92 protein-coding genes, 1 tRNA gene and 1 pseudogene (1 of these 94 cut by a window edge) are annotated in these 99,636 nt (G+C 64.9%); 42 read left to right on the top strand and 52 right to left on the bottom strand.

The window, feature by feature from the left end; translation table 11 throughout:
• Positions 1 to 140: 140 nt before the first annotated feature.
• On the bottom strand, positions 141 to 1,418 hold the full coding sequence (locus FJ419_RS22140) for a ubiquinone biosynthesis hydroxylase (RefSeq protein WP_140698278.1): 1,278 nt from the start codon (positions 1,416 to 1,418) through the stop codon (positions 141 to 143).
• A 102-nt stretch (positions 1,419 to 1,520) separates the two neighbouring features.
• Between FJ419_RS22140 and tesB the strand changes: the two genes are divergently transcribed.
• From tesB to xth, 7 genes are all read left to right on the top strand, one after another.
• The gene (tesB, locus tag FJ419_RS22135) at positions 1,521 to 2,384 is read left to right on the top strand and encodes an acyl-CoA thioesterase II (protein ID WP_140698276.1); all 864 of its coding nucleotides are present in this window, start codon (positions 1,521 to 1,523) and stop codon (positions 2,382 to 2,384) included.
• Between the two features lie 247 nt (positions 2,385 to 2,631).
• On the top strand, positions 2,632 to 2,970 hold the full coding sequence (locus FJ419_RS22130) for a P-II family nitrogen regulator (protein ID WP_006327120.1): 339 nt from the start codon (positions 2,632 to 2,634) through the stop codon (positions 2,968 to 2,970).
• Positions 2,971 to 3,165: 195 nt separating this feature from the next.
• The gene (locus FJ419_RS22125) at positions 3,166 to 4,347 is read left to right on the top strand and encodes an ammonium transporter (protein WP_210241672.1); all 1,182 of its coding nucleotides are present in this window, start codon (positions 3,166 to 3,168) and stop codon (positions 4,345 to 4,347) included.
• A gap of 266 nt (positions 4,348 to 4,613) precedes the next feature.
• On the top strand, positions 4,614 to 4,892 hold the full coding sequence (locus FJ419_RS22120; protein ID WP_140698272.1) for a hypothetical protein: 279 nt from the start codon (positions 4,614 to 4,616) through the stop codon (positions 4,890 to 4,892).
• Positions 4,893 to 5,116: 224 nt separating this feature from the next.
• The gene (locus FJ419_RS22115; RefSeq protein ID WP_140698270.1) at positions 5,117 to 7,795 is read left to right on the top strand and encodes a DNA translocase FtsK; all 2,679 of its coding nucleotides are present in this window, start codon (positions 5,117 to 5,119) and stop codon (positions 7,793 to 7,795) included.
• 351 nt (positions 7,796 to 8,146) lie between these two features.
• A complete protein-coding gene (locus FJ419_RS22110) occupies positions 8,147 to 8,815 on the top strand; it encodes an outer membrane lipoprotein carrier protein LolA (protein WP_140545470.1) in 669 nt (222 codons plus the stop codon).
• Between the two features lie 224 nt (positions 8,816 to 9,039).
• A complete protein-coding gene (xth, locus tag FJ419_RS22105; RefSeq protein WP_140698267.1) occupies positions 9,040 to 9,846 on the top strand; it encodes an exodeoxyribonuclease III in 807 nt (268 codons plus the stop codon).
• 281 nt (positions 9,847 to 10,127) lie between these two features.
• Here the strand turns inward: xth and FJ419_RS22100 are convergent, their stop codons facing one another.
• From FJ419_RS22100 to FJ419_RS31225, 3 genes are all read right to left on the bottom strand, one after another.
• Positions 10,128 to 10,583, bottom strand: coding sequence for a cyclic nucleotide-binding domain-containing protein (locus FJ419_RS22100; RefSeq protein ID WP_140545468.1), 456 nt, complete (start codon positions 10,581 to 10,583; stop codon positions 10,128 to 10,130).
• A gap of 265 nt (positions 10,584 to 10,848) precedes the next feature.
• Positions 10,849 to 11,532 (bottom strand): response regulator transcription factor, encoded by a 684-nt coding sequence (locus tag FJ419_RS22095; protein ID WP_095769573.1) that lies wholly within the window; start codon positions 11,530 to 11,532, stop codon positions 10,849 to 10,851.
• 29 nt (positions 11,533 to 11,561) lie between these two features.
• A complete protein-coding gene (locus FJ419_RS31225) occupies positions 11,562 to 11,846 on the bottom strand; it encodes a hypothetical protein (RefSeq protein ID WP_246679309.1) in 285 nt (94 codons plus the stop codon).
• On the opposite strand from FJ419_RS31225, the gene FJ419_RS22090 reads away from it, so the two are divergent.
• Positions 11,743 to 12,213 carry a L,D-transpeptidase gene (locus FJ419_RS22090; protein WP_246676469.1) on the top strand — a complete coding sequence of 157 codons (471 nt, stop codon included), beginning with the start codon at positions 11,743 to 11,745 and terminating at the stop codon, positions 12,211 to 12,213. The two genes, FJ419_RS31225 and FJ419_RS22090, sit on opposite strands and share 104 nt — an antisense overlap.
• 87 nt (positions 12,214 to 12,300) lie before the next feature.
• Here the strand turns inward: FJ419_RS22090 and FJ419_RS22085 are convergent, their stop codons facing one another.
• Positions 12,301 to 12,549, bottom strand: a complete 249-nt coding sequence (locus tag FJ419_RS22085; protein ID WP_140698261.1) for a hypothetical protein — start codon at positions 12,547 to 12,549, stop codon at positions 12,301 to 12,303.
• A gap of 130 nt (positions 12,550 to 12,679) precedes the next feature.
• Here FJ419_RS22085 and gcvA point away from each other — a divergent pair, with 130 nt between their 5' ends.
• Positions 12,680 to 13,600, top strand: a complete 921-nt coding sequence (gene gcvA, locus FJ419_RS22080; protein WP_140698256.1) for a transcriptional regulator GcvA — start codon at positions 12,680 to 12,682, stop codon at positions 13,598 to 13,600.
• Positions 13,601 to 13,710: 110 nt separating this feature from the next.
• On the opposite strand, the gene FJ419_RS22075 is transcribed toward gcvA, so the two are convergent.
• From FJ419_RS22075 to tsaD, 6 genes are all read right to left on the bottom strand, one after another.
• Entirely contained in the window at positions 13,711 to 14,127 is a 417-nt protein-coding gene (locus FJ419_RS22075; RefSeq protein ID WP_140698253.1) for a DUF1761 domain-containing protein, read from the bottom strand.
• 50 nt (positions 14,128 to 14,177) lie between these two features.
• Complete coding sequence (locus FJ419_RS22070) at positions 14,178 to 14,876, bottom strand: methyltransferase (protein WP_181170778.1); 699 nt, start codon at positions 14,874 to 14,876, stop codon at positions 14,178 to 14,180.
• Complete coding sequence (locus tag FJ419_RS22065; protein ID WP_140698247.1) at positions 14,831 to 15,256, bottom strand: EVE domain-containing protein; 426 nt, start codon at positions 15,254 to 15,256, stop codon at positions 14,831 to 14,833. The genes FJ419_RS22070 and FJ419_RS22065 overlap by 46 nt, the downstream gene beginning before the upstream one ends.
• Before the next feature lie 93 nt (positions 15,257 to 15,349).
• Positions 15,350 to 15,646: a YciI-like protein gene (locus FJ419_RS22060; RefSeq protein ID WP_140698244.1), complete on the bottom strand. Its 297-nt coding sequence runs from the start codon at positions 15,644 to 15,646 to the stop codon at positions 15,350 to 15,352.
• A 15-nt stretch (positions 15,647 to 15,661) separates the two neighbouring features.
• Positions 15,662 to 16,663 (bottom strand): NAD(P)H-dependent glycerol-3-phosphate dehydrogenase, encoded by a 1,002-nt coding sequence (locus FJ419_RS22055; protein ID WP_140698241.1) that lies wholly within the window; start codon positions 16,661 to 16,663, stop codon positions 15,662 to 15,664.
• A complete protein-coding gene (gene tsaD, locus FJ419_RS22050; protein WP_181170781.1) occupies positions 16,660 to 17,745 on the bottom strand; it encodes a tRNA (adenosine(37)-N6)-threonylcarbamoyltransferase complex transferase subunit TsaD in 1,086 nt (361 codons plus the stop codon). The genes FJ419_RS22055 and tsaD overlap by 4 nt, the downstream gene beginning before the upstream one ends.
• 103 nt (positions 17,746 to 17,848) lie before the next feature.
• On the opposite strand from tsaD, the gene hemC reads away from it, so the two are divergent.
• From hemC to FJ419_RS22010, 8 genes are all read left to right on the top strand, one after another.
• Positions 17,849 to 18,772, top strand: coding sequence for a hydroxymethylbilane synthase (gene hemC / locus FJ419_RS22045; protein ID WP_140698236.1), 924 nt, complete (start codon positions 17,849 to 17,851; stop codon positions 18,770 to 18,772).
• 1 nt (position 18,773) lies between these two features.
• Positions 18,774 to 19,487, top strand: a complete 714-nt coding sequence (locus FJ419_RS22040) for a uroporphyrinogen-III synthase (RefSeq protein ID WP_140698233.1) — start codon at positions 18,774 to 18,776, stop codon at positions 19,485 to 19,487.
• A 100-nt stretch (positions 19,488 to 19,587) separates the two neighbouring features.
• Positions 19,588 to 21,045 (top strand): mitofilin family membrane protein, encoded by a 1,458-nt coding sequence (locus tag FJ419_RS22035; protein ID WP_140698230.1) that lies wholly within the window; start codon positions 19,588 to 19,590, stop codon positions 21,043 to 21,045.
• A gap of 10 nt (positions 21,046 to 21,055) precedes the next feature.
• Positions 21,056 to 22,618 (top strand): heme biosynthesis protein HemY, encoded by a 1,563-nt coding sequence (locus FJ419_RS22030; protein ID WP_140698227.1) that lies wholly within the window; start codon positions 21,056 to 21,058, stop codon positions 22,616 to 22,618.
• A gap of 44 nt (positions 22,619 to 22,662) precedes the next feature.
• Complete coding sequence (locus FJ419_RS22025; RefSeq protein WP_140698223.1) at positions 22,663 to 23,142, top strand: TerB family tellurite resistance protein; 480 nt, start codon at positions 22,663 to 22,665, stop codon at positions 23,140 to 23,142.
• A gap of 18 nt (positions 23,143 to 23,160) precedes the next feature.
• Positions 23,161 to 23,877, top strand: coding sequence for a glutamine amidotransferase (locus FJ419_RS22020; protein ID WP_140698219.1), 717 nt, complete (start codon positions 23,161 to 23,163; stop codon positions 23,875 to 23,877).
• A gap of 200 nt (positions 23,878 to 24,077) precedes the next feature.
• Entirely contained in the window at positions 24,078 to 25,169 is a 1,092-nt protein-coding gene (locus tag FJ419_RS22015) for a DUF1835 domain-containing protein (RefSeq protein ID WP_246679307.1), read from the top strand.
• Between the two features lie 311 nt (positions 25,170 to 25,480).
• Positions 25,481 to 25,711, top strand: coding sequence for a hypothetical protein (locus FJ419_RS22010; protein ID WP_140698214.1), 231 nt, complete (start codon positions 25,481 to 25,483; stop codon positions 25,709 to 25,711).
• Positions 25,712 to 25,866: 155 nt separating this feature from the next.
• Here the strand turns inward: FJ419_RS22010 and FJ419_RS22005 are convergent, their stop codons facing one another.
• From FJ419_RS22005 to FJ419_RS21970, 8 genes are all read right to left on the bottom strand, one after another.
• On the bottom strand, positions 25,867 to 28,173 hold the full coding sequence (locus tag FJ419_RS22005; RefSeq protein ID WP_140698211.1) for an endonuclease/exonuclease/phosphatase family protein: 2,307 nt from the start codon (positions 28,171 to 28,173) through the stop codon (positions 25,867 to 25,869).
• A gap of 241 nt (positions 28,174 to 28,414) precedes the next feature.
• The gene (locus FJ419_RS22000) at positions 28,415 to 29,656 is read right to left on the bottom strand and encodes an MFS transporter (RefSeq protein WP_181170780.1); all 1,242 of its coding nucleotides are present in this window, start codon (positions 29,654 to 29,656) and stop codon (positions 28,415 to 28,417) included.
• A gap of 154 nt (positions 29,657 to 29,810) precedes the next feature.
• Complete coding sequence (locus FJ419_RS21995; protein WP_140698205.1) at positions 29,811 to 30,911, bottom strand: pyridoxal phosphate-dependent aminotransferase; 1,101 nt, start codon at positions 30,909 to 30,911, stop codon at positions 29,811 to 29,813.
• A 177-nt stretch (positions 30,912 to 31,088) separates the two neighbouring features.
• Positions 31,089 to 31,550: a MucR family transcriptional regulator gene (locus FJ419_RS21990; protein WP_140698202.1), complete on the bottom strand. Its 462-nt coding sequence runs from the start codon at positions 31,548 to 31,550 to the stop codon at positions 31,089 to 31,091.
• 205 nt (positions 31,551 to 31,755) lie between these two features.
• A complete protein-coding gene (locus tag FJ419_RS21985; protein WP_140544760.1) occupies positions 31,756 to 32,460 on the bottom strand; it encodes an ROK family protein in 705 nt (234 codons plus the stop codon).
• A 17-nt stretch (positions 32,461 to 32,477) separates the two neighbouring features.
• Positions 32,478 to 33,854, bottom strand: a complete 1,377-nt coding sequence (zwf, locus tag FJ419_RS21980; protein WP_140544758.1) for a glucose-6-phosphate dehydrogenase — start codon at positions 33,852 to 33,854, stop codon at positions 32,478 to 32,480.
• Between the two features lie 13 nt (positions 33,855 to 33,867).
• Positions 33,868 to 34,881: a phosphogluconate dehydrogenase (NAD(+)-dependent, decarboxylating) gene (gnd, locus tag FJ419_RS21975; RefSeq protein ID WP_140544756.1), complete on the bottom strand. Its 1,014-nt coding sequence runs from the start codon at positions 34,879 to 34,881 to the stop codon at positions 33,868 to 33,870.
• 50 nt (positions 34,882 to 34,931) lie between these two features.
• Positions 34,932 to 37,343, bottom strand: a complete 2,412-nt coding sequence (locus FJ419_RS21970) for a glucan 1,4-alpha-glucosidase (protein ID WP_140698199.1) — start codon at positions 37,341 to 37,343, stop codon at positions 34,932 to 34,934.
• Between the two features lie 182 nt (positions 37,344 to 37,525).
• On the opposite strand from FJ419_RS21970, the gene FJ419_RS21965 reads away from it, so the two are divergent.
• From FJ419_RS21965 to FJ419_RS21950, 4 genes are read left to right on the top strand one after another with little or no spacing between them, the layout of a single operon-like run.
• A complete protein-coding gene (locus tag FJ419_RS21965; protein ID WP_140698196.1) occupies positions 37,526 to 38,542 on the top strand; it encodes an ABC transporter substrate-binding protein in 1,017 nt (338 codons plus the stop codon).
• A gap of 46 nt (positions 38,543 to 38,588) precedes the next feature.
• The gene (locus FJ419_RS21960; RefSeq protein WP_140698193.1) at positions 38,589 to 40,052 is read left to right on the top strand and encodes a sugar ABC transporter ATP-binding protein; all 1,464 of its coding nucleotides are present in this window, start codon (positions 38,589 to 38,591) and stop codon (positions 40,050 to 40,052) included.
• 1 nt (position 40,053) lies between these two features.
• Complete coding sequence (locus FJ419_RS21955; RefSeq protein WP_140698184.1) at positions 40,054 to 41,031, top strand: ABC transporter permease; 978 nt, start codon at positions 40,054 to 40,056, stop codon at positions 41,029 to 41,031.
• 3 nt (positions 41,032 to 41,034) lie between these two features.
• Entirely contained in the window at positions 41,035 to 41,982 is a 948-nt protein-coding gene (locus tag FJ419_RS21950) for an ABC transporter permease (RefSeq protein ID WP_140698169.1), read from the top strand.
• A gap of 3 nt (positions 41,983 to 41,985) precedes the next feature.
• On the opposite strand, the gene ppa is transcribed toward FJ419_RS21950, so the two are convergent.
• The 5 genes from ppa to FJ419_RS21920 form a co-directional block, all read right to left on the bottom strand.
• The gene (gene ppa / locus FJ419_RS21945; RefSeq protein ID WP_140544744.1) at positions 41,986 to 42,519 is read right to left on the bottom strand and encodes an inorganic diphosphatase; all 534 of its coding nucleotides are present in this window, start codon (positions 42,517 to 42,519) and stop codon (positions 41,986 to 41,988) included.
• A 121-nt stretch (positions 42,520 to 42,640) separates the two neighbouring features.
• Positions 42,641 to 43,150, bottom strand: coding sequence for a GNAT family N-acetyltransferase (locus tag FJ419_RS21940; RefSeq protein ID WP_040991512.1), 510 nt, complete (start codon positions 43,148 to 43,150; stop codon positions 42,641 to 42,643).
• 535 nt (positions 43,151 to 43,685) lie between these two features.
• Positions 43,686 to 44,324, bottom strand: coding sequence for a TPM domain-containing protein (locus FJ419_RS21935; protein WP_140698155.1), 639 nt, complete (start codon positions 44,322 to 44,324; stop codon positions 43,686 to 43,688).
• A 6-nt stretch (positions 44,325 to 44,330) separates the two neighbouring features.
• On the bottom strand, positions 44,331 to 45,137 hold the full coding sequence (locus tag FJ419_RS21930; protein ID WP_246679306.1) for a YgcG family protein: 807 nt from the start codon (positions 45,135 to 45,137) through the stop codon (positions 44,331 to 44,333).
• Between the two features lie 214 nt (positions 45,138 to 45,351).
• Entirely contained in the window at positions 45,352 to 45,996 is a 645-nt protein-coding gene (locus FJ419_RS21920; protein ID WP_140698137.1) for a LemA family protein, read from the bottom strand.
• A 242-nt stretch (positions 45,997 to 46,238) separates the two neighbouring features.
• Here FJ419_RS21920 and FJ419_RS21915 point away from each other — a divergent pair, with 242 nt between their 5' ends.
• The 6 genes from FJ419_RS21915 (at position 46,239) to FJ419_RS21890 (ending at position 51,824) form a co-directional block, all read left to right on the top strand.
• Positions 46,239 to 46,490, top strand: a complete 252-nt coding sequence (locus tag FJ419_RS21915) for a hypothetical protein (protein ID WP_140698134.1) — start codon at positions 46,239 to 46,241, stop codon at positions 46,488 to 46,490.
• A 12-nt stretch (positions 46,491 to 46,502) separates the two neighbouring features.
• On the top strand, positions 46,503 to 47,387 hold the full coding sequence (pdxY, locus tag FJ419_RS21910) for a pyridoxal kinase PdxY (protein ID WP_140634753.1): 885 nt from the start codon (positions 46,503 to 46,505) through the stop codon (positions 47,385 to 47,387).
• Positions 47,384 to 48,136: a DUF429 domain-containing protein gene (locus FJ419_RS21905; RefSeq protein WP_140698131.1), complete on the top strand. Its 753-nt coding sequence runs from the start codon at positions 47,384 to 47,386 to the stop codon at positions 48,134 to 48,136. The genes pdxY and FJ419_RS21905 overlap by 4 nt, the downstream gene beginning before the upstream one ends.
• Positions 48,137 to 48,299: 163 nt before the next feature.
• Complete coding sequence (locus FJ419_RS21900) at positions 48,300 to 48,941, top strand: carbonic anhydrase (protein WP_140547167.1); 642 nt, start codon at positions 48,300 to 48,302, stop codon at positions 48,939 to 48,941.
• Between the two features lie 55 nt (positions 48,942 to 48,996).
• Positions 48,997 to 49,368 carry a nuclear transport factor 2 family protein gene (locus FJ419_RS21895; protein ID WP_246679303.1) on the top strand — a complete coding sequence of 124 codons (372 nt, stop codon included), beginning with the start codon at positions 48,997 to 48,999 and terminating at the stop codon, positions 49,366 to 49,368.
• 401 nt (positions 49,369 to 49,769) lie between these two features.
• The gene (locus FJ419_RS21890; RefSeq protein ID WP_140698290.1) at positions 49,770 to 51,824 is read left to right on the top strand and encodes a M3 family metallopeptidase; all 2,055 of its coding nucleotides are present in this window, start codon (positions 49,770 to 49,772) and stop codon (positions 51,822 to 51,824) included.
• Between the two features lie 110 nt (positions 51,825 to 51,934).
• Here the strand turns inward: FJ419_RS21890 and FJ419_RS21885 are convergent.
• The 4 genes and pseudogenes from FJ419_RS21885 to FJ419_RS21865 form a co-directional block, all read right to left on the bottom strand.
• Positions 51,935 to 53,455, bottom strand: a pseudogene (locus FJ419_RS21885) (M81 family metallopeptidase).
• Positions 53,456 to 53,536: 81 nt separating this feature from the next.
• Positions 53,537 to 54,361, bottom strand: a complete 825-nt coding sequence (locus tag FJ419_RS21880; protein ID WP_140546426.1) for a carbohydrate ABC transporter permease — start codon at positions 54,359 to 54,361, stop codon at positions 53,537 to 53,539.
• Entirely contained in the window at positions 54,358 to 55,227 is an 870-nt protein-coding gene (locus tag FJ419_RS21875) for a sugar ABC transporter permease (RefSeq protein WP_140698125.1), read from the bottom strand. The genes FJ419_RS21880 and FJ419_RS21875 overlap by 4 nt, the downstream gene beginning before the upstream one ends.
• Positions 55,228 to 55,658: 431 nt before the next feature.
• Entirely contained in the window at positions 55,659 to 56,891 is a 1,233-nt protein-coding gene (locus FJ419_RS21865) for a sugar ABC transporter substrate-binding protein (protein ID WP_140698122.1), read from the bottom strand.
• A 176-nt stretch (positions 56,892 to 57,067) separates the two neighbouring features.
• Between FJ419_RS21865 and FJ419_RS21860 the strand changes: the two genes are divergently transcribed.
• The 3 genes from FJ419_RS21860 to FJ419_RS21850 are packed head-to-tail and all read left to right on the top strand — an operon-like array spanning position 57,068 to position 59,799.
• Positions 57,068 to 57,838 carry an SDR family oxidoreductase gene (locus FJ419_RS21860; RefSeq protein ID WP_140698119.1) on the top strand — a complete coding sequence of 257 codons (771 nt, stop codon included), beginning with the start codon at positions 57,068 to 57,070 and terminating at the stop codon, positions 57,836 to 57,838.
• A gap of 2 nt (positions 57,839 to 57,840) precedes the next feature.
• Positions 57,841 to 58,908, top strand: coding sequence for a sn-glycerol-3-phosphate ABC transporter ATP-binding protein UgpC (gene ugpC, locus FJ419_RS21855; RefSeq protein ID WP_140698116.1), 1,068 nt, complete (start codon positions 57,841 to 57,843; stop codon positions 58,906 to 58,908).
• A 9-nt stretch (positions 58,909 to 58,917) separates the two neighbouring features.
• Positions 58,918 to 59,799: a MurR/RpiR family transcriptional regulator gene (locus FJ419_RS21850; RefSeq protein ID WP_140698113.1), complete on the top strand. Its 882-nt coding sequence runs from the start codon at positions 58,918 to 58,920 to the stop codon at positions 59,797 to 59,799.
• A gap of 216 nt (positions 59,800 to 60,015) precedes the next feature.
• Here FJ419_RS21850 and FJ419_RS21845 read toward each other — a convergent pair whose 3' ends face one another.
• Positions 60,016 to 60,336, bottom strand: coding sequence for a DUF167 family protein (locus tag FJ419_RS21845; protein WP_140698110.1), 321 nt, complete (start codon positions 60,334 to 60,336; stop codon positions 60,016 to 60,018).
• Positions 60,336 to 60,635, bottom strand: a complete 300-nt coding sequence (locus FJ419_RS21840; protein ID WP_135888880.1) for a YggT family protein — start codon at positions 60,633 to 60,635, stop codon at positions 60,336 to 60,338. The genes FJ419_RS21845 and FJ419_RS21840 overlap by 1 nt, the downstream gene beginning before the upstream one ends.
• A gap of 165 nt (positions 60,636 to 60,800) precedes the next feature.
• Between FJ419_RS21840 and FJ419_RS21835 the strand changes: the two genes are divergently transcribed.
• Positions 60,801 to 60,876, top strand: a tRNA-Ala gene (locus FJ419_RS21835).
• Positions 60,877 to 61,054: 178 nt separating this feature from the next.
• Complete coding sequence (locus tag FJ419_RS21830; RefSeq protein WP_140637013.1) at positions 61,055 to 61,498, top strand: hypothetical protein; 444 nt, start codon at positions 61,055 to 61,057, stop codon at positions 61,496 to 61,498.
• Between the two features lie 216 nt (positions 61,499 to 61,714).
• Here the strand turns inward: FJ419_RS21830 and FJ419_RS21825 are convergent, their stop codons facing one another.
• The 5 genes from FJ419_RS21825 to exbB all read right to left on the bottom strand — a co-directional run bounded on the left by FJ419_RS21825 (position 61,715) and on the right by exbB (position 66,203).
• Positions 61,715 to 62,209, bottom strand: a complete 495-nt coding sequence (locus FJ419_RS21825; protein WP_140698107.1) for a hypothetical protein — start codon at positions 62,207 to 62,209, stop codon at positions 61,715 to 61,717.
• A gap of 105 nt (positions 62,210 to 62,314) precedes the next feature.
• Positions 62,315 to 63,709, bottom strand: coding sequence for a multicopper oxidase family protein (locus tag FJ419_RS21820; RefSeq protein ID WP_140698104.1), 1,395 nt, complete (start codon positions 63,707 to 63,709; stop codon positions 62,315 to 62,317).
• Between the two features lie 81 nt (positions 63,710 to 63,790).
• Entirely contained in the window at positions 63,791 to 64,771 is a 981-nt protein-coding gene (locus FJ419_RS21815) for an energy transducer TonB (protein ID WP_140698102.1), read from the bottom strand.
• Positions 64,768 to 65,271 (bottom strand): TonB system transport protein ExbD, encoded by a 504-nt coding sequence (gene exbD, locus FJ419_RS21810; RefSeq protein WP_140698099.1) that lies wholly within the window; start codon positions 65,269 to 65,271, stop codon positions 64,768 to 64,770. The genes FJ419_RS21815 and exbD overlap by 4 nt, the downstream gene beginning before the upstream one ends.
• A 5-nt stretch (positions 65,272 to 65,276) precedes the next feature.
• On the bottom strand, positions 65,277 to 66,203 hold the full coding sequence (exbB, locus tag FJ419_RS21805; protein WP_140698096.1) for a tonB-system energizer ExbB: 927 nt from the start codon (positions 66,201 to 66,203) through the stop codon (positions 65,277 to 65,279).
• Between the two features lie 227 nt (positions 66,204 to 66,430).
• Here exbB and FJ419_RS21800 point away from each other — a divergent pair, with 227 nt between their 5' ends.
• The gene (locus FJ419_RS21800; protein WP_140698093.1) at positions 66,431 to 67,096 is read left to right on the top strand and encodes an isochorismatase family cysteine hydrolase; all 666 of its coding nucleotides are present in this window, start codon (positions 66,431 to 66,433) and stop codon (positions 67,094 to 67,096) included.
• On the opposite strand, the gene FJ419_RS21795 is transcribed toward FJ419_RS21800, so the two are convergent.
• Positions 67,059 to 67,250: a hypothetical protein gene (locus tag FJ419_RS21795; RefSeq protein ID WP_140698090.1), complete on the bottom strand. Its 192-nt coding sequence runs from the start codon at positions 67,248 to 67,250 to the stop codon at positions 67,059 to 67,061. The genes FJ419_RS21800 and FJ419_RS21795 overlap by 38 nt on opposite strands.
• A gap of 275 nt (positions 67,251 to 67,525) precedes the next feature.
• Between FJ419_RS21795 and FJ419_RS21790 the strand changes: the two genes are divergently transcribed.
• Positions 67,526 to 67,840 (top strand): antibiotic biosynthesis monooxygenase, encoded by a 315-nt coding sequence (locus tag FJ419_RS21790; protein WP_140636993.1) that lies wholly within the window; start codon positions 67,526 to 67,528, stop codon positions 67,838 to 67,840.
• Between the two features lie 91 nt (positions 67,841 to 67,931).
• Positions 67,932 to 68,852, top strand: coding sequence for a sigma-70 family RNA polymerase sigma factor (locus FJ419_RS21785; protein ID WP_246679299.1), 921 nt, complete (start codon positions 67,932 to 67,934; stop codon positions 68,850 to 68,852).
• 1 nt (position 68,853) lies between these two features.
• On the opposite strand, the gene FJ419_RS21780 is transcribed toward FJ419_RS21785, so the two are convergent.
• The 9 genes from FJ419_RS21780 to FJ419_RS21725 form a co-directional block, all read right to left on the bottom strand.
• Entirely contained in the window at positions 68,854 to 69,792 is a 939-nt protein-coding gene (locus tag FJ419_RS21780; RefSeq protein WP_140698087.1) for an LLM class flavin-dependent oxidoreductase, read from the bottom strand.
• A gap of 222 nt (positions 69,793 to 70,014) precedes the next feature.
• Positions 70,015 to 70,164 carry a hypothetical protein gene (locus FJ419_RS21775; protein ID WP_140698084.1) on the bottom strand — a complete coding sequence of 50 codons (150 nt, stop codon included), beginning with the start codon at positions 70,162 to 70,164 and terminating at the stop codon, positions 70,015 to 70,017.
• 389 nt (positions 70,165 to 70,553) lie between these two features.
• A complete protein-coding gene (locus FJ419_RS21765) occupies positions 70,554 to 71,498 on the bottom strand; it encodes an ABC transporter permease (RefSeq protein ID WP_140698081.1) in 945 nt (314 codons plus the stop codon).
• Entirely contained in the window at positions 71,495 to 72,550 is a 1,056-nt protein-coding gene (locus tag FJ419_RS21760; protein ID WP_140698072.1) for an ABC transporter permease, read from the bottom strand. Before FJ419_RS21760 ends, FJ419_RS21765 begins: the two co-directional genes overlap by 4 nt.
• Positions 72,550 to 74,061, bottom strand: coding sequence for an ABC transporter ATP-binding protein (locus FJ419_RS21755; RefSeq protein ID WP_140698064.1), 1,512 nt, complete (start codon positions 74,059 to 74,061; stop codon positions 72,550 to 72,552). Before FJ419_RS21755 ends, FJ419_RS21760 begins: the two co-directional genes overlap by 1 nt.
• A gap of 227 nt (positions 74,062 to 74,288) precedes the next feature.
• Positions 74,289 to 75,314 (bottom strand): BMP family protein, encoded by a 1,026-nt coding sequence (locus tag FJ419_RS21745; RefSeq protein WP_140698061.1) that lies wholly within the window; start codon positions 75,312 to 75,314, stop codon positions 74,289 to 74,291.
• Positions 75,315 to 75,639: 325 nt separating this feature from the next.
• Positions 75,640 to 77,712 carry a 3-hydroxyacyl-CoA dehydrogenase NAD-binding domain-containing protein gene (locus FJ419_RS21735; protein WP_140698058.1) on the bottom strand — a complete coding sequence of 691 codons (2,073 nt, stop codon included), beginning with the start codon at positions 77,710 to 77,712 and terminating at the stop codon, positions 75,640 to 75,642.
• Between the two features lie 101 nt (positions 77,713 to 77,813).
• Positions 77,814 to 78,404, bottom strand: a complete 591-nt coding sequence (locus tag FJ419_RS21730) for a hypothetical protein (RefSeq protein WP_140698055.1) — start codon at positions 78,402 to 78,404, stop codon at positions 77,814 to 77,816.
• Positions 78,405 to 78,448: 44 nt separating this feature from the next.
• Positions 78,449 to 79,057 carry a TetR/AcrR family transcriptional regulator gene (locus tag FJ419_RS21725; RefSeq protein ID WP_140544237.1) on the bottom strand — a complete coding sequence of 203 codons (609 nt, stop codon included), beginning with the start codon at positions 79,055 to 79,057 and terminating at the stop codon, positions 78,449 to 78,451.
• Between the two features lie 78 nt (positions 79,058 to 79,135).
• Between FJ419_RS21725 and FJ419_RS21720 the strand changes: the two genes are divergently transcribed.
• Together FJ419_RS21720 and FJ419_RS21715 are read left to right on the top strand one after the other, a co-directional pair.
• Positions 79,136 to 80,419 (top strand): MFS transporter, encoded by a 1,284-nt coding sequence (locus FJ419_RS21720; protein WP_140698052.1) that lies wholly within the window; start codon positions 79,136 to 79,138, stop codon positions 80,417 to 80,419.
• Between the two features lie 298 nt (positions 80,420 to 80,717).
• Positions 80,718 to 82,292: an alkaline phosphatase gene (locus FJ419_RS21715; RefSeq protein WP_140698049.1), complete on the top strand. Its 1,575-nt coding sequence runs from the start codon at positions 80,718 to 80,720 to the stop codon at positions 82,290 to 82,292.
• 218 nt (positions 82,293 to 82,510) lie between these two features.
• Here FJ419_RS21715 and FJ419_RS21710 read toward each other — a convergent pair whose 3' ends face one another.
• Positions 82,511 to 82,798 (bottom strand): hypothetical protein, encoded by a 288-nt coding sequence (locus tag FJ419_RS21710; protein ID WP_246679296.1) that lies wholly within the window; start codon positions 82,796 to 82,798, stop codon positions 82,511 to 82,513.
• A gap of 194 nt (positions 82,799 to 82,992) precedes the next feature.
• On the opposite strand from FJ419_RS21710, the gene typA reads away from it, so the two are divergent.
• A complete protein-coding gene (gene typA, locus FJ419_RS21705; RefSeq protein WP_140698044.1) occupies positions 82,993 to 84,822 on the top strand; it encodes a translational GTPase TypA in 1,830 nt (609 codons plus the stop codon).
• Between the two features lie 49 nt (positions 84,823 to 84,871).
• On the opposite strand, the gene FJ419_RS21700 is transcribed toward typA, so the two are convergent.
• A complete protein-coding gene (locus FJ419_RS21700) occupies positions 84,872 to 85,498 on the bottom strand; it encodes a DUF1062 domain-containing protein (RefSeq protein WP_140698041.1) in 627 nt (208 codons plus the stop codon).
• A gap of 668 nt (positions 85,499 to 86,166) precedes the next feature.
• Between FJ419_RS21700 and FJ419_RS21695 the strand changes: the two genes are divergently transcribed.
• A complete protein-coding gene (locus FJ419_RS21695) occupies positions 86,167 to 86,778 on the top strand; it encodes a LysE family translocator (RefSeq protein WP_140698038.1) in 612 nt (203 codons plus the stop codon).
• 97 nt (positions 86,779 to 86,875) lie between these two features.
• On the opposite strand, the gene FJ419_RS21690 is transcribed toward FJ419_RS21695, so the two are convergent.
• The 3 genes from FJ419_RS21690 to FJ419_RS21680 form a co-directional block, all read right to left on the bottom strand.
• A complete protein-coding gene (locus tag FJ419_RS21690; protein WP_140698036.1) occupies positions 86,876 to 88,696 on the bottom strand; it encodes an aromatic amino acid ammonia-lyase in 1,821 nt (606 codons plus the stop codon).
• Between the two features lie 278 nt (positions 88,697 to 88,974).
• Positions 88,975 to 89,298: a YciI family protein gene (locus tag FJ419_RS21685; RefSeq protein ID WP_140698033.1), complete on the bottom strand. Its 324-nt coding sequence runs from the start codon at positions 89,296 to 89,298 to the stop codon at positions 88,975 to 88,977.
• Between the two features lie 161 nt (positions 89,299 to 89,459).
• Complete coding sequence (locus FJ419_RS21680; RefSeq protein WP_140698030.1) at positions 89,460 to 90,023, bottom strand: peroxidase-related enzyme; 564 nt, start codon at positions 90,021 to 90,023, stop codon at positions 89,460 to 89,462.
• Between the two features lie 128 nt (positions 90,024 to 90,151).
• On the opposite strand from FJ419_RS21680, the gene FJ419_RS21675 reads away from it, so the two are divergent.
• The gene (locus FJ419_RS21675; RefSeq protein ID WP_140698027.1) at positions 90,152 to 94,921 is read left to right on the top strand and encodes an NAD-glutamate dehydrogenase; all 4,770 of its coding nucleotides are present in this window, start codon (positions 90,152 to 90,154) and stop codon (positions 94,919 to 94,921) included.
• A gap of 381 nt (positions 94,922 to 95,302) precedes the next feature.
• Entirely contained in the window at positions 95,303 to 96,676 is a 1,374-nt protein-coding gene (locus FJ419_RS21670; RefSeq protein ID WP_246679292.1) for an MFS transporter, read from the top strand.
• Between the two features lie 36 nt (positions 96,677 to 96,712).
• On the opposite strand, the gene purH is transcribed toward FJ419_RS21670, so the two are convergent.
• Positions 96,713 to 98,329 carry a bifunctional phosphoribosylaminoimidazolecarboxamide formyltransferase/IMP cyclohydrolase gene (gene purH, locus FJ419_RS21665; RefSeq protein ID WP_140698020.1) on the bottom strand — a complete coding sequence of 539 codons (1,617 nt, stop codon included), beginning with the start codon at positions 98,327 to 98,329 and terminating at the stop codon, positions 96,713 to 96,715.
• Positions 98,330 to 98,502: 173 nt separating this feature from the next.
• Between purH and FJ419_RS21660 the strand changes: the two genes are divergently transcribed.
• Positions 98,503 to 98,805: an antibiotic biosynthesis monooxygenase gene (locus FJ419_RS21660; RefSeq protein WP_140698018.1), complete on the top strand. Its 303-nt coding sequence runs from the start codon at positions 98,503 to 98,505 to the stop codon at positions 98,803 to 98,805.
• An 11-nt stretch (positions 98,806 to 98,816) separates the two neighbouring features.
• Here FJ419_RS21660 and FJ419_RS21655 read toward each other — a convergent pair whose 3' ends face one another.
• Positions 98,817 to 99,636: the 3' portion of a heparinase II/III family protein gene (locus tag FJ419_RS21655; RefSeq protein WP_140698015.1), read on the bottom strand. 905 nt of this gene lie beyond the right edge of the window; only the last 820 of its 1,725 coding nucleotides appear in the window; its start codon lies off the right edge, out of view; it ends in the stop codon at positions 98,817 to 98,819.

The raw sequence follows: 99,636 nt of genomic DNA, 5'->3' as shown, positions 1-99,636 counted from the left end.
AAGGACGACCAAGATCCACTCGGCCTCCTTCCCACTTCAACCATACACCGGAATCAACACACAGGATCCTCGGGTCTGCGCGTCCGCTTCGCCCGTGGATGACGACGTTGAAAGGCCTACGCCAATCGGCAAACGATCGATCAGATCGCCTCGCCCTTCAGCAGCCTCGGCGTGTCGCCGGAGAGGCCCGAGGCCTGGCGGATGAAGAACTCCTTCAGTCTCGGCATGCGTTCCACCAGCCCCAGCCCGATGTCGCGGACTTGGCGCAGCGGGCCGATGTCATTGGAGAAGAGACGATTCAAGACGTCGGTGGTGATGCCCATCTGCAGCGTGTCGAAGCGGCGCCATTGCTGGTAGCGCTCGAGCACGTCGAGGGCGCCGATATCCTGGCCGAGCCGATCGGCCTCGACCACCACTTCGGCGAGCGCCGCGACATCCTTGAAGCCCAGATTGAGGCCCTGGCCGGCGATCGGGTGGATGCCGTGCGCGGCATCGCCGGCCAGCGCGAAGCGCGGTGCGACGAAGGCGCGGGCGAGCGTCAGGCCAAGCGGCCAGGCGCGCGGCTTGTCGGCAACTCTTATTTCGCCGAGCTTCAGGCCGAAGCGCTGCTCCAGATCGTGCTCGAAGACGAACTCGTCGCCCTCGACCAGCGCCTTGGCATCCTCCGTGCGCTCGACCCAGACGATCGACGAGCGGTTGGTGCCGTCCTTGTCCGGCTTCAGCGGCAGTGTAGCGAAGGGGCCGGCGGGGAGGAAATGCTCCTCGGCGCGGCCGTTGTGCGGGCGCTCATGCGCAACCGTGCAGACGATGCCGGACTGGCCGTATTCCCATTTCACGGTCTTGATGCCGGCCATGTCGCGCAATTTCGAATTGACGCCGTCGGCGGCGACCAGCAGCCGCGCTTTCAGCGTCGCGCCATCCGCCAGATGCACGGTGATGCCGGCGCCATTGGTGTCGAAGGCGCTGACCGCCATGCCTTCGATGATGTCGATGCCAAGCTTTTCGGCGCGCCGGCGCAGTGCGCCGTTCAGGTCGCGGTTGGCGACCATGTGGGCGAAGGGCTCGCCGGGCGCCACCTCGCCGTCGAAGGTCAAAAACACCGGACGCACCGGATCGGCGGCGCGCGAATCGGTGATGATCATTTCGGTGATCGCTTGCGCTTCCGGCGCGATCTCTTCCCAGACGCCGAGCTGTTCCAGCATGCGGCTGGCGGCTGCCGCGATGGCCGAGGCGCGGCCGTCGCGCTGCCAGACGCCGGCGGGGGCCGCGTCGACGATAGCGATGGCGAGGCTATGGCGCGCCTGCTTCAGCGACACGGCGGCGGTGAGGCCGACATAGCCGGCGCCGGCGATGAGCACGTCGAGCGGCGCTTCGCGCTTCCCATTGGTGCCTGCTGCATCCGGCTTGCGGTCGACCATGGCATCATCCTTTCGCGGCTGCGGTAGGCCGCCGTTGCGGCCTTGACTGCTTGCGCGTCCTGTCCGAAACCGGCCATGGCACATCCGTGAAGGATTTCAAACATGACAGCGGCCATGGACGAGCTTCTCGACATTCTCGACCTCGAGCAGCTCGAACACAATCTGTATCGTGGTCGCAGCCCCAAGGTCGACTGGCAGCGCGTCTTCGGCGGCCAGACCATCGCCCAGGCGCTGGTCGCCGCGCAGCGCACCGTGGAACCCGAACGCCACGTGCATTCGTTGCACGGCTATTTCATGCGGCCGGGCGACACCAAGCTGCCGATCGTCTACGAGGTCGACCGCATCCGCGACGGCGGCTCCTTCACCACGCGCCGGGTGGTGGCGATCCAGCATGGCCAGGCGATCTTCTCGCTGGAGGCGTCCTTCCAGCAGGATGAGGTCGGACTCGAGCATCAGCTGCCGATGCCGCGCGACGTGCCGGCGCCCGACACGCTGCTCACACAACGCGAGCTGCTCGGCAAATTTGGGGAGGCGGTGCCGGAAGGCATCAGGCGCTACTGGGAGCGCGACCGGCCGATCGAGATGAAGCCGGTGATGCTGAAGCACTATACAAGCCGCGAGAAGCTGGAGCCGCAGCAGAACATCTGGATCCGCACCACCGGCCCGGTGCCGGAAGAGCGCGCCATTCAGGCGGCGGTGCTTGCCTATCTCTCCGACATGACGCTGCTCGACACCTCGACCTTCGCGCATGGCCGCGCCATCTTCGACCGCGACATCCAGGCCGCCAGCCTCGACCACGCCATGTGGTTCCACCGCAGCCATTCGCTGGACGACTGGATCCTCTACAATCAGGACAGCCCCTCGACGCAAGGGTCACGCGGCTTCACCCGCGGGTCGCTGTTCGCCCGGGATGGGACGCTGATCGCCTCGGTCGCCCAGGAAGGCCTGATCCGGCTGAAACGCTGAGCCGGCTTCAGGCAATTGCCTGGAATACGAGCATTTTCGATTTTTTGCCTATTTTATAGGCAGGCATGCTGCTATGCCCGTGCGCGAATGATGTGCACCAATCGCCCATTCTCTTTGTTTACAACAGGTTAACCCCCTGCTTCGGCAATTGGCACGGAGCTTGAATCCTGTCGGGCACTCTCCGGCTCCTCGGGATCGGTGAAGGTGTGCAAACGCGGGGGACCGCAACAGCAAAGGGTGAAACCTTATGAAAATCGTGATGGCAATCATCAAGCCGTTCAAGCTCGACGAGGTGCGCGAAGCGCTAACCGCCGTCGGCATCCAGGGCCTGACCGTCACCGAGGTCAAAGGCTACGGGCGTCAGAAGGGGCATACCGAAATCTATCGCGGCGCGGAATACGCGGTCAGCTTCCTGCCCAAGATCAAGATCGAAGTCGCGGTCGGCGCCGACATGGTCGACAAGGCTGTCGAAGCCATCACCGCGGCCGCCAAGACCGGTCAGATCGGCGACGGCAAGATCTTCGTCTTCGGCATCGATCAGGCGGTACGCATCCGCACCGGCGAAACAGACACCGACGCGCTCTAAGCGGCGACACCCATTCCAACGGAGAGTTCAATGAATATTCCTTCCACCTTGAAGACGACGGGACGCGCGGCCGCTTCGCTCGCGCTCGTGGCCGTGAGCACCGTCGCCGCCATCGCGCAGGAGGCCGCCCCGGCAGCCACCGCCGCGGCGCCCGCCGCGCCGGCGCCGGCGCTCGACACCGGCAACACCGCCTGGATGCTGACCTCGACGGCGCTGGTGCTGATGATGACCATCCCGGGCCTGGCGCTGTTCTACGGCGGCATGGTGCGCAAGAAGAACGTGCTCGCCACCATCATGCAGAGCTTCGCCATCACCTGCCTGGTGACGGTGCTGTGGTTCATGTTCGGCTATTCGCTCGCCTTCTCCGACGGCGGCGCCACGAACGCCTATCTCGGCGGCTTCTCGAAATTCTTCCATCACGGCATCACCGTCTCGACGCTGTGGGCGCCGGGCGTGGCGAACATTCCTGAATTCGTCTTCTCGATGTTCCAGATGACCTTCGCCATCATCACGCCGGCGCTGATCGCCGGCGCCTTCGCCGAGCGCATGAAGTTCTCGGCGCTGCTGATCTTCATGGGCCTGTGGCTGGTCTTCGTCTACGCGCCGATCGCGCACTGGGTGTGGGGCGGCGGCTTCCTCGGTTCGGCCGGCGTGCTCGACTTCGCCGGCGGCACGGTCGTCCATATCAACGCCGGTGTCGCGGGCCTGGTCTGCGCGCTGGTGCTCGGCAAGCGCGAGGGCTACGGCACCACCAACATGGCGCCGCACAACCTCGTTTACTCGGTGATCGGCGCGTCGCTGCTGTGGGTCGGCTGGTTCGGCTTCAACGCCGGTTCGGAACTGGCTGCCGATGGCCTTGCGGGCGCGGCGATGATGAACACGCAGGTCGCCACCGCCGCCGCGGCGCTGGCCTGGATGTTCGCCGAATGGATCGTCGCCAAGAAGCCTTCGGTGCTCGGCGTCATCTCGGGCGCCGTCGCCGGCCTCGTCGCGGTGACGCCGGCTTCCGGCTTCGTCAACCCGACCGGCGCCTTCATCGTCGGCATCATCGCCGGCGTGGTCTGCTACCTCTCGGCGGTCAAGCTCAAGCATGCGTTCGGCTATGACGACTCGCTCGATGCTTTCGGCGTCCACGGCGTCGGCGGCATCGTCGGCGCGCTGCTCACCGGCGCGCTGGCAGATCCGGCGATCAACGCCCTCGGCAAGGACGCCTCGGTCGGCAAGCAGCTCTACGGCATCGCCTTCACCATCCTGTGGACGGCGATCGCCACCTTCGTGATCCTCTACATCGTCAAGGCTCTGGTCGGCCTGCGTCCGTCGACCCAGGAAGAGGTCGAAGGCCTCGACGTCACCCAGCACGGCGAAGTTGTGCCGTAAGGCAGACTTCGCCAAGGGCCGGCGGATCCTCCTCCCGCCGGCCCGGAATTCCTCCCAAGATCCCGTCGTGACGCTCTCGAAAGGGGCTCACGCCTTGAGGCCCGGAACACCCTTCCGGGCCTCCTTTTTTGTCGGGCGATGATCCAAGCCGTTTCGATCACATTCACTTGATCCGTCGGAATGAAACATCAGCCCGTCAGATTCCGTACTGGGATAGCGAGCGTCATCAAGGCGTCCGCCAGAACAAGAGGGAAGGAAACCACCTGATGAACATCAAGAACATCGTCCTGGGAGCAATGGCTCTTTCGATGATCAGCGGCGTTGCACTCGCCGGTGCTCTCGATGAGCCGTCCAACATGGCCCCGTTCTTCACCGACTCCAGCATGAAGACCATGAAGCCGGAAGCCGACTTCAAGGCGGCTTGGGCTTCGATGCCGAAGGACAAGCAGGACATGATGATGAAGGAATGCCAGGACGCGGCGATGAGCAAGCCTCACGCCGAATTCTGCGCCAATCTCATGGCCTATGGCGGCGCCAACAAGTGATCGTGGAAGGTCAGGTCCCGGAAGGGCCTGATCCTATCCGCGTTTGAAGACAGGGAGGTGGCGGGCCGCGAGGCCTGCCATCTTTGTTTCCGCGCCATGGTCTCCGCGCCATGCGGGTAAAGGCCCATGGTTAATGCGGCCTTAACCTTCCCCCCGATAGTCTGGCGTTCGAATCTGCCGGAATGCGCCATGCGCCCGGCCAGGCAACGATCACGGGGAAGAGCATGCGTTCAGGCGCTTCAGCACCGCTCGCGCTGACCGATACGGGGCACGGCATCCAGGCATTCGCACGGCGTCAGGTCGGGCGGCTGGTCGGCGCGGGGCTGTTCCTGTTCACCGCCTTCGGCATTGCCGCTCTAGCCACATGGAATGTCGCCGATCCGAGCTTCTCGCACGCCACCAGCAACGTCGTGACCAACGCCATGGGCTATGCCGGCGCGGTGTTCTCCGACCTCGCCATGCAGTTCTTTGGCCTTGCCGCCGTCGCGGGGCTGGTGCCGGCGGTGATCTGGGGTTTCCTTCTGTTTTCCGCGCGCGGCGTCGACAAATTGCCGAAGCGCGGCTTCGCATGGTTCGGCTTTGCGCTCACCGCCGCGGCCATCGCCGGCTGCGTGACGCCGCCAAACACCTGGCCGCTGCCCACCGGCCTCGGCGGCGTGTTCGGCGACATGGTGCTGAAAATCCCTGGCATCGCGGTCGGCGGTTATCCGAAAGGGCTGTTCGCCAGCATCGTAGCGGTCATCCTCGCCGCGCCGATGTTGTGGCTGTTCGCCTATGGCTCGGCGCTGATCGCGCGCAAGAACGGCTTTGCCGTCACCGAGCGCGTCGTCCGGCCCGATCCGCGCGAGCAGGACGAGATGCTGTTCGACGAGGATGAGGACGAGGGCGACGAAGGGATACTCGCGCTCGGCGCCATCACCCATTGGTGGCTGTCGTTCCGCGCCTTCCTGCACCGCCGCGCCGAGCGGCGCAGGCGCGAGCGCGACGAGTTCGAACCGTCGCTGGAACCGAAGGCAAGCGCCTGGCGGCGCGCGGCCGAGCGGGTCGAATCGGCCGAGTTCGCCGAGGCCCGCATGAGCCCCGGCGGCCGCGCCCGCGTCGAGCCGGAATTCTTCGCCGCCATGGTCAATGACCGAAGCGTTTCAGTCGATCCGGTCGATGAAGACATTTTCGGCGACGAGGAGGACGAAGACGCCGAGGTTGACGATTTCGACGACGAGGCGCCCACCCAGCGCCGCGCCGCGCCGGGCGCCAGGGTACAGAATTTCCGCTCCGATGCCGCGACCCGCGTCGCGGCGCCAGCGGCGCGACCGGTGCCGGGCGCCCGCGTCCAGCGCGAGGCGCAGACCTCGCTGATCGGGTCCGACACGTTCGAGATGCCGTCGCTGCACTTCCTGTCCGAGCCGAAGAACATCGCCAAGGATGCAAGCCTGTCGAAGGACGCGCTGGAGCAGAACGCGCGCCTGCTCGAAGGCGTGCTGGAGGATTTCGGCGTCAAGGGCGAGATCATCCATGTCCGCCCAGGCCCGGTCGTCACGCTTTACGAGCTCGAGCCGGCGCCCGGCATCAAGTCCTCGCGCGTCATTGGCCTTTCCGACGACATCGCCCGCTCGATGAGCGCGATCGCCTGCCGCGTCGCCGTCGTTCCGGGACGCAACGCCATCGGCATCGAGCTGCCCAACGCCAAGCGCGAGACGGTCTATCTCAGGGAGATCATGGCCAGCCGCGATTTCGAGACGACCAAGGCCAAGCTGGCGCTGGCGCTCGGCAAGACGATCAATGGCGAGGCCGTCATCGTCGACATCGCCAAGATGCCGCACGTGCTGGTCGCCGGCACCACCGGCTCGGGCAAATCTGTCGCCATCAACACCATGATCCTGTCGCTGCTCTATCGGCTGACGCCGCAGGAATGCCGGCTGATCATGATCGACCCCAAGATGCTGGAACTGTCGGTCTATGACGGCATCCCGCATTTGCTCACGCCGGTCGTCACCGATCCCAAGAAGGCGGTCGTCGCGCTGAAATGGACGGTGCGCGAGATGGAGGACCGCTACCGCAAGATGTCCAAGGTCGGCGTGCGCAACATCGACGGTTTCAACGCGCGCGTCCAACAGGCCGAGAAGAAGGGCGAAAAGATCTCTCGCACGGTGCAGACCGGCTTCGACCGCCAGACGGGCGAGGCGATCTACGAGACCGAGGACCTCGATCTCGAGCCGATGCCCTATATCGTGGTCATCATCGACGAGATGGCCGACCTGATGATGGTGGCCGGCAAGGACATCGAAGGCGCGGTGCAGCGCCTGGCGCAGATGGCGCGCGCCGCCGGCATCCACGTCATCATGGCCACGCAGCGCCCGTCGGTCGACGTCATCACCGGCACCATCAAGGCCAATTTCCCGACCCGCATCTCCTTCCAGGTGACGTCGAAGATCGACAGCCGCACCATCCTTGGCGAGCAGGGCGCCGAGCAGCTGCTCGGCATGGGCGACATGCTCTACATGGCCGGCGGCGGCCGCATCCAGCGCGTCCACGGCCCGTTCGTCTCGGACGACGAGGTCGAGAAGGTCGTCGGACATCTGAAGCTGCAGGGCGTGCCGGAATATCTCGACGCCATCACCGAGGACGACGAGGAAGACGACGAGGACGGTCCGTCGGGCAAGAGCGGCTCCGGCGGCAGTGGCGGCGGCAATTTCGAGGATTCCGACGATCCCTACGACCAGGCGGTGGCGGTGGTGCTGCGCGACGGCAAGGCCTCGACCAGTTACATCCAGCGCCGGCTCGGCATCGGCTACAACCGCGCCGCCTCGATCATCGAGAAGATGGAGAAGGAAGGCATTGTCGGCCCAGCTAACCATGCCGGCAAACGCGAGATCCTGGTGCCGACGGAAGAGGACAAATTCTAGGGCTTATCGATATTCAGGTGAGGCCGGCCTGCAAATGGCGGCTTCCTGCGCTTCCGGTGCTCACGTACGAAAAGTACGCTCCGCTCCGGCCTTCGCCGGAGCGGAGCCCTCATAAGTGTCTCCGCTCTATGAAGGCTACGGCCGGCGTAGGCCGGTTCTCGGAAACCACCATTTTCGACTCGGCCTGACCTGAATCTCGACAAACCGTGGCGCGGCGAGACACCGATCCGGGTCAGCAGGCAACCGGAAATCGTCTGGCGCGTTCAATGCGGGCTCTCGCCTACCCGCCAAACTTAGGCCCTAGTGGGAGTCCAGATACTGCCACCATACGAATCACAGAAAGTGACCGGCATGAAGACCCAGACCGAATTCGCCCTCACCCGCCGCCAGGTCCTTGGCCTCGGCTTGATGCTTGGCGGAGCCGCCGCTCTCAATCTCGTGCCGGGCTATCAGCTCGTGGCCGCCGCGCAGGCCGCGGTACCGCCAGCGGCGCAGAAGATCGCCGACCATTTCTCCTCGGTGAAGTCGATGAGTGGCGAGTTCGTGCAGTTCGGGCCGAAAGGCGAGCAGACCGGCGGCAAGTTCTTCCTCGAGCGTCCGGGCAAGATCCGCTTCAACTATGACGGATCCTCGAACTTCCGCGTCATCTCCGACGGCAAGTCGGTGGTGATCCTCAACAAGAAGCTCAACACCTCCGACCTCTACCCACTGTCGAAGACGCCGCTGAAATTGCTGCTCGACGACCGCATCGACCTATCCGGCGGGCGCGTCAAGGCCGTCAAGGAAGAGGACGACCTCACCACCATCAAGCTTTCCGACAAATCGGTGTTCGGCAATGCGACGATCACCATGATGTTCGATCCGAAGACCTACGAGCTGCGCCAGTGGACGATCACCGACGCTCAAGGGAAAGACACGACGGTAATGATCTTCAATGTCAAGGAAGGCGGCAACTTCCCGGCGGACACTTTCGCGATCGACTATACGGCGAATAGAGAGCTGAATACCAAGACCAGGTAGGTCCGCCGATATTCAGTGAGGCCGGCCTGCGAATGGCGGCTTCCTGTGCTTCCGGTGCTCACGTACTTCAAGTACGCTCCGCTCCGGTTCTCGGTAGCCACCATTCTCGGCTCGTCCTGACCTGAATCTCAGCGAACCTACAAGCGGAGCAGGGCATAGTCCGGCTTGTGTTTACGGCGCGCGGCTGGCACTAGAACGGCGATCTCTTGCCGGACCCCGCCTGAATGCCCTTCACCATCGCCACCTGGAACATCAACTCCGTGCGTCTGCGCATGCCGATCGTCGAGCGGCTCCTGAAAGAGCACGCGCCTGATGTGCTCTGCTTGCAGGAAACCAAGGTCCCCGACGAGCTGTTCCCGGAAAAAGCCTTCCGCAAGGCGGGCTACGAGCACATCGTGTTCCACGGCCAGAAGGGCTATCACGGCGTCGCCACGGTCGCCCGCCGCCCGATCGAGCTGGTCGAAAAGCGACGGTTCTGCGAGATCGATGACAGCCGGCATCTGTCGGTCAAGGTGCAGGCGGGCGGCAAGTCGGTGCTGGTGCATAATTTCTACGTGCCGGCCGGCGGCGACGAGCCCGATCCGGAGATCAACTGCAAATTCCGCCACAAGCTCGATTTCGTCTACGAGATGAACTCCGTACCGGCGAGCGGGGACGAATCATCCGCCTCGATCCTGGTCGGCGACCTGAACATCGCGCCGCAGGAGCATGACGTCTGGTCGCACAAGCAATTGCTCAACGTCGTCAGCCACACGCCGGTCGAGACGACAAATTTCGAGGCGATGCGCAAGGCCGGCGGCTGGGTCGACCTGATGCGGCTCAACGTGCCGGCCGAGCAGAAACTCTACACGTGGTGGAGCTACCGCGCGAAAGACTGGGAAGCCTCGAACCGCGGTCGCCGCCTCGACCATGTCTGGTCGTCCGCCAACCTGGTGCCGGCTTTCGCCGGCTACGAGATCCTGCAGGCGGCGCGTGGCTGGGAGAAGCCGTCCGACCATGTGCCGGTGATTGCGAAGTTTGAATTGGATTGAGGTTCGACGTCGGCGGTTAAGAGACGCAAACCTTCGCGTTCGTCATCCTAGGGCGGAGCGCCGCGTAGCGGCGCGCAGACCCTAGGATCCATTCCGTTACCGGTGCCGAAGGATGCAACGATGCAGAACAAAGAAGCCTTGGGCAGGCCGCTTCGCCCAGAAAATCTCATTCTGCAACGCGGCGAAGCGTCAACGTCACGGAATGAATTCTAGGGTCTGCGCGCGTCGCTTCGCTCCTTGCTCCGCCCTAGAATGACGAAGGCGCTTTCTGGCCGGAGCTTCTATTCCGTAAACCTTGGCGCCAGTTCCTCGATGCGGGCGATCATCTGCTGGAATTCCTCCAGGATGCGGTCATGCAACAGCACCGCGATCTCCGGATATTCTTCCAGGATCCGGTGGAACATCTTGCGGCTCAATCGGATCACTTCCGAGTCGACCGCGGCCGAGGCGCTGGTCAGCCGGTTGGTATCGGCGATCAGCGCCAGTTCGCTCAACATGGTGCCTGGGCCTGCCGTGCCGATCGGGACGCGTTTGCCGCCCAGCTCCCGATAGAGCGCGATCAAACCGCTGACCACGATATAGGCAGAGTCGGCGACATCGTCCTCGCGGTATAGCTTATGGTCGGCCTGCAGCACTGTGGTCTCGGCGCCGAAGGCGAGCAGGCGCAGCTGTTCCTGCGTGAAGCCCTGGAAAAGCTTCACGCTTGACAGAATGCGGATGTCGTCATCCAGCGCCATCCTAGCTGTGTCCCCGAGCGGTCAGTCCAGTCCCTCCTTTGGAGCGGCGCGCCCTCCTGGGCGCGCGAAACGCTCCACCGTGCATCATGCGATGCGAGCAACGAGCCGACCCATCACCCTCCAGCACCAGGATCGTACCCGAAGCGGTCCCGCCCGACCGCCCTAAATGTTTGTTTCGACGCAATTCCGGACAGTCGTCCTCGGCGAAGCCGCCGAGCCCAACCGTTTCACACTTTTCCTGGAATTGTTCTTGATCATGAAATGTTTAAGGAACCAGCTTGTAGCCGCCGCTTTCTGTCACAAGAATTTCGGCATTGGAAGGATCGCGCTCGATCTTCTGGCGCAACCGGTAGACATGGGTCTCCAGCGTGTGCGTGGTGACGCCGGAATTGTAGCCCCAGACCTCTTCCAAAAGAACGTCGCGCGTCACCACCTTCTGGTCGGCGCGGTAGAGGTATTTGATGATCGAGGCTTCCTTCTCGGTCAGCCGCACCTTGGCGCCGCGCGGATCGATCAGCAGCTTCTGGCTGGGCTTGAACGTGTAGGGGCCGACCGAGAAGGTCGCGTCCTCGCTCTGCTCATGCTGGCGAAGCTGGGCGCGGATGCGCGCGAGCAGCACGGCGAAACGGAAAGGTTTGGTCACATAATCATTGGCGCCGGCCTCGAGACCCAGGATCGTGTCGGAATCGGTGTCGTGGCCGGTCAGCATGATGATCGGCGCCTTGTAGCCGCCCTTGCGCAGGATCTTCACCGCCTCGCGGCCATCCATGTCGGGCAGGCCGACATCCATGATGAGCAGATCGACGACGCCGCTGCGCGCCGCGGCAACGCCTTTTGCGGCGGTCGCTTCTTGCTGGACGTCGAATTCTTCGTAGAGCGCCAGCTGCTCAACCAGGGTGGCGCGCAAGTCGTCGTCGTCATCGACGATCAGAATGGTGCGTGATGTCATGGATCAATCCGTTGTTTTAAAAAGAATATTCAGTTGACCTCCCCCCATTTATGCGGAAGCTCACCGGCGCAACAGCCGATCACAGTGATTTGTTCCGTGACCCAATCATACAAGAAAAAACGTTCGCGCAATGCGTCGGGCGCATTTTTGCCGAAGGGCTTGAGTGTTTTGGTGGTGCGCGCACGCCCCGGCAACCCCGCGCAAGGCTTCCTGCAAGCCGGCAAAACGGTGTTTCCCTGCGCTTTGGGGCGCGGCGGCATCTCCGCCAACAAACATGAGGGGGACGGCGCGACGCCGTTGGCGTCGATGCGCATCCTGTCTGGCTATTTCCGGGGCGATCATTTCGCGGGCGGGCGCAGGACGAGGCTGCCGATGGCCCCGATCGGTCCGGATCTCGGCTGGTGCGAGGTTCCGGACGACCGCAACTACAACCGCCCGGTCAAGATCCCCTATGGCGCCAGCCATGAGCGGATGAAGCGCGACGACCGGCTCTATGATGTCTGCCTGGTGCTCGACTGGAACATCGCACCGCGCCGGCGCGGGCGCGGCAGCGCGATCTTCTTCCATCTGGCCCGGCCGGGCTTCACGCCGACGCAAGGCTGCGTGGCGGTGACGGCGCGGACCATGGCGAGGCTGCTTCCGTTGCTGTCGGACAGGACGGTGGTGAAGGTGGTTCGGTAGGGCAGTAGGCAGTAGGCAGTAGGCAGTAGGCAGTAGGCAGTAGGTGGTTCTTTCCCTATTGCCTTACTGCCTTATTTCCCTACTCCCTTAGCGGCGATGCCAGCCCGTGCCGAGCAGCCCGATCTCACGAAGCTCCTTGTCCATAGTTTTCGCGACGTCCCGACGTCCGGCGCCGATGTCGCGCAACTGGCTGTCGGACAGGTCTTCGATCGGATCGTGGGACAGCCGGGCGGCGACGCGAGCCTGGCGCAGCCAATCGCGTGCCGAACGCAGCCAAAGGGCGAAGCCGGAAGGGGATTCCAGGGTGGTGCAGGACTTCAGGGCGATTTCAGACATGGCTCTATCCGTGTTCTCCGGATATCAAATCCGGTTTTACAGTGTTTCGATGAAGCTATGATGCCGGATTGAAAAACAAACGGGAAACGAGTAGTTCTTTTCCGATTATCAAGTTTTATTTGGAGATCGCATGTCCAAGCTGCTGCCCGGAACGCGAGCGCTGCGGACGTTCGAAGCGGCCGCCAGGCATCTCAACTTCACCCGCGCGGCCGACGAGCTCGGCCTGACGCCAGCGGCGGTCAGCCACCAGATCAAGGAGATCGAGGATCAGCTCGGACTGGTGCTGTTCACGCGCACCAGCCGCACTATCCGGCTGACGGAGGCAGGCAATGTGCTGCTGGAGGCCTCGGTCGATGCGCTCGACCTGCTGAACCGCGCCGTCAGCCGCGCCCGCAAGATGACCCGCGGCACGGCGCTGCTGAAGGTGACGCTCGACGCCCAGTTCGCGACGAAATGGCTGATGCGCCGCGTCGATGACTTCCGCAAGCAAAAGCCGGGCATCGAGCTGCGCTTCGACATCACCTACGATGTCCGGGATTTCGACCTCGACGACGTCGATGTCGGCATCCGCTTCGGCGCCGGCAAATATCCGGGGCTCTGCGCCCATCGGCTGTTCGAGAACATCATCATCCCGGTGTGCAGCCCGGCGCTGCTGGCGTCAGGTCCACCGCTCAAGGAGCCGCGCGACCTGTTCAACCACACGCTCGCGCATATCGAATGGTCGCGGCAGGGCGTGACCTGGCCGAATTGGAGCATGTGGATGCACGCGGCCGGCGTCGACGATTTCGACGACAGCCGCACCCTGGTCTTCGGGTCGTCGACCGATGCCACCCAGGCGGCGCTCGACGGCAACGCGGTGGCGCTCGCCGACTTCGCCATGGTCGCCAACGACCTTTCGCAGGGACGCCTGGTGAGGCCCTTCGAGCTCGGCATCAAGGTCGCGCCGGAATTCGCGTATTTCCTGGTCTATCCCGAGGCGGCGAAGGACGACGCGCGCGTCGTCGCCTTTCGCGAATGGCTTACCGAGGAGGCGGCGAAGACGCCGACATGACGGCCGGTTTAGAGCGGTTCAGTGTTTCTCAGAATCGCCGAACCGCTCAAAATACTTGTTTCCGCGCAATTCCGGACGGAAAACCGCTACGCACTTTTCCTGGAATTGCTTTAGCCAGCCGGCGCGCCGAACCAGCCGATGACGGCGCCGATGATCAGCATCACGCCCAGCCAGTGGCCGGCATCGATCAGCGTCAGGGTCCAGCCGAAGCCTTCATAGCGGTGGTTGACGCTGAGCGTGGTGGCGATGAAGCCCAGCCAAAGCACGAAGCCGAATAGCAACCCGGCGATCGGGTTCGGCTCGCCGCCGGTTATGGCGCCCACCACCAACGTCAGCACGAGCGCCATGATCAGCTCGGCGATGAAGCTGACGACGAAGGGAACGACCGAGCGCTGCATGGTGGCCGGGTCGAGCTTGGCGGCCTTCAGCCAAGGCTTGCTCAAGCCCATGTACCAGGCGGCGCCGAACAACCATGCGACGACTGCGGCGGCGACCACCGCCAGCCAGTTCAGGACCGAAAAATCCATGCTTTTCCCCTCCAAGTTGAAGGCGATGGAACGCTTGTTCGGTCGTTCCGTCAAGCAAGGCGCCAGACGGTCGTACGCTTGACCTCGGCATCTTCCAGCACGCGCGTCACCGGAACCTGGTAGACGGCAAGCGGTTGCAGCCCGGTCTTGGGGAGATAGGCGCGACCGGGATCGCCGACGAGAATCTCGGCGCCGCGCGCCTTCAGTGATCCGAACCAGGGCAGCAGCCTGTCGGCGAAAGCCTTGTCGTAGAAGACGTCGCCGGCAAGCACGACGTCCCAGCCATCGTCGATGCCGACGCAATCCGTGCCGCGGAATTGCGCTTCAACGCCGTTGGCTTCGAGGTTGATGGCGATTGCCGTCTCGCAGAACGGGTCGATGTCGGCGGCGATTACTTGCTTCGCGCCGGCTTTCATCGCTGCGATCGCGACAAGGCCGGAACCGGAGGCGAAATCGAGCACCCGTTTGCCGCGCACGGTTCCTGGATTGTCGAGCACATAGCGGGCGAGGCCCTGGCCGCCGGCCCAGGCAAAGGCCCAGAAGGGCGGCGGCAGGCCGATCTCGGCCAGCTCCTCCTCGGTGCGCAGCCACAGGTCATGCGCCTCGTCGGCGAGGTGCAGCAGCACTTCCGGCACATGCGGCGGCGCCATCAGCGCCGTGTTGTCGAGGATGAACTTTCTCGCGCTTCTCGGCGTGAGCTTCGTCACGGCGCCGGATTGAGCTCGGCCATGCGGCAGACCTCTTTCCATTCGGCCGGCGTCACCGGCTGCACGGAAAGCCGGCCGAGCCGGACCAGCGCCATCTCGACGAGCTTGGGATTGGCCTTCACCTCTTCCAGCGTCACCGGCCTCGGTACGTCCTTATAGGCGCGGATGTCGACGCATTCCCAGCGCGGATCGTCGGTGGTGGTGTCGGGATGCGCCAGCGCGCAGACCTCGGCGATGCCGACGATGTCGAGACCCTCATTGGAATGGTAGAAGAAGCCGAGATCGCCGATCTGCATCGCCTTCATGTTGTTGCGGGCGGCGTAGTTGCGCACGCCGTCCCATTGCGTGCCGGCCTTGCCTTTGGCCTTCAGCGCCTCGAAGGAAAAGACCGAGGGTTCGGACTTGAACAGCCAGTAGTTCATATCGTTTGTCCCATCGCTTTGTCGCACCGCCACGCATGACGTTCCCGTCTATGCTTACTCTCTCGCCGTCATTGCGGCGAGAGCAGCGAACGATCATGCGCCGGCGGGCTTCTGGAAGACCCAGTTCCATACACGGATCTCGACGCTTTCGAACAGGCCGGCCTTGGCGTAGGGGTCGGCGGCAGCCAGGGCTTGGGCAGCAGCCATGTCCGGCGCCTCGATCATCACCAGGCTGCCGTCGGGCTTGCCGTCGGCGTCGAGGAAAGGCCCTGCAAAGGCAAGCTTGCCCTCGGCGATCAGGCCTTCCAGGAACGCCGCATGCGCCGGCCGCGTGTCGACGCGCAGCTGCAGGCTGCCGGGCTTGTCCTTGCAAATCAACGCAAACAGCATTTTCAACTCCGATGGTCAGATGTCGGTTTCGGTTTTGAGCGGCCTTGTCATCAGCGCGGTCACGGCCTGGCCGATCGTCACCTTGCCGTCGAGGATGGCGGCAACGGCCGAGATGATCGGCGCCTCGATGCCGCGCTCGGCGGCGATGCGGGCGGCAATCCCCGCCGTGGGCACGCCTTCGGCCAGCGGCAGGCCGGCAAGCGGCTTGCCCTGGCCGAGCGCCAAGCCATAGGCGAAATTGCGCGACTGCGCGGAAGAACAGGTGAGCAAGAGGTCGCCGAGGCCGGAAAGCCCCATCAGCGTTTCCGGCCGGGCGCCGAAAGCGGCGCCGATGCGGCGCAATTCGACGAAGCCGCGCGTCACCATGGCGGCCTGGGCGCTGGCGCCGAGGCCCGCGCCGGTGACGGCACCGGCGGCAATGGCAAAGACGTTCTTCAGCGCGCCGCCGATCTCGACGCCGATCAGGTCGTCGCTCGAATAACAGCGCAGGTTCTCCGCTGAGAAGCGCGCGGCAAGCTCGGCCGCCAATTCCGCATCGCGGGCGGCAACCACCACGGCCGTCGGCAGGCCGCGCGCGACGTCGCTGGCGAAGCTCGGGCCGGAAAGTGCCGCGACCGGATTGCCCGGCAGGCTCTCCTCGACGATCGCCGAGAGCAGCGCGCCGGTGTCGCGCTCGATACCCTTGGCGCAGAGTACCAGCGGCACGCCTGCGGGAACATGGTTGCGGGCATTGGCCAGCACAGCGCGCAGCGACTGCGCCGGCGTCACGGCGAGCACGCAGTCGGCGCCGTCAAGCGCCGCGGCAATGTCGCTGGTGGCCGCGATGCCGGGCTCGATGCTGACGCCGGGCAGGTAGCGCGGGTTCTCGCCGCGGGCAATGGCGGCGACGGTCTCAGTGTCGCGCGCATAGAGCCGGACGTCATGGCCGGCGCGCAGCATGGCCAGCGCCAGCGCCGTGCCCCAGGCGCCGCCGCCCAGCACCGAGATGCGCCAGCCGCTCGTGCTCCTCTTGGTCATGCCTTGGCACCACGCCGGCCCGAGCCGACCAGGGGCGCGGAAACACTGTCGAGCGGCCAGCGCGAGCGCGGCACGAAATCGGCGGCGTTTTCGTCGGCGATGCCGGCGCGCAGCCGCTCGATGCCGGCCCAGGCGATCATCGCCGCATTATCGGTGCAAAGCTTCTGCGGCGGCGCGACGAATGCGAAGCCGGCCTCGGAACACAACACTTCGAGCGTCGCCTTGATCGTGCGGTTGGCGGCGACGCCGCCGGCAACGACCAGCGCCGGCTTCGCCTGGTCCGGAAATTCCCGGCGGAACCGGGCAAGGGCGCGGCCGACACGATCGCCCAGCGCGTCCGCCACCGCCGCCTGGAAGGAGGCGCAGATGTCGGCGACGTCCTGGTCGCTCAAGGGCGCGATTGCCGTCGCCGCCTGGCGCACCGCCGTCTTCAAACCGGAGAAGGAGAAATCGGGCTGCGCCGAGCCCTTCATCGGGCGCGGGAAGGCAAAGCGGCCTGCATCGCCGCTGGCGGCCGCCTTCTCGACATTCGGGCCGCCGGGATAGGGCAGGCCGAGCATCTTGGCGGTCTTGTCGAAGGCTTCGCCCAGCGCATCGTCTATGGTGGTCGCCCAGCGCTGGTAATCGCCGACGCCGCGCACCGCGACGATCTGGGTGTGGCCGCCGGAAACGAGCAGGAGAAGATAAGGAAAATCGAGGCCGTCGGTCAGCCGCGCCGTCAGCGCGTGGCCTTCGAGATGGTTGATGGCGATCAACGGCTTGTTGGTGGCGGCGGCGATTGCCTTGGCTGTCATCAGGCCGACGATCAGCCCGCCGACCAGACCCGGCCCTGCTGTCGCGGCGATCGCGTCGACCTCATCGAGCGACACGGCCGAATCGGCGAGCGCTGCCTCGACGATGCCGTCCAGTGCCTCGACATGGGCGCGCGCAGCGATCTCGGGCACGACGCCGCCAAAGGCCGCGTGCTCCTCGATCTGGCTGAGCACGATGTTGGACAGGATTTCGGGCGCGGCGACGCCGTCCAACGCCACCACGCTGGCCGCCGTCTCGTCGCAACTCGTCTCAATGCCCAGAACGCGGATCAATTGGTCGCTGGCCTCTATGATTGTATCACCGGCCAATCCCAATTAGGAAAAGGCCCGGCAGACCTCAAGCTGCCCCGGGGGTTATCACGGACCGCGCGCCATGCAAACTTTGAAAATCGGAACACGCGGCAGCCCGCTGGCATTGGCCCAGGCGCATGAGACGCGGGCGCGGCTGATGCAGGCGCATGGCCTGCCCGAAGAGGCGTTCGAGGTGGTGCCGATCTCGACCAGCGGCGACCGCATCCAGGACCGGCCGCTGTCGGAGGCCGGCGGCAAGGGGCTGTTCACCAAGGAAATCGAGGAAGCGCTGCTCGAGCGCCGCATCGACATCGCCGTGCATTCGTCGAAGGACATGCCGACGGTGCTGCCCGACGGGCTGGAGCTTGTCACCTTCCTGCCGCGCGAGGACGCGCGCGACGCCTTCATCGGCAAGACGGCGAAGCGGATCGCCGACCTGCCGCATGGCGCCACGGTCGGATCGTCATCGCTGCGGCGCCAGGCGCTGCTCCGCCGCATGCGGCCGGATCTCGACGTGGTGATCTTCCGCGGCAATGTGCAGACCAGGCTGCGCAAGCTGGACGAGGGCGTGGCCGAAGGCACCATCCTTGCCTATGCCGGGCTGAAGCGGCTCGGCCTCGAACATGTCGTCACTGACCTGATGCCGCTGGAGGCTTTTCCGCCGGCGCCGGGGCAAGGCGCGATCGGCATCGAAACCCGCATCGGCGACCGCGACGTCGAGATGATGCTGGCGGCGATCCATCATGTGCCGACCGGCCAGGCGCTCACCTGCGAGCGCGCCTTCCTCGCCGCGCTCGACGGCTCCTGCCGCACGCCGATCGCCGGCCATGCGACGGTGTCGGGCGAGAAACTCTCCTTCGCCGGGCTGATCATCTCGCCCGACGGCACGCAATCGCACGAGGTCCGGTTGGAAGGCGAGGCTGCCGACGCGGCGGAGATCGGCCTGGACGCGGCGCGCACGGTCCGCGCCAGGGCTGGTGCGACATTCTTCGACGGCTGGGCCTGAGATGGTCCGCGTCCTGGTGACGAGGCCGGAGCCGGGCGCGTCGCGCACGGCACGGCGCCTCGAAGCCCTGGGATTCCAGCCGATCTTGCTGCCGTTGACCGAGACGAGCGCATTGCCGGTCGAGGCGAGCCTCGGCGCCGATGGCGTCGCGGTCGTCGTCACCAGCGCCAATGCGGCGCGGCATGCGCCGAAGGCGCTGATCGCGCCGCTTGCGCGCCTGCCTTGCCACGCGGTCGGAAAGAGGACGGCGGAAGCCTGCCGCGCGGCGGGATTCCTCTCCGTCACGGAAGGTCCGGGCGAGGCCGAGGCGCTGGCCGATGCCATCGCCGGCGGCCTTGCCGGCAAGGCGATCGTCTACCTGTGCGGCCGCGTCCGCTTCCCGCGGTTCGAGCGGCGGTTGGCGGCGGCCGGCGTGCACGTCCAGGCGATCGAGACCTACGACACGACAGGTGTCGGCTATGGCGATGCCGACGTGGTCGCTCGCCTGTCGGGCCTGCCGGTCGAGGCCGCGCTGCTTTATTCGGCCAAGGCCAGCGCCGCGCTGGCCAGCCTGATTGCGCGGCCAACGCTGCGGCATCTCTTTGAAAAGACGGAATTCCTGGCGCTCTCGGCCCGTGTCGCCGAGCCGCTGGAAGGGTTTGCCGGTAACAGGGTCCGCGCCGCATCCAAGCCCGAGGAAGACGCGTTGCTGGCGCTTTTGTCGCTGCCCGGCTGAGCCGCGTCATCACACCGCCCCTTTTCACCGCTTGGTGATGTGCTAGAGCATCCCCTGGACCCTTTGAACCATCCTCAAGCCAGTTCGCGGAGCCCAAAGCATGGTCAAGACGCCGAAGATGCGACATTCGAAGACCCGGCGCGAGCCGGTGACCATCGAACTCGAGCCCGGCGCCGTCTCGCGAATCACCGACGAGGATGCCGCCAAGGCCGAGGCCAATGCCGCGCAGACCGACGAGGCGAAGGCGGAAGAGGCGGCCGCCGCGTCGCAACCGGAGGCGCCGGAAGAGCCGATCCATGCCGAGCAGGCCGATATCGAGCCGTGGGAGCATAGCGACGCCGCCCAGGCAACTGCCGATAAATCAGAGGCCGGCAACGACGAGCCGGAGGCGCCGTATCCCGGCGGGTCCGACGCGCCGAAGAGCCAGCCCAAGGGCTTCGACGACAATTTCGAGAACGCATCCGCGCCTGGCGCCGGCGCCTCGGCATCAAGGCCAGGCGAAACGAGGAGCGAGGATCGCGTGCCGCAGCCACCACGCAGAACCGGCGTCAATGCCATGGCCGCCGGTGTCGTCGGCGGCGTGATCGCGCTTGCCGGCGCCGGCTTGCTGCAAGCGGTCGGGCTGATTGGCGCGCCGGGATCGAACGGAGGATCGCTCGATGACGTCAACGGCGAGATCGCTTCGCTGAAAACCGAGATCGCGGCGCTGAAGGAAAGCGGCGACACCTCGGCCAAGGTCGACGGCCTGTCCTCGGCGCTCGATCAGGTCAAGGCCGATGTCGCGGCGCTGAAATCCTCGGCCGGACAAGGCGGCGACGGCGCCGCGCTCAAGGCGCTCGGCGACAAGGTCGGCCAGATCGAGACGAGCATTGCCGAGCTGCAGAAGAACGGCAATGCGGCGCCCGCCGATCTCGGTCCGCTCAACGAGAAGATCGCCGGGCTCGACGCGCTGGTGAAATCGACCGGTGACGCGGCCAAGGCCGAGGACGGCCGAGTGGCTGCGCTGGAGCAGTCCGTGTCGCAGCTTTCCGGCAAGGTCGAGGCGCAGGCCTCGCAACCCAAGATCGCGCTGGCGATCGCCGCCTCGGCACTGAAGTCGGCGCTCGATCGCGGCGCGCCGTTCGCGACCGAGCTCGACACCTTCGCGGCGATCGCGCCGGACGCGCCCGAGCTCGCGGCGCTGCGCTCCTATGCCGAAAAGGGCGTGCCGACCCGCGCCACCATCGCTGCGGAGGCCGATGCCGCCGCCAACGCCATGGTCGATGCGGCAAAGCCGGCCGACCAGAATGCCGGCTTCTTCCAGAGCCTGGTGTCGAGCGCGGAATCGCTGGTCAGGGTGCGGCCGGTCGGCGCCGTCGAGGGCAAGGGCGTGCCGGAAACCGTCGCCCGCATGGAAGTTGCGGTCAACCAGGGCGATTACGCCAAGGCGCTCGGCGAATATGACACGCTGCCGGACGCGGCAAAGACGGCCGGCGCCGACTTTGCCGGCAAACTGAAGGCGCGGCTGGAGGTCGAAAAGCAGCTCGAAGCGCTGATTGCCGGCGCGACGAAGGCTTAAAGGAGACAAGATGATCCGCCTCCTCGTCTTCCTCGCCGTCGTCTTCGCGCTCGGGCTCGGCTTTGCCTGGCTGGCGGACCGCCCGGGCGATATGCTCGTCACCTTCAACGGCTACCAGTACCAGGTCACGCTGATGGTGGCGGCGGTGGCGATCGTCGCCGTTGTGGCCGCGGTGATGATCGTCTGGTGGCTGATCAAGTCGCTGTGGAACAGTCCCTACACTATCTCGCGTTATTTCCGGGTGCGCCGCCGCGACCGCGGCTACCAGGCACTTTCGACGGGCATGATCGCCGCCGGCGCCGGCGACGGCGCGCTGGCGCGCAAGAAGACCAAGGAGGCGGCCAAGCTGATCAACTCCGACCAGGAGCCGCTGATCAACCTGCTCGACGCCCAGGCCTCGCTGCTCGAAGGTGACCATGAAGGCGCGCGGGAGAAATTCGAGCGCATGCTCGACGATCCCGAGATGCGGCTGCTCGGCCTGCGCGGGCTCTATCTGGAGGCCGAGCGCCTCGGCGACCGCAATGCCGCGCGTCACTATGCCGGCCGCGCCGCGGCGGTGGCGCCGCAGCTTGCCTGGGCGGCGGAATCGACGCTGGAGGAACTCACCGAACGCGGCGACTGGGACGGCGCGCTGAAGCTGGTCGAGGCGCAGAAATCGACCAGGCAGATCGAGCGCGACGCCGCCAACCGCCGCCGCGCCGTGCTGCTCACCGCCAAGGCGCAGGCGCTGGTCGACAGCGACCCGAACGCTGCTCGTACGGCGGCCCTCGAAGCCAACAAGCTGGCGCCGGATTTCGCGCCAGCCGCGGTGATCGCCGCCGATCTGGTTATCCGGCAAAACGACGTGCGCAAGGGCTCCAAGATCCTGGAAGCCGCCTGGAAAGTCGAGCCGCATCCCGACATCGCCGAGCTCTACACCCATGCCAGGCCGGGCGACGCCGTGCTCGATCGTGTGAACCGCGCGAAGAAGCTGCAGGAATTGAAGAGGAATCATCCGGAGTCGTCGATGGCCGTGGCGCGCGCGGCGCTCGATGCTCAGGATTTCGCCACCGCGCGGCGCGAGGCAGAGGCCGCGATCCGCATGGATCGTCGCGAGGGCGCCTATCTTCTGCTCGCCGATATCGAGGGAGCCGAGACCGGCGACCAGGGCAAGGTGCGGCAACTGCTGTCGAAGGCGGTGCGCGCGCCGCGCGATCCGGCCTGGGTGGCGGACGGCGTCATTTCCGAGCGCTGGGTGCCGGTGTCGCCGGTCACCGGCAAGCTCGATGCCTTCACGTGGCGTGCGCCGATGGAGCGGCTTGGCCAGCTGATCGACAGCGAGACCGATCTCCCGGTGCCGGCGATCGCAGCCGCGCCCGCGGCGGACGGCAAGGCGATCGACATTGTCCCCGACGCTCCAGCGCAGAAGCCGGCGCCGGCGAATGGCGGCGAGAAAGACATGGCGGCTGCCGATGCAGCCGGCGAGGCGCAAAGCATCGGGCAGGATTCGGAGCTGCCGCCTCTGCCGGATGATCCTGGCGTCGCGCCGGAAGAAGAAGCGGAAAAATCGCCGCGCCGGTTTCGTTTGTTCTGAGGCTGTGTTCTGGGACCGGTTTGGTGGGCAGGGAAAAAACATCGATGTTCGAGCGCGTATTGTCCTTCCTGAGGGATCTGCCGGCCGGGCGCGAGGCCAAGCCGAGCGCCGACGATCCGCGTGTCGCGGCTTCGGCGCTGCTTTATCATGTGATGAACGCCGACGGCGTGCGCCAGGACGTCGAATGGGAACGGTTCAAGCAGATCCTGGCCGAGACCTATTCGGTGAGCGGCAAGGAGCTCGATGCGCTGGCGGCGGCCGGTGAGCGCGCCGACAACGAGGCGATCGACCTCTACGCCTTCACCCGCGTGCTCAAGCGCGACCTCGACGCCGAGGCGCGCAAGGCCTTCATCGGCCTGATGTGGGAAATCGTCTATGCCGATGGCGAGCTTGACGAGCTCGAGGACAACACAGTCTGGCGGGTCGCCGAGCTGATCGGCGTCGAGCGTCGCGACCGCATCGAGGCGCGCCGCAAGGCGGCGGCCGAGATGCCCGGCGCGCGGGGCGAATCGAGCGACGAATAACAGGATCCTTCGCCTTCCATGCCACCCAGACCGAGCCCGAGACCAAAAATCCTGATCGTGCTGCATCAGGAGGCTTCGAGCCCCGGCCGCGTCGGCCACATGCTCTTGGAAGAAGGCTTCGACCTCGACATCCGCCGTCCGCCATTGGGTGACGAATTGCCCTGCACGCTGGACGGTCATGCCGGCGCAGTTATCTTCGGCGGGCCGATGAGCGCCAATGACGAGGATGAGTTCGTCCGCCGCGAGACCGATTGGCTGGAAATCCCGCTCAAGGAGAACCGGCCGTTCCTCGGCATCTGCCTCGGGGCGCAGATGCTCGCCAACCATCTCGGCGGCAAGGTCGAGGGCCACGGCGAAGGCCTGGTCGAGATCGGCTGGTATCCGCTGAAAGCGACCGAAGCCGGCAAGAAGCTGCTGCACTGGCCGGAGATGGTCTATCAATTCCACCGCGAGGGCTTTTCGCTGCCGAAGGAAGCGACGCTGCTGGCGACGGCGGAAACCTATCCCAACCAGGCGTTCCGCTACGGCGAGAATGCCTGGGGCATCCAGTTCCATGGCGAGCTGACAAGGGTGATGATGCAGCGCTGGGTGGTGCGCGGCGCGCATCGCTTCGAATTGCCCGGCGCCCAGCCCGGCCGCGACCATCTCGGCGGCCGGCTGATCTGGGACATGCACCTCAAGCGCTGGCTGGGCGAGTTTTTGGCGCTGATTTTTGGCAGGCCGGCTGTGGAATAGGGCGGTGGCCGATTGCCATGAACGGCCGGCTTAACCCGAGGACAACCTATGCCTGCCAAGGCACGGACGACAGCTTTGCGCCTGCATTCGGGTCATTGCACGAGTTGCCTCTCTCGATCGACAACGGGCACGCCAGGTGCATCGGCGCGACGGCTGAGCTAATCTGTGTTTGAGCAATGGAGAGGATCAAGGTCGTGCCGATGGAGGATTTTGTTGGTCGCTGGATTGCTGGGAACGACCGGCACACGACCGCGACGATCGAGATCAAGAGTGTCGATGGTCACCTCGTCGTGTGTGCCATCGATGGTTCCAGCGGTGAACTGGCAGAGATCCAAGGCTTGACCTCCTGGAATGAAGAAGTCCGCTTCGCCGCCCAATGGTCGTCCGGCCAAACTTCCAACTACCGGCTACTACAGTCGGATGGACGGTTGGTCGTCCATGTCACGCTTTCCCGCACCGACTATTTCAAAAGGGATCTGAACGCCGACGGAACGTACAGGTGGCGCAGCGGCATACTGCACATCGCGCCCGGCCATTCGGCGGGTGGTTCGCTTCGCCGGGCGATCCGCTCAAGCGGGCGTACCGACGATGTGATCAGTTTTCGCGACAATCTCAGCTGCGGCCCAATTGGTTCCCCGGAGTCTTCGGCGCGAGCGCGCTGGTGGGCCTCGATATACGACGAGTATGACGAGTACGACGTCGATTTCGACGGTTTCTGGAAGCAAATCATGTCGACCTCGGACCGCCTCGTCGTCTGGGTCGGACGCCATAGTGCCCAGGAGCATGCTTTCTTCCTGGCCCTGGTGGATCACCTCGGCGACCGCCCCTACGACATCATCGACGTCACCGGGTTGCAAATGCCGTTGACGCGGCCCGACGGCAAGCCGCGACTGTCGAACCCCACGCAGGCCGTTTCGCTCATGAGCGAAACGGAACTCGCCTTGTTGTTCGGCACAGAGCGCGCGATGACGACCAAGGAACGAGAGGAGGCCGCGCGACGCTGGCGAACGTTGAAATCCGAAAACGCACCGTTCCGTATCGTCGCCGATTCTGGGCTCGTCTCGGCGCCTGCGGATGTCTTCGATGAGCTGCTTCTAGAGCGGGCCAGCAAGGATTGGCGCAAGGTTGCACGCGTCATCGCCGAGACCATGGGACACAATATGGAGCCATATATCCAGGTCGGCGACCTGATGCTGCTGACTCGCATCGTGGCCCTTGTCGATCAGGGAAAGCTCATGGCCCATGGTGATCCCTGGCTTATGCGAGAATGCGAAGTACGGCTCCCGGATTAGCAAAAAATAGGCGTCTCCTTTTTGAAGAGCCTCTGTAGAGCCAGTCCGCTCACGGCCCATATCGTTCGTTGCCGGCGGATGCCGATAGCGGCAAACGTCGAATCCGGTGGCCGGCGCTCGATCAAGTTGCGGCCGTCCGGGTGCCGCACCTGGCGTTCTCACCATGCCGCAAACCCGCGATAGCGAGGATGCCATCGATTGCCGGACAACATGGCACCAATCAGCGGCCCCTTGCGCTGACAATCTCATCGCTATCGGCGGAGCCGCGAATCTGTGCTAAGGCGCCGCCTGATCAACCAAAGGAACACACTGTGAGCGAACTGACGTTGGCCGAGGCGACCGAAAATATCTATGCCTCGCTCCGCGCGGACAATGCTGACCTCGATGCGCATATCGCGACCCTCAAGGCGGCGCTGGCGCGGGAGGGGAAGAAACAGGCGGTGTTCGATCCGGCCAAGCTGGTGCAGAACAACCGCGCCGGCCGCAAGTTGATGCAGGCCTATTTTCGCCAGCGCGGCGTCAGCGTGAGCTTTTCGGAGTAGTGAACTGCAGGTGGAGCAATCGCAGCGGTTGCGAGTGCGTGACCTGCACCGTGGTGGCAATTCAACTCGGGACTGCGCCTCATCTCGCCGCCGATCGCCGCCCGCCAGGCGCGGCATCGGCTATCGCGTGGAGGTGACGGACCGGACGAGCTGGATTACGGCGCTGCCGCCGCCGGTTCATTCTTCCTCATCCTCAGCTCGTAGTTGAGCCGGTAGCGGCCGCCTTCGAAATTCCAGATCAGCGGGTTGCGCACGCCGTCGATCGAGCTGGCACCGGCTGGCAGGTCCGGAAACTCTCTGACGTGGCTGGGATCGTCCGGGCTGGTGTCGTCCTGCTCAAACAGCTTCAGCCCGGCGCGGTCGACAAATGTGAGCTCAGAACTGCCGAATCGCGCCGCCCAGTCCTTCTGATCGGCGGAGTCGTCGCAGTCGAACTCAACCTCGCCGGAAGCCGGGAAGCGGATGGTGCGGCTGTCGATCGACAGTTGCGTGAAGATGTCGTCGGAGCCGAATTCGGGATTGGTCTCGTCCTCGCAGATCAGCGCCTTCAGTTCCAGATTGCGCACAGTGGTCTGCATCGAGGCGCGCACCCGCACGGCCTGGCTTCCTGCCGCCGCCTGGCGGATGACGAGATAGCCATGCGTGCCGCCGCCCATGGCGCCGCTGATGATGCGGCTGGTGCCGGAGACCGCGATCGGTGGCTCGCCGCCGTGCGGATCGTCGAACTCCTCCAGTGTAGCCTTGTAGCCCGCCGGATCGGGCAGACCATCGGCCGTCAGGGTGACGGTCTGGTCGGCGCCGCTGTCGGCCTGCCCGACGACATCGAAACGGAACCACGCCTCATCCTGGCTGCCCAGCAGGCTGCCGGCCTCGGTGAGGGTCGCAAACTGCGGTGGTTCGCCCGGCTGCAGGGGGCAGGCCTCTTCCTTCGTGGCACATGTGTGGCGGCGGACCAGGAGCGCATAATTGCCCTGCCACTTGCGGTCCTTGCCGGTGACGCGGATGAAGAACTCCTTCGGCAGCGCATAGGTGTGGACGGTGAAAATATGCTCGCCGTCGTGCACGGTCCTGGTGCTGCCATAGTAGCTGGAGATCGGCTTCGTCATGTTGGAGGGCCGAAAGATATCGATGTTGACGTCCGGACTGTCGGGTCCGATCGAATAGCTGCCGGCGTCCTGGTGCACGACATGGAACCATTGCATGGACCCCGGATAGCGGATCTGAGTGACGTCCTGGCCGTTCCTGAAGTCGATCAGTTCTTCAGCTTGCGGCTTGCCGTCCGAGCCCTTCTTCGCGGTCAGATTGACCGGATAGGCGATAGACGGGCTGCAAAAATTGTTGCCCAGGTTGAGGTCGGCGGTCAGCAGATTGTGGTCGCTTTCGAGGTCGGCAAAATCGAGCGGGATGGTCACGTGCTGAACGCAGATCGGTCCCTCGATGCCGCCGCTTAGATAAGGCCTCGGCGCGGCGAGGATGTAGTCGTAGCGCTCGTTGTCGATAGAGTTGGAGATACCGTCATCGGCGCGGTTGGTCGCCGCCCAGCTGTCGTAATGCTGCGACGTCCAGTATGTGCCGGGGGTGGCGAAACGGCGCGCCCATTCGCTCGTCGGCTGGTGGAAAAGGGGCACGTTCATGTCGCCCATCACCAGCACGCGCTCGCGCTTGCGCTGCGCGGGCGTCAGTGGCGACAGCGTCGTCTCGATCAGCTTCTCAATCTGGTCGAACTGCGCATCGCGCGCGCCGGGGTGCAGCTCGGGCGGACTCTTGTCGAAATAATCAGCCTGCATGTGGGTGAAAACGACTGTGTAGTTGCTTTGCGAAGGCAAATGCAGCAACCGCACGATCGCCGCGCCCTTGCCCGACAGGCAGTCGACACCGCCGCAACGGTCGTAGAGGGTGAAGCCGACCTCGTCGGTCACCGCATCCAGCGTCTCGCCGTCGTTCCTGCCCCATTTGAAGCTGTCGTCGGGCAGCGGCAGGAATTTGAAATCCTTCTTGGCAAACAACATCAGACCGCTGTCCTCGCCGTCGATCTTTTCGACCGGCTCGCCATAAATCGCCACGGCAGCCGCCGGGTCGAGACTGGTGATGGCGTCGACAATGGCCTGCGGTCGCACCTTCAGCAGCGCAGCGTCGATCTTGCGGACATAATTCGGATAGACGGGCTTGAGCTTGTCGATGAGGATCTGCTTGGCGTCCTCATCCCACGCCTCGTTAATGGCGATTATATCGAAGCGGTCAGTGTTCTTCAGGATAGTGTCGGCCAGATGCTCGGCCTGTTTTTCGGTCTGACCCTGAATCTGCACAAGGCAGTCCGCGAAATTCGGATTGGCGCATTTGAAGATCGGAGAAAGCAGATAGGCATTGAAAGTGGCGACACGAACCGTCTCCACTTCCTGCGCCTTCGCTCCGCTGATTGGCCAGGCAATTAGCGTGACAAGCAGGACAATCAACCTGGCCAAGACAAGATCTGACCAGGACATGCGTCTGGAATGAAACATAAGCCTGCCCCCATTGTCGCCGCATTACTCGCCGGCCGGATAATAACAAACGGGAGCGGTCGCACCGTGAAACCATTCACGTTGCCCAAGGAGTGCAGCTTTGGTGGGTGTAGCGATCGGTCAACCGATGAAGGCGGTTGCGAATATTGGCGCAAGCTGCCTCGCCCAGGCGTCGGATCCGCGGCTTAGGGCCGGCGCCCAATCAATTGCGGCTGTTGAGATGCCTTACCTGCCGCAGCGCCGGGAACAGATAGGCCCATAGGCCGGCGACGGCGATGGCGCCGATGCCGCCGATCACCACGGCGGGAACCGTGCCGATCAGCGCCGCCATGGTGCCGGCGCGGAATTCGCCGACCTCGTTTGAGGCGCCGACGAAGACCTGGTTGACGGCGTTGACGCGGCCGCGCACCTCGTCCGGCGTCCAGAGCTGGATCAGCGTCTCGCGGATATAGACGCTGAACATGTCGGTGGCGCCGAGCAGGGCAAGTGCAGCGATCGACAGCCAGGTGACGGTCGAGACGCCGAACAGCACGGTGAATGCGCCGAACAAAGCGACGAAGCCCAGCATGATCTTGCCGGCATGGTTGCGGATCGGGTGGCCGGCGAGCCAGACGGCGACGCAGATGGCGCCGATGCCGGGCGCCGAGCGCAGCAGGCCAAGGCCCCAGGGGCCGAGCTCGAGGATGTCGCGCGCATAGACCGGCAGCAGCGCCGAGGCGCCCGACAGAAGCACGGCGAACAGGTCGAGCGAGATCGCGCCGAGCACGATCTTCTCGCCCCAGATATAGCCGAAGCCGGCAAACAGCGTCTGCATCGTCGGCTTGTCGGTGGCCGTCTGCTGGGCGGGTTTCGGGATGGTGAAGATGAGCAGCCCGGCGGCGAGCATCAGGACCGCGGCGGTGGCGTAGGCGACTTCCGCCGACACGCCGTAGAGCAGGCCGCCAGCGACCGGGCCGACGATGGTCGCCGTCTGCCAGGCCGACGAGTTCCAGGCGATCGCGTTGGCGAAATCTTCCTGCGGCACCAGATTGGCGAACAGTGAGGACGAGGCCGGGCCGTAGAAGGCGCGGGCTATGCCGAACATGACCAGCACGAGGAAGATCGGCAAAGGGCTGGTCAGGCCACGCAGCGTCAGAAGCAGCAGGGCCAAGGCACAGCCGGCCTCGACCAGGGTCGCCAGCGTCATGATCAGCCGGCGGCCGAAGCGGTCGGCCACCACGCCGGTGACCAGGACTAGGAGCAGCGAGGGCAGGAACTGGACGATGCCGACAATGCCGAGGTCGAACGGATCGCGCGTCAAATCATAGACTTGCCAGCCGACGGCGACCGAGACGATCATGGTGGCGAAGGTGGTGAGAAAGCGCGCCGTCCAATAGCTGAGGAACGGGCGGTGCCGGAACGCGGCGTAACGCTGGTCTGGTGACGTTGCTTCGACGGTCATGATCAGAGGGCCCCTTTGCGACAATGGCCGGCGGGGCACTTCCACGGTGGGCGCTGGTCCGGCCGCAACCCTTTAGCCCAGTTCGTCTTGCCATGCGCGCAAAAAATCCGCCCTGGCGCGAAGAAAATCGGAATTCCCTGCCCTGGTGAGGGGGCGTTCAGCCTCTCAACGCGGCCGAGATGGCCTCGATCCCGCCGCGCAACTCCGCTTCCGTCGGCCAGCCGAAACCGAGGCGGAAGAAGCGTCTCGGCATCTCGAACCAGTGGCCAGGGCCGACATAGGTGCCGTATTCCTCCAGCAGCCTGGTATAGAACCCGTCAAGGTCGAAGCCGGCATCGAGAGTGAGCCGTGGGAAGCCGACGACGCCGCCTTGCGGCCGCACCCAGTCGACGAGAGGCTCGCCGTCGATCCAGGATTGAACGATGTCGCGGCGCCTGGCCATTTCGGGGAGCAGCGAGGCGAGGAAGGCATCACGGCGTTCGAGCGTGGCGCGCGCGATCGCCTCGTCGATGACGCTGCCGCAGATGCCGATCTGCTCCTTTGCGGCGAGGAAGGTCTCCTGCAATTGCGGATCGCGGGTCACCAGCCAGCCGATGCGGATGCCCGGAATGCCGAAAGCCTTGGACAGCGAGCAGACGCTGATGGCGGCGGAGCTGAGCGAGGCCGCCGACGGCAACCGGGCGCCATAGGAAAGGTCGCGGTAGGTCTCGTCGACCAGCAGGCGGCATTTGCGGCTCTCCGCAAGCGTAATCAGCGCGTCGAGGTCGGCGCGTGTCATCATCGTGCCGGTCGGGTTGTGCGGGCAGGTGACGCTGATCAGTCTGGTGTTCGGCCGCAGATCTGCCTTCACACGGTCGATGTCGATGGCAAAGCCCTCGTCGAAATCAAGATCGATATAGGAGATGGCGCAGCCGATCGCCTTCGGTGTCTCGATGTTGGTGGCGTAGTTCGGCCGCACGACCACGAGATGGTCGCCGGCCGACAGAAGCGACGTGGCGATGATGAACAGCGCGCCGGCCGCGCCAGCGGTCACCAGCACATCATCGGGGGAAAGACCGCTGTCCTGCCCGGCGATAAGCGCCCGCAGTTCCCTGTCGCCGCGATGCTCGCCATAGAACAAGGTGAGGTCGGGCAGCGCGAGACCGATGTCGGAGAGTTTCTGGTCGGCGATCGAGCTTTCGGAAAGGTTGTAGCGGATGCGCTCGTAGCCGTATTCCTCCGGCGCTTCCTTCTCGATCACCATCCTGGCGTAGTTCATGACCATGTCCCCAGCGGTGCATCGTTTTAAACAGACCGCCCGTCCTGTTTTGACGCAATTCCGTATCGCTTTCCTGGAATTGCCTGGTGGAACGGTATCCAAGCCATAAAAGCAGGAAGCCTGCCAAGGCTGATTCCTCGGCAGGCTTCCTTAGACCATTGGTGCAGGCGCGTTATTTCAGGCCGGGGCTTTGGCCTTCCTGCCCCTGGCAGGCTTCACCGGCTCCGGCTCCGCCTTGCGGCCGAGGCCGATCGACTTGGCGAGCTGCGAGCGCGAGGCCGCATAGTTGGGAGCGACCATCGGGTAATCCACCGGCAGGCCCCATTTGGTGCGGTAGGCCTCCGGCGTCAGGCCGAAATGCACGCCGATATGGCGCTTCAGCGACTTGAACTTCTTCCCGTCCTCGAGGCAGATGATGTAGTCCGGCGTCACCGAGCGCCTGGGATTGACGGCGGGGACCGGCGGAGGCGGCGCGGGCTCCGCGGGCTGGCTGATCCCGCCGATCGACGAGGCAACGCTGGCGATCAGTCCGCCCAGGTCGGAAGCAGGCAGGCGGTTTTTGGCGACATAGGCCGATACGATATGAGCGGTGAGCTCGAGCAGGTCGATTTCCCTGGCTGTGCTGGTGTCCTCGTCCACGTAGTCCCTCCATTTCTGCCGCAAGGTCGCGAAAACGATCCGGTTTTCGCGGTGTACTGTCGAAGCGCTGCGAGCGTTGTTTGCGAATTCGGGAAGCCGCAGGGGCCGCAGGCCGGCGAATTCCTAGTCGGCAAATCTGCGCGGCGCAACGTTTTGTTGCGTCAATACACGCTGTTTTGAACAATTATACTGAAATGTAACTATATCAGACGACCAGCGCCTTGTCGCGCCACAGACGAAATCCACCCTCGAAAGCGCGAGTGTTGTCGCCGCGCCGGGACTTTTCAGGCAATTGATCGAGCTTGTCGACATTGCCGCCGCCGATCACGACATAGTCCGGCTGCAAGGCGGCGCGAAGCCTGTCGACAACGTCGAAAACATATTTGCGCCACTTCTTCTTCCCGTGCTTCACCAGGCCGCGTTCGCCGACATAATCCTCGAAAGTCGCCCCCCTTTTGTAGGGCAGATGGGCGAGCTCCATGGGCTGGCCGACATTCTTGATGATCATGGCGGCGCCCAGGCCCGTGCCGAGGCCGAGGAACAGCATGCGGCCGCCGTCATAGCTGCCGATCGCCTGCATCAGCGCGTCGTTGACGAGCTTCACCGGTTTGCCGAAAGCGGCGGTGAAATCATAGCCGTTCCAGCCCTTGCCGAGATTGAAGGGATCGAGCGAGGGCTTGTTGTCGCGTACAGGGCCGGGATAACCCATCGAGATGACGTCGTAGTCCAGGCCTTCGGCCAGTTTCTTGACCGACGAGACGACCTGGTCCGGGGTCAGGCTCGGTCCGGACGCGACGCGGCGCATCTCGCCGCCTGCGCTGGTGAGGATCTTCACATGCGAGCCGCCGACATCGACGGTGAGCACGATCGGATCGCCGGTCGCCGCCGCTTTCTTTGCTGCCTTCGCCATCCCGTCCTCCCCGAAAATTATTTGCTCGGATTGATCCAGCCATCGGGTGGGCCGAAGCCGTTCATGGCATCGACCGGCCCCCAGGTCTTGGGGGCATAGATTGCCGGCGCCGCGGTGTCGCCCAGCACCGGGCCGACGATGCGCCAGGCAAGCTCGGCCGCGTCCTGGCGCGTGAACAGCTGGCCGTTGCCGTTCATGGCGTCGCCGATCAGCCGCTCATAGGGCGGCATGTCGCCCTTGGTGTCGTCGAGCGCGGTCAGCTCCACCTGCTCGCCGATCATGTCGTCGCCGGCGACCTTGCGCTGGGCGCCGATCGAGATCGCCACCTGCGGGTCGATGCGGAAGCGCACATAATTGGCGTCGCCCGGCTTGATGGGGTCGAAGACGTCGAGCGGCGGCCGCTTCATACGCACGACCACCTCGGTGGCGTGCACCGGCATGTTCTTGCCGGCGCGGATGAAGAAAGGCACGTCCCGCCAGCGCCAGGTGTCGACGAAGAAGCGCACCGCGGCGAAGGTCTCGACCGGGGAGTTGGGCCTGACGCCCGGCTCGGCCAGATAGCCGTCGAACTGGCCGCGCACGACATCGTCCTTGGTCAGCGTGCGAATGGCGCGCAGCACCTGCACCTTCTCGTCGATCAGGTCGTCGGCCGAGCGGCCGACCGGCGGCTCCATGGCCAGAAGCAACAGGATGTTGAGCAGGTGGTTCTCGATCACGTCGCGGATGCAGCCGACATCGTCATAGAATTTGCCGCGGCCCTCGACGCCGAAATCCTCGGCCATGGTGATCTGCACGCTCTCGACGAAATTGCGGTTCCAGATCGGCTCGAGGAAGGAGTTGGCGAAGCGGAAATAGAGCAGGTTCTGGATCGCTTCCTTGCCGAGATAGTGGTCGATGCGGTAGATCGACTGCTCGTCGAACACCAGATGCAGCACGCGGTTGAGCCAGCGCGCCGACTGCAGGTCGTGGCCGAACGGCTTTTCCACCATCAGCCGCGCGCCGCGCGCGGTGCCGGACTGCTCCAGTCCTTGCACGACCGTCTCGAACATAGTCGGGGGAACGGCCATGTAGTGCAGCGGCCGCTGCGCGGAACCCAGCGCCGTCTTCAGCTTCTCGAAGGTCGCGCCGTCGCGGTAGTCGCCACTGACATAGCGCAGCAGCGAGGCGAGCTTGGAAAAGACCTTGTCGTCGACACGGCCAAGCGCGGTGACGATGCCGTCGCGCGCTCGGTCCACCAGCTTGGGGAGGTCCCAAGGCTCGAAGGCGACGCCGATCACCGGCTCGCTCAGCGTGCCCTTGGCGACCATCTGGTAGAGCGCCGGGAAAATCTTCTTGTGCGCAAGGTCGCCGGTCGCTCCGAAAAGCACCAGCGTGTCGGACCTCTCCTGGCTCATGCAGTCTCTCCCCTCACGCGCCGGTCTTCGGCTTCTCGACATGGCCGCCGAAGGCATAGCGCATGGCGGACAGAAGCTTGTCGGCGAATTGCGATTCGCCTTGCGAGGAGAAGCGGTCGAACAGCGCCGAGGACAGCACCGGCGCCGGGACGCCGGTGTCGATCGCCGCTTTGAGCGTCCAGCGCCCTTCGCCGGAATCGGAAACACGGCCGCCGAACTGGGCAAGCGCCGGGTCGTTCTTCAGCGCGCCGGCGGTGAGATCGAGCAGCCAGGAGCCGATGACGCTGCCGTGCCGCCAAACCTCGGCGACTTGCGGCAGGTCGATGTCGAACTGATAGTATTGCGGGTTTTCCAGCGGGCTGGTCTCGGCGTCCGCGATCCTGGACCGCTTGCCGGCATTGGCCGACTTCAGGATGTTCATGCCTTCGGCATAGGCGGCCATGACGCCATATTCGATGCCGTTATGCACCATCTTGACGAAATGGCCGGCGCCGCTCGGTCCGCAATGGAGATAGCCGAAGGGCGCGGTGCCGGCATCCTTGGGCGGATTGGCGCCCGCATCGGCGCCAGGCGCCAGCGTGGCGAAGACCGAATCGAGATGCTTCACCGCGTCATCGGGGCCGCCGATCATGAGGCAGTAGCCACGCTCGAGGCCCCAGACGCCGCCGCTGGTGCCGACATCGACGAAGTTGATGCCCTTAACCGCCAGCTTGGCCGCCTGGTCGACGGCATCATGGTAATAGGAATTGCCGCCGTCGATGATGATGTCGCCCGGCTCCATCAGCGCCGCCACCTGGTCGACGATCCTGCCGGTGATCGCGGCCGGCAGCATCAGCCAGGCGCAGCGCGGCTTGGCGAGCTTGGCGACGAACTCCTCCAGCGAGGCGGCGCCGACCGCGCCGTCCTTGACCATGCCGGCGACGCTTGCCGAATTGATGTCGTAGACGACGCATTCATGGCCGTCGCGCATCAGGCGCCGCACCATGTTGGCGCCCATCCTGCCCAGTCCCATCATTCCGATCTGCATGGTTTCATCCCGATTGCTTGAGGAAGGAGAAGTACAATGGCCCTGCTGGATCACGATTGAGCGTCAATGCCGACGCTGAAGTCGACATTCTCCCAACGCATCGCCCCGGGCCAGAAAAAAGTGAAGACGATGGTGGTTCCCGGCTGCAGGCGGATGACGGGCAAATCCACCAGGTGAACGCCGAACGCATTCTCGGTCGTCTTGCTGTCCTGCACGGTCAACCACTTATCGCTGCTCCAATGGACGACGCCGGGCGCCGACAATTCGACGCGCAGCGCCTTGCCGGCCGGAATGGAGCGGATCTTGTTGTTAAAGCGCCAGATCCTAAGCGGCGAGGCCGTCTTGCCCTTGATGTAGCGTTCGACGCCCTGCGGCGGCAGGTCGAAGACGGCGCCGTCGCGCAGCGAGCGCAACAGCTTGATGTGCTCTGCATGCGCCCAGACCAGCGACATGGCGCTGCCGGACGGTTTGCCCAGCCACAGCTCGCGGTCGGGCATGTCCGGGCGATCCCAGACCTGCTCCGGTAGGAGGCCGCCGACGCCGGCCGAACGTTCGAAAGTCTCAAGCAGTTGCGCCGCGCTTTCCCTGCGGCCGGCGGCCAGCTCGTAATGGGCGCGCTCGCCGGCGAGCAGCGGCCACGGCCGCCCCCGGCCGGTGCCGTCGAAAGGCGCGCCGTCCTCGTGCTCGCCATAGCCGTCGCCGGTATAGCGGTACCAAAGCGGGCCTTGCGGCAGGTCGCAGCGCAGCTCGGCGTCGATCGCCTTGACGGTGTTGACGATGCGCGGGTCGTCCGCGGCCCTCAGGCCGAAGCGGACCAGCGCCAGCGCATCCGGGCTGATGATCGCCTCGGCGGGCTTGTCGGTGTCGCCCGGCGGCCGGTTCTTAATCGGCACGAAGCCGTCCTTCGGAGACGCGGCGCCGCCATTATCGGGCGGCGCGATGCGCACATAGTAGCCGTCCGTTCCAGCCCTGGCGCTTGCCTCCGTGCCGGTGACATAGGTCCAGCGCTCGACCTGGTCGTTCCAGCAATCGGCGGTCTCGCGCAGATAGTTTGCCGGCTCATTTTTGCCGCAGACTTCCAGCATGTCGGCCGCGGCGAGCAGGCCAGCTATTTCCACGGCCAGCGTGAACGGACTGTAGCCGGCGTCCTCCTCCCAGCGGTCCTCGCCGGTGACCGGGCCGTTGCGCACGACATAGGCGGCGGCGTTCTCGATCATCGCCAGGAAGTCGGCGAGCTGCGACTTCGGCAGATGGCCGGCGCGGCGCAAGGCGTCTGCAAGCAGCAGCGGAAAGGCGCATTCGTCCATCTGGATGCCCGGCCAATAGGCGGTGCCGTCGGACCAGCAATTTTGCGGCCAGTGGCCGTCCGGCTGCTGGATCGAGCGCAGATAGGCGAGGATCTGCAGCGCCTGCCTGTCGTCCCCGGCCGCCAGGAAGCCACCTGCCGTCTCGACCAGATCGCGCGGCCAGACGAGATGATAGCCGCCGAGGTCATCGTCGCCCTTGTTGAAACCCCAGGGGATCGACAGGCTGGCGACGGCGGCGCCGGGCCTGGCTACCGACAGATGCGTCGCCAGCACTGCGGTGCTGACGCGGTAGGTGTTCAAACCCGAGGCAGCGTGGCGGTCGAGCTTTTCCAACCCTGCCTGGAATATCCGCCAGTTGTCGGCATAGGTCTTCGCGGCCGGCTCGAAACCCTGTTGCAGGCTTGCCAAGGCAAGATCCGCCGCTTCTTCCGGCGAAGCGCCGAAGCCGAGCGCCAGCAAGGCAACCGTCTTGCCGGCCGAAAAGCCGATCTCGCCGGTCAGCGCGACATTGCCGTTTTCAGCTGTATGACAGGAAGGATCGAGCGCGCCGTTATCGTGCAGTTGCTGCCAGCCGTCGGAAAAGCCGACATAGCCGGCCGAGCAGGCGCCCCAAGGCAAAGAGGAGGCGAGCGCCAGCGAGACGCCGCGCCCTGTGGCGAAGAGAAGACGCTGCCCCTTGTGCTCGCCGATCCAGGCCGTGTTGCCCATGCCGGCATTGACGAGATGCGGCGCAAGCAGCGCGTAGACGCGATAGTCGGCCGCCGAGCCCTTGATTGCGCTGAAATGCACTTCCTGCAGCAGCACGGGTCGTTTCGAATCCGTAACGATGCGCTTCTTGATCCGGTAAGCGCCGTCGGTGGCAATGTTGGTCAGCCGGTAGCCAGGCACCCCGTCCTCGAAAGGGTCGACGGTGTGGGCCGCATCGCGTTTCTCTTCGGAAAAAAAATTGTCGGGGCCGGTGACGATCAGCCCCAGGTCGCGCGTGCAGGCGCTGTCGAGGTGCGGATAATAGATTTCATTCAGGATGCCGTGGCTGGTGGTGAACCAGAGCGGGCTTTTTGCCGAAAGCGCGGTTCCGACGCCACTCTTGGCACTTGACGTCCAGCGCGCCGGAATTCCGGGCGCGCCTTTAGCAACGGTCGGCGTCACTGCCATGCATTGGCCTCCTGCCGCGTTCCTAGACCAGGAGTCGCCGTCTTTTCAATCGTCGCACCGCAAGTTGATCGGGCAGTGCCAATGCTTTGGAGTTGACAGCTTGCGGTTCCTCTGAATTTGTCTGACAATAGATAAAAAACAGAGATTTCGCGTTAGTAGCAGCAACCTCGGGAGGAACCGACATGAAGAAACTGCTCGTATTGAGTGCATTCGCGGCGATGCTCGCCTCGGGCACCGCGCTTGCCGACACCAGCGGCAAGAAGATCGCCTTCTCCAACAATTATGCCGGCAATTCCTGGCGCCAGGCGATGCTCGACAGCTATGCGATCGTCACCAAGAAGGCGGTCGACGACAAGATTGTCGCCGCGGCCGATGTCTTCACCACCGCCGACAAGGAAGTGCCGACCCAGGCCGCCCAGGTGCAGAACCTGATCCTGCAGGGCTATGACGCCATCGTCATCAACGCCGCCTCGCCCGATGCGCTCAATGGCGCCATCAAACAGGCCTGCGACGCCGGTATTGTGGTCGTCTCCTTCGACGGCACCGTGACCGAGCCCTGCGCCTATCGCGTCGTCGTCGACTTCAAGGACATGGGCAAGCAGGAAGTCGAGCAGATGGCCAAATTCCAGCCCAAGGGCGGCAATCTGCTGGAGATCCGCGGTCTCGCCGGCACCTCGATCGACGATGCCATCCATGCCGGCATCCTCGAAGGCGTCGCCGCCCATCCGGAGTTTAAGATCGTCGGTTCGGTGACGGGCGACTGGGACCAGACGACGGCGCAGAAGGCGGTGGCGACCATCCTGCCGTCGCTACCGGATGTCGTCGGCATCGTCGACCAGGGCGGCGACGGCTATGGCGCCGCGCAGGCCTTCGCCGCGGCCGGCAAGCCGCGTCCGACCATCATCATGGGCAACCGGCAGGACGAGCTGAAATGGTGGAAGGAGCAGAAGGAGAAGGACGGCTACAAGACCTGGTCGGCCTCGATCGCGCCCGGCGTGTCGACGCTGGCCTTCTGGGTGGCGCAGCAGGTGCTCGACGGACGCAAGGACATTCCGCACGACCTCCTGGTGCCCTATCTCGCTTTCACCCAGGACGATTTCGAGGCCGCGCTGCCGAAGATCAAGGAAGGCGGCGTCGCCACGCACGAATACACGCAGGAAGACGCCATCGCCGCCATCAAGGCCAATATCAAGCAATAGCGGCGGGGCGTTGCTGCCTGCATCGCCAACCGGGTAAAAGTTGAGGATGCTCCAGGCTATTGCAGACATCGTCAAACTGGACGGCGCCGAAAAGCATTTCGGCGCCGTCCGGGCGCTTAACGGCGTCGACTTCCATGTCGGCGCCGGCGAATGCGTGGGGCTGGTCGGGCATAACGGCGCCGGCAAGTCGACGCTCATGCATATGGTAGCCGGCACGCTGCGGCCGGATGGCGGGCAGATCGCCGTGCGCGGCAATCAGGAAGCAAGCTATTCGGTGGCGCGCGCGCTGGAGCTTGGCATACGCTGCGTCTTCCAGGAGCTGTCGCTCTGCCCCAATCTCAGCGTTGCCGAGAATACCCGCATCAATCACCCCGCGCTCACCGGTTTCGGCTGGCGGCGCCGGGCCGCCGACCTCATCCGCGCCAAGCTGGACGAGATCTTCCCGGACCACGGCATTTCGGCGGACGACATTGCCGGCGACCTTTCGATCGGCAGGCGGCAGATGGTCGAGGTGGCGCGCGCCTTCACGCTGACCCGCGAGCCGCTGCACCTGGTCATCCTCGACGAGCCGACCTCGTCGCTCGACGCGCATACGGCGGGCCAGCTGCTTTCATTCGTGCGCCGCTTCGTGGCGGCCGGAGGCAGCTGCATCCTGATCTCGCATGTGCTGGGCGAGGTGCTGCAGAACGCCGACCGCATCGTGGTGATGCGCGACGGCAAGGTGGTCGCGGCCGATGCCGCGAGCGCGTTCGACCGCGACAGGCTGGTCACGGCCATGGGCGGCGCCGAGGGACATCACAAAGCCGCCGCCGAGGCCCGGAAGACCGAGCCAGGAGCGCTCAGGGTGCAGGCACGCCCGGCCAGGCAGCAGGACGGCAAGCAGCTTGTCGCGCGCGCAGGCGAGATCATCGGTCTTGCGGGACTTGCCGGCCACGGCCAGACAGATCTTTTGCTGGCGATCTTCTCGGCCGCCTCGCGCGCCAGGACCGGCATCGAGGTCACCGCGCCGGTGGCGTTGGTCGCCGGCGACCGCCAGTCGGACGGGATCTTTTCGCAATGGTCGATCGCGCAGAACATCGGCATCCGCTCGCTGGCGCGGCTGCGCAGCGGGCTGCTGATCTCGCCGCAGCGCGAGGCCGAGCTTGCGGAGACCTGGAAGAAGAAGATCGGCATCCGCACGCCGGACATGAACAACAACATCTATTCGCTGTCGGGGGGCAACCAGCAGAAGGCACTGTTTGCCCGCGCGCTCGGTTCCGACGCCGAGATCGTGCTGATGGACGACCCGATGCGTGGCGTCGACATCGGCACCAAGCTGGAAGTCTATGACCTGGTGCGCGAGGAGGCCGCCAAGGGCCGGACCTTCCTCTGGTACACGACCGAGACCGAAGAGCTCGACAATTGCGACCATGTCTATGTTTTCAAGAATGGCCGCATCGTCGCCAATCTGCGGCGCGACGAGCTGACGGAGGAAAAGATCATCCAGTCCTCGTTCGGCGACGCGGCCTGAGATGACGGCGATCGCTCCCGGTACCGTTCCGAAAGCTTCGCCGCGCGGCAGCGCCGCCCGGGCGCGCATGCTGCGCGGCCTTCTTCCCGCGCTGTCGCTGGCACTGGTGCTGATTGCGATTGCCTGGCTCAACCCCCGCGCCATCAGCTATTTCGGCTTCAACCTGATGCTCAACCTGGCGATCCCGATCGCGCTGGCGACGATCGCGCAGATGTTCGTCATCGCCGGCAACGAGCTCGACCTGTCGATAGGGACGTTCGTCGGCTTCGTCGGCTGCGTCACCGCGACGTGGCTGCGTGACGCGCCGCTCCTCGGCATTCTCGTGCTCATAGGCTCGATCGGCGTCTATGCGCTGCTCGGCGCGCTGATCCACCTGCGCAATTTGCCTTCGATCGTGGTGACGCTCGGCATGAGCTTCGTCTGGCAGGGGCTTGCGATCCTGGTCCTGCCCAAGCCCGGCGGCAAGGCGCCGGACTGGCTGCTGTCGATCATGTCCTTTAAGCCGCCTTACGTCCCGTTCCCGATCCTTGCCGCGCTGCTGATCGCCGCCGTCGTGCATTTCGGCCTGATGCGCACGTCCTACGGCGTCATCCTGCGCGGCTCGGGCGGCAACGCCGCGGCATTGCGGCGCGCCGGCTGGTCGCTGCTCAAGACCAAGATCGTGCTGTTCGCGCTGACCGGCCTGTTCGGCGTGCTCTCCGGCATGGCGCTGATCGGCATCACCACCTCGGCCGACGCCAATATCGGCAATGGCTACACGCTGCTTTCGATTGCCGGCGTCATCCTTGGCGGCGGCGAGTTCGTCGGCGGCCGGGTGTCGCCGATCGGCGCCGTCATCGGCGCGCTGACGCTGGCCTTGGCCGCCTCGCCGCTCTTGACCTTCATGCACATCCCGCCCGACTGGCAAGTGGCCGCCAACGGAGCGATCCTGATCATCGTGCTGGCGGCGCGGGTGCTGATCAGCCGCAGGGAGCGGTGAGCGATGACCTCAGTGTGGACGCTGCTTGAAAAGCCCTGGATCTGGTCGTTCGTCGGCGCTCTGGTCGTCTGGCTGGCGACGATTGCCTTCACCGGCGGCTACGGCGCCGGCGGCATGGTCACGGCAGCACTTTCGCTTGCCGTCTTCACCGTCATCGTCGGCGTCGGCCAGATGTTCGTCATCACGCTGGGGCCCGGCAATGTCGACCTGTCGCTGCCGGCCAATATCGGGCTGGCCAGCGCGGTCGCCATGAAGGTAATGGGCGGCAGCGATGCGATGATCGTCGTCGGGCTGCTGGCGGCACTCGCCTGCGGCGCGGCGATCGGCGCGATCAACTATCTATTGATCTGGGCGCTGCGCATCCCGCCGATCATCGCGACGCTGTCGGCGAGCTTCATCATCCAGTCGGTCGACATCAGCTACGGCCGCGGCCTGCAGATCAAGCCGCCGCCGGGCTTCGCCGACTTCACCAACTGGCAGGTGCTGGGCATTCCGGTGCTGGCGATGCTGACGGTGGTCTTCACCATCGGCGCCGCACTTGCGCTGCAGCGCATGATCTATGGCCGCTCGGTGCTGGCGATCGGCCAGAACATCCGCGCCGCATGGCTGGCCGGCGTCCATGTCGGCCGTATCCGCTTCCTCACCTACACGCTGTGCGGCGCACTCGGCGGCATCGACGGGGCGCTGCTTGCCGGTTATTTCCGCGGCGCCAATGTCGATATCGGCAACGAATACCTGCTCGCCTCGATCGCGGTCGTGGTCATCGGCGGCACATCCGTCGCCGGCGGCAAGGCCAATGTGCCGGGCGTCTGGGGCGCCGGCCTGTTCCTAGTGCTCCTGCTCACCATGCTCAACACGTTCGGCGTCAGCGCCGGCGTGCGGCTGGTGCTGACCGGGCTGATCATCGTCGGGGTGATCACGGCGGCCGGCGGCGAGAAGGCCGTCCGGTAGCCTTTACTTGGCTGCCTTGGCCCGGGCGATCGCGTCGACGATCATCTTCTTGGCGTATTTGGAATCGTGCCAGCCCTCGATCTTGACCCATTTGCCGGGCTCGAGATCCTTGTAGTGCTCGAAGAAGTGCTGCACCTGCTGGCGCGTGATCTCGGGCAGATGCGTGTATTCGGTGACGTTCTCGTAGCGCAGCGTCAGCTTGGGCGAGGGGACGGCGATCACCTTCTCGTCCTGGCCGGCATTGTCTTCCATGATCAAGACGCCGATCGGCCGCACGTTGATGACGCAGCCCGGCACCAGCGCGCGGGTGTTGCAGACCAGAACGTCGATCGGGTCGCCGTCGCCCGACAGCGTGTGGGGCACGAAGCCGTAATTGCCGGGGTAGCGCATGGAGGTGTGCAGGAAGCGGTCGACGAACAGGGTGCCGGCCTCCTTGTCCATCTCGTATTTGATCGGCTCGCCGCCGATCGGCACCTCGATGATGACGTTCACGTCCTCAGGCGGGTTCTTTCCGGTGGGCACGGCTTCGATACGCATGGCAAATCCCTCTCTCGATTGCAAGACCGATAGCGGGCGAAACGTCATGGTGCAATGCGGCGAATGGCACTGGACGCTGATGGAAGCGCACAGTTTGTGATGGATTGTAACCTAGGCGACGTCAGTCATTCCAGACGAAAGCCACTTTCTTGAGCGCCTTCTGCTCGAAGACCTCGACGCCTTCGGCGATATCGCGGCCGCCATTGCCGGCGTAGAAGGCCAGGGCGTTGTGATTGTCCTCCAGCGCCCAGACCACCAGGCCGCGCAGGCCGTGGTCGGCGAGCCGGGCCTTGGCCGCCTTGAACAGCCGGCTGCCGAGCCCGATGCCCTGATATTCCGGACGCAGATAGAGCTCGTAGATCTCGCCCTGCTGGCGGAGCTCGCGAGCACGGTTCTTGCCGATCGTGGCATAGCCGGCGACCGTTCCGCCGATCTCGACGACCAGCACGGTGGCGGCGCGGCGAATCGCGTTGGCCCACCAGTCGACGCCGCGGCGGTTGATCATCGAGGTCAACGTGCGGTGCGGGATGATGCCGGAATAGGCCCCGCGCCAGGCCTGCTGGTGCACCTCGGCGATGGCGCTCGCGTCGCGCGGCTCTGCCTTTCGGATGTCGATCGTCAGCGTGTTCATGATTGGTTAACCATAAACCTGCATCGGGCGATTGCAAAGAGTCCGCCAACACGCCTCCTTGCTTTCGCACAGGCGAAAGGTGCGTTCGCCGACGAGGTGCCTAGAGCCGGATGTCGCCCGAAAACCACCTCACACTTTTCGGCATCATGCTCTAGTTCCCCGACACAGGGATTTGAAAGGTTGCGGATTTGTCTTGGCGTAAGATTTTCCACTCATTTCCGTGTAATCAGCGCAAACGCCGCCCCAACGTCGTCATTCTATGGCGGAGCAAGGAGCGAAGCGACGCGGCCGCAGACCATAGAATCCATTCCGCGACTTGGAAGCGCCGCCGCGGTGCAGAATTCTGCTCCGTTGCACGCCTTGGCGAAGGTAACGGCATGGATTCCAGGGTCTTCGCGACGGAGCTTCGCTCCTGCTCCGCCCTGGAATGACGATCGCATGGGCGTTTCGGCCAATCTCCAACGCGTGCCACCTGCCAACGCAAAACGGAGTTGACCGAAGCCGACCGGTCAAAATCCTTGTGCAGTGCCACTAGTCAGATTTCGACGAGATGATCGTCGAGCTCGTTGGTGTCGCCCTCGGTGACCGGGAAATGCTCGGCGAGCACCGCGCCCACCGTGCCGATAGCCTTGACGAAGCCGTCGGCCAGCCGGTCGTCGCCGGCATGTTTGGTCAGGTCGCCCACCACGCCGTCCCAGACATGCTGGCCGACCTTGGCATCGATGCCGGAGTCGGCGACGACCTCGGCATAGCGCTCGGCAACGGAGACGAAGATGAGCACGCCGGTGCGCGCGCTCGTGCGGTGGACGTTGCGGGCCAGGAACTGCTTCATCGCATTGGCGTGCGCCGCCTGATAGCGCAGCCTTCTCGGCACGAAATGAATGCGCAAAGTGGGCAGGAACCAGAGCAAAACGAGCGCCGAGGCTAACGCCAGCGCTTGCGCCAGCACGAAATGCGGCAGCCGGATGGACAGCCACCAGGCCTCCAGCCCATAGGCGACGGCAAGGCTGGCGACGAGCACGCCGATCGTCGTCGTGAACGCGGCCGGAAAGAAGTAGCCGTCGCTGGCCCGAGCGACGACGCAGTAGATCTCGCCGTCGGTCTTCAACTCGGCGGTGCGGATCGCCTCGGCGATGCGGTCATGGTCCCCGGCGCTGATCGGTCGCGTTGCCATGATGCCTCACCAGCTTCCCGAGGAGCCGCCGCCGCCCGACGAGCCGCCGCCGCCTGAAAATCCGCCGCCGCCACCTCCCGAGGACCAGCCCCCGCCGCCGGACGACCAGCCGCCACCGGACGACCAGCCGCCGGAGGAAGAGCGCCGGTTCTGATTGAAAGTCATGCCGAGCCAGCGATAGCGGCCGGGCCCGATCTTCTGGCCGAAGATCGGCGGCAGCACCGTCATCGCGATGCCGCCGAAGAAGATAAGCGCCCAGATGGTGATGAAGATGGCGAAGAACAGGTCGTCGGAGTTGAACGGCGCCTGCTCGTTGCGCTTGCCGCGCGCTTCCAGCTCCTCCGGATTGCCCTCCAGGACCATAATGATGTCGTCGACGGCCTTGGTGATGCCGCCGGAGAAATCGCCGGCGCGGAAGGCCGGCACCATGTCGTTCTCGATGATCAGCTTGGTGTGCAGGTCGGTCAGCGTGCCTTCCAGGCCGTAGCCGACCTCGATGCGCATCTTGCGGTCGTTGGGCGCCACCAAGAGCAGCACGCCGTTGTTTTCCTTGGCTTGGCCGAGCTTCCAGAAGCGGAACAGCCGGTTGGCGTAAGGCTCGATCTCCTCGCCGCCGAGGCTAGGTATGGTGGCGACGACGATCTGGTCCGAGCCCTTGGTTTCGAAGTCGGCGAGTTTTTGCGTCAGCGCCGCGCGCGTGCCGGCGTCGATGATGCCGGCATTGTCGACGACGCGGCCGGTCAGCGCGGGCAGGTCGGCGGCAAGGGCGGCGAGGGGGAGGAGGAAGCAAAAAAGCAAGCCAAGAAAGGCGATGCCAGCGTTCTGTGGCGCCCCCCTCTGTCTTGCCGGACATCTCCCCCACAAGGGGGGAGATTGGCGGTTCAGCCGCCGGCTCTCCCTTTCAGTCGTTGGCGATTGGCGAAGGCCAACGCGCCGTCCGATCTCCCCCCTTGTGGGGGAGATGTCCGGCAAGACAGAGGGGGGCGCGAAGGAACGCAAAGCTGACAGGCTCGATTAAATCGCCGGCTCACCCGCCCTGCTTCGTGCTCGTGCCGAAGTCGACCTTCGGCACCTGTATCTTGTCTTCCTCGACGGTGAAGTTGGCGAACGGCTCGTTGCCGCGGAACCAGAAGGTCGCCCACAGCACCGAGGGGAAGGTCTTCAGCGTCAGATTGTAGTCCCTGACTGCCTGGATGTAGTCGCGCCGCGCCACCGCGATGCGGTTCTCGGTGCCTTCGAGCTGCGCCTGCAGCGCGAGAAAATTCTGGTTGGCCTTGAGGTCGGGATAGGCCTCCGACACCGCGATCAGCCGCGACAGCGCGCTGGTCAGCCCGGCCTGCGCATCCTGAAACTTCTTCAGCGCCTCGGGATCCTTCAGCGTCTCCGGCGTCACCGTGATCTGGGTGGCCTTGGCGCGGGCCTGGACGACCGCGTCGAGCGTATCTTTTTCATGCGAGGCATAGCCCTTCACCGTCTCGACCAGGTTCGGGATCAGGTCGGAACGGCGCTGATATTGGTTGAGCACCTCGCTCCAGGCCGCATGCGCGTTCTCTTCCGCCGTCGGGATGGTGTTGTAACCGCAGCCGGCAAGCAGCGGCAGCACGAAAACCATCATCAGGAAGGCGGCAAGGCTGCGGAAGGGGGAGGCTAGTGAGAGGCGCTCGGCAATCATGATTGGTCCCTCGACAGAAGTTGCACGCGAAGCATTACCACAATCCACGCGCAAGGAAATGTCCGGCTGACGACGCCGATTCCAGCTCTGGCGCGAGCCCCTGTGAATGGTCGAGCGAACAGGATTTCATCTCCTTGTTCGACGCAATTCCGGCCGGAAGGCTACGGCGAAGTCACCGAGCCTAAACGCTTCGCACTTTTCCTGGAATTGCTCTAAGGTTCGGGCAGGAAAGGGCAATTGCCATGGCCGAGCGCCGGGACGACGAGACCGAATCGCGCCGCATCCTCGAACGCGTGGCGCGCGAGACGGCGCCGGGCGGCGCGTCGTTCATCGTCCGCACGGCGAAGGATGCGCGCGACCGGGTGACCGCCGCCGACACCGACCGCACCGATCCCATCGAATATTGGGGAACCCGCATTGGCCGAACGCTCGGCTTCATCATTGCCATTGGGCTATTGGTCTGGCTGGTGTATGCCGCCACGCGTGGCGGCTAGGAACAGATTTCCATGAATGCAGAAAAAATCGACGCGCCGCGCGCGGTCATCGTCATCTCCAGCCATGTCGCCCGCGGCTCGGTCGGCAACCGCGCCGCCGTCTTCGCGCTGGAGACGCTGGGCTTCCCGGTCTGGGCGGTGCCGACCGTCATCCTGCCCTGGCATCCGGGCCACAGCCGGGCCACGCGCATCGTTCCGCCGCTCGATCAGTTCAAGGCGCTGATGGCCGATCTCGAGCGCGCGCCCTGGCTGGGCGAGGTGAGGGCCGTGCTGTCGGGCTATCTCGGCGAGGCCGGCCAGGCTGACGCGGTCGCCTCGCTGGTCGCCGCCGTCAAGGAAAAGACGCCGAACGCGCTTTACATCTGCGACCCGGTGATGGGCGATTCGGGCGGGCTCTACGTGCCCGAGCCGACGGCCGTCGCCATGCGCGACAAATTGATGCCGATCGCGGATATCGCGACGCCGAACCGCTACGAGCTGGAATGGATGGCGGGCGCGCCGCTGCCCGACATCAAGGCGGTGACAGCGGCGGCGCTTCATGCCGGCCCTTCGACCATGCTGGTGACCTCGGCGCCCGCGATGATGATGGGCGGCACCGGCAATTTCCTGCTCGACGGCAGCCAGGCGCTGCTTGCCGAGCACCGGGTGATCGAGAAGCCGCCGAACGGGCTGGGCGATCTGACGGCGGCCGTCTATCTGGCGCGCGTTCTCTCCGGCCAGCCGCCGGTCAAGGCGCTGCAATCGACCACCGCCGCCGTCTACGAGATCCTCGCCCGCACCGCGAAGCGCGGCGGCGACGAGCTTCAGCTCGAAACCGACGCGCAGAGCCTGTCGCACCCCATGGCCATGGTGCAGTTGCGCCATCTCCTACATCCCGGGCGGGACAAGCGGGCGTGAAGCTCGCAGGCGTCGACGGCTGCAAGGCCGGCTGGATCGCCGTCCACCGCGAAGCGGACGCCGCGCCGTCGGTCTCGGTCTTCCCGAGCTTCCAGGCGCTGCTCGACGCGCTGCCGGACGCAACGATCGCCGTCGACATGCCGATCGGCCTGCCGGATTTTGTGAGCAGAGGCGGTCGCGGGCCGGAAGCGCTGGTGCGGCCTCTGCTCGGGGCACGGCAATCGAGCGTGTTCGCCATCCCCTCGCGGGCGGCGCTCTATGCCGATACCAGCGACTTCACCACGATCGAGGCCTGGTATGCGGCGCATCGGCTGGCAAGCGCGACGGCATTGGCAACGTCGGATCCGCCGCGCGGCGTTTCCATCCAGGCTTTCGGTATCTTTTCGAAGATCCGCGAGATCGATCAATTGTTGATCGCGCGACCGGAGCTGTGCCGTCGCATCTTCGAATCGCATCCGGAAGTGGCGTTCTGCCGGCTGAATGGCGGCACGGCGATGGCCTTGCCGAAGAAGATCAAGGGAGCGGTCAACCCGGCCGGCATGGAGGAGCGCAAGGTGCTGCTTTGCCGGCATGGCTACGGCAAAGCCTTTCTCGACCAGGCGCCGCCGCGCGGCGCGGCGAGCGACGACTTCCTCGACGCCGCGGCGATGATGCTGATTGCCGGGCGCATCGCCAGCGGCGAGGCAAAACCTTCTCCAGATCCGCCATTGACCGATCGTTTCGGCATTCCCGTTGCCATCTGGGCCTGACGAAGCCATCAATGCCGCATCGCGATTGCGACGGGCTCATCCGCAATTCGGCATTGCTCGCGACCGACTTTTGCCGCTAGAGGCTTTCCCAGACTTCAGGCAGACATAGCTCGAACACCCACATTCGTGCGCATCCAACCCGGAAAGGGCCCAGACGCCGCCCATGCCTCACCTCCCCGAGCACCTCCTCGCCGGCTATCGCAACTTCATGGCCGGCCGCTATCCCTCGGAAAGCGACCGCTATCGCTCGCTGGCGCGCGAAGGCCAGGCGCCGGAAACGATGATCGTCGCCTGCTGCGATTCACGCTCAGCCCCGGAGGCGATCTTCGACGCCGGCCCCGGTGAGCTCTTCGTGCTGCGCAACGTCGCCAATCTGGTGCCGCCCTATGAGCCGGACGGCGAATATCACTCGACATCGGCCGCGCTCGAATTCGCCGTGCAGAGCCTGAAGGTCAAGAACATCGTGGTGATGGGCCACGGCCGCTGCGGCGGCATCCGTGCCGCTCTCGACACCAATTCCTCGCCGCTGTCGCCTGGCGACTTCATCGGCAAATGGATGAGCCTGATCGCGCCGGCCGCCGAGACGGTGGCCTCCAGTACCATGATGACGGCGACCGAGCGCCAGACGGCGCTGGAACGCATTTCCATTCGCTACTCGATCGCCAATTTGAGGACCTTCCCTTGCGTCTCGATCCTCGAAGGCAAGGGACGGCTCTCGCTGCACGGCGCCTGGTTCGACATCTCGACCGGGGAGCTTTGGGTGATGAACAAGGAAACCGGCGATTTCGAGCGGCCCGAGCTGTAACGGAGGGGCGATGCACCGGACCTGGCGGAGGTTCCTTCTCGCGGCGGCGCTGCTCATGTCCACGGTCGCCCGCGCCAGCGCCGACGACGGCGCCATCATCGACCGCTGGTATTCGGCGCTGCTGGCCGCCGACAGGACCGAATTGTCCGAATTGCTTGCCGACGGCGTGCGCATGAAGCTGAACGATATCGGCGTCGGGCAGACCAAGCAGGATTTCATCGCCTCGATCGACGAATGGCAGGGCGCGGTGGCGGGCGCCGCGATCCGTCATCGCATCGAAAAGAGCGAGAACGGCGAGACCACGGTGCTCGCCTGCTACGACTTCCCCGGCAACGATATGCTGATGCGCGAGACTTTTGCCATCGCCGGCGGCCGGATCGTTGCCAGCACCCAGACGGCGGTGGCGCAGGACTGCAGCGCCTATTAGTGTTTGCGTTGGCAGGCGCCTTGGCGATTGGCCGAAGGGCCCGTCGCGATCGTCATTCTATGGCGGAGCAAGGAGCGAAGCGACGCGCGCAGACCATAGAATCCATTCCGTGACGTCGAGGCGTTGCCACGGTGCAGAATTCTGCTCCGCTGCATCCCTCGGCTAAAGTCACGGAATGGATCCTCGGGTCTGCGCTCCGCTTCGCGTCGCTCCGCCCGTGGATGACGAGGTTCGGTTTGCGATGAACCAGCGCATTTCACCGTTTCGCGGAAACGGCGAGCCGCCTTACCCCTTGAATGTCCATGGCGAATCCCAGGGCTACCCTTGTTGCGCGCTGCGTAGCATCGTCCTACATCCGGGGCAGCCTGCCGCTCCCAATTCACCGAACTTCCCAGTTGGATTTGCTCATGTCAAAAACCGTCGACCTCGCCGCCCATCCGCTGACCGTCTGGCAAGGGCCGCTCGGCCTGCCGGATTTCTCGCGCATCGGCGACAATGATTTCGGGCCGGTCTTCGACGCGGCGCTGGCGGCGCATCAGGCCGAGATCGACGCGATCGCCGGCAACAGCGAGATGCCGACCGTCGAGAACACACTTGCCGCGCTCGAGCTTGCCGGCGAGGCGCTCGACCGTGTCTCGTCGATCTTCTGGTGCCGCGCCGGCGCTCATACCAACGACACGATCCAGGCGATGGAGCGCGAGGTTTCGCCAAAGATGTCGCGGCATTTCTCGGCGATCTCGATGAACGAAAAACTGTTTGCCCGCATCGACGACCTCTATCAGCGGCGCGACAGCCTCAAGCTCGATGCCGAAACGCTGCGCGTTCTGGAAAAGACCTGGAAAGGCTTTGTCCGGTCGGGCGCCAAGCTGGACGCAGAAGGCAAGAAGCGGCTCGCGGCCATCAATGAGGAACTTTCCTCGCTCGGCACCAAATTCGGCCAGAACGTGCTGGCGGACGAGCGCGACTGGGCGCTGTTCCTCGACGAGGCCGACCTTGCCGGCCTGCCGGACTTTTTGAAGAGCGCGATGGCGGAAGCGGCCGAAATGCGCGGCCAGAAGGGCCGTTACGCGGTGACGCTGTCGCGCTCGATCTACGAGCCGTTCTCGACATTTTCCGAGCGCCGCGACCTGCGCGAGATCGCGTTCAAAGCGTTCATCATGCGTGGCCAGAATGGCGGCGCCTCCGACAATACCGATGTCGTGCGCGACATGCTGAAGCTGCGCGCCGAGAAGGCGAAGCTGCTGGGCTACGGTTCCTTCGCGGCGCTGAAGCTCGACGACACGATGGCAAAAACGCCGAAGGCCGTGCACGAGCTGCTCGACCCGGTCTGGGAAAAGGCGCTGGAGAAGGCCGCGGCCGACCAGAAGGAACTGGAGCGCCTGGCCGCGGAAGCCGGCAGCAACGAGAAATTCGCGGCATGGGACTGGCGCTTCTACCAGGAGAAGCTGCGCGCCGAGAAATTCGCTTTCGACGAAGCTGAGTTGAAGCCCTATCTGCAGCTCGAACGTGTCATCGAAGCCTGCTTCGATGTGGCGACACGCCTGTTCGGTATCACTTTCGAGGAAAAGAAGGGCATAACGGCGTGGCATCCCGACGCGCGCGTTTTCGTGGTGAAGAATGCCGACGGCAGCGAACGCGGCCTGTTCCTCGCCGACTATTTCGCGCGGCCCTCAAAACGCTCCGGCGCCTGGATGAGCGCGCTTCGGTCCGGTTACAAGCTCGGCGACGGCGCCAAGCCGGTGATCTACAACATCATGAATTTCGCCAAGCCGCCGGCAGGCGAGGCGGCACTTCTGTCGGTCGACGAGGCAAAGACCCTGTTCCACGAGTTCGGCCACGCGCTGCACGGCATGCTGACCGACGTCACCTGGCCGTCGGTTTCCGGCACTTCGGTCAGCCGCGATTTCGTCGAATTGCCCTCGCAGCTTTACGAGCATTGGCTGACGGTGCCGGCGGTGCTGGAAAAGCATGCGCTGCACGTCAGGACCGGCAAGCCGATGCCGAAGGCGCTGCTCGACAAGATGCTCGCCGCCCGCACCTTCGGCGCCGGTTTCGCCACGGTCGAGTTCACCGCCTCGGCGCTGATCGACATGGCCTATCACGCGCAGCCGGACGCGCCCGCCGAGCCGCTTCGGTTCGAGGCTGAAACGCTGGAAAAGCTGCACATGCCCGACACGATCGCGATGCGCCATCGCACCCCGCATTTCGGCCATGTCTTCGCCGGCGACGGATATTCAGCCGGCTATTATTCCTACATGTGGTCGGAAGTGCTCGACGCCGATGCCTTCTCGGCGTTCGAGGAGACGGGCGATGCCTTCAATCGGGAACTCGCCGAGCGGCTTCTGAAGAACATCTACGCCGCGGGTGGGTCGAAGGATCCGGAGGAGCTTTATACGGCCTTCCGCGGCAAGATGCCTTCGCCTGAGGCGATGATGGTGAAGCGGGGGCTGGTGTAGCGCCCTTTTTTTCTTCTCCCCTTGTGGGAGAAGGTGGATCGGCGCGCAGCGCCGAGACGGATGAGGGGTGTTCCAGCGGAGTGAGACGCTGGCGTTCCCTGGAACACCCCTCATCCGTCGCCTTCGGCGACACCTTCTCCCACAAGGGGAGAAGGGAAAGCGCGCCACGGATCCGCCACCCGCGGCCAGATCGGCCGCGTCAGCTTCCTGTAATCCGTTACCGCCGGATTGCTCGGATAGGAACTCGGCGCAGCCACATAGATGATCTCGGCGGCGATCGGCGCGAAGCCGGCGTAGAAATGGTTCGTCGATTTGATCAGCAGGACGTCCTTCGACAACGGATCGATGCCGATGTTGGAAAAGATATCCGGCTCGAAGGTTTGGGTGCGGTTGGTGTTCAAGATGACATCGACCTCGGTGCCTACGATGCGCACCACCGCCGACGGCCCCAGCGTCACGCGGCTCGGCCCGAAGCTCTGCCAGCCTTCGCTGACCGCCTTCAGCATCGTGACGCGGGCGTCGATCGGCTCGCCGGCCTGAGGGCCGGCCTTGCCGCCGAAGCGCAGGTCGATGACCGCGCCTTCGCCGGCCGCGTGGCAGAAGGTGACCGCGACCGGATCCTAGATCGTCGCCACGCCGACCTTGCTCACGCCGCGCTTAAGCAGCTCGCGCAGCAAGACGGTGCCGTCGCCCGGCACGCCGCCGCCCGGATTGTCCCAGATGTCGGCGATCACCGCCGGCTTGTCCTTGCGCTCGGCACGCACGGCTAGCGCCTGCTCGATGCCGGCCGATGCAGACAGCATCGTCATTGCGGTCTTCTCGCGCAGGTCATAGAGCTCGCGCCCGAGCGTTTCGGCGAGCTTGTCACCCTTTGCCTTGTCATTGTCGGTGACGACCAGGATGCGCGTGCCCATTTCGGCTACGTCGGCCGCCATGAAGCCATGGATGACCGAGACCGACAGCACGCCATCCTTGCCATGCAGCGCCTTGATCCTGTCGACGAAGGAGCGCATCGGCTCGCGGCTGGTCGGTAGCACCTGGATCATGCGGCAGTCGAAGGTCGAGATCACCGGCTTGATCTCGCCGCGCGCCGCGGCAAGGCCGAGCTCGACGACGTGCTCGCCGCGCTCGTAGAAATCGGTGTGCGGGAATTCGAGGAAATAGCCCATGATGTCGCAGGCCGCGACGCGCTTCGGCGTCAAATGGCTGTGCGGATCGAACTCCGAGGCGATCACCACTTTCGGCCCGACGATGGCGCGCACGCGCTCCAGGAGATCGCCTTCGCAATCGTCATAGCCCTGCGCGACCATGGCGCCATGCAATCCCAGGATCACCGCATCGACCGGCAAGGCGGCCTTGAGCTGATCGAGGATCTCGTCGCGCAGCGCTTCATAGGTCTGCCGTTGCACCAGGCCGCCGGGCTCCGCCCAGGTGGCGGTGCCTTCGATGACGGTCAGCCCTTCCTTCGCGGCGCGCTTGCGCAGCACGACGATCGGCGAGGAGCAGAGCGTCGGCGTCTCCGGATGTTTTCCGGGGCCGGCATAGAAGGCCATCTCGAAGGAAGCCCGGTCAGTCGGGACCGGCGAGAAGGTGTTGGTTTCCGTCGCCAGCGAGGCGGTGAAGATGCGCATGAACGCTCCGTGATGACCTTTTGTTTTTCGCAATTCCGGACGGAAAACCGCTGCGCACTTTTCCTGGAATTGCGGGGATAGCTATTTGACCGCGCCGAGCGCAAGGCCTCTGACCAGGTAGCGCTGCAGCCAGATGAAGAGGATCGCCACCGGCAGTGTCGCCAGCAACGTGGCCGCCATGACATGGTGCCATTCGATCGTATAGCGGCCGGCGACCAGCGAGAAAACCTGGATCGGCAGAGTGTAGCTTTCCTGGCTGCGCAGCATGGTGAGCGCCACGACGAACTCGTTCCAGGCATTGATGAAGGTGAAGATCGCCGTCACCGCGATCGCCGGCAAGCAGAGCGGCAGGAACACCTTGCGCAGGGTGAGCCAGCGCCCGGCGCCCTCCATCCAGGCCGCCTCCTCGAGGTCGCGCGGGATGGTGTCGAAATAGCTCTGCAGCATCCAGACCGTGAAGGCGACGTTGAAGGCCATGTAGATGAAGCCGAGCGCGGTGGTGCTCTCCACCAGCCCCCAGGCCGCCATCAACCGGAACAGGCCTAGCACCAGCACGATCGGCGATATCATCTGCGAGATCAAAAGGAACTGCCGGAAGGCGCCATAGCCGCCGAAGCGGAAGCGCGACATGGCGTAAGCGGCCGGCACCGAGATCAGGATCGCGCCGATGGTCGCCAGCGCCGAGACATAGAGCGAGTTGAGCAGCGCCTGGCCGAAACCGGTCGCCACCCACATGTCGGCGAAATTCGACCAGCGGAATTCGCTCGGCCACCAGGTGGGCGTCAGCACCTCCGTGCGCGGCTTGACGGCGGTGAGGAACATGACGGCGAAGGGGAAGATCGTCACCGCGATCAATGGGGCCAGCAGAACCCAGGCGACGATGGTTCGTTTCATCTTGCTGTTCATGCCCGCTGCTCCCGCATGGCCAGCCGCACATAGATCATGGTGAAGACGAGCAGGATCGCGAACATCACCAGCGACACGGCGGAAGCCTCGCCCAGCTTGCCGATGCGGAAGGCGAGCTTATAGAGATGCGTGACCAATATGTCGGTCGAGTTCGCGGGCCCCCCTTGAGTCATCACCCAGATGATCGGGAAGGAGTTGAAGACATAGATGGTGTTGAGCACGATCGCGATGTTGATGAAGGGTTTTAAGAGCGGAAAGGTGATCTCGCGGAACTGCTGGAAGGGCGTCGCGCCCTCGAGCGCTGCGGCTTCGTAGAGATCGTCGGGGATCGAAGACAGGCCGCCGAGGAAGATCGTGGTGGTGAACGGCACCGTCACCAATATGCCGATCAGCACCTGCATCGGGAAGGCGGTCTCGGCGCTGGCCAGCCACTGGATGTTCTGGCTGATCAGGCCGAGCTTCATCAGCGCCGAATTCAGCATGCCGCTCTCGCCGCTGAGCGCCCAGCGCCAGACCACCGCCGTCATGGTCAGCGACACCGCCCAGGGCAGCATGATGACGACACGGGCGAGGCCGCGGCCGTAGAAGTCGGTGTTGAGGATGATCGCCACCGGGATCGACAAAAGCAGCGCGCCGCCGACCACGAGCACCGTCCACAGTGCGGTGCGCCAGAGCGCGGCGACAAAATCGGGATCGGCGGCGAGCGCTGCGAAATTGGCGAGACCGCTGAACTCGCGCAACTGGCCGAAGCGGTTGACGTCGTGCGTCGAGATCTGGATCAGGTCCCAGACCGGCCAGAAGATCACCACCGCCGCCAGGAACAGGCTGGGCAAGGTCAGGAGATAGGGCAGGAAACGATTTTGCATCGGCTGGTTTGTACCGCGTTGCGAGCTATCAGCGGCGCTGGCTTGCCAGCTAGCCTAATCTCGACCTGTTCGTTGTTGGGGGCTCAGTTCAAATTCCTTCCCTGCGTCTGCGCTGCCCCTCACCTGCCTGCCGGTGTCCTCTCCCCGTATAGTGACGGGGAGAGGGGCGCTGTCGCCGCCGCTTTCGCCAATCGCCAACGTGGCAGGAAAAGCGCCGGCATTGCGGCCAGCTTCTTTCTCCCCGTCACTATACGGGGAGAAATGCCCGGCAGGGCAATGAGGGGCGGCGCCAACGTCGAAGATTTGTCCCTTTCTCCGGAATGATTGCTTGTCGGTCCCGGTTATTTTCGTGGGGAACGGCCGAACACCTTCCAAGACGGTGTGGCGCGCTCCGACGGGTGGAGCGCGCCACGGGCGCAGGGAGATACGCCCTATTTCTTCGTCAGGACGGCGTTGGCCTTGTCGGCGGCCTCCTTCAGGGCCGCTTCCGGCGTGGCGCTGCCGAGATAGATCTTCTGCATGGCGTCGGACGTGATCTGGGCGATCTCTTCCCAGCCCGGGATGACCGGCGCGAAGCGGGCGTCGGGCAAGAGCGCGGTGAAGGCGGCGAGGTCGGCGTTATTGACGTAATAGTCCATCTTGGCCTCCTCCTTGTTCACCGGCAGGAAGCCTTCGCCCTGCGTGAACTTGGCACGCTGTTCCTTGGTGAACAGGAAGTCGAGCAGCTTCCAGGCCTCGTCCTTGTTCTTGGAGTTCTTGAACATGATGATCGAATCGGTGACGCCATAGGTGCCGCGCGCGCCGGTCGGGCCGGCGGGGATGGCGGCGACGCCGTATTTCAGCTTCGGCGCCTCTTCCTTGATCTGGTTGGACAGGAAAGGCGCGGTGATCATCATGCCGACCTTGCCCTGCTTGAACAGGTTCTGCACGTCCTCGCGGTTGTTGGAGGTCACGCCAGGCTCGGTCAGGCCCTCGTCGATCATCGACTTGTAAAGCTTGGCGGCCTCGAGCGCGCCCGGCGTGCTCAAGCCCGAGGTGCCGTCCTTGTTGAGGATCTCGGTGCCGAAGGACCACATCGCATAATAGTAATAGACGTCGGTCTCGATCTCCTTGCCTTGCAGGCCGTAGCCGAAAGCGCCTTGAGCCTTGATCTTGCGGGCGTCCTCCTGCAACTCGGTCCAGGTGGCCGGCGGCTTGGCGATGCCTGCCTTCTCGAAGAGCTCCTTGTTGTAATACATGGCACGTGCCGAGGCGGCGATCGGCAGGCCGTAGGTGTGGCCGTCCATGATCGAGGGCTGCAGGAAGGTGTCGATGAAGCGGTCCTTGAACACCGGCTTAATGTAGCTGTCGAGCGGCTCGGCGACATCCTGCTGGACGAAGTCGATCAGCCAGCGCGTGCCGATGATCGAAAGGTCGGCATTGGTGCCGGCGGTGATGTCGGTGGTGAGCTTCTGCAGGAGCACATCCCACGGCACCACTTCGTATTTGATGGTGATGCCGGGATTGGCCGCCTCGAATTCCTTCTTCACCGCTTCGAAATAGGGGCCGGTCTTGGCGCTGTATTCGGCGACGGTGACGCGCACCTCGCCGGCGTCGGCAGGTGCTGCAAAGGCCAGCATGCTCATTCCGGCCAACAGGCCGATAGTCCATTTCGCAAGGCTCATCTGATTTCCTCCCATGATGCGCATTCGCACCTGGCCTTAGAGGCGCAGGATTTATGTTACTTTCCTACATTATCGAGGGTTATGCCCAATGCATGCAAGCAGTTTATCATGTTGCTAAATTACATTTTGTTGGATAGCGTTCCGTCGCTGTCTGGCACGGCGGAGGAGCGCGTATCGTGCTATCAAGGGCCGATTTCGAGGGCAAAACCGTTGTCGTCACGGGCGCCGGCGGCGGCCTCGGCTCGGCGATCGTCGAGCTCATGGCCGAGCGCGGTGCGCGCATCGTCGGCTGCGACCAATCGGTGGCAGCGCTGGCCGGTCCGCATATCGCCTCTCGTCACGTCTTCAACCTGCTCGACCGGGCCTCGATCGAAGCGGCGATACCCGCGCTGCTCGACAAGGATGGCGTCCCCGACATCCTGATCAACAATGCCGGTTGGACGCGCGCCGAGACCTTGAAGGCGCTGACGGCGGACAAAATCGAGCAGGAGCTCGGCCTCAATCTGACCGGCGTGATGACTTTCGCCGATCCGCTCATCAAGGCGATGTCCGAGCGCGGCTCGGGCAGCGTCGTCTTCATCTCCTCGGTCAATGCGATTTCGCATTTCGGCAATCCGGCCTATGCGGCGGCCAAGGCCGGCATCAACGCCTACGCCAAATCGATCGCCGTCGAGCTCGGCCGCGCCGGGTTGCGCGCCAATGTCGTCTGCCCGGGCTCGATCCGCACCGCCGCCTGGGATCATCGCCTGGCCAAGGACCCCGAGATCTTAGGCCGGCTGAAGCGGCTCTATCCGCTCGGCCGCATCGTCAACGCGTCGGAAGTGGCGGAGGCCGTCGCCTTCCTTGCCTCGGAGCGCGCTTCCGGCATAACAGGTGCCGTGGTGCCCGTGGACGCCGGACTGACAGCCGGCTACCTGCCTTTCATCGACGACATATTGGGAGCGTGACCATGACCGACGTCCAGTTCCGCAACCTGTCGAAATCCTATGGCCAGCACAAAATTCTCGAGGGCATCGACCTCGACATCCGGACCGGCGAGTTCGTCGTGCTGGTCGGCCCGTCCGGCTGCGGCAAGTCAACCCTGCTGCGCATGCTGGCAGGGCTGGAGACGATCAGCTCCGGCGATCTCGTCATCGGCGGCATGCGCGCCAACGAGCTGCCGCCGCAGAAGCGCAACATCGCCATGGTGTTCCAGTCTTACGCGCTGTTCCCGCATCTGAAGGCCTCGGAAAATATCGGCTTCGGCCCGAAAATCCGCGGCGAGACGCGCTCCGCGATCGAGGACAAGGTCAAGAAGGCGTCGGGCGTGCTCAACCTCTTTTCCTATCTCGACCGTTATCCGAGACAATTGTCCGGCGGCCAGCGCCAGCGCGTCGCCATGGGCCGCGCGATCGTGCGCGAGCCTTCGGTCTTCCTGTTCGACGAGCCGCTTTCCAATCTCGATGCGCAGCTGCGCGTGCAGATGCGCACCGAGATCAAGGCGCTGCACCAGCGGCTGAAATCGACCATCGTCTACGTCACCCACGACCAGATCGAGGCGATGACCATGGCCGACCGCATCGTGGTGATGGATCGCGGCCGCATCCAGCAGGTCGGGCAGCCGCTGGAGCTCTATGACCGGCCTGCCAACAAATTCGTCGCCGCCTTCATCGGCTCGCCTTCGATGAGCTTCGTCTCCGGCGCGCTGAAGAGCGCCGGAGCCAAGTCCTGGTTCGAGACGACGGGCGGCGGCCGTCTGGCGCTCCCGGGCAAGGCCGCGTCCGGCAGCGACACGGTCGAGGCCGGCATCAGGCCCGAGCATTTCGTGGTCGGTACCGGCGACGATGCCATCGCCATCAAGGTCGACGTCGTCGAGCCGACCGGCTCGGAAACGCATGTCTATGGCTCGGTCGGCGACGACACGGTGCGCGCGGTGTTCCGCGACCGGCTGCAGGTCAAGCCCGGCGACCGGCTGCCGGTGAGCGTCGATCCGCGCAACATCCACCTCTTCGACAAGGCGACGGGCCTGCCGCTGTGAGACGATGACATGAAGACCCCGGCCGACATCATCACCCGCCTGCAATTGATATCGCAGGACGGCACCAAGTCGGACCGCCGGCTGGCCGGGCTGGTGCTTTCCGACCTCGATTTCGCCTCCAAGGCCGCGATCTCGGGGATCGCCGCGCGCGTCGGCGTCAGCGAGCCGACCGTCACCCGCTTCTGCCGCAATCTCGGCTGCGAGGGCCTTCGCGATTTCAAGTTCTACCTGGCGCAAGCGATTGCCATCGGCGGCCAGTATCTGTCGCCGGAGCCGCTCAGCCGCGACGCGCGCGAGCAGCGCATCGCCTCGGCGATAACCGAGGCGGCGATCGCCGCCATCCAGCGCGCCAGCGAAAACCTCGACATGACGACGCTGATGGACGTCGCCGCCCGCATCGCCGCTTCCGGCAATGTGCTGTGCATCGGCTCGGGCGGCATTTCCTCGATGATGGCGACCGAGATGCAGAACCGGCTGTTTCGGCTGGGCCTCTCGGCGCTCGCCCAGACCGACGGCCAGCTGCAGCGCATGTATGCGGCCGTCGCGACGCCCGAGACGACGCTGCTTGCCTTCTCCGTCTCGGGCTATGCGCGCTCGGTGATCGAGGCGGTCGAGGTTGCGCAGCAATATGGCGCGGCGACCGTTGCCGTCACTGCGCCGGATTCGGCCCTGGCCAAGGTCGCCGACACGGTCATCCTTCTGCAGTCCGTCGAGGACGGCAACATCTACAAGCCGACCTCGTCGCGCTACGCGCTTTTGGCCATCCTCGACATGATCGCCACCACGGTGGCGGAAGCGCGCGGGCCGAAAGTGCTGGAGAATCTGCGCCGCATCAAGCAGAGCGTGAACACGCTGAAGGTCGACGATCCGAAACTGCCGCTGGGCGATTGAGCGGTCGCAGCGGCTTGCGCCTTCGAAGTTGGCGATCCGTCGCGCCCCCCTCTGGCCTGCCGGCCATCTCCCCCACAAGGGGGGAGATTGGCAGCTTCCGCGCCCCGCTCTTCCCGCAGCGTTGGATGTTGGCGAAAGCCGCTGCGACATCTGATCTCCCCCCCTTGTGGGGGAGATGTCCGGCAGGACAGAGGGGGGCGCTGTCCCGCCAACATTTTAGATTTGGGATTGCCCAAATGCCTCGACGATCTTCGCCAGCTCAACCCCATCACCCACGACCCGCAGCGTCTTCAGTCGCGATGTGCCGCCAGCGACCACCGAAACGGCCGACACCGGCACACCCAGTGCCTTGGCCAGCATCCGTTCCAATGCTTGATTGGCGGCGCCGTTCTCCGGAACGGCGCGGACGCGGGCCTTGAGGTGACTGCGACCGTCGGCAGCGGTGTCGACGCCGTCTATCCGGTCGAGCGCCGCCTTCGGCGTCAGCCGCACGAAGAGGTCGATGCCGTTCTCGCGCTGCCGAAACGGCGTGCTCATCAGCCGCCGGTCACGACCCAGGACCAGACGGTGGTGACCAGGAACTGCCGGATGAAGAAGATGATCAGAAGCAGGATGATCGGCGAAATGTCGATGCCGCCGAGATCGGGCATGAAGCGGCGGATCGGGCGCAATGCCGGATCGGTCAGCCGGTAGAGCATGTTGCCGACGCTGCCGACGAACTGGTTGCGCGAGTTGACGACATTGAAGGCGTAGAGCCAGGAAAAGATCGCCGAGGCGATGATGATCCACCAGTAGATATCAAGCGCCATGACGATGGTCTGAATAAGGGCGATCATGCCGGTCTCCAAATTGTCGCCGACATGTAGCCATTGCTTGGCGTGCGGGCAAGGCCCGCGGGCTTGGCGTGCGGGCAAGACCCGCCAGTCACGGCACTCGTCGCCTGCCGGTCTTTCGCCTTGACATGAAACCGCCGCGACCGATACAAGCCCATCCGCTGGAACGGGGCTGTAGCTCAGCTGGGAGAGCGCATCGTTCGCAATGATGAGGTCAGGGGTTCGATCCCCCTCAGCTCCACCAGCCAGCACACGCATGTGCCTCTCGCGGGCGGTTGCCCTCTTCGCTCAGCAGTCTGCGACTGCCGGATTTCGGGCCGCGTGCTTGGAACCAATGGTGGGGCAAGACGGTTCAGCTATACTTTTGAAGCTGATGTGCCCGGCCAGCTGGGTAAGCGGCGATGCTTGAGGAGGTCCCCATCATGAAGATTTCGTCCAGGTTCCGTTCAGTCGCGGTTGCGGCAATCGCCGCGGCGGGCGTCAGCATTGCCAGCGCCGCGCATGCCGACAGCGGCACGATCCGCTTCTCCGTCTACAAGGCGGCCTTCTTCATCGGCGGCTCCGGCGGCGAAGGCACGCTGACCTTCCATGGCAAACGCTATCCGATCTCGGTCGGCGGCGTATCGGGCGGCCTCGCCTTCGGCGCGTCCAAGACCTATTTCCAGGGCAGGGTGCGCCATATCCGGCGGGCCAGCGACGTGACGGGTGTCTACGGCGCAGCCGGCGGCGGCGGCGCGCTCGGCAGAGGCGCCCAGGTGATCGTCATGACCAATGACAAGGGCGCCCAGCTCGAGCTCAGCGGCAGGCAGGTCGGCCTGCAGGTCAATGCCGACCTCAGCGGCATGAGCATCGCGCTGAAGAGGTAGGAGCAGCAACTCCTTCCGCTAGTGCGTTTCACCGTTTCACGGAAACGACGAAACGCCCTATCTCTTTGTTTTTTTACGCAATTCCGGACGGAAAACCGCTCACACTTTTCCTGGAATTGCTCTAACTGGATGGGCCGGATTCGCGAAGGTCAGCGGTTCGGACCTTTCCGGATGCGGCAGGGAGATTCGCTCGCCGGGCGGCTCACTCGATTCCGCTTATCTGGAGACCGCCGGCACCTTGTAGCGGTGCTGGCGCGCGTAAGCCACGCAGGCGTCCACCGTGCTGACACACAGCGCATCGCGGCTGTTCGGCAGGTTATTGTCACCGGCATAGGCCACCTCTGCGACGTGGCCGTTGAGCATGCGTATCTGCGTGTTGCAATAGCCTCCGGGAGCGACATTGACCGACCCGCCGACAGCAGGAATTGCACCCACGGCCAAAGTCGGCACCGCGATACTGAGGTTGCTGCGTTGCACTGTGCGCTGGTAGGTCCAGATCTGGCCGGATGATCCCACATCCGCCGTTGCGCTCGGAAAGCCGGCGCACATGCGGACATCGGCCTCGCTGAGACCGACCATCTCCTTGCGGGCAGCGGCCGTGGTGGCGTCGACCTTGGCGATGCTCGACGTATCATCGGGGATGACGCAGGACGACAGGGTAGAGATGCCTGCCGCAGCAAAGGCAAGTTTTCGAATATGCAAGGATGTCATGCCGTCGGTCGGAGTTGTGTGCCGCCCCAGCGCCCTCCTGCCTACCTAGGCAATCGGCCAAACGCGTCAACCCGCGGAATGCCGACGCCTTCCGCGCCGATGCGCTCACACCACCCGGAAGTAGCTCGTCATGCCGGTCTTCTGGTGCTCGATGATGTGGCAATGCAGCAGCCAGTCGCCGGGATTGTCGGCGACGAAGCCGAGCTGCACCTTCTCGTCGGGCTGGATGAGATAGGTGTCGGAGATTAGCGGCTGCACTGCCCTGGTCGATGACGACAGCACCTTGAAGCTCATGCCGTGCAAATGGATCGGGTGCGCGTGCGGGGTCAGGTTTTCCATGTCGATGATGTAGCTGCGGCCAAGCTTCAGCTCGGCGAGCGGCGCGGTCGGGTCTGGCGTGTCGCCCGGCCACGGCACCTTGTTGATCGCCCAGAAACTGTAGCCGAGCGAGCCGCAAATGCCGTCGGTCGCAACGTTCTCGGCCGTCGCGCTCAGCGCCAGCGGAATCCGTTTGGCGCCGGTCAGGTCCAGCTCCGGCACCGGGTTGGCATCGAGCGGGCCGAGATCGCGCAGATCGTGCTTGAGCGATTTGCCGACCGAACGCAGCGTCGCCAGGATTTTCGGCTTGGTGCCCCTGACGTCGCGCAGGCTGACGATCGCGCCCTCCTCGTCGGGCATGCGGATGGCAAGCTCCAGCCGCTGGCCAGGCCCCAGTTGCAAGGCATCCGGAGTAAAACGCTGCGGCACCGGATTGCCGTCGAGCGCGATGACCGCAGCTTCGGCGCCGTCGACGCGCAAGGCATAGATGCGGGTGACGTCGGTGATGGCCGCGCGCAGCCGCACCAGCCCGCCGGCCGGCGCATCGAATTGTGGCTGGCCCTGCCAATTGGCGGTGCGTACCGTGCCGAAGGTGCCGGCCTTGGCCGCGTCGCGCGGCCTGAACGGCTCGATGAACTGGCCGTCATCGCCAAGCCGCCAGTCGCGCAGGTTGACGACCATCTCGACGTCGAAAACCGGGTCCTTCGGGTTCTCGACCACGATCACGCCGGTCAGGCCGTGACCCATCTGGACCAGCGTGTTGCAATGCGGGTGGTACCAGAAGGTGCCGGCGTCGGGCGGCGTGAATTCATAGTCGAAACGGTCGCCCTGATAGACATAGGGCTGCACAAGGAACGGCACGCCGTCCATCTTGTTGGGAACGCGGATGCCATGCCAGTGGATGGTCGTCGGATCGTCGATGCCGTTGATCAAGCGCGCGGCAAACGGCTCGCCCTTCGTCATCCTGACGACCGGCGGCATGCCGGCCTCGCCGTAGGTCAGCACATTCTTCGTCGGCGCACCCTCCATCAGCCGCGCCTCGATGGTGGCGGTCTTCAGGATCAGCGGGGCCTGCTTGGCGGCTGCAAAGCCGGCCAATCTGCCGACAGTCGCGGCGCCGATGCCGGCCGCGCCTGCGGCAGCTGTGGTTTTGAGAAGGGCGCGGCGCGTGAATGTCATCATATGGTTTCCGTCGGCAGGATGCCTCGGCCGTTGGAATTGAGCTGAACCAGTGAGCCGCCTACCACCATCCGGCGCCCCGGCCTAGTCCCGCAGGCTGAAGACGAAGGGCGCGGTGCGGGTGACGCGGGCGCCGAGCTCCGCCGGCGGCGCCGGCACCGAGGCGCCCTGCAATGCGCCGAGCGCCGCACGGTCGAGATCGCCATCGCCCGAGGATCGCGCCAGCCGGGCCGAGACCACCCTGCCAGAGGTGTCGACCGTGAAGGTCACGCTCGGCGTGCCCTCGACCCGCCTGGAGCGCGCCGCGCTCGGATAGCGGGTGTGCCGCCTGATCCACGCCGCCAGGCTGGAATTCCAGCGCGACGGGCCGATGCTCGAGCGTGGCGCCGCATTCGAGGACTGCGGTGCTGCCGCCTTCGCCGCCGCCTTGGTGTCGATGCTGGCGGTGGTCGTCGCCTTTGGCGGTGGCGACTTTTCCTTTTTCACCCGTTTTTTCGGCCTTTCGACCGATTTCTTCGCGGCCTTCTTCCTGGCTTCGACCGGTCTCTGCGCCTTCATCTCCGCTTCCGCAGGTTTCGGTTCCGGCAGCGGAATGACGACGTCCGGCGCGATCGCCTCGACAAGGTCGGGCACGACCTCGTCCAGCGGCGGCTGCAGGGCGGCAATTGCCGCCGGCGCGGCGTGCTCGACTTTTTGCGTGTCGTCAGCATCTGACAACGGTTCGACGACCGGCTCGGCCTGTTCCGCCACCGGCGCCGGGTCGGTCACCGGTTTCATGTCGATGGGCTTCTCCGTCTCCTCCGCCGCATCGGACTGCTCCGATGTTACCGTGTCCAGCATCGCCGCCTCTTCCGGCGCGGCGGGGGCGACTGCCAGCGGCGCCATCTCGACCGCCAGCGCCGGCGGCGGACCGCCATCCTGCATCTCGGCGAAGCTCAGATTCTGCACCGCATAGGCAACCGCCACATGCGCGGCCAGAATGATCGCGGCGGCGCTCGTCCACAGGCCGGCCTCACGCGCGCCGAAGCGCAGCTGCGAAATGCGGGAAAGCGCGGCGACCGTCATGGCGCCGTGCTTCCAGCCGGCGCCGGGGCAGGGTTCGCGCCGGCCGCAGGGACTCCTGGCGTGGTCTGCCCGCCGGTGCCGCCCGTGGTCTCGAGCCCCACCAGCGCGATCTTGAGATAGCCGGCGCTACGCAGCAGGTTCATCACCTCCATCAGGTCGCCATAGCCGACCGTCCTGTCGGCGCGCAGGAAGATGCGCGTCTGCTTGTCGCCCTTGGTGCGGCTGTCGAGCACAGCGGCAAAGGCCGGGCGGGGCACGCTGTCATTGCCAATCGCCAGTGTCAGATCGCTTTTCAGCGTGAGGAACAGCGGTGTCTCGGGCCGGGGCGCCGGCGTAGCCGTCGATCCGGGCAGGTCGACATTGACGTCGACCGTGGCGAGAGGTGCGGCGACCATGAAGATGATCAGGAGCACCAGGATGACATCGATAAACGGCGTGACGTTGATGTCGTGGCTTTCCTCAAGATCGTCGCCGGACGTCTCGCGAATCCGCGCCGCCATCGCCGCTACTCCGCCGCGATTGCCGTTGCCGGCGGCACGGTGCGGAAATCGAGGTCGCGGCTGACCAGCCGCTCGACGCCGGCGGAAGCGTCGGCGAGGATCTGCTTGTAGCCGGCTATCGAGCGCGCGAAGATATTGTAGATGACGACCGCCGGAATGGCCGCGACAAGGCCCATGGCGGTGGCAAGCAGCGCCTCGGCGATGCCCGGCGCCACCACGGCGAGGTTGGTGGTCTGCGCCTGCGAGATGCCGATGAAAGCATTCATGATGCCCCAGACGGTGCCGAACAGGCCGACGAAGGGCGCCGTCGAGCCGATGGTGGCGAGCAGGCCGGTACCGCGCGACATGCGCCGCGCTGCCGCCGCCTCGATGCGCGCAAGCCTGGAGGCGACGCGTTCCTTCAGGCCGTCGCCGGAGGCATGATCGAGCGCGCCGGCCGATAGCGCCCGTTCTTCTTCTGCCGCCCGCACCAGCAGCGCGCCCGGGCCGCCGCTGTGGCCAAGCTCCCGGCCGGCCTGCATCAATGTCGCGGCGTTGCCGATCGCATCGGCGGCGCGGCGGGCCCTCAGCTTGCCGCCCAGGACCTCCAGCGACTTGGCGAGCCAGATCGTCCAGGTGACGAGGGAAGCGAAGGCCAGCCCGACCATGACTGCCTTCACGACGATGTCGGCATTCATGAACATGCCCCAGGGCGACAGGTCATGCGGCAGCGTCAGCGAGATGGACGGCGCTTCGCTCGTGGCACCGTTCGCAGCCGGGCGAATGCCTGGCTCCACCGACGTGGCGGCGGGCGCCTGCGCCGCAGGCGTCTGCAGGGTTGGAGCGGCCGGCGCCTGCTCGACTGGCGCAGGCGATCGTCCCTGCGCCGCGGCGACACCTGCCGAAAGAATGAGCGACGCGGCCAGCGCCGCCAAGAGACTGTTTCGGGACAAGGGCTCGTCCTCGCTTCATCATTGCAATGCGGCGGCCGTCATACAGACAGGTGCAGGGCGAGCCCTGCCGGTTGACTATGAAACATGAGTTTGCGAGTCAACTATAAAGATGACTATGCCGCTCCACAATTCATAATGTGCCCATGCCCGCTGAGCACGCTGCGGGCCTGGACCGCAAGGCGGTTGCCGGGCACGATGCGCATGGAGCAAGAAGAGCAGGCGGACCGATGATCAAGGCGATACCTTTCGACTTTCCCTATGACGGCAGGCTGGAGCCGCAGCATACGGCGCTGCTGGTGATCGACCTGCAGGAGGATTTCCTCTCGCCGACCGGCTACTTCGCCAGGAAGGGCTACGATCCAGCGCCGCTGCGAGCCATCCTGCCGGCGGTCAACCGGCTGATTGCCGCGGCCCGCGCCGCCGGCCTTACCATCATCCACACCAGGCAAGGCTACCGCGCCGACATGGCGCCTTATGAAAGATGGCGCCGCAAGCGGGCCGGGCTCGACGGCACCGATGTCCTGCTGCGCTCCGGCCCGGGTTTCCAGATCGTTTCCGACATCGAGGTGGCACCTGGAGACATCATCATCGACAAGACCTGCAACAGCGCCTTCACCTACACGGATCTGGAGCTCATTTTGCGGGCGCGCGGCATCACGCATCTGATGTTCACCGGCTGCACGACGGATGTGTGCGTGCACACCACATTGCGCGAGGCCTGCGACCGCAACTTCCAGTGCCTGACGATTGCGGACGCCTGCGCCAGCGGCGACCAATATGCGCATGAAGCCGCGCTGCATATGGTGACGGTCGAGGACGGCGTCTTCGGCGCGCTGGCGGACTCGGCGGCCGTCATCAGCGCGCTATCACGGCTCGCGGGTGTGGCGAGCTGAGGATTTCGGGATCGCGCGGATCGCCGGGTTCCGGCCAGCCGATATCCTTGCGGATGTCGAGCGGCAGCAGATAGAGCGCCCGCGCTGCCCGATAGCGGGCACGGGTCGCGGTGTATTCGGTCGCGATGCGAGCGATGGATGACAGGATCGACATTTTGCTTCTCCCTTGGTTGATGCCGGGGTCGCAGCCCGGCACTCACCAAGACGAAACGGCGATGGCTGTTGGAACGGCGAGGATAAATTTTTCTGAACTCACGGGCGCGGCGGCCGCTCGATAGGTCAATGGCAGCGTCCGAAACGCGAACTTGATGATTGCCGAAAAAACTTTTGCATGCGCCGTTCCGTTTTCGGTTCGGGCTTCGTCTTGAGGGTCGTAACGGGTGCGAGAGCCAAGACGGCCTCCGCCATCAGGACAAACGGAGCCAAGCCATGTCGACCACAGTGACCTTGATCAACGTCTTCACCGCCAAGCCGGGCAAGCAGCAGGAACTCGCCAACACGCTTGCCGAGGGCACGAGGAGTTTCTTCAGCAAGCAGCCTGGCTCGCTGTCGTCATCCGTGGTGATCGGCGTCGACGGCAGCAAGGTGGCCAACATCTCGCAATGGCGTTCGGCGGACGACATCGCGGCCTTCCGCGGCGATCCCCGCTTCGGCGAATACATGAAGAGCGTCGTTGAATTGGCGGCCGGCGAGACCATGATGGGCCACACCACTTATTCCCATACGGGCGGGGTGGAGAACTGAAGCAATTCCAGGAAAAGTGTGAAACGGTTAGGTTCGGCGCCTTCGCCGACCTTCCGTCCGGAATTGCGTCAAACAAAGAGGTAGAGCACGCGTGACCGGTTCGCACGATCAGTCCGTTGCGGCGACCGAAACCAGGCTTCGCGCCTTCGAGCGCGATGCCGCCTTGCTGAGAGCCAAGCTGCACCGCTACGCGTCGCGCATGGTCGGATCGGTCATCGATGGCGAAGACATCGTCCAGGAGGCTTTGGCAAAAGGCTTCGTGGCGATCAGGAATGGCGACATGCCCGACAAGACCGAGCCTTGGCTGTTTCGCATCGCGCATAACGCCGCCCTCGATTTCCTGCGCAAGCGGGCCCGCTCGCGGGGGCGCGAAAGCGAGGTCGAGCTCGACACGATCGCCGACCAGAACTCGGCGCTGGATGCTCGAATTGCCGCCGAGGCGAGCCTGGCCGAACTGATGCAACTGCCGCCGGCGCAACGATGCACGGTCGTGCTGAAGGATGTGCTTGGACACAGCCTGGAGGAGATCGGCGAAATCCTCGAAACCTCCGAGACCGCGATCAAAGGCGCGCTGCAGCGGGGTCGCGAGAGCCTGCGCAAGCTGGCGGCCGCGCCGCGCATCGTGCCGCCCCGCCCGGCGCTCGACCAACAGGACATGCGGCGCCTCGGCGACTATGTGGCCGCCTTCAACGCCAGGGACTTCGATGCCTTGCGCGGCCTGCTGGCCGAGGACGTCAAGCTGGAGCTGGTCAACCGCCTGCGCGCCGACGGCAAGGAATATGTCGGCAATTATTTCGGCCGCTACGCCGACGAGACGCATTGGCATTTCACAACCGGGCTTGTCGAAGGCCGGCCAGCCATCCTGGTCACCAGCCCGGAGCGTCCGGACGGACCGCCGCGCTACTTCATCCTCATCGACTGGGAGAACGGCCGGATCGCCGGCATCCGCGACTTCCTGTTCGCGGATTACGTCATGGACGGCTTGGATTATTCCGACGCGGAGCGACCTTAGTCTAGGACGCGCAGTGTTGCGCAAAGGGGTGCGAGGCAAACGCGCCCGGCTGCGGGACCTCCGTCTCGCGTCGCGCCAGCGAATTCGCGACCAGCGTGATCGTCTCGCGCCCGATGCGGGCGATCTCGCCCAGGCGGTCGATGCCGCCGATCATGAACTCCTCGATGCCGAGCGCCGCATAGGGCAACAGCGCCAAGGCGAGCCGCGCCGGCGGCCCGGCAATCTCGACCGCCTTGTGATCCGAGGCGCCCGTCCAGCCGTCCGGGCGGATGGCTACCGGAAGCGCGAAGCGCAGCCTGCCGCCGCGGCCGTGCTCGGCGGCGGCGCTGCGCGCGCGCTCCATCAATTGCCTCACCTCGTCGGGCGAACCGGCGGTCAGCTCGAAGACATCTGCATGTTTGCCAGCGACCTTCAGCGCGGTGCCCGACTGGCCGCCGAGCCGGATGACGAGATCGGCGCCATGCGGGCCCTTGCGCGGCACGAAGCCGCTCCGGACGCTGTAGAAGGCGCCCTCGTGGTCGAAGGGCCTGTCGTTCGACCACAGGCGCTTCAGCAGCACCAGATATTCGTCGATGCGCTGCCACACCACGCTGTGGCCGACCGGCCGCGCCTCGGCATCGCTGTCTTCAAGCGGCTCGCTCAGCATGCGCAGCGACAGACGCCCGCCGCCTCTGCGGTCGAGCGCCGCGAGCTGCCTTGCCGCCACCGTCGGCTCGATAACGCCGGCCCAATGCGTCAGCACCACCTCCAGCGAGCCGGTGCGGTCGAGCGTTTGCGCGGCGATGTCCATGTTGGTAAGCAGTCCGGCCGGATCGTCCACCACCAGCTTGCGAAAGCCGGCGTCCTCGATCAGCGACAATTTGGTCGCCGTCTCGGCGAAATCGTAGAAGAAGCTGCCATTGGCAGGCTTGCCTGGAACATGCGTGAACTCGATCGGCATTGCCATCTCCTCCATCACGTTGGGTCGCCCCGCTCCGAACCCGAGTCAAATCCATCTCGTCGGCGCGCAACAGCGCGCCGGCCTTCTTCAGCTCCGATTACTCAACTCAGATTTTTTGGACGGCGGGGCCTTTGGTTTTACGCAATTCCGGACGGACGGCTACGGCGAAGCCGCCGAGCCCAACCGCTCACACTTTCCTGGAATTGCCCTGGCCCGGCTCAGTCAGGGAATGATCCCGAAAACGACGGCGCCGGTGAACACGAAGGCAAGTGCAAAGACGAGGTAGGCGAACGTGCCGCCATAGGCGGGCCTCCAGCTCCGGTCGGCGGCAAGCCTCTGGCCTTTGCGCTGGGCGTTCTGAATGTAGGACATGGTCGATCCTCCGTCGCGACCATTAATCTATAAACTTGGTAGACTTTGTCGATTGTTATTTTTGGGCGGTTTTTGGAACAAATTTTTGGGAAGGATGCAATGTATGGTTTTTCATTCTCATCCCGTTGCGGTGTAGCCGGTTCCAGGTTCTTCGCCCCAGAACGGCCAGGCGCCCTTCCTCTACCCCGTCGATCGGGGGAGAGGTGTCGAGCGTAGCTCGACGGAGTGGGGGGTCGACCCTTGGCGCGGTGGCGAGATACTCTTGCGCCTGGACCCCATTTCAATATCCGTTGGCGGCGGTTGCAAGGTGGTTCCCCCACTCCGTCGCTGCTTCGCAGCGCCACCTCTCCCCCTCCGGAGGGAGAGGGAAGGGCGCCGAGAACTACCGCCTACCGCTCCTCTCGTCGGAACGGCTTCAGCAGCGCCGAAGGCGCGACCGCGTTGCGCGACATGATGGCCATGGCGACGATGGTGAAGATGAAGGGCAGCATCAGGAAGGCTTCGTAAGGGATGTGGCCGAGGCCGCTCGCCTGCATCCTGAGCTGCAGCGCGTCAACGAAGGCAAAGAGCAGCGCCGCGCCCGCCGAGCGCCACGGATCCCAGCGCCCGAACACGACCAGCGCGATCGCCACCCAGCCTCGCCCGGATACGACGCCGAAGGTGAAGGCATTGAACTGCGCCATGGTGAGGAAGGCGCCGGCAAGGCCCATCAGCGCGCCGCCGAGGATCACCGCCTGGAAGCGCGTGGCGATCACGCTGACGCCGGCGGAATCCGCCGCGCGCGGATTCTCGCCGACCATGCGCACCGACAGCCCCCATGGGGTGCTGTAGAGCACGAAGGCGGCGAGCGGGATGGCGATGATCGCCATATAAACCAGCGTGAACTGGTTGAACACCGCCGGGCCGAGGATCGGGATATCCGAAAGCAGCGGGATCGGCACCGTCTTGAAGCCGTCGATGCTCGGCGGCACCGATTGCTGGCCGAAGATCAGCCGGTAGAGGAAATAGGCAAGGCCGGATGAGAACAGCGTCACGCCGATGCCGCAGACATGCTGGCTGAGGCCCAGCGCCACGGTGAACAGCGCATGCAGCGCGCCCATCAGCGCCCCGACCAGTACGGCCACCAGCACGCCCAGCCACAGGCTGCCGCTGAGGCTCGCGGCGGTGAATCCGGCCATCGCCGACAGCAGCATGATGCCTTCGATGCCGAGGTTGAGCACGCCGGCCCGCTCGGAGAACATTTCGCCGAGCGTGGCGAAGGCGAGCGGCGTGGCGATGCGGATGATGGCGGCGAGAAAGCCGACCTGGAAGATCTGCTCGAACACCGCGCTCATGTTTGCGCTCCCACGCGGCGGATGCGGTAGGCGGTGAACAGCAGCGCCACCAGCATGGCCAGCAGCGCCGTGCCCTGGATGACATCGCTTAAGAACGCCGGCACGCCCGTCGCGCGCGACATCGCCTCGGCCCCGGTCATGACGGCGGCCAGGAAGATCGCCGCCGGAACCACGCCGAGCGGGTTGAGCCGGGCGAGCATCGCGACGACGATGCCCGAATAACCATAGCCCGGCGAGATGTCGCTCATCACCTGGAAGTGCACGCCGCCAACCTCGCCGACGCCGGCCAAGCCCGCCAGCGCGCCGGAGAGCAGCGCGGTGGACAGCAGCACGCGCTGGACGTTGATGCCGCCATAGCGCGCGGCTTCCGGGTTCTCGCCGGTGACGCGGATCCTGAAGCCGAGCGTGGTGCGCGCGATCAGGAACCAGCAAAGGGGTGCTGCGATCAGCGCCGCGACGACACCGAGATGCAGCCTTGTGCCTTCGATCAGCACCGGGAAATTGGCCGAGTCCTCGATCGGCGGTGAGATCGGGTAGCCGGAGAAGGTGTCCTTCCACGGCCCCTCGATCAGCGCCATCAGCGCGTAATAGATGACCGAGTTGAGCAGCAGCGAGCTGACCACATCGTCGACTTTGAATTTGACGCGCAATATCGCCGGCACCAGCGCGACGAGAGCGCCGGCGGCAGCGCCTACAAGCGCCATCAGCAGCATGGCGAGATAGCCCGGCATCGGGATCGCGCCGACGAAGCAGCTTGCCACCGCGCCGGCGAGCAGCTGGCCCTCGGCGCCGATGTTCCAGAATTTGGCGCGGAAGGCGATTGCCACCGCCAGGCCGGTGAAGATCATCGGGGCGGCGCGCACCAGCGTCTCGGTGATGGCGTAGCTGTCGCCGAGCGATGCAGACAGCATGACGCCATAGGCCTCGATCACGCCGGCGCCGGCAATCGCGATCAGGCCGCTGCACAGGATTAGCGTCGCGGCGATGGCGACCAGCGGCAGCGCGAGGTTGAACCAGGCGGGCGTCGACGTGCGGGCTTCGAGGCGAAACATCAGGCGTGCCCCTCCGCGCCGGTCATCATCAGGCCGAGCCTTGCGACGGTGGCATCCATGCCGGGGAGCGTGCCGGTGATGCGGCCCTCATACATCACGGCGATGCGATCCGAGAGCATCAGCAATTCCTCGAGGTCCTCGCCGATGACGATGATGCCGCAGCCCCTGGCGCGCATGGCGAGGAATTTCTCGTGGATGAAGCGGGCAGCGCCGATGTCGAGGCCGCGCGTCGGCTGCGAGACGATCAGCACCTTGGGGTCGAAAGCGAGCTCGCGCGCAAGAAGCGCCTTTTGCAGATTGCCGCCGGACAGAGCGCCGGCGCGCACCATCGGTCCGGGGCAGCGTATGTCATAGGCCTTGATCTGTTGCTCGGCAAAGGCGCGGATGGCAGCCGGGTTGAGCAGGCCCTTGCGGCTGAAGGCCTCGGTGCCGATACGCGGCAGCACCATGGAGTCGGCCAAAGGCAGGTTGGTGACGAGGCCGGTCGTCATCCGGTCTTCCGGGATGCGGCCGAGCCCGAGCGCCTGCAGCTCGCGCGGCGAAAATTGCGTCACCGCTTTGCCGGCTATCATCATGGTGCCAGCCTTCGGCGGCAGCATGCCTGAAATGACGTCGGCCAACGCCCGCTGGCCGTTGCCGGAGACGCCGGCGATGCCCAGGATCTCGCCCATGCGGACGAAAAGCGAGACCTCGCGCAGCGGCGTGCCGGCGTGGGCGGAGGTGGATACGCCGTCGAGCGTCAGCACGGAAGCACCGGGCGTCGAAGCCTGCTTGACCGGCGGCACGATGTCGTGGCCGCACATCAGCTTGGCCATTTCTGCCGATGTGGTGCTTGCCGGATGGTCGACGCGGCCGGCGACCTTGCCGTGGCGCAGCACGACGCAGCGATGGGTGAGGGCCCGCACTTCGTTGAGCTTATGCGAGATGAAGATGATGCCGAGCCCTTGCGCGGCCATCGAGCGCAGGGCGGCGAACAGGCCGTCCACCTCGCTCGGCGCCAGCACCGCCGTCGGCTCGTCGAGGATCAAAAGCTTGGCGCCGCGAAACAGCGCCTTGATGATCTCCAGCCGCTGCTGCTCGCCGACCGACAGCGCCGACACCGGCAGGGTCGGATCGAGGCTCAGCCCATATTGCCGGCTGATTTCGTCCAGGCGGGCAAGCCCGCGAGCACGATCGGTGCGGCCGGACTTGCCGGCAATGCCGATCAGAAGGTTCTCCAGCACCGTGAGGCGGGGCGCGAGGTGAAAGTGCTGGTGAACCATGCCGATGCCGGCGGCCAGGGCGTCGGCGGAATTGTGGATGGCGACCGGCCTGCCTTCGACCAGGATCTCGCCGGCGTCCGGCGCATAGGCGCCGAACAGCACGTTCATCAGCGTGGTCTTGCCGGCGCCGTTCTCACCGAGCAGGCCGAGAATCTCGCCGGGTGCGACGCTGAGATCGACGGCCTCGTTCGCCTTGACGGCGCCGAAGCTCTTGGCGATGCCGCGCATTTCGATGAGTGGGGCGGACAAGGGTGCTCCCTGACTTTGCGATCCGGCCAATCGCGGAGGGCAGCGCTGTACCCCTCTCTGGCCTGCCGGCCATCTCCCCCTCAAGGGGGGAGATCGGATGTCACGCCGGCCTTCGCCAACTTTCGACGTTGAAAAGATCGAACGCCGTCGACGAAACTGCCAATCTCCCCCCTTGAGGGGGAGATGTCCGGCAGGACAGAGAGGGGGGCCTCGCGCCGCCCCAGGCGTCAATCCGAAACCGGCGTGTTCTCGTCGACGTCAACGCGGAAATTGCCTTCGAGGATCTCGGCCTTCTTCTTCTCGACCAAGTCCTTGACGTCCGCCGGCAGCGTCTTGTCGAACTTGTGGAAGGGCGCCAGATAGGAGCCGCCCTTGGCCATGCGCGAGAAATCGCCATAGTCCTGCGCGGTGAAGACGCCGGCCTTGACTAGCTTGATCGCCTGCTCGACCGTCGGGTACATGTCCCACACCGGGCCGGTGATGACCGTATCCGGCCCGAGGCTGGACTGGTCGGACATGTTGGAGATGGCAAAAATCTTCTTCTCGACCGCCGCCTCGATGACGCCGAAACGCTCGGCATAGATGACGTCGACGCCGGCATCGATCTGTGCCACGGCCGCTTCCTTGGCCTTGGGCGGATCGAAGAAGGAGCCGATGAAGGCGACCTTCTTCTTGACGTTCGGGTTGACCTCCTTGGCGCCGGCAAAGAAGGCGTTGACCAGCCGGTTGACCTCTGGAATGCCCATCGCCGCGACGGCGCCGATCGTGCCCGATTTCGACATCTTTCCGGCAATCATGCCGGAGAGATAAGCGGGCTCATGGATCCAGTTGTCGAAGACGCCGAAATTGGGCTCGGCCGGACCGGCGCCGGAGCCGAACAGCCACGCCGTTTTCGGGAATTGTTTTGCCGTGCGGCGCGATTCACGCTCGGCGGCGAAGGCGTCGCCCAGCACCAGCTGGTAGCCCCCTTGAGCATATTCGCGCATCACGCGGCTGAAGTCGGCGGTCTGCACCTTTTCCGACCATTTGTATTCGATGCCCAGCTCCTTCTCGGCCTTCTGCAGGGCGACATGGATCTGGTTGTCCCACGGCTCCTCGATCGGCGTGGCGAAGATCGCCGCCACCTTCAGCTTCTTGTCCTTGGCGAAGGCCGCGCCGGGCAGCACGGTGGCCGCGAGGCCGAGCGCGCCGAGTTCCAGCACGTTGCGCCGCGACAGGCCGGCGCGTTGCGTTTTGCTACGGTCGTTTTCCATTGAAGTGCCCCTCTGTTCGACAGCCGTGTCGAGCCGGCCGTTCAAAAATGTCAGACGAGCGACTATGGAACGGCGCCTGAGATTTGTCCACATGGTCAAATTTGGGTGTGGTCCCGTGTGCAGGCTGGAGGCGCAGGCGGGACAGCGCCCCCCTCTGTCCTGCCGGACATCTCCCCCACAAGGGGGGAGATCAGCCGTCGCCTCGGCTTTCGCCAATCCCCTACGTCGCAGGAACGGGCGGGGCGCCGGAACAGCTAATCTCCCCCCTCGTGGGGGAGATGGCCGGCAGGCCAGAGGGGGGCGCGAAGGAACGCGGTGTCTGCCCTTATCCGTTCGCTGCGCTCTCCCACGATCCCGTCTCGGCAAACCGCCTCAACGCCGGCGCCGGCTCGAAGATCGGCCGGCCGGTCCGCCCATGCCAGAATTCCAGCCGCTCGACGATCTTCGCCGCGCCTGCGACCCCGGCCCAGAACATCGGCCCACCCTTGCCGATCGGGAAGCCGTAGCCATTGACCCAGACGACATCGATGTCGGACGCGCGTGCTGCGACGCCTTCCTCGAGAATCTTCGAACCCTCGTTGACCAAGGGATAAAGCGTGCGTTCGAGAATCTCCTCGGCGCCGATCTCGCGCCGCGCAATTCCAAGCTCCGCCGCCTTCGCCCGGATCAGCGCCTCGACTTCCGGATCGGCAACCGGCTCACGCGAGCCGGCCTCATAGCGGTACCAGCCGCGCCCGGTCTTCTGGCCGAAATGGCCCTGCTCGCACAGCGCATCGGCGATCACCGCCGTCTGGCCGCGCGCCTTGCGGTTGCGCCAGCCGATATCGAGGCCGGCGAGATCGCCCATCTGGAACGGCCCCATCGGCCAGCCGAAATCGGTGAACGCCTTGTCGACCTGGCTTGGCGTCGCGCCTTCCAGCAACAGCGCTTCATTCTCGGCGCCGCGCGCGGACAGCATACGGTTGCCGACAAAACCGTGGCAGACGCCGACGACGACCGCGACCTTGCCGATGCCCCGGGCGAGGTCGGCGACCGTCGCCAGCGCGTCAGGCGCGGTCTTTTCGGCGCGAGCGATCTCAAGGAGCTTCATGACGTTTGCCGGCGAAAAGAAATGCATGCCGAGCACGTCTTGCGGCCGCGACGTCGAGGCGGCGATTTCGTTCACGTCGAGATAGGAGGTGTTGGTGGCGAGGATGGCGCCGGTCCTGGCGACCGTGTCGAGCCTGCCGAAGACGTCCTTTTTGACCGCCATGTCCTCGAACACGGCCTCGATGATCAAATCGCAATCGGCGAGATCGGCGTAGTCGGTGCTGCCCTTGAACAACTTGAGCCGCTGCTGCTTGGCCTCGTCCGTCAACGAGCCTCGGCTCAGCGAGACGGCATAGTTCTTCTCGATCGTGGCCAGTCCCCGGCGCAGCGCCTCCTCGCTCGTCTCGAGCAAAGTCACCGGGAGACCGCCATTGGCAAAGGCCATCGCGATGCCGCCGCCCATGGTGCCGGCGCCGATCACGCCGACGCGCTCTATCCAGCGCTTCCGCAAATCCTTGCCCGGCACCTTCGCCGCCTCGCGCTCGGCGAAAAAAAGATGCCGCTGCGCGCGCGACTGGTCGCCGGAAACGAGCTTTTGGAAAAGCTGCCGCTCGGCCGCAAGGGCTGCGTCGAACGGCAAGGTGATCGCGTTGCGCACGGCTTCGGCGCAGGCAAGCGGCGCGTCCAGTCCGCGGGCTTTTCTTGCCAGATCGGCGGCTTGGCGGTCGAAGGCAGCAAGATCGGACCCGGCAAGGCGGTCATTGCGGTCACGCACCGGCACGAACGGTCCGCCTCGATCAGCCATTTCGCGAGCGAAACGAACCGCCTCTGCCAAGAGATCGGCGTCGATAACCGCATCGGCAAGACCGGCGGCCTTTGCCTCACCGGCCGAGATCGGGCTGCCCGAGACGATCATGCCGAGCGCTTTGGTGGCGCCGACCAGGCGTGGCAAACGTACGGTCCCGCCGCCACCCGGCAACAGGCCGAGCTTTACCTCCGGCAGGCCGAGCTTGGCGGCGGCGTCCGCGACACGGAAATGGCAGCCCAATGCCAGTTCCAACCCGCCGCCCAGCGCCGTGCCGTGAATGGCGGCGACGGTCGGCTTGGGAACCGTTTCCAGCAGGGCGATAATGGCCCGCAATTCCGGTTGCTCGACCGGCTTGCCGAATTCGGTGATGTCGGCGCCGGCCACGAAAGTGCGCCCGGCGCAGGCGATGACGATGGCCCTCGCGGCGGGATCGTCGCACAAAGCGGTGAGCGCCTCATAAAGCGGCTTGCGGACATAAAAGCTGAGCGCATTGACAGGCGGGTTGTCGATGGTGACCACCGCCACGCCGTTCTCGTTTGCGACGCTGACAGAACTGGACAAGCGGACCTCCCGAGACCGGCTGCAATCGCGCAAGGGTTTACTAGGCAGCGAGGCGAATGGGAACCCGATGCGGCTCTGGCCCTATGGTTGGCGAGGCCCGGTTAATTGTCGACCCGGCCGAAGGGCGGCACGTTGCCGATCACCTCGCGCTTGTCCTTGCCGCAGGCGAAGGTCTTCGCCTTTTCGTCGGCGAGCTTGCGCGCCTGGTCGTTGGCCTGCGGATTGCCGGTGGCTAAAACCAGGCCGATCGTGCAGCCCTGGTGCTCTTCCGGTTGCGCCACCTTGGCGACGACCAGCACATCGGTCGATTTCTTCTCGTCCTCAGGGTTGCTGACGGAGCGGCGGTGAATGGCGGCGAAGGGGATGACGACGTCGCCATTGGTCTCGATGCGCCACTCGACTTTCGGTCCGGAGCCGTTGAAGGCGGTGAAGCTCTCCCAGACCGCAGTCATGTCGTCGGACGGAAAGCCGTAATAGACGGATTCGCGCGCATCGTCATAGCCGATCAGCACCGGGTAGCCGCGATAGCCTGAGCAGACGAGGCTCGCCCAGTCGCCGTCGCCTTCCGCAGCCTGCGCATAGGTCACGCAGTCCTTCTTCGAGTCGAGATCGGTATAGGCGCTGGAGATGTCGCCGGCCTGGGCCGCCTGGCAGAAACCGGCGAGGGCAAGCGGGATCAGAAGAGCTCGCATTACTGGCAACTTCGTTCGAGTTGCCGGAAGCGTAACGTCAATCGCTATTTCTTCAAGCTGGCTTCGATCAAGAGGTCGGCGTTGCGGGCGACCGCCGCCGCCGGTCCGCCCAAGCCAAACAGCTGGCCGCTGATATAGGCGCCTTCGATGAGCAGCAGCAGGCCGTCACCCAGCGTATCGGAATCGGCGGCGCCCATTGCGGCGGCCATGGCGCGCAGGCGCCGGCGCAATTCGACTTTGTTGTTCTCGCTCACCACCCGCGCCGGATGGCCGCGCTCGGGATATTCCACCGCGGCGTTGGTCATGCCGCAGCCGCGATAGTCCGGCTTTTGCGTGCGTTTGCCGACGCGGGTCAGGAAGGCGATGATCTGGGCGCGCGGATCGCCCGGATGCGCGTCGACGGCCTCGTCGAAGCGTTCCCAGAATTCGAGGTCATATTTGCGCAGATAGGACGCGGCAAGCTCGTCCTTGGACGGAAAGCTGCGGTACAGGCTCGGCTTGGTGACGCCGGCACGCCTGACAATCTCGTCGACGCCGATCGCCCTTATGCCCTCGCGGTAAAAGAGGTCGCGCGCCACGTCCAGTATCTTGTCCGCCGCCCTGGGAGCAGGGGGCTCGCTGATCGACGCTTCAATTTTATTGTCGGATGGCATTCAAACAACTCGCTTGACAATGTTACTGACCGGTACGTATGTATGGCTTCACTCCATTGCAACGTACCGGTCAGTAACATGATAATCCAGTCCCGTCCGTTTGGCCAGCGCTACGCATTCGTCGTCGTTGCCGTCATTTTCCTGTGCCTGCTGATCGCGGCGGGGCTCCGTTCGGCGCCCTCGGTGATGATGGTGCCGCTGGAGGAAAGCTTCGGCTGGCATCGCGACGTAACGTCCTGGGCCGCCAGCGTCGGCATCCTGCTCTACGGCCTGACCGGTCCGTTCGCCGCCGCGCTGATGGAGCGCATCGGGTTGCGCCGCACGCTGCTCGGCTCGCTGCTGGTGATGTCGGGATCGACCGTGCTCAGCCTGTTCATGACCGAGCCATGGCATCTTTTCATTACCTGGGGCGTGTTTTCCGGCATCGGTTCGGGCGCGGTGGCGAGCGTGCTCGGCGCCACCATCGTCAACCGCTGGTTCAAGACCAATCGCGGCCTGATGATGGGCCTGATGTCGGCCTCAAGCGCCACCGGCATGCTGGTGTTCCTGCCGCTCATCGCCTCGCTGGCGCAGAGCGGCGGCTGGAAGCCGGTGGCGATTGCCGTGGCGCTGGCCACCGCCGCGCTGATCCCGTTCGTCTTGCTGCTGGTGCCGGAGCGCCCGGCTTCGATCGGGCAGGTTCGCTACGGCGCCGATGCCGGCGACGTGCCGCCGGTGTCGCCTGCATCGCAGGGCAATTTCCTGGCGCACACGCTGAACACGCTGCGCCGCGCGGCCGGCACGCGGGTGTTCTGGTACCTGTTCGCCACCTTCTTCGTCTGCGGCTTCACCACCAACGGCCTCGTCGGCACGCATCTCATCGCCTTCTGCGGCGATATGGGCATCGGCGAGGTGCAGGCGGCCGGGCTGTTGTCGATGATGGGCATTTTCGACCTGATCGGCACGACATTGTCCGGCTGGCTCACCGATCGTTTCGATCCGCGCAAGCTGCTCGGCGTCTATTACGCGGTGCGTGGTCTGTCGCTTATCTACCTGCCCTATTCCGGCTTCTCGGCGACCAGCCTGGTCATCTTCGCCGTGCTCTACGGGCTCGACTGGATCGCCACCGTGCCGCCGACGCTGAGGCTTGCCAACGAGGCTTTCGGCGACCGCAGCGGGCCGATCGTGTTCGGCTGGATCGTCGCCGGCCACCAGGTGGGCGCCGCGGCGGCCGCCGCCTTCGGCGGCACGATGCGCGAGCTGCAGGGCAATTACGAGCTGGCCTTCCTGATTGCCGGCATGACCGGCATTGCGGCGGCTTGTATTTCGCTGCTGATCAATACGAGCAGGCCGGCGTTCGAGCCGGAGCCGCAGGCGGCTTGAACAGCCAATCTCCCCCCTTTGTGGGGGAGATGCCCGGCAGGGCAGAGGGGGGCGCTGTCCCGCCGACATGTCAGTTGAACTGCCGCAAGCCCAAACCGTTGATGGAACTTGAGAAGCTGTCCCTGAGACGCTGGCGATCCTTCGCGCCCCCCTCTGTCCTGCCGGCCATCTCCCCCACGAGGGGGGAGATCAGCAGTTCCGTTGTTCATTGTTATCAAAACTTCATGGTTCCGATATGCGCCTGAAACATTGAGGCGAGAGCTTGGCGGTCCCGCTCAATGCCATCCCGGAGACAGCCATGAACAAGCTTTCGCTCACCCGCCGCGCCTTCGTCACCTCGGCCAGCGCCTTCGGCCTTGTCGGCGCCTCCGGTCTGGCGCTGCCCTATTATTCCCGCGCCAGCCAGCGTCCGGCCTTCACGCATGGCGTCCAGTCCGGCGACGTCGACGCCACCTCGGGCATGGTGTGGACCCGCACCGACCGACCGGCGCGCGTGATGTATGAAGTGTCGACGACCGAAAGCTTCGCCAATGCGACGCGGCTGGCTGCGCTCGATACCTCGCCGGCCAGCGACTACACGGTGAAGCGGCTGCTCACCGATCTCGCCTCGGACCAGGACATCTTCTACCGCATGGTGGCTGCCGATCTTTCCGACATCAATGCTGTGTCCGAGCCGATCGTCGGCCGTTTCCGCACCGCGCCGTCCTCGAAGCGCGACGTGCGCTTCGCCTGGTCGGGCGACACCGCCGGCCAGGGCTGGGGTATCGACGAGACCGGCATGAAGACCTATTCGACCATCGCCAAGCACACGCCGGACTTCTTCCTGCATTCCGGCGACACCATTTATGCCGACGGCGCTATGAAGGACGAGGTCGACCTGCCCGGCGGCGGCAAGTGGAAGAACGTCGTCATGATCGACGGCAAGCGCAAGGTGGCCGAGACGCTGGACGAGTACCGCGACCAGTGGAAGTACAACATGATGGATAAGCATGTGCTTGGCCTGTCGGCCATCTGCCCGACCTTCTACCAGTGGGACGACCACGAGGTGCTCAACAACTGGTCGGATTCGAAGGACCTGACCGCCGACGACCGCTACAAGGAAAAGTCGATCCATGTGCTGGCGGCCAGGGCGGCTCGCGCCTTTCATGAAATGACGACCATCCGCTACGAGCCGTCGGAGCCGGGCCGCGTCTACCGCAAGGTCTCGCATGGGCCGCTGCTCGACGTGTTCTTCCTCGACATGCGCTCCTATCGCGGCCCGAACGGCCCCGACATGGAAGAGACGCTGACGCCGAAGTCGCGCATGATTGGCGAGGAGCAGTCCAAGTGGCTGAAGCGGGAACTGGCGAATTCCAAGGCGACGTGGAAGGTCATCGCCGCCGACATGCCGCTCAGCCTGGTCGTCTGGAACGACGCGGCGAAGAAGACCGGGGCCGAGGCGGTCGCCAACAGCGACAATGGCGCGCCAAAGGGCCGTGAGCTGGAATTCGCCGACGTGCTGCGCTTCATCAAGAATGCCGGCATCACCAACACGGTGTGGCTGACCGCCGACGTCCACTACACCGCGGCGCATTACTACAATCCCGACAAGGCGCAGTTCCAGGATTTCAATCCGTTCTGGGAGTTCGTTTCCGGTCCGATCCACGCCGGCACCTTCGGCCCCAACGACCTCGACATGACCTTCGGGCCGGAGCTGAAATTCATCAAGGCGCCGACCGCCGAGCAGGGCCAGAACCTGCCGCCGTCGGCCGGGCTGCAGTTCTTCGGTCTGGTCGACATTTCCGGCGCAACCGAACAGCTCACCGTGCGGCTGATGGATCGCGACGACAACGAGCTTTACAAGGTGACGCTCGATCCGGTGCGGTCGGCTTGAGGTGATCGAGAAATTGGCAAGGCTGGCGGGACAGCGCCCCCCTCTGGCCTGCCGGCCATCTCCCCCGCTTGGGGGGAGATCAGCAGCTTGGGCGCCTCGCTCCTACGCAGGCGATTGGCGAAAGCAAGCGAGACAGCCAATCTCCCCCCAAGTGGGGGAGATGCCCGGCAGGGCAGAGGGGGGCGCGAAGGATCGCTACGTCTGCCGTATTGAGAACGTCAGTCCGGATAGCAAGCCCGGGGAACGTTGGGCCAGACCGCGGTATCGCAGTTGGCATCCTTCTGGCGCTGCTTGAAGGCGGCGCTGACCGGGCCGGTGACGATCGGGTCGACGCCGTCGGGGGCGTCGGCGAACATCTGCTGCGCGGTCCTGGTGTCGGGCGGTGCGATCAGGTCGGCTTGCCGAAGCGTCGCCGCCGACTGCGCGGCACCGGCAGCGACGAGCATGCCAAGCGCCGCCCACGCAAAAACCGGACGCAATCTGGACATAGGATCGGTCATGAACATCGAACTGTCCGGCCCCTCAAAGGTTCCGCCTTGGTTAACGGAATCATTTCACACCAAGACGTTTAAGAATTAGTGACCATGTATTTGGGGTCGGGCCTCCCCTTTCGCAATTGCGAAAAACCTTGTATGAGCCGCGCAACCGAAAATGGCGGCGCCTCTGGGCCTGCTGCCTGCAACACTCCCGAGACCAGACAATGAACCTCCGCAATATCGCGATCATCGCGCATGTCGACCATGGCAAGACCACCCTCGTCGACCAGCTTCTGAAACAGTCCGGCGCCTTCCGCGACAACCAGCGCGTCGCCGAGCGCGCCATGGATTCCAACGACCTCGAAAAGGAACGCGGCATCACCATCCTGGCCAAGGCGACCTCGGTCGACTGGCATGGCACCCGCATCAACATCGTCGACACGCCCGGACATGCCGATTTCGGCGGCGAGGTCGAGCGCATCCTGTCGATGGTGGATTCGGCGATCGTGCTCGTCGACGCCGCCGAAGGGCCGATGCCGCAGACCAAATTCGTCGTCGGCAAGGCGCTCAAGGTCGGCCTGCGCCCGATCGTCGTCATCAACAAGATCGACCGTCCGGATGCCCGCCATATCGAAGTGGTCAACGAGGTGTTCGACCTCTTCGCCGCGCTCGACGCCACCGACGAGCAGCTCGACTTCCCAATCCTCTACGGTTCGGGCCGCGACGGCTGGGTTTCGGAAAACCCCGAGGGTCCGAAGGACCAGGGTCTTGCACCGCTGTTTGAGCTGGTCGTCAAGCATGTGCCGGCGCCGACGGTCCATCCCGGCCCGTTCCGCATGATCGGCACCATCCTCGAGGCCAATCCGTTCCTCGGCCGCATCATCACCGGCCGCATCGAATCCGGCACGCTGAAGGCCAACCAGGCGGTCAAGGTGCTGCACCATGACGGCACGCAGATCGAGACCGGCCGCATTTCCAAGATCCTCGCCTTCCGCGGCCTCGAGCGCCAGCCGATCGAGGAAGCGCAGGCGGGCGACATCGTGGCCATCGCCGGCCTGTCGAAAGGCACCGTCGCCGACACCTTCTGCGATCCGGCGGTGAGCGAGCCGCTGCATGCGCAGCCGATCGACCCGCCAACCGTGACCATGTCCTTCCTCGTCAATGACTCGCCGCTTGCCGGCACCGAGGGTGACAAGGTGACCAGTCGCGTCATCCGCGACCGGCTGCTGCGCGAGGCCGAGGGCAATGTCGCGCTCAAGATCGAGGAATCCGCGGAGAAGGATTCCTTCTTCGTGTCCGGCCGCGGCGAATTGCAGCTCGCCGTGCTGATCGAGACGATGCGCCGCGAGGGCTTCGAGCTTGCCGTGTCGCGTCCACGCGTCGTCATGCAGAAGGGCGACGACGGCCAGCTGCTGGAGCCGGTCGAGGAAGTCGTTATCGACGTCGACGAGGAGCATGCCGGCGTCGTCGTGCAAAAGATGTCGGAGCGCAAGGCCGAGATGGTCGAGCTGCGCCCGTCCGGCGGCAACCGCCAGCGCCTGGTCTTCCACGCGCCGACGCGCGGCCTGATCGGCTATCAGTCCGAATTGTTGACCGACACGCGCGGCACCGCCGTGATGAACCGCCTGTTCTTCGCCTATGAGCCGTATAAGGGCGAGCTGCCCGGCCGCACCAACGGCGTGCTGATCTCCAACGAGCAGGGCGAATCGGTCGCCTATGCGATGTGGAACCTGGAAGACCGCGGCCCGATGATCATCGATCCGGGCGTCAAGGTCTACCAAGGCATGATCATCGGCGTCCATTCGCGCGACAACGACCTCGAAGTGAACGTGCTCAAGGGCAAGAAGCTCACCAACATCCGCGCCGCCGGCAAGGACGAAGCGGTGAAGCTGACGCCGCCGATCCGCATGACGCTGGAGCGGGCGCTCGCCTGGATCCAGGATGACGAGCTGGTCGAGGTGACGCCGAAGACCATCCGCCTGCGCAAGCTCCATCTCGACCCGAACGAGCGCAAGCGTTTCGAGAAGGCCGCCAAGGTGATGGGCGCGGCGTAAGGTTCCACGGAAAGTTCAAAAGAGGGAGCGGTTGCTCCCTCTTTTTGTTTCAGCCGCAGGCAGCCGAGACGATCGCGGTGCAATCCGCGTCCCCGGCGAGGTCGATGCGCACCGCCAGGCCATCGCGCACGGGCTTGCGCAAGGCCCTTTCGCCATCGGGCTCGATGGTCAATCGCTTGCGGTCGTCCAGGGCCTGAAGCCTCGACCGCGATAGGCCGAGCTCGCCGGCAAGCAGGCGGTCGAGCCGCAAAGGCGTCGTGCCCCCGAGCCGAAGTTCGATCGCGAACATGGTCGCGCGTCCCGACTCGCCGGCCAGAAGCTCCTTTCGGACCGTGACGCCGGGAGATTCCTCGATCCGGCCAGCCCGGTCGCGCAGCATCGCGCTGTCGAAGGCGTGGCGGCGGACAAGGTCCGGATCGTTGCTTTCAAGCGCGGCAAGCAGCGCCGGCCCGATGTCGCGGCGGTTTCGCCGTTCCAGGATGGCGAAATTCCAGGAGTTGTCGCAGTCGACGCAGCGATAGATCAGCCAGACGTCAATGCGCTTGCCGTTGGCATTGACGCGGAATTTCCCGCCGCACCGATAAGGCTTGAGGCCGCCGCAGCGATTGCAGTTGATGAGAGGTCGTGGCGCGATTGCGGGCGCAATCGTCCAACGTACGCACAAAGTTCCAGACATGCCGGTAGGCCCTTCCCGTCGGGAAGTCCGTCAGGCCGGCGATGTCCGAGATGCCCCTTGTTGTTGAGCATGATCTTTTCCGAAAACCGGATACCACTTTTCGGGATCATGCGCATGGGCCACGGCGTGGCGAAGACTGCGTGTTTGAAAGTCAGGCGTCGGCGCGGATTGCACGCGACGGCGGCTCAGCAATGCCAAACCGGTCTCGAACCGCCGCCTGAAGAACACGTGAACAGAAGCAGGGGCCGCTAAAGCTGCGCCTGCGGTGCATTCAGAGGAGTTGGCGAGACCGGCGGTTACTGAGGCAAAGTGATGCTCGAAAATGGATAAAGGGATGGATCTTCTAGCGGGAGGGTGACGAAGGGGCAAGGTTTAGGGGCCGAGGTTGGCGCTGCCCCTCATTGCCCTGCCGGGCATTTCTCCCCGTAAACGGGGAGAAAGAGGCTGGCCGCGACGCCGGCGGCCATTCTGCAACGTTCGCGACTGGCGAAATCGTCGGCGCCAAGTCCCTTCGCCCCGTTTACGGGGAGAAGATGGCGGCAGCCAGATGAGGGGCGGCGCCGGCGCTGGCGGTTGTTGTCGCCTTGATCAACGTTCGCGCCTTGTTGGGCGTGCCAAATCTAGTACGATCAGCTATCGTCTATTTCCTATTTGCAGGAATCGACCCCATGCATCTCGCCTCGTTGCTGATCTTCGCTGCCGCGCTCTTTGTCGCCGCCGGCTCGCCCGGGCCGTCGATCGCAGCCTTGGTGGCGCGGGTGATTTCGAAAGGGTTCCGCGACGTCTTCCCGTTCCTGTTGGCAATGTGGATCGGCGAGGGCGTCTGGCTTTCGCTGGCGGTGTTCGGGCTCGCCGTCGTGGCGCAAACCTTCCACTACGCTTTCGTCGTCGTGAAATGGGTTGGCGTCGCCTACCTTGCTTATCTCGCGTTCAAGATGTGGACGGCGCCGGTCGAGGCCAAGGAGGGCGAGATGCCGCGCGAGGACTCGCCCCTGAAACTTTTCCTTGCCGGCATGGCGGTGACGCTCGGCAATCCAAAGATCATGATGTTCTATCTGGCGCTGCTGCCGACCATCATCGATCTGGCTTCGGTCAGCGTGATCGGCTGGGTCGAGCTGACGCTGACCATGGCGCTCGTGCTGGTCATCATCGATCTCGCCTGGGTGCTGGCCGCCTCACAAGCGCGCCGGCTGCTGAGGAGCAAGCGCGCCATGAAGATCGCCAACCGCGTCAGCGCCACGACGATGGCGGGCGCCGCCGCCGCTATCGCCGCGCGATAGCGCTGTTCATCGTTATCTTGGAAAGGACGACCAGCTCCATCTCTTTGTGTTAAGCAATTTCGGACGGAAAACCGCGTCACACAGGAATTGCTCTGAGCTACTTGGGCAGCACGCCGGCTGAGGGCAGCGCCGCTGTAGCCGGCGGCTGGGGTCCGCCCGCATAGAATTTCGAGGCCGGGTTCTCCTGCATGAAGTCGTAGGCGACCATGCCGAGCGGCCGCTTCTGCCGTTCCGACGCCGCTTGATGCCATGGGATCGCCTGGCGCAACGCGGCGAGAGCCGCGGTCGGTGCTTCGCCGAATTTCCGCTGCGGGTTCTGCGCCTTGCGGATCTCCATCCAGTAGCTTGCCGTCAACAGGTCCTGCGCCAGCAGATGGAACGACACGTCGACCGCCTCGCGGGCGTGTTGCGTCTTGATGCGGGTCTGCGCTTCCAGGTCCTCGACGGTGGCGACGATTGCCTGGCCGTTCGGCGTCACCGGCGAACCGAGATCGGCCAGCTCCTGCCACAGATCGGCCGGCAGGTAGCCGTCGAAGCCCGGAATGTCCTTGCGCTCGTCCGGCTTCAGCACGTCGGCCGGCTTGACCACGGTGAAGAAGGGGTTGCGGAAGCGCTCGATGCGCTGCGCCACAGCGACGCCGAGATTGGTCAAGGCGTTGGTGAGCGCCTCGACCTGGTTGGCCATCGGGTACGGGTCCCAATTGGCGTTGGAGAAGATATAGCCGGACTTGCCGTTACTGAGCGGGCCGCCCTTGATGTAGTATTTCATGAACTGCGGCGTGCTGAGTTCCGGCGAGCTCTGCGGCGTCAGACCGGGCAGGATCGCCGGATTGTGATCCGAAGAATTGATGGAGAGGAGCACGGAATCGCGCAAATCCGTCCAGGCCTGCCAGGCCGAGCCCTGGCGCTGGCTGGAGGCGCGCATGCTTTCCGGATCCTGGATGATGCGGGCCGGATCGTCATCGAAGAGATAGCTGCCCTTGATCATGTCCATGACGCGGGCGGCGTCCCAGGTCAGCCACGGATAAGGCCGCATCGACTGCACCGGCGCGGAGATCGGCGTCACGCTGGAGTTCATGCCGTTCAGCCCCATGGCGTAGCTGAGGTCGGTCCATTCCAGCAGTTTTCGCGTGTCCTCCAGCAAGAGGACGGCCTGCGCCTGCGCATAGGCGTTGGTGCTGATCAGCGCCGCCTGGTCGGCGGCGAAGGGTTCGAGCGGCTTCAGGCCGGCCTGCTCGAGCGCCTGCGCGGCCGGCATGCGAACGCCCTTGAGATAGGCATCGCCTTCGCCGGCCATGGCGGCGCCGATATTGCCGAGCGTCGCCAGGTCGCCCTCGCCGAGCGTGCCGCGCGATTGCACGACCGGCGTGACGCGCTTGTTCAGCATGTCGACGAGCATATGCGTCAGCTGCGGGCTGGCCGCCTCGTAGGACATGGTGTTGGCGCGGATGGCCATGATCGCGCGCACCAGCGCCTCCTCTTGCAGCTCCGGCCCATAGCCGCGGTTCACGCCGCCCTTGAAGCGCGCGAGCTGCTGGTCCTTGAGCAGCTTGGTGTTTTCCGGCGTGGTCGGATCGCCTGAAAAGATCACGGTTTCGCGCTGGTCGCCGGCGCCGCGATTGAACCAGTAGATCGTGACGCCTTCGGCCGCACCCTCGAGCAGCAAGCCATAAGCATCCGCCGAACGTTGCAGCGCCTCCGGGCTAAGCTCAACCTTGGCACCGTTGCGCGCGATGGCGATGACCTGGTCGATGGTCAGGTCATGGCCGGTGAGGGTTACCGTCTTGTCGGCGGCTGCCTCGAAAATGGGTTGATAGACGGTTGCCGCCTCGAAGGCCTGGGCAGGCGGCGCGGCGAGGCCGGCTATGACGGTGAGAATGCAAAGGAGAGGTTTGGGCTTGGCGATTCGGTCCAGCATGACGGCTCCCATTCGAGACAGGTTCAGGAACGAGTTCACCCAATGGAAATTTTATTTCCCAAAAGACTAGCCGCAAGCGCCGGCCTGTCAACGAAGGAAAGCCGCAGGACCGATGATGGAACCGGCGTGGCCTACCGGGCCACGGCGCGGTCGGTTCGGCCGCAAGCCGATCGCGGTGGCCGCCGGTTCGACCTGTCGAAGAAGGCGGCCACGAAGACGACAGCAGGAAGTCGCGGCCGGAAATCCGGCCTCGTGCAATGCAGCGCGGACTCCAAGCGTTACATCATCTCGATGATCGGCGCGACCTCGACAGTGAAAGCCGGGTCCATCAGGATCGGGCAGTCCTTGGCTTTGGCGACGGCATCGTCGATGTCCTTGGCTTCGACGATCGTGTAGCCGGCGGTCGGATTGCTGCCGCCATTGTTCTCGATCTTGCCGCTCGGTAGCACCGTCTTCGACATGCCGACCGGATTGCCGCCGTCGACCACGGCCGAGCCGAGCTTGTCGTACCAGCCCGTCCAGGCATCCATCGCCGCTTTGCGTTCGGCTTCGTCGGTCGGCATCTTGCCGGAACCGTGATAGACATAGAGAAATTTCGCCATGTTCTCCTCCCTTTGTCGGCGGCGTCGAACCAGCATGCGGCCACGCCGCTTGCGATATGCAGCGATGCTGCAATCCGATATGCGGCCTTGCCGCAATCCTGATCATCGGACCAAAACGAAAAACAGGCAATCGATGTTAAGTTGAGTCTAATGTAACGAGCTCACCTTGCCATGGCGTGGTATTCGGGGTTGGGCCGCATGTCGACCGCTGCGGCCACCCGGTTCGACATGTTGAAGAATGCGGCGGTCGAGGCGATGTCCCAGATGTCGCGGTCGGTGAAGCCGGCCTGGCGCAAGGCGGCGCGGTCGGCCTCGACGATTTTAGCCGGCTCCTCGGTCAGCCTGACCGCGAATTCGAGCATGGCGCGCTGCCGGTCCGACAGCTCGGCGGCGCGAAAATTCATCACCATCATCTCGCCGAACGCCGGTTCGCCCGACAGCTGGCGCACCGCCGCGCCATGGGCGGTCAGGCAATAGAAGCAGTGATTGATCGAGGAGACGACCACGGCGATCATCTCGCGCTCCAGCTTCGACAAACCGGAATCGCCCAGCATCAGATCGTTGTACATGTCGGTGAAGGCGCGCAGCTTCTTCTCGTCGAAGGCGTAGGCGAGAAGCACGTTGGGCACGAGGCCGAGCTTCTCCTCGCATTTGGCGAAATAGGCTTTCGTCGCCTCGCCAAGCTCCGCCTGGACAAGGTCGAGCGCGGTTACTTTGCCGGTCATGATTGTTCTCCTCGCGCTGTGATGGCGTCGGTTAGAATTTTTTTTAGCGCCGTCAAACCTTTGTCGCCAAACGGCGGTCATCTGGCTACCATAGTCGCAAAAGCATATAACGGGAGGGACTAAGCGTCATGGCCAGCGTGAAATCCAAGCCGAAGAGGAAAGCCGCCGCCGCGAAAGCGGAGGAGAAGCCCGCAAGGCTTGCCGACTATCTGCTGGCGCGGGCGCCTGCCGAGGACATCGCGGCCTATGACGTGGCCGATCTCGAGCGCGCCGGCGAGCTCGCCGCCCAAGCAGTCGCCAGCCACAGGAAGGGCGAAAGCGTCGTTGCCGTCGAAGCCGGTTCGGGCGTTGCCTGCGACGGCCGGCCGGTCACGGTCATCACCGTCGTCAACGACAACATGCCATTCCTGTTCGATTCCATCCTCGGCGAAATCACCGAGACAAGCGGCGAGCCGACCTTGGTCACCCATCCGATCGTCACCGTCCGCCACGGCAAGACCGGTGTGGTCGAGGTACTTGGCGACGGCGGCAAGGAGGATGACGACCGGCTTAGCGTCGTTCATGTGCATATCCCGCGGCTGACCGCCGAGCAGGCCAAGAGCCTCACCGGGCGGCTGCACAAGGTGCTTTCGCAGGTCCGGGCGGCCGTCGTCGACTGGAAGCGGATGCTCGCCCGCCTCGACCAGGCGATTTCCGAATTCCGCTATTCGGCGGTGCCGCTCGACAAGAAGAGCGTCGCCGAGGCGATCGCCTTCCTCGAATGGCTGCGCGATGACAATTTCACCTTCCTCGGCATGCGCGAGTTCAAATATACCGGCGGCGAGGAAAGCGGCTCGCTGGAGCGCGCCGACAAGCCCGGCCTGGGCATCCTGTCGGATCCGGACGTGCTGGTGTTGAGGCGCGGCACCGAAGCGGTGACGACGACGCCGGAAATCCGCGCCTTCCTGCACGGGCCGGAGCCGCTGATCGTCACCAAGGCCAACGCCAAGTCGTCGGTGCATCGGCGCATCTATCTCGATTACATCGGCATCAAGACCTACACGTCGAAGGGGGCGCTCGCGGGCGAGCTGCGCATTGTCGGCCTGTTCACCTCGACCGCCTACACGCGCTCGGTGATGAAGATCCCCTATCTGCGCTCAAAGGCCGAGACCGTGATCTCGAAATCCGGTTTCGATCCGCACGACCATTCCGGCAAAGCGCTGATCAACATCCTGGAAAGCTATCCGCGCGACGAGCTGTTCCAGGTTCCCATTCCCATCCTGCGCAAGCACGCCATCGCCATACTCGGGCTGATCGAGCGGCCGCGCGTGCGGGCGCTGGTGCGCGTCGACCAGTTCGACCGCTTCGTCTCGATCATCGTCTTCGTGCCGCGCGACCGCTACGACAGCGTCGTGCGCGAGAAGGTCGGCACCTATCTCAAGACGGTGTTCGAGGGCCGTCTGTCGGCCTATTATCCAGCCTTCCCGGAAGGCGGGCTGGCGCGCGTGCATTTCATCATCGGCCGTTCCGGCGGCAAGACGCCGAAGGTCGAGCAGTCGACGATCGAGGCGGCGATCCGAGACATCGTGCGCACCTGGGAAGACGCGCTCGCCGAAGCCGCGGAAGCCGCCGGCAGCGACCCGGGCTTAAAGGCGATCGCGGCGCGTTTCCCCGAAAGCTATCGCGATAGCTTCTCGGCCGCCGTGGCGCTGGCCGATGCCGGCCGCATCGCGAAGATCGGGGCCGACAATCCGATCGCCATCGACTATTACCGCCATGCCGACCAGAAGCCGCACCAGGCGGCTTTGAAGATCTACCATTTCGGCAGCCCTGTCGCGCTGTCGCGGCGCGTGCCGGTGCTCGAAAATATCGGCTTCCGCGTCATCAGCGAGCGCACCTTCGAGGTCGCCGACACCGGCTCCGGCAAAGTCTTCATCCATGACATGGAGCTGGAGAACAGCTACGGCGCGCGAATAGACATCTCCGACGGCGGGGCGTTGTTCGAGGACGCCTTCCTGTCGGTCTGGCGCGGCGATGTCGACAATGACAGCTATAACGGCCTGGCCCAGACCGCCGGCCTGTGGTCTGGCGAGATCGCCATCCTGCGCGCCTATGGCCGCTATCTGCAGCAGGCCGGCATTCCGCAGAGCCAGGATTTCATCGCCGCCGCGCTCAATCGCTATCCCGAGATCGCACGCGGCCTGCACGCGCTGTTCGTCGCCCGGCTCGGTCCGGCGGCGGAAGGCGACGGCGCGGTTGCGGCCAAGCACCTCAAGGCCAAGATCAAGGACGCGCTGGAGGAGGTGCCCAATATCGACGACGACACCATCATCCGCCGTTATCTCAACCTCATCGAAGCCTCGCTCCGCACCAATCATTTCGTAGCCGATACGAAACAGAAAGGGCAGTCGCTGGCGATCAAGCTCGATTCGCAGGCGGTCGAAGGGCTGCCTGCGCCTCGGCCATGGCGCGAGATCTTCGTCTACGGCTCCGAGGTGGAGGGCGTGCATCTGCGCTTCGGCCCGGTGGCGCGGGGCGGCCTGCGCTGGTCGGACCGCGCCCAGGATTACCGCACCGAGGTGCTGGGGCTGGTCAAGGCGCAGCAGGTCAAGAACGCCGTCATCGTGCCGGTTGGCGCCAAGGGCGGCTTCTATCCGAAGAAGCTGCCAATGAGCGCCGGGCGCGATGCCATCTTCGAAGCAGGCACCTCGGCCTACAAGAACTTCGTCTCCAGCCTGCTCTCGATCACCGACAATATCGGCGTCGACGGCGTCATCCCGCCGGCCGGCGTGGCACGGCGCGACCAGGACGATCCCTATTTCGTCGTCGCCGCCGACAAGGGCACCGCGACCTTCTCAGACACCGCGAATGCCATTTCCGAAAAACACCATTTCTGGCTGGACGACGCCTTCGCCAGCGGCGGCTCGGCCGGCTACGACCACAAGAAGATGGGCATCACCGCCAAGGGCGCCTGGGAAGCGGTGAAGCGGCATTTCCGCGAGATGAACCGCGACATCCAGACCTCGCCCTTCACTGTGGTTGGCGTCGGCGACATGTCGGGCGACGTGTTCGGCAACGGCATGCTGCTCTCGCCGGCCACCAGGCTGATCGCCGCCTTCGATCATCGCGACATCTTCATCGATCCCGATCCGGACATGGCCGCCTCGATGGCCGAGCGGGCGCGCATGTTCGCGCTGCCACGCTCGTCCTGGCAGGACTATGACAAGTCGAAGCTGTCGGAAGGCGGCGTCATCGTCTCGCGCAACCAGAAATCGATCACGCTGCCGCAAGCGGCGGCCGCCGCTATCGGCCTCGCCAAGACCACCGCGACGCCGGTCGAGATCATGAACGCCATCCTCAAGGCGCCGGTCGATCTCTTGTGGTTCGGCGGCATCGGCACTTATGTGCGGGCTTCGGGCGAAAGCAACGCCGATGTCGGCGACCGCGCCAACGATGCCGTCCGCGTCACCGCGCTCGATGTCCGGGCGAAAGTCATCGGCGAGGGCGCCAATCTCGGCGTCACGCAACGGGCGCGCATCGAGTTCGGCATGAATGGCGGCCGCTGCAACTCGGACGCCATCGACAATTCGGGCGGCGTCAACTGCTCCGACGTCGAGGTCAACATCAAGATCGCGCTGGCGTCGGCGATGCGCAAAGGCTCGCTGGCGCGGCCGGCGCGCAACAAGCTGCTCGCCGAGATGACCGACGAGGTGGGCGCGCTGGTGCTCGCCAACAACTATCAGCAGACGCTGGCGCTTTCGCTGGCGCGCAAGCGCGGGCTCGCCGACATCGCGCACCAGGCGCGCTTCATGTCGGCGCTGGAAGCGCGTGGCCTGCTCGACCGGGCGGTCGAGACGCTGCCTTCGCCGGCGGCGCTTGCTGAACGCGAGGCGCGCGGCGAGCCGCTGACCCGGGCCGAGCTTGGCGTGCTGCTCGCCTATGCCAAGATCGTGCTGTTCTCCGACATCGTCGCCAGCGACGTGCCGGACGATCAGCATTTCGACCGCGACCTGATGGGTTATTTCCCGGAACGCATGGCAAGGAAGTTTGCCGGCGAGATCCGCGATCACCGGCTGCGGCGCGAGATCATCGCGCGCGTGCTCGCCAACGACCTGGTCAATCGCGGCGGACCGTCCTTTGTCAACCGGCTGCAGGAAGCCACGGGCCGCACGGCGGCCGATGTGGTGCGCATCTTTGCCATGGTCCGCGACGGCTTCGCGCTGCCGGCGCTCTATCGCGAGATCGACGCGCTCGACAACCAGATCGACGGGCAGGTCCAGCTCGATCTCTATCAAGCGATCAGCCGGCTTATCTTTGTGACCAGCGGCTGGTACCTGAAGCACGAAGCCGGTTCCGCGCCGCTTGGCCAGCGCATCGCCGGATTGCAGGAGGCGCGCAAGGCGCTCGAGCCGAAGCTTCTCTCGCTGCTGCCGGCCTTCTCGCGTGAACGCGTCGAGGAGCGGCGGCAGGACCTGTCCAAGAGCGGCGCGCCGGAAAAGCTCGCCGGGCAGCTCGCTCTGACCGAAGTGGCCGAGCTGATCCCCGACGTCGCGCTCACCGCGCGCACGGCCAACGCCGACATCGTCAGCGCGGCCAAGGCCTTCTTCGCCGTCAGCGATGCGTTCCGCATCCCGCGCGTCGAGGAAGCCGCGCGCTCGATTATGCCGCCGGACTATTACGACCAGCTGGCGCTGTCGCGCGCGGCCGACACGATCGGCGTGGCGCGGCGCGGCATCGCGGTGGCGGCGCTCACCGCGCACGGCACGGCGGCGGATCCGGTCGCGGCCTGGCTGGAAGCCGGCGGCGAACGCGTCGCGCGCATCCGCGAGCGGCTGCAGGCGCTGACCGAAGGCGGCGACATCACCGTGTCGCGGCTGTCGGTGGCATCGGGCCTGATGAGTGACCTGACGGGGATGTGAGAGTTTGCTTGGGTTCCTCGCATGCATTGTCTTATGTAGCGCTGGTCGACCCCCACTCCGTCTCGGCTTCGCCGAGCCACCTCTCCCCCGATCGACGGGGTAGAGGAAGGGCGCCAAGCTTTTGCCGTCAACGCTCGTCCAGCAAGGCTCCCTTCCTTTCCCTTCGGAGGGGGAAAGGTGGCGCTGCGAAGCAGCGACGGATTGGGGGAACCACGTGGCAATCAGGCCTTGGCCTGATCAGTCGCGCCAGTCACAGAGGATATGTGCATAGCGTAGCCCACTACGTGAGGCGAGGAATTGTCGCCATGCTTGTCCATTTGCATCGCTGCCCGAAAACATGCAGACATGGCGCCCGACGCGAGCGATGCCAGGGGAGTCAGCATGGTGGCGATAGAGACAATGCAGCGGGCATCGGGGCGCGGCATCTGGGGCTGGATGTTCTTCGACTGGGCGGCGCAGCCTTTCTTCACCGTCGTCACTACCTTCATCTTCGGACCCTATTTCGTCTCGCGCATGGCGAGCGATCCGACTGCCGGGCAAGCCGCGTGGGGTTACGGCATTGCCGCCGCGGGCCTGGTCATCGCGGTGCTGTCGCCGGTGCTCGGCTCGATCGCCGACCAGACCGGGCCGCGCAAGCCGTGGATCGCCTTCTTCGCGGCTATCAAGATCGTCAGCCTCACGCTTTTGTGGTTCGCAGCGCCGGGCTCGAACCTTTTCCTGGTCGTGCTGTTGTTCTCGTTGGCTTCGGTGGCGGCCGAATTCTCCACAGTGTTCAACGATTCCATGATGCCGCGGCTGGTGCCGAAGGAAGAGATCGGCCGGGTATCCAACATGGCCTGGGGCCTTGGCTATCTCGGCGGCATGATCGCGCTGATCTTCGTGGTGCTGTTCCTGGCGGGCAATCTCGAAACCGGCAAGACGCTCATCGGCCTTGATCCGTTGTTCGGACTCGATCCGAAACTCGGCGAGGATGCGCGCTTCACCGGGCCGATGTCGGCCGGCTGGTATTTGCTGTTCATCCTGCCGATGTTCCTCTTCACGCCGGACGCCATCAAGGGGATCCCGATCGGACCGGCAGTGCGCGAGGGGTTGTCCGAGCTGAAGTCCACCCTGGTGGAAGTGCGCCAGCGCAGCGGCATCCTGCGCTTCCTCTTGGCCCGCATGATCTATCAGGACGGCGTCAATGCGCTGCTGGCGCTCGGCGGCACGTTCGCAGCCGGCATGTTTCACTGGTCGATCACCGAGATCGGCCTGTTCGGCATCATTCTCAACGTCGTCGCCATCTTCGGCTGCTGGATCGCGGCGCGGCTCGATACCGCGCTTGGCTCAAAGCATGTGGTGATGATCGCGCTGGTGATGCTGTCGGTCGCCACGATCGGCGTCGTCTCGACCGGACCGGGCTTTACGCTGCTCGGCCTGATTCCGCTCTCCACCGTCGATTCCGGCGGCCTGTTCGGCACCGCGGCGGAGAAAGCCTATATCCTCTACGGCCTGCTGATCGGGCTCGCCTTCGGTCCGGTGCAAGCCTCGTCGCGCTCCTATATGGCGCGCAGCGTGACCGCCGCCGAGTCCGGCCGCTATTTCGGCATCTATGCGCTGGCGGGACGCGCGACCAGCTTCCTGGCGCCATTCATGGTGGCGACCATCACCACCATCAGCGATTCGCCGCGGCTCGGCATGGCGGCCATCATCCTGTTCCTCGGCATCGGCATGGCGATCCTGGCGGAGACGCCATATCCGGCGGACAAGCGGTAGTATTTCCCTTCTCCCACAAGGGGAGAAGAAGAAGCGCTAATGCCTGAAATGCCTTACGCCGGTGAAGACCATGGCGATGCCGTGCGCGTCGGCGGCGGCGATGACGTCGTCGTCGCGCATCGAGCCGCCGGGCTGGATGACCGCGGTGGCGCCGGCTTCGATCGCCGACAAGAGGCCGTCCGCGAAGGGGAAGAAGGCGTCCGAGGCGACGACCGAGCCCCTGGTCAGCGGTTCGGCGAGGCCGGCCGCTTCGGCAGCGTCGAGCGCCTTGCGGGCGGCGATGCGCGAGGAATCGACGCGGCTCATCTGGCCGGCGCCGATGCCGACGGTCGCGCCGTCCCTGGCATAGACGATGGCGTTGGACTTGACGTGCTTGGCGACGCGGAAGGCGAATTTGAGGTCGGCCATTTCTGCCGGCGTCGGCGCCCTCTTCGTCACCACTTTCAATTCGAGGTCGTCGACCACGGCATTGTCGCGGCTTTGCACAAGCAGCCCGCCGGCGACGGATTTCACCGTCGTGCCCGCGGCGCGGGGATCGGGTAGGCCGCCGGTGACCAGCAGGCGCAAATTCTTCTTCGCCGCGACGATCGCGGCGGCTTCGTCGGTGGCATCGGGCGCGATGATCACCTCGGTAAAGGTCTTGACGATCTCTTCCGCCGCCTCGGCATCGAGTATGCGGTTCATGGCGACGATGCCGCCGAAGGCCGAGACCGGATCGCAGGCCAACGCCTTGCCGTAGGCCGCCTTCAGCGATGAGCCTTCGGCAACGCCGCAGGGATTGGCGTGTTTGATGATGGCGACCGCCGCCGAGCGCGCCGGATCGAACTCGCCGACCAACTCGAAAGCGGCGTCGGTGTCATTGATGTTGTTGTAGGAGAGCTGCTTGCCCTGCAACTGTTTTGCCGTTGCCACGCCCGGCCGCCTGTCTCCCGACAGGTAGAAGCCTGCGCCCTGATGCGGGTTCTCGCCATAGCGCATCACCTGGTCGAGCCGGCCGCCGAATGCGCGCCATGTCGGATGCTCGATCTCCAGCGCCTCGGCGAACCAGCCGGAGATCGCGGCATCATAGGTGGCGGTGCGGGCAAAGGCCTTGGCCGCCAGCATCTTGCGGAAATCAAGCGACAGCGAGCCCAGATTCATCTCCAGCGCGTTGACGACGGAGGCATAGTCGGCCGGATCGGTGACGATGGCGACGTAAGCGTGGTTCTTGGCCGAGGCGCGGATCATCGCCGGTCCGCCGATGTCGATGTTCTCGACGATCGAGGCATAGCCGGCGCCGGAGCGGCGGACGTCCTCGAATGGATAGAGATTGCAGACGACGAGGTCGATCGGCTCGATGCTATGGTCGTGCATCGCCTTGGCATGCTCAGCGTCGTCGCGGATGCCGAGCAGCGCGCCATGCACCGACGGATGCAAGGTCTTCACCCGCCCATCCATGATCTCGGGAAAGCCGGTGAGCTCGGAGACGTCGCGTACCGCCAGGCCCGCCCCGGCGAGGGCCTTTGCCGTGCCGCCCGTCGAAACCAGCTCGACGCCGGCGGCGGCGAGCGACTTAGCGAAATCGACCAGGCCGGTCTTGTCGAAGACGGAAAGCAGCGCGCGGCGCACCGGAACGAGGTCGGGCGCCGGAATGTTTTTTGTGGGCACGGCCATGCGGGGGCCTTTCACGGCTGTTGGGGGCGTTGGCCGGCCCTAGCATATGAGCCCCGGAAATCAAGCGCCGCGTCCTTAGCAGTTGCGCGCCGGCTTCCCGAAAGGGTGACGTTTGCCCAACGGCGCTGCGTCGTTTACGGGATTAGGCTCGCTCATCATCGGAGGAAACAATCATGACATTTGTGCGTGTGGGCCAGTTCAAGGCGTTGGCGGAAAAGATTGAGGAACTACGCACTATCTATGAGGCCGACGCGATCCCTGCCATCCGCGCCGCCCGAGGCAACATCAGCGCCTTGTTGCTGCAGCAGCACCAGGCGCGGGATGCCTTCATGGCCATCACCGTCTGGGACACCGCCGAGGACGCCGAACGCTACGAGCGGAGCGGCCAGGCCGCGGCAATGGTCGACAAGATCCGTTTTGCCTTCGCTGAACCGCCGTCGCTCGCCACCTATGACGCCTTCGGGATTTCTGGCTGAGAAGCGTCAGCTCAATTGCTTTCGGGATAGCCCGCGATATCGGTACGCGTCAGCTGCCAATGGACCTCGGCGATCTCGGAAGCCTTGAAGGCGAGCACGATCTGCCGGCTGCGGCGCGGGCCGCCCAATCCGGCGAAGTAGATCGATTCCTCGACCTCCGGCGCCATTTCGGCGCAGGTGAAAACCCAGGTGTCGCCCTGCGCGGCAGCCAGGGTCAGGCGGTCGTGGTCGTCCTGCAGCAGGCTGATGTCGGGGTGGACGTGGAAGCGCACCGTGACGAAGTCGCGGCCGTTGTTGCGGATCGCGGCATTGCCCGGGCGCAGGAATCGGTCGCGGCCGGCAAGCACGTTGCCGTTCGCGGTCAGCTTCAGCTCGCGCTCGTGCAGGAAACCGAATTGCGCGACATAGCCGTCGTGGCGCGCGACGAAGCCGTGCACGCCCTTCTGGTCGAGGCGCTTGCAGGGCACGTGCTGCGGGCCGCCGATCAGCGGCGATCCCAACAGGTCGCTGACGCGCAGCGAGTGGCTGAAGCGCGCCGACGAGGTGTCGTTGAGCGTGGCGGTCGAATGCGCGGCGGTGGCGCGCGCCAGCGGCCGGAATTCCGGGGCGCCATAGGTGTCGATGCCGGCATTGACGATGAAGTGCTGGCGCCCGGAGGAGAGCTCGAAGGCGAGGCAGCCGGCATGTGCCGCGTTGGAGACGTCGACCGGCGGCGGCAGGCCGGTGTCGGCGATCACCGTCACGCCGCCCATCGACAGGCGCTCGTAGCCGGAATGCGGCGCGTGCAGCAGCGGCGCGCCCACCGTGTCGTCATGGCGCATGATGGTGGCG

This window comes from Mesorhizobium sp. B2-6-2 (genome assembly GCF_006440615.1).
GTDB lineage: Bacteria > Pseudomonadota > Alphaproteobacteria > Rhizobiales > Rhizobiaceae > Mesorhizobium.
Note: the sequence above shows the minus strand (reverse complement) of the source record. Positions and strands in the feature narration are given on the sequence as shown.

Excerpts from the sequence above, each read along its gene's own strand:
- FJ419_RS22140 (WP_140698278.1), bottom strand. The coding sequence starts at position 1,418 with ATGGTCGACCGCAAGCCGGATGCAGCAGGCACCAATGGGAAGCGCGAA.
- tesB (WP_140698276.1), top strand. The coding sequence starts at position 1,521 with ATGACAGCGGCCATGGACGAGCTTCTCGACATTCTCGACCTCGAGCAG.
- FJ419_RS22130 (WP_006327120.1), top strand. The coding sequence starts at position 2,632 with ATGAAAATCGTGATGGCAATCATCAAGCCGTTCAAGCTCGACGAGGTG.
- FJ419_RS22125 (WP_210241672.1), top strand. The coding sequence starts at position 3,166 with ATGCTGACCTCGACGGCGCTGGTGCTGATGATGACCATCCCGGGCCTG.
- FJ419_RS22120 (WP_140698272.1), top strand. The coding sequence starts at position 4,614 with ATGAACATCAAGAACATCGTCCTGGGAGCAATGGCTCTTTCGATGATC.
- FJ419_RS22115 (WP_140698270.1), top strand. The coding sequence starts at position 5,117 with ATGCGTTCAGGCGCTTCAGCACCGCTCGCGCTGACCGATACGGGGCAC.
- FJ419_RS22110 (WP_140545470.1), top strand. The coding sequence starts at position 8,147 with ATGAAGACCCAGACCGAATTCGCCCTCACCCGCCGCCAGGTCCTTGGC.
- xth (WP_140698267.1), top strand. The coding sequence starts at position 9,040 with ATGCCCTTCACCATCGCCACCTGGAACATCAACTCCGTGCGTCTGCGC.
- FJ419_RS22100 (WP_140545468.1), bottom strand. The coding sequence starts at position 10,583 with ATGGCGCTGGATGACGACATCCGCATTCTGTCAAGCGTGAAGCTTTTC.
- FJ419_RS22095 (WP_095769573.1), bottom strand. The coding sequence starts at position 11,532 with ATGACATCACGCACCATTCTGATCGTCGATGACGACGACGACTTGCGC.
- FJ419_RS31225 (WP_246679309.1), bottom strand. The coding sequence starts at position 11,846 with ATGCGCATCGACGCCAACGGCGTCGCGCCGTCCCCCTCATGTTTGTTG.
- FJ419_RS22085 (WP_140698261.1), bottom strand. The coding sequence starts at position 12,549 with ATGTCTGAAATCGCCCTGAAGTCCTGCACCACCCTGGAATCCCCTTCC.
- gcvA (WP_140698256.1), top strand. The coding sequence starts at position 12,680 with ATGTCCAAGCTGCTGCCCGGAACGCGAGCGCTGCGGACGTTCGAAGCG.
- FJ419_RS22075 (WP_140698253.1), bottom strand. The coding sequence starts at position 14,127 with ATGGATTTTTCGGTCCTGAACTGGCTGGCGGTGGTCGCCGCCGCAGTC.
- FJ419_RS22070 (WP_181170778.1), bottom strand. The coding sequence starts at position 14,876 with ATGGAAAGAGGTCTGCCGCATGGCCGAGCTCAATCCGGCGCCGTGACG.
- FJ419_RS22065 (WP_140698247.1), bottom strand. The coding sequence starts at position 15,256 with ATGAACTACTGGCTGTTCAAGTCCGAACCCTCGGTCTTTTCCTTCGAG.
- FJ419_RS22060 (WP_140698244.1), bottom strand. The coding sequence starts at position 15,646 with ATGCTGTTTGCGTTGATTTGCAAGGACAAGCCCGGCAGCCTGCAGCTG.
- FJ419_RS22055 (WP_140698241.1), bottom strand. The coding sequence starts at position 16,663 with ATGACCAAGAGGAGCACGAGCGGCTGGCGCATCTCGGTGCTGGGCGGC.
- hemC (WP_140698236.1), top strand. The coding sequence starts at position 17,849 with ATGCAAACTTTGAAAATCGGAACACGCGGCAGCCCGCTGGCATTGGCC.
- FJ419_RS22040 (WP_140698233.1), top strand. The coding sequence starts at position 18,774 with ATGGTCCGCGTCCTGGTGACGAGGCCGGAGCCGGGCGCGTCGCGCACG.
- FJ419_RS22035 (WP_140698230.1), top strand. The coding sequence starts at position 19,588 with ATGGTCAAGACGCCGAAGATGCGACATTCGAAGACCCGGCGCGAGCCG.
- FJ419_RS22030 (WP_140698227.1), top strand. The coding sequence starts at position 21,056 with ATGATCCGCCTCCTCGTCTTCCTCGCCGTCGTCTTCGCGCTCGGGCTC.
- FJ419_RS22025 (WP_140698223.1), top strand. The coding sequence starts at position 22,663 with ATGTTCGAGCGCGTATTGTCCTTCCTGAGGGATCTGCCGGCCGGGCGC.
- FJ419_RS22020 (WP_140698219.1), top strand. The coding sequence starts at position 23,161 with ATGCCACCCAGACCGAGCCCGAGACCAAAAATCCTGATCGTGCTGCAT.
- FJ419_RS22015 (WP_246679307.1), top strand. The coding sequence starts at position 24,078 with ATGGAGGATTTTGTTGGTCGCTGGATTGCTGGGAACGACCGGCACACG.
- FJ419_RS21995 (WP_140698205.1), bottom strand. The coding sequence starts at position 30,911 with ATGAACTACGCCAGGATGGTGATCGAGAAGGAAGCGCCGGAGGAATAC.
- FJ419_RS21985 (WP_140544760.1), bottom strand. The coding sequence starts at position 32,460 with ATGGCGAAGGCAGCAAAGAAAGCGGCGGCGACCGGCGATCCGATCGTG.
- zwf (WP_140544758.1), bottom strand. The coding sequence starts at position 33,854 with ATGAGCCAGGAGAGGTCCGACACGCTGGTGCTTTTCGGAGCGACCGGC.
- gnd (WP_140544756.1), bottom strand. The coding sequence starts at position 34,881 with ATGCAGATCGGAATGATGGGACTGGGCAGGATGGGCGCCAACATGGTG.
- FJ419_RS21970 (WP_140698199.1), bottom strand. The coding sequence starts at position 37,343 with ATGGCAGTGACGCCGACCGTTGCTAAAGGCGCGCCCGGAATTCCGGCG.
- FJ419_RS21965 (WP_140698196.1), top strand. The coding sequence starts at position 37,526 with ATGAAGAAACTGCTCGTATTGAGTGCATTCGCGGCGATGCTCGCCTCG.
- FJ419_RS21960 (WP_140698193.1), top strand. The coding sequence starts at position 38,589 with ATGCTCCAGGCTATTGCAGACATCGTCAAACTGGACGGCGCCGAAAAG.
- FJ419_RS21955 (WP_140698184.1), top strand. The coding sequence starts at position 40,054 with ATGACGGCGATCGCTCCCGGTACCGTTCCGAAAGCTTCGCCGCGCGGC.
- FJ419_RS21950 (WP_140698169.1), top strand. The coding sequence starts at position 41,035 with ATGACCTCAGTGTGGACGCTGCTTGAAAAGCCCTGGATCTGGTCGTTC.
- ppa (WP_140544744.1), bottom strand. The coding sequence starts at position 42,519 with ATGCGTATCGAAGCCGTGCCCACCGGAAAGAACCCGCCTGAGGACGTG.
- FJ419_RS21940 (WP_040991512.1), bottom strand. The coding sequence starts at position 43,150 with ATGAACACGCTGACGATCGACATCCGAAAGGCAGAGCCGCGCGACGCG.
- FJ419_RS21935 (WP_140698155.1), bottom strand. The coding sequence starts at position 44,324 with ATGGCAACGCGACCGATCAGCGCCGGGGACCATGACCGCATCGCCGAG.
- FJ419_RS21920 (WP_140698137.1), bottom strand. The coding sequence starts at position 45,996 with ATGATTGCCGAGCGCCTCTCACTAGCCTCCCCCTTCCGCAGCCTTGCC.
- FJ419_RS21915 (WP_140698134.1), top strand. The coding sequence starts at position 46,239 with ATGGCCGAGCGCCGGGACGACGAGACCGAATCGCGCCGCATCCTCGAA.
- pdxY (WP_140634753.1), top strand. The coding sequence starts at position 46,503 with ATGAATGCAGAAAAAATCGACGCGCCGCGCGCGGTCATCGTCATCTCC.
- FJ419_RS21900 (WP_140547167.1), top strand. The coding sequence starts at position 48,300 with ATGCCTCACCTCCCCGAGCACCTCCTCGCCGGCTATCGCAACTTCATG.
- FJ419_RS21895 (WP_246679303.1), top strand. The coding sequence starts at position 48,997 with ATGTCCACGGTCGCCCGCGCCAGCGCCGACGACGGCGCCATCATCGAC.
- FJ419_RS21880 (WP_140546426.1), bottom strand. The coding sequence starts at position 54,361 with ATGAACAGCAAGATGAAACGAACCATCGTCGCCTGGGTTCTGCTGGCC.
- FJ419_RS21875 (WP_140698125.1), bottom strand. The coding sequence starts at position 55,227 with ATGCAAAATCGTTTCCTGCCCTATCTCCTGACCTTGCCCAGCCTGTTC.
- FJ419_RS21865 (WP_140698122.1), bottom strand. The coding sequence starts at position 56,891 with ATGAGCCTTGCGAAATGGACTATCGGCCTGTTGGCCGGAATGAGCATG.
- ugpC (WP_140698116.1), top strand. The coding sequence starts at position 57,841 with ATGACCGACGTCCAGTTCCGCAACCTGTCGAAATCCTATGGCCAGCAC.
- FJ419_RS21850 (WP_140698113.1), top strand. The coding sequence starts at position 58,918 with ATGAAGACCCCGGCCGACATCATCACCCGCCTGCAATTGATATCGCAG.
- FJ419_RS21845 (WP_140698110.1), bottom strand. The coding sequence starts at position 60,336 with ATGAGCACGCCGTTTCGGCAGCGCGAGAACGGCATCGACCTCTTCGTG.
- FJ419_RS21840 (WP_135888880.1), bottom strand. The coding sequence starts at position 60,635 with ATGATCGCCCTTATTCAGACCATCGTCATGGCGCTTGATATCTACTGG.
- FJ419_RS21830 (WP_140637013.1), top strand. The coding sequence starts at position 61,055 with ATGAAGATTTCGTCCAGGTTCCGTTCAGTCGCGGTTGCGGCAATCGCC.
- FJ419_RS21825 (WP_140698107.1), bottom strand. The coding sequence starts at position 62,209 with ATGACATCCTTGCATATTCGAAAACTTGCCTTTGCTGCGGCAGGCATC.
- FJ419_RS21820 (WP_140698104.1), bottom strand. The coding sequence starts at position 63,709 with ATGATGACATTCACGCGCCGCGCCCTTCTCAAAACCACAGCTGCCGCA.
- FJ419_RS21815 (WP_140698102.1), bottom strand. The coding sequence starts at position 64,771 with ATGACGGTCGCCGCGCTTTCCCGCATTTCGCAGCTGCGCTTCGGCGCG.
- exbD (WP_140698099.1), bottom strand. The coding sequence starts at position 65,271 with ATGGCGGCGCGGATTCGCGAGACGTCCGGCGACGATCTTGAGGAAAGC.
- FJ419_RS21800 (WP_140698093.1), top strand. The coding sequence starts at position 66,431 with ATGATCAAGGCGATACCTTTCGACTTTCCCTATGACGGCAGGCTGGAG.
- FJ419_RS21795 (WP_140698090.1), bottom strand. The coding sequence starts at position 67,250 with ATGTCGATCCTGTCATCCATCGCTCGCATCGCGACCGAATACACCGCG.
- FJ419_RS21790 (WP_140636993.1), top strand. The coding sequence starts at position 67,526 with ATGTCGACCACAGTGACCTTGATCAACGTCTTCACCGCCAAGCCGGGC.
- FJ419_RS21780 (WP_140698087.1), bottom strand. The coding sequence starts at position 69,792 with ATGCCGATCGAGTTCACGCATGTTCCAGGCAAGCCTGCCAATGGCAGC.
- FJ419_RS21775 (WP_140698084.1), bottom strand. The coding sequence starts at position 70,164 with ATGTCCTACATTCAGAACGCCCAGCGCAAAGGCCAGAGGCTTGCCGCC.
- FJ419_RS21765 (WP_140698081.1), bottom strand. The coding sequence starts at position 71,498 with ATGAGCGCGGTGTTCGAGCAGATCTTCCAGGTCGGCTTTCTCGCCGCC.
- FJ419_RS21760 (WP_140698072.1), bottom strand. The coding sequence starts at position 72,550 with ATGTTTCGCCTCGAAGCCCGCACGTCGACGCCCGCCTGGTTCAACCTC.
- FJ419_RS21745 (WP_140698061.1), bottom strand. The coding sequence starts at position 75,314 with ATGGAAAACGACCGTAGCAAAACGCAACGCGCCGGCCTGTCGCGGCGC.
- FJ419_RS21730 (WP_140698055.1), bottom strand. The coding sequence starts at position 78,404 with ATGCGAGCTCTTCTGATCCCGCTTGCCCTCGCCGGTTTCTGCCAGGCG.
- FJ419_RS21725 (WP_140544237.1), bottom strand. The coding sequence starts at position 79,057 with ATGCCATCCGACAATAAAATTGAAGCGTCGATCAGCGAGCCCCCTGCT.
- FJ419_RS21720 (WP_140698052.1), top strand. The coding sequence starts at position 79,136 with ATGATAATCCAGTCCCGTCCGTTTGGCCAGCGCTACGCATTCGTCGTC.
- FJ419_RS21715 (WP_140698049.1), top strand. The coding sequence starts at position 80,718 with ATGAACAAGCTTTCGCTCACCCGCCGCGCCTTCGTCACCTCGGCCAGC.
- FJ419_RS21710 (WP_246679296.1), bottom strand. The coding sequence starts at position 82,798 with ATGTTCATGACCGATCCTATGTCCAGATTGCGTCCGGTTTTTGCGTGG.
- typA (WP_140698044.1), top strand. The coding sequence starts at position 82,993 with ATGAACCTCCGCAATATCGCGATCATCGCGCATGTCGACCATGGCAAG.
- FJ419_RS21700 (WP_140698041.1), bottom strand. The coding sequence starts at position 85,498 with ATGTCTGGAACTTTGTGCGTACGTTGGACGATTGCGCCCGCAATCGCG.
- FJ419_RS21695 (WP_140698038.1), top strand. The coding sequence starts at position 86,167 with ATGCATCTCGCCTCGTTGCTGATCTTCGCTGCCGCGCTCTTTGTCGCC.
- FJ419_RS21690 (WP_140698036.1), bottom strand. The coding sequence starts at position 88,696 with ATGCTGGACCGAATCGCCAAGCCCAAACCTCTCCTTTGCATTCTCACC.
- FJ419_RS21685 (WP_140698033.1), bottom strand. The coding sequence starts at position 89,298 with ATGGCGAAATTTCTCTATGTCTATCACGGTTCCGGCAAGATGCCGACC.
- FJ419_RS21680 (WP_140698030.1), bottom strand. The coding sequence starts at position 90,023 with ATGACCGGCAAAGTAACCGCGCTCGACCTTGTCCAGGCGGAGCTTGGC.
- FJ419_RS21675 (WP_140698027.1), top strand. The coding sequence starts at position 90,152 with ATGGCCAGCGTGAAATCCAAGCCGAAGAGGAAAGCCGCCGCCGCGAAA.
- FJ419_RS21670 (WP_246679292.1), top strand. The coding sequence starts at position 95,303 with ATGGTGGCGATAGAGACAATGCAGCGGGCATCGGGGCGCGGCATCTGG.
- purH (WP_140698020.1), bottom strand. The coding sequence starts at position 98,329 with ATGGCCGTGCCCACAAAAAACATTCCGGCGCCCGACCTCGTTCCGGTG.
- FJ419_RS21660 (WP_140698018.1), top strand. The coding sequence starts at position 98,503 with ATGACATTTGTGCGTGTGGGCCAGTTCAAGGCGTTGGCGGAAAAGATT.